The sequence below is a fragment of the Streptomyces sp. ID05-39B genome, from assembly GCF_033794725.1.
GTDB lineage: Bacteria > Actinomycetota > Actinomycetes > Streptomycetales > Streptomycetaceae > Streptomyces > Streptomyces bobili.
This window is the reverse complement of sequence record NZ_JARGEF010000007.1, coordinates 1-84622: the sequence shown is the minus strand read 5'-3', so window position 1 is coordinate 84622 and position 84622 is coordinate 1. Positions and strand designations below refer to the sequence as shown.

72 protein-coding genes, 3 pseudogenes and 1 riboswitch are annotated in these 84622 nt (G+C 70.1%); of the genes and pseudogenes, 24 read left to right on the top strand and 51 right to left on the bottom strand.

The window, feature by feature from the left end; all coding sequences use genetic code 11:
• Positions 1-95: 95 nt before the first annotated feature.
• From P1P75_RS03680 to P1P75_RS03665, 4 genes and pseudogenes are all read right to left on the bottom strand, one after another.
• Positions 96-479 (bottom strand): hypothetical protein, encoded by a 384-nt coding sequence (locus P1P75_RS03680; RefSeq protein WP_319251749.1) that lies wholly within the window; start codon positions 477-479, stop codon positions 96-98.
• Complete coding sequence (locus P1P75_RS03675) at positions 460-1875, bottom strand: hypothetical protein (RefSeq protein ID WP_319251747.1); 1416 nt, start codon at positions 1873-1875, stop codon at positions 460-462. Before P1P75_RS03675 ends, P1P75_RS03680 begins: the two co-directional genes overlap by 20 nt.
• 8 nt (positions 1876-1883) lie before the next feature.
• Positions 1884-3863, bottom strand: a complete 1980-nt coding sequence (locus tag P1P75_RS03670; RefSeq protein WP_319251745.1) for a hypothetical protein — start codon at positions 3861-3863, stop codon at positions 1884-1886.
• A gap of 203 nt (positions 3864-4066) precedes the next feature.
• A pseudogene (locus P1P75_RS03665) lies at positions 4067-4159 on the bottom strand (IS5/IS1182 family transposase); the annotation flags it as partial.
• Between the two features lie 88 nt (positions 4160-4247).
• Here P1P75_RS03665 and P1P75_RS03660 point away from each other — a divergent pair.
• The 3 genes and pseudogenes from P1P75_RS03660 to P1P75_RS03650 form a co-directional block, all read left to right on the top strand.
• Positions 4248-4451 (top strand): annotated as a pseudogene (locus tag P1P75_RS03660) (IS701 family transposase); the annotation flags it as partial.
• Between the two features lie 1110 nt (positions 4452-5561).
• Positions 5562-5954, top strand: coding sequence for a hypothetical protein (locus P1P75_RS03655; RefSeq protein ID WP_319251743.1), 393 nt, complete (start codon positions 5562-5564; stop codon positions 5952-5954).
• Positions 5955-5959: 5 nt separating this feature from the next.
• A complete protein-coding gene (locus P1P75_RS03650; RefSeq protein ID WP_319251751.1) occupies positions 5960-6628 on the top strand; it encodes a nucleotidyl transferase AbiEii/AbiGii toxin family protein in 669 nt (222 codons plus the stop codon).
• A gap of 354 nt (positions 6629-6982) precedes the next feature.
• On the opposite strand, the gene P1P75_RS03645 is transcribed toward P1P75_RS03650, so the two are convergent.
• The 3 genes from P1P75_RS03645 to P1P75_RS03635 form a co-directional block, all read right to left on the bottom strand.
• Entirely contained in the window at positions 6983-7897 is a 915-nt protein-coding gene (locus P1P75_RS03645) for a hypothetical protein (RefSeq protein WP_319251741.1), read from the bottom strand.
• 515 nt (positions 7898-8412) lie between these two features.
• Entirely contained in the window at positions 8413-9777 is a 1365-nt protein-coding gene (locus tag P1P75_RS03640) for a class I SAM-dependent RNA methyltransferase (protein WP_319251739.1), read from the bottom strand.
• Positions 9778-9868: 91 nt separating this feature from the next.
• Positions 9869-11971, bottom strand: coding sequence for an APC family permease (locus P1P75_RS03635; RefSeq protein WP_319251738.1), 2103 nt, complete (start codon positions 11969-11971; stop codon positions 9869-9871).
• A gap of 418 nt (positions 11972-12389) precedes the next feature.
• On the opposite strand from P1P75_RS03635, the gene P1P75_RS03630 reads away from it, so the two are divergent.
• Positions 12390-13058 (top strand): TrkA family potassium uptake protein, encoded by a 669-nt coding sequence (locus tag P1P75_RS03630; protein ID WP_319251736.1) that lies wholly within the window; start codon positions 12390-12392, stop codon positions 13056-13058.
• Positions 13058-13726: a TrkA family potassium uptake protein gene (locus P1P75_RS03625; protein ID WP_319251734.1), complete on the top strand. Its 669-nt coding sequence runs from the start codon at positions 13058-13060 to the stop codon at positions 13724-13726. Before P1P75_RS03630 ends, P1P75_RS03625 begins: the two co-directional genes overlap by 1 nt.
• A gap of 136 nt (positions 13727-13862) precedes the next feature.
• Here P1P75_RS03625 and P1P75_RS03620 read toward each other — a convergent pair whose 3' ends face one another.
• From P1P75_RS03620 to P1P75_RS03585, 8 genes are all read right to left on the bottom strand, one after another.
• On the bottom strand, positions 13863-14630 hold the full coding sequence (locus P1P75_RS03620) for a DUF3159 domain-containing protein (RefSeq protein ID WP_319251732.1): 768 nt from the start codon (positions 14628-14630) through the stop codon (positions 13863-13865).
• Positions 14631-14633: 3 nt separating this feature from the next.
• The gene (locus P1P75_RS03615; protein ID WP_319251730.1) at positions 14634-15032 is read right to left on the bottom strand and encodes an OB-fold nucleic acid binding domain-containing protein; all 399 of its coding nucleotides are present in this window, start codon (positions 15030-15032) and stop codon (positions 14634-14636) included.
• Positions 15033-15164: 132 nt separating this feature from the next.
• Entirely contained in the window at positions 15165-15878 is a 714-nt protein-coding gene (locus tag P1P75_RS03610) for a response regulator (RefSeq protein ID WP_319251728.1), read from the bottom strand.
• Entirely contained in the window at positions 15875-18472 is a 2598-nt protein-coding gene (locus tag P1P75_RS03605) for an ATP-binding protein (protein WP_319251726.1), read from the bottom strand. Before P1P75_RS03605 ends, P1P75_RS03610 begins: the two co-directional genes overlap by 4 nt.
• Before the next feature lie 289 nt (positions 18473-18761).
• A complete protein-coding gene (locus tag P1P75_RS03600) occupies positions 18762-19940 on the bottom strand; it encodes an alginate lyase family protein (protein WP_319251724.1) in 1179 nt (392 codons plus the stop codon).
• A 167-nt stretch (positions 19941-20107) separates the two neighbouring features.
• Positions 20108-20881 (bottom strand): DUF3710 domain-containing protein, encoded by a 774-nt coding sequence (locus P1P75_RS03595; RefSeq protein ID WP_073492337.1) that lies wholly within the window; start codon positions 20879-20881, stop codon positions 20108-20110.
• Position 20882: 1 nt separating this feature from the next.
• Positions 20883-21434, bottom strand: a complete 552-nt coding sequence (gene dut, locus P1P75_RS03590) for a dUTP diphosphatase (RefSeq protein ID WP_319251721.1) — start codon at positions 21432-21434, stop codon at positions 20883-20885.
• Positions 21431-22015, bottom strand: a complete 585-nt coding sequence (locus P1P75_RS03585) for a PaaI family thioesterase (RefSeq protein ID WP_319251719.1) — start codon at positions 22013-22015, stop codon at positions 21431-21433. The genes dut and P1P75_RS03585 overlap by 4 nt, the downstream gene beginning before the upstream one ends.
• A gap of 112 nt (positions 22016-22127) precedes the next feature.
• Between P1P75_RS03585 and P1P75_RS03580 the strand changes: the two genes are divergently transcribed.
• The gene (locus tag P1P75_RS03580; protein WP_319251718.1) at positions 22128-22592 is read left to right on the top strand and encodes a DUF3093 domain-containing protein; all 465 of its coding nucleotides are present in this window, start codon (positions 22128-22130) and stop codon (positions 22590-22592) included.
• A gap of 74 nt (positions 22593-22666) precedes the next feature.
• Here the strand turns inward: P1P75_RS03580 and P1P75_RS03575 are convergent, their stop codons facing one another.
• From P1P75_RS03575 to P1P75_RS03560, 4 genes are all read right to left on the bottom strand, one after another.
• On the bottom strand, positions 22667-23599 hold the full coding sequence (locus tag P1P75_RS03575) for a hypothetical protein (RefSeq protein WP_319251716.1): 933 nt from the start codon (positions 23597-23599) through the stop codon (positions 22667-22669).
• 13 nt (positions 23600-23612) lie between these two features.
• Positions 23613-23909, bottom strand: a complete 297-nt coding sequence (locus P1P75_RS03570; RefSeq protein WP_003993510.1) for a DUF4193 domain-containing protein — start codon at positions 23907-23909, stop codon at positions 23613-23615.
• Between the two features lie 395 nt (positions 23910-24304).
• Positions 24305-25537 carry a HAMP domain-containing sensor histidine kinase gene (locus tag P1P75_RS03565; RefSeq protein ID WP_319251714.1) on the bottom strand — a complete coding sequence of 411 codons (1233 nt, stop codon included), beginning with the start codon at positions 25535-25537 and terminating at the stop codon, positions 24305-24307.
• A gap of 4 nt (positions 25538-25541) precedes the next feature.
• The gene (locus P1P75_RS03560; protein WP_020125132.1) at positions 25542-26195 is read right to left on the bottom strand and encodes a response regulator transcription factor; all 654 of its coding nucleotides are present in this window, start codon (positions 26193-26195) and stop codon (positions 25542-25544) included.
• Between the two features lie 414 nt (positions 26196-26609).
• Here P1P75_RS03560 and P1P75_RS03555 point away from each other — a divergent pair, with 414 nt between their 5' ends.
• The gene (locus P1P75_RS03555) at positions 26610-26783 is read left to right on the top strand and encodes a hypothetical protein (RefSeq protein WP_167396212.1); all 174 of its coding nucleotides are present in this window, start codon (positions 26610-26612) and stop codon (positions 26781-26783) included.
• A 110-nt stretch (positions 26784-26893) separates the two neighbouring features.
• Here the strand turns inward: P1P75_RS03555 and P1P75_RS03550 are convergent, their stop codons facing one another.
• Both P1P75_RS03550 and P1P75_RS03545 read right to left on the bottom strand, forming a co-directional pair.
• Positions 26894-27709 (bottom strand): inositol monophosphatase family protein, encoded by an 816-nt coding sequence (locus P1P75_RS03550; protein WP_319251712.1) that lies wholly within the window; start codon positions 27707-27709, stop codon positions 26894-26896.
• 8 nt (positions 27710-27717) lie between these two features.
• Positions 27718-28845, bottom strand: coding sequence for a ferrochelatase (locus tag P1P75_RS03545; RefSeq protein WP_319251710.1), 1128 nt, complete (start codon positions 28843-28845; stop codon positions 27718-27720).
• A 248-nt stretch (positions 28846-29093) separates the two neighbouring features.
• On the opposite strand from P1P75_RS03545, the gene P1P75_RS03540 reads away from it, so the two are divergent.
• The 3 genes from P1P75_RS03540 (at position 29094) to sepH (ending at position 33185) form a co-directional block, all read left to right on the top strand.
• Positions 29094-30332: an MFS transporter gene (locus P1P75_RS03540; protein WP_319251708.1), complete on the top strand. Its 1239-nt coding sequence runs from the start codon at positions 29094-29096 to the stop codon at positions 30330-30332.
• Complete coding sequence (locus P1P75_RS03535; protein ID WP_319251706.1) at positions 30292-31611, top strand: D-arabinono-1,4-lactone oxidase; 1320 nt, start codon at positions 30292-30294, stop codon at positions 31609-31611. Before P1P75_RS03540 ends, P1P75_RS03535 begins: the two co-directional genes overlap by 41 nt.
• 542 nt (positions 31612-32153) lie before the next feature.
• Positions 32154-33185 (top strand): septation protein SepH, encoded by a 1032-nt coding sequence (gene sepH / locus P1P75_RS03530; protein ID WP_319251704.1) that lies wholly within the window; start codon positions 32154-32156, stop codon positions 33183-33185.
• A gap of 183 nt (positions 33186-33368) precedes the next feature.
• Here the strand turns inward: sepH and P1P75_RS03525 are convergent, their stop codons facing one another.
• On the bottom strand, positions 33369-34220 hold the full coding sequence (locus P1P75_RS03525) for a sulfurtransferase (protein WP_319251702.1): 852 nt from the start codon (positions 34218-34220) through the stop codon (positions 33369-33371).
• Between the two features lie 297 nt (positions 34221-34517).
• Between P1P75_RS03525 and P1P75_RS03520 the strand changes: the two genes are divergently transcribed.
• The 3 genes from P1P75_RS03520 to P1P75_RS03510 all read left to right on the top strand — a co-directional run bounded on the left by P1P75_RS03520 (position 34518) and on the right by P1P75_RS03510 (position 36569).
• The gene (locus P1P75_RS03520; RefSeq protein WP_319251700.1) at positions 34518-35321 is read left to right on the top strand and encodes a VOC family protein; all 804 of its coding nucleotides are present in this window, start codon (positions 34518-34520) and stop codon (positions 35319-35321) included.
• A 141-nt stretch (positions 35322-35462) separates the two neighbouring features.
• On the top strand, positions 35463-35675 hold the full coding sequence (locus P1P75_RS03515) for a hypothetical protein (protein ID WP_319251698.1): 213 nt from the start codon (positions 35463-35465) through the stop codon (positions 35673-35675).
• Between the two features lie 75 nt (positions 35676-35750).
• Positions 35751-36569 (top strand): SAM-dependent methyltransferase, encoded by an 819-nt coding sequence (locus tag P1P75_RS03510; protein ID WP_319251696.1) that lies wholly within the window; start codon positions 35751-35753, stop codon positions 36567-36569.
• Between the two features lie 135 nt (positions 36570-36704).
• Here P1P75_RS03510 and P1P75_RS03505 read toward each other — a convergent pair whose 3' ends face one another.
• From P1P75_RS03505 to P1P75_RS03490, 4 genes are read right to left on the bottom strand one after another with little or no spacing between them, the layout of a single operon-like run.
• Positions 36705-37352 (bottom strand): thymidine kinase, encoded by a 648-nt coding sequence (locus P1P75_RS03505; RefSeq protein ID WP_319251694.1) that lies wholly within the window; start codon positions 37350-37352, stop codon positions 36705-36707.
• Between the two features lie 55 nt (positions 37353-37407).
• Positions 37408-38598: an alkaline phosphatase family protein gene (locus tag P1P75_RS03500; protein ID WP_319251692.1), complete on the bottom strand. Its 1191-nt coding sequence runs from the start codon at positions 38596-38598 to the stop codon at positions 37408-37410.
• Positions 38598-39194 carry a DUF5998 family protein gene (locus tag P1P75_RS03495; RefSeq protein ID WP_086772802.1) on the bottom strand — a complete coding sequence of 199 codons (597 nt, stop codon included), beginning with the start codon at positions 39192-39194 and terminating at the stop codon, positions 38598-38600. The genes P1P75_RS03500 and P1P75_RS03495 overlap by 1 nt, the downstream gene beginning before the upstream one ends.
• A 43-nt stretch (positions 39195-39237) precedes the next feature.
• Positions 39238-42108, bottom strand: a complete 2871-nt coding sequence (locus tag P1P75_RS03490) for a GNAT family N-acetyltransferase (RefSeq protein ID WP_319251690.1) — start codon at positions 42106-42108, stop codon at positions 39238-39240.
• A gap of 177 nt (positions 42109-42285) precedes the next feature.
• Between P1P75_RS03490 and P1P75_RS03485 the strand changes: the two genes are divergently transcribed.
• On the top strand, positions 42286-42567 hold the full coding sequence (locus P1P75_RS03485) for an HPr family phosphocarrier protein (RefSeq protein WP_319251688.1): 282 nt from the start codon (positions 42286-42288) through the stop codon (positions 42565-42567).
• 212 nt (positions 42568-42779) lie between these two features.
• Here the strand turns inward: P1P75_RS03485 and P1P75_RS03480 are convergent, their stop codons facing one another.
• The 4 genes from P1P75_RS03480 to P1P75_RS03465 form a co-directional block, all read right to left on the bottom strand.
• Positions 42780-43472, bottom strand: a complete 693-nt coding sequence (locus P1P75_RS03480; protein WP_319251686.1) for a GntR family transcriptional regulator — start codon at positions 43470-43472, stop codon at positions 42780-42782.
• Positions 43473-43660: 188 nt separating this feature from the next.
• Positions 43661-44416, bottom strand: coding sequence for a M23 family metallopeptidase (locus tag P1P75_RS03475; protein ID WP_319251684.1), 756 nt, complete (start codon positions 44414-44416; stop codon positions 43661-43663).
• Between the two features lie 13 nt (positions 44417-44429).
• Positions 44430-44597: riboswitch (cyclic di-AMP (ydaO/yuaA leader) on the bottom strand.
• Between the two features lie 298 nt (positions 44598-44895).
• A complete protein-coding gene (locus P1P75_RS03470; RefSeq protein ID WP_319251682.1) occupies positions 44896-46284 on the bottom strand; it encodes a pitrilysin family protein in 1389 nt (462 codons plus the stop codon).
• Positions 46281-47633 (bottom strand): pitrilysin family protein, encoded by a 1353-nt coding sequence (locus tag P1P75_RS03465; protein WP_319251680.1) that lies wholly within the window; start codon positions 47631-47633, stop codon positions 46281-46283. Before P1P75_RS03465 ends, P1P75_RS03470 begins: the two co-directional genes overlap by 4 nt.
• Before the next feature lie 336 nt (positions 47634-47969).
• Here P1P75_RS03465 and P1P75_RS03460 point away from each other — a divergent pair, with 336 nt between their 5' ends.
• Entirely contained in the window at positions 47970-50426 is a 2457-nt protein-coding gene (locus P1P75_RS03460) for a DNA topoisomerase IV subunit A (RefSeq protein ID WP_319251678.1), read from the top strand.
• Here the strand turns inward: P1P75_RS03460 and P1P75_RS03455 are convergent.
• Entirely contained in the window at positions 50423-51559 is a 1137-nt protein-coding gene (locus P1P75_RS03455; protein WP_319251676.1) for a GTP-binding protein, read from the bottom strand. The genes P1P75_RS03460 and P1P75_RS03455 overlap by 4 nt on opposite strands.
• 320 nt (positions 51560-51879) lie before the next feature.
• Between P1P75_RS03455 and P1P75_RS03450 the strand changes: the two genes are divergently transcribed.
• Complete coding sequence (locus P1P75_RS03450; RefSeq protein WP_086772215.1) at positions 51880-52431, top strand: DUF6082 family protein; 552 nt, start codon at positions 51880-51882, stop codon at positions 52429-52431.
• 140 nt (positions 52432-52571) lie between these two features.
• On the top strand, positions 52572-52808 hold the full coding sequence (locus P1P75_RS03445) for a hypothetical protein (RefSeq protein ID WP_319251674.1): 237 nt from the start codon (positions 52572-52574) through the stop codon (positions 52806-52808).
• Between the two features lie 219 nt (positions 52809-53027).
• On the opposite strand, the gene P1P75_RS03440 is transcribed toward P1P75_RS03445, so the two are convergent.
• Positions 53028-54191 (bottom strand): citrate synthase/methylcitrate synthase, encoded by a 1164-nt coding sequence (locus P1P75_RS03440; RefSeq protein ID WP_319251672.1) that lies wholly within the window; start codon positions 54189-54191, stop codon positions 53028-53030.
• Positions 54192-54290: 99 nt separating this feature from the next.
• On the opposite strand from P1P75_RS03440, the gene P1P75_RS03435 reads away from it, so the two are divergent.
• From P1P75_RS03435 to P1P75_RS03415, 5 genes are all read left to right on the top strand, one after another.
• A complete protein-coding gene (locus P1P75_RS03435) occupies positions 54291-55547 on the top strand; it encodes a citrate synthase (protein WP_319251670.1) in 1257 nt (418 codons plus the stop codon).
• 25 nt (positions 55548-55572) lie between these two features.
• Positions 55573-55797, top strand: coding sequence for a hypothetical protein (locus P1P75_RS03430; protein WP_319251668.1), 225 nt, complete (start codon positions 55573-55575; stop codon positions 55795-55797).
• Positions 55794-56735, top strand: a complete 942-nt coding sequence (locus P1P75_RS03425) for a sucrase ferredoxin (protein WP_319251666.1) — start codon at positions 55794-55796, stop codon at positions 56733-56735. The genes P1P75_RS03430 and P1P75_RS03425 overlap by 4 nt, the downstream gene beginning before the upstream one ends.
• A gap of 154 nt (positions 56736-56889) precedes the next feature.
• Entirely contained in the window at positions 56890-58560 is a 1671-nt protein-coding gene (locus tag P1P75_RS03420) for a sensor histidine kinase (protein ID WP_319251664.1), read from the top strand.
• Entirely contained in the window at positions 58557-59237 is a 681-nt protein-coding gene (locus P1P75_RS03415; protein ID WP_319251662.1) for a response regulator, read from the top strand. Before P1P75_RS03420 ends, P1P75_RS03415 begins: the two co-directional genes overlap by 4 nt.
• Before the next feature lie 106 nt (positions 59238-59343).
• Here the strand turns inward: P1P75_RS03415 and P1P75_RS03410 are convergent, their stop codons facing one another.
• The 6 genes from P1P75_RS03410 to P1P75_RS03385 all read right to left on the bottom strand — a co-directional run bounded on the left by P1P75_RS03410 (position 59344) and on the right by P1P75_RS03385 (position 66309).
• Positions 59344-60936, bottom strand: coding sequence for a cation acetate symporter (locus P1P75_RS03410; RefSeq protein WP_319251660.1), 1593 nt, complete (start codon positions 60934-60936; stop codon positions 59344-59346).
• Positions 60933-61493 (bottom strand): DUF485 domain-containing protein, encoded by a 561-nt coding sequence (locus P1P75_RS03405; RefSeq protein WP_319251658.1) that lies wholly within the window; start codon positions 61491-61493, stop codon positions 60933-60935. Before P1P75_RS03405 ends, P1P75_RS03410 begins: the two co-directional genes overlap by 4 nt.
• An 80-nt stretch (positions 61494-61573) precedes the next feature.
• A complete protein-coding gene (locus tag P1P75_RS03400; protein ID WP_319251656.1) occupies positions 61574-62257 on the bottom strand; it encodes a response regulator transcription factor in 684 nt (227 codons plus the stop codon).
• Complete coding sequence (locus tag P1P75_RS03395) at positions 62254-63405, bottom strand: histidine kinase (RefSeq protein WP_319251654.1); 1152 nt, start codon at positions 63403-63405, stop codon at positions 62254-62256. The genes P1P75_RS03400 and P1P75_RS03395 overlap by 4 nt, the downstream gene beginning before the upstream one ends.
• Entirely contained in the window at positions 63402-63932 is a 531-nt protein-coding gene (locus tag P1P75_RS03390) for a DUF1453 domain-containing protein (protein WP_319251653.1), read from the bottom strand. Before P1P75_RS03390 ends, P1P75_RS03395 begins: the two co-directional genes overlap by 4 nt.
• Before the next feature lie 253 nt (positions 63933-64185).
• On the bottom strand, positions 64186-66309 hold the full coding sequence (locus P1P75_RS03385; protein ID WP_319251651.1) for a DNA topoisomerase IV subunit B: 2124 nt from the start codon (positions 66307-66309) through the stop codon (positions 64186-64188).
• A 443-nt stretch (positions 66310-66752) separates the two neighbouring features.
• Here P1P75_RS03385 and P1P75_RS03380 point away from each other — a divergent pair, with 443 nt between their 5' ends.
• Positions 66753-66977 carry a hypothetical protein gene (locus tag P1P75_RS03380; protein ID WP_073492764.1) on the top strand — a complete coding sequence of 75 codons (225 nt, stop codon included), beginning with the start codon at positions 66753-66755 and terminating at the stop codon, positions 66975-66977.
• A 100-nt stretch (positions 66978-67077) separates the two neighbouring features.
• Here the strand turns inward: P1P75_RS03380 and P1P75_RS03375 are convergent, their stop codons facing one another.
• From P1P75_RS03375 to P1P75_RS03345, 7 genes are all read right to left on the bottom strand, one after another.
• Positions 67078-67944 carry a serine protease gene (locus tag P1P75_RS03375; RefSeq protein ID WP_319251649.1) on the bottom strand — a complete coding sequence of 289 codons (867 nt, stop codon included), beginning with the start codon at positions 67942-67944 and terminating at the stop codon, positions 67078-67080.
• Between the two features lie 132 nt (positions 67945-68076).
• Positions 68077-69618 (bottom strand): RNA polymerase sigma factor, encoded by a 1542-nt coding sequence (locus P1P75_RS03370; protein WP_319251647.1) that lies wholly within the window; start codon positions 69616-69618, stop codon positions 68077-68079.
• A gap of 433 nt (positions 69619-70051) precedes the next feature.
• Complete coding sequence (locus tag P1P75_RS03365; protein WP_319251645.1) at positions 70052-70939, bottom strand: FCD domain-containing protein; 888 nt, start codon at positions 70937-70939, stop codon at positions 70052-70054.
• A 162-nt stretch (positions 70940-71101) separates the two neighbouring features.
• Complete coding sequence (locus tag P1P75_RS03360) at positions 71102-73300, bottom strand: ATP-binding cassette domain-containing protein (protein WP_319251643.1); 2199 nt, start codon at positions 73298-73300, stop codon at positions 71102-71104.
• 258 nt (positions 73301-73558) lie between these two features.
• Complete coding sequence (locus P1P75_RS03355) at positions 73559-74317, bottom strand: NUDIX hydrolase (protein WP_319251641.1); 759 nt, start codon at positions 74315-74317, stop codon at positions 73559-73561.
• A gap of 567 nt (positions 74318-74884) precedes the next feature.
• On the bottom strand, positions 74885-76585 hold the full coding sequence (locus P1P75_RS03350) for a DUF4192 domain-containing protein (RefSeq protein ID WP_319251639.1): 1701 nt from the start codon (positions 76583-76585) through the stop codon (positions 74885-74887).
• A gap of 126 nt (positions 76586-76711) precedes the next feature.
• Entirely contained in the window at positions 76712-78865 is a 2154-nt protein-coding gene (locus P1P75_RS03345) for a RecQ family ATP-dependent DNA helicase (protein ID WP_319251637.1), read from the bottom strand.
• A 389-nt stretch (positions 78866-79254) separates the two neighbouring features.
• Between P1P75_RS03345 and P1P75_RS03340 the strand changes: the two genes are divergently transcribed.
• Complete coding sequence (locus P1P75_RS03340; RefSeq protein WP_319251635.1) at positions 79255-79872, top strand: hypothetical protein; 618 nt, start codon at positions 79255-79257, stop codon at positions 79870-79872.
• 425 nt (positions 79873-80297) lie between these two features.
• On the opposite strand, the gene P1P75_RS03335 is transcribed toward P1P75_RS03340, so the two are convergent.
• The 6 genes and pseudogenes from P1P75_RS03335 to P1P75_RS03310 form a co-directional block, all read right to left on the bottom strand.
• Positions 80298-80936 carry a hypothetical protein gene (locus P1P75_RS03335; protein WP_319251633.1) on the bottom strand — a complete coding sequence of 213 codons (639 nt, stop codon included), beginning with the start codon at positions 80934-80936 and terminating at the stop codon, positions 80298-80300.
• A 68-nt stretch (positions 80937-81004) separates the two neighbouring features.
• On the bottom strand, positions 81005-81706 hold the full coding sequence (locus P1P75_RS03330; protein WP_319251631.1) for a ribonuclease HII: 702 nt from the start codon (positions 81704-81706) through the stop codon (positions 81005-81007).
• 124 nt (positions 81707-81830) lie between these two features.
• A pseudogene (locus P1P75_RS03325) lies at positions 81831-82134 on the bottom strand (TetR-like C-terminal domain-containing protein); the annotation flags it as partial.
• A gap of 280 nt (positions 82135-82414) precedes the next feature.
• On the bottom strand, positions 82415-83320 hold the full coding sequence (locus tag P1P75_RS03320; RefSeq protein ID WP_319251629.1) for an ADP-ribosylglycohydrolase family protein: 906 nt from the start codon (positions 83318-83320) through the stop codon (positions 82415-82417).
• Entirely contained in the window at positions 83310-83990 is a 681-nt protein-coding gene (locus P1P75_RS03315; RefSeq protein ID WP_319251627.1) for a histidine phosphatase family protein, read from the bottom strand. The genes P1P75_RS03320 and P1P75_RS03315 overlap by 11 nt, the downstream gene beginning before the upstream one ends.
• Positions 83991-84110: 120 nt before the next feature.
• Positions 84111-84622: DUF4937 domain-containing protein (locus P1P75_RS03310; protein ID WP_319251625.1), on the bottom strand; the 512-nt coding region annotated here is incomplete at its 5' end.

Below are 84622 nucleotides of genomic sequence, written 5' to 3'. Positions count from 1 at the left end.
GAGACGACACTCGGGCCCTCAACCTGCCCAGCCTCAGCCCACAGCACGAAAACGGTCCACCGACTCCGTCGGCGGACCGTCACGCAAGATCGAGGCTAGAGTGGCTCGATGTCAAACTCACCGTCCTCAAGGACGACCGGTCCGCAGCCCACATTCTGAGGTCGGGTGTTCTGACTCACCGGGAGCCCGCCGATGATTTGGGCCGCCTCAGCCGGGTCCATGCCGGCCGGTGCATCATTCAGAGTCTGAACATGCAGGTAGTGCCGCCATCCGCCAGTGGGGACATCGGCAGTGGTGAACGATCCGACGTACCAGCACCCGTAGCGCATCAGCCGCGTCACGCGTTCCGCGAGTGCCAGGTCCTTTCCCACGTACGACTCCAGCACGTCCATCATGGCAATCCACTCGTCGAAGGCCCGGGCGCGGACCGGTTGCCGGAGCACGATGGGAAAAGCCTGGTCAACGTCTACCGGCGTCAACAGGGCCGTTACATGGAAACTGCCGCAGGGACAGTCCCCTGTCACTTCTGCAACCATCTTGTCTCGGACAGGTGGATGGTGCATGGCGCTGCTGGCGGACAGCGGAGCGGGAGGTAGCGGGAGGTAGCGGGGCGGGGGGCGGCAGGGCTGCTGTCCACGTAGCGAGGTCAGCCTCAGTCACTTGGGTCTCATCACCGCCGTGCCAGGCGCACTTCTCCGGGAGGATCAGTCCGTATAGCCGCACTGTGTCGCCCGCCCGGTAGCGGCTCCGGTCAGTCAGGAGCAGCTGATCTTCGAGCACGTGGGGGTTGGTTCTGAGGTCGTCTGCCTCATAGGTGAGGTCACCCTCCGTGGTGTGACGCGCGTAGGACCACGTGGCGCCAATCTCGAAGTGTGTGCCGGGAATTGGCATCTCCGGATAGGTAAGGGCGACGCTATGGCTCTCCCCGCGGGTATGCGCGCCCTCCGGTGGCCACGTCGCTTCCTGGCCCCGGCGGGTCGGATCGATCTCGTCGCTCATTGCCGCGGCCAAAGCCGCGCTCACAGCCGCGCCGGCAAGAACGGACCCAAGGGTCGTGTTGGGCGTGTCGAGCCGGAAAAAGTCAATTGGATTACAGGCGTTGAACTGAAAGCCGATCTCGAGGGAGTCGTCAAGGGAGATCGGGGATGGCTGGACGACTTCGGTGCCCGACGTCCCATCGAGCACATGCTGGTTGCTGAGCACGAGCTGCTCGTTGGTGTTGCGGTCGAAAACGACTGCACCCAACGTTCCCCAGCTGAACGGCCTGGTGTTGACGCCGACCGTGATGCCGCCGAGGAGTGGGTCCTTGCGGTCGCCTCGGGAGCCGGAGGCGTCCGTTGTGGGACGCGGCGGTGGCAGCTCCTCAACGTCGGTGTGAATCCCGTCGATCTCTGAGGGCACCTCGCGCCAGCCCCATCGGCGGACTTCGTCAGGGGCGACCTTCTGAGCAACAAAAACGGTCAGTGCCAACCGCTGGTAGTCCGTCTGCCCGCCTGTCTTCTTGTAGGCCACCCCGATGCCCGTGACATTCGGTTCGCGCAACCATTCGTCGCGTACGCGGTCCAGCACCTGAGCCGCAGCGTCGTGCGCCTGTACGATCTCGGGAGCTTCCTGCGGGACGTGTTCTTCCATCACGTCGACGGGCACGCCATTCAACTCGCGCGGTAGCGGCGTTAGCCCAAGCGCTTGTAGCTCCTGTGGCGAACGCTTGGCCCGAACGGTCACCACGACCGCGGCGCGACCGGTGAGGACGCCCCCAGTGCGCTGCGGGCCAGCGCCGACCTTGACGACCCCTGGCACATTCAGCAGGCGCAACTCGTGTGCAGTAGCCGCATTGATTGCCTGTTCAAGTTCGCGGTCGAACGGAGCGCTCACGACGGCTCCTAGAAAGGGATGGGGTTGAATCGGATGTTGAGACGGTTAACTACGTCGAGGATGGGGTTTCCTACGCCGTAGGTTCCGCTGTCGTCGGCGGGGCCAGCGAAGTTCAGAGCAATAGGCCGCTTACTGGCCATGTCCACCCAGACCGATCCAGAGTCACCGCCTTGCGACAAGGGCTGTGTCATACCGGTGATCTGGGTTACGAGCACTTGGTTCGTGAAAGTGACCGTTCCCGAAATCGTGTCGTGGTCGTCGAAGGGCGGGGCGCTTGAGTAGGTGATACTCGTCACGGTTCCTCTCGTTGTCCCGGTGCGGCCTCCGGACTTCCATACGGTGTTGCCCATAGTCGCTGCCTGCACCCCGAAGTTCCCGTTGTCGGTTCGATCGAGGCTAATGATGCCACCCAGCCCCTCGATCGGTGAGGCGTTGTTACTGTCGTCGGACTGTGCGTCCTGCACCCCACGATCCACACTGCGGGAACGGTTCAGGTCGGATACGGCGCAGTCAATAGCATTGGTCATAGCGTCGCCGTTGCGCAGAATCTTTCCAATGATGAACTCTGGGTCCTGACCGGCTCGTACGTAGTCATGGATCAACGAGGCGATCTCGAGCAGCACGGCAACGAGGATGAGAACGACCTTCCACCACGGGTCCTGGAAGGCCAGCGGCCCGTACTGGCCCGAGAACGAGGTTGCCGGTTCGATCCGGTACTTGAAGCTGATGGGCAGCCATGCGACTGGCTTGACGCGACACCATCCGTCAACGCCCGTGCCGTCGCCCCAACCGCCAGTGCCGCCGCCGTCGGAACCGGCGCCAGGTCCGCCATTGCAGCCGCAGGGGGAGGACGAGCAGCAGCAAGCCTCCAGAACGCGCTGCAGCCGGCACACGTCGACGTCCTTGCCGTCCTGCAGGTCGGCGAACAGGTCACGCAGTTCCGCAGAGCCGCGCACCCGGCATTCGTCTTTCGAGAGGCTTCCTTGCTGCCACCCATACTTCAACCGACTCCCCCCGGTCTTGGGCAAGCTCCCAGTTCCGGAATGGGATCGTTCAAGGCAGGCGAGAAGGTCCTTGGCTGCGGCGTTCGCTGCTTTTTGGTCCAAAACGATTGAGGTGAACTTCAGGCGCAACCGGCCTTCGGGGACCTCACAGACGAGTTCCTTTCGTGCACTGTCATACGTGCTGCGGCTGACGAAAATCTGCTTTTGCGCCACGCGCGTGGGCGCGTCATACTTCGGGTCGTGCTTAGAACGCCGGGCGACGAATCCGATCTGCGGCTTGGACGGGCCTGCCTGGCTTACGTCGATCTTGAAGTAGATCGTGGTAGTTTCGCCGACCGCAAGAGTCGGCATACGGACGTACCCAGCGTTCATCTCCTGCCCGAAGGCCTCCGCCTCGGCGGGGAGCCAGTCGTCGCGCACAACGATCCCACGAGCGGCCAGCGCGGCACGAGACTCCGGGGCGATTCCGATTTCCACGCCCGGGACACCCGACATGAGGTCACCGGAAGGGTCCTGCGGATTCCACGGAACGAACCAGGTATTGCGAATCCGCACTCCCATGTACTGCACACCTTGAGACGTGTCAAAGATCCCGTCGGGCAGCATCACCCGGCTGCCACGTTCAAGGGCGAAGGGACGCACGTCGACAGCAAAGAGGGGATCAATGTACTCAAATGAGACCTTGAGGTCGGCGTAGTCGCCGTCCCCACCGCCGGGGAGATAGCCGTCGTCCGCTGAAAGGTCACACGTCCACACCACGGGACTCGCCAGACCCACATCATGCACGACGGAGCTCTCTGCCCAGCCAGCCCCGTTGTTCCACTCCAGCCTGGCAGACCCATCGGTGAACTCAAAGCTCCTACCGACAACTGCGTCGTACGTTCCGTTCCCGGCAGCGGCACCGCTGACGACAACACGATGGCCGTAGCCAGCCTTGCGACTGATGACGGTTCCACGCCATCGCCCCACAAACGATGTGGCCATTCACCTACCCCTTCTAGCTTGCCTTGCGGCTGCGACCGATCGTGCCCGCCCCACTCAGCAGACGCATGGACACAATTGAGCTGGTAGGCGCGACCATCGCAACACGGCTGGCGGGATGGTGCCAGCTGAATGCGTCCACGGAGTACGCTTTTCACCTGCCCTTTGGTGACGGCCGTTAGGTTCTGTCTCTTTGGCTTCACGCTGAGGAATGCCTCGTGGACGTCGTCGTGTCGTTCGCAGCGGATGCGCAGGCGGCGGAAGCCGTGCAGCCAAGAGATCCTCCGCTCGACAAGCCAGGGGAAGGTGCGGCTTCACCGTCGGTCGGCCCCACGGACCGCTGCCGCCTTGCCTGGGAAATGATCGCCGCAACCGCACCACCGGGGACTCGCCTTCTACCTGTGCTGGTCACCCACCACGGCCACCCTTGCGGAGCTGGTCCGTGTCGCCGGCGTCCGCTGGAGCGTCGAGGAATGCTTCCAGGCCGCCAAGGGCCAGGTCGGACTCGACCAGGTCAGGCACTGGACCTCATGGCACCGGCACATCACCCTCGCCATGCTCGCCCTGGCCTTCCTGGCCGCCCTCGCCGCCGACGCGGCACCGAAGCGGCCCACCGATCCGCACCGCCCAGCCCGCAGCAGTGAACAGACTCTCCTCGACCGTCCCAGAGATCCGCCACCTGCTCACCGCCGTCTTCGGCCCACCGGCCGTAACCGCGGCCAGGCTGCAGTGGTCAACCTGGCGCAGACGCCACCAGGCAACAGCCCGACACAGCCACTACCGACGCCGATCCGTCGGCAAACGTGCTGGATAGATCACGAAACCGCACTGGAGTACTAGACCGCTGGCAGGGGTGGAACCAGCAGGTGCGTGACCCCGTAAGGCTCTTCCAGGCCCTGCCGGCCTCCTTCTCGTCAGCTGACGGCTACGAGAAGAAGGCCGGCTGTCCAGACGTGGGAAAGAGTGCGGATACTCCTCGGAGACGTAGGTGGGGGTCTCACCGCGACATCAGCGCTCGGCCCGCCGGCCCCTGGGCGACAGGCATCACCCTGGCTCTACCACTGTGGCAGGCCGGGCGAGCGCCGGTCGGCGCCGGGTGACGACCTGCCTCATCCTCGTACCGTTTGATGACACTCGGATACACGACCCTTCTTCCACGCACGGCTGGAGCAGCCCCACCCACCTGACGCTCCGCCGGAAACAGCGTCGAATGAGCGTCAGGACGGTTTCCCACACGCCCCCATGGACCGAGGAGAAACCGTCCATCACCTCGCGAGACGCCCCCACGAAGCCGCAGGTCATACCCACTCCCCGGCACCAGGACACGTCCCACGTCGTGTATTTCGGGGAACACGTCGAGCGCACCCGGACACGCCTGAGCAATTTAGGAAAACTGCAGGTCAGAGCCCCTTTGCAGTAGGCTCCAAAATCGCCACGCACTCCACGTGGTGCGTCATCGGAAAGATGCCGACCTGGGCGAGTCACGGAAAAGCCCAGGTCAAAGCGGGATCATCGACTCTCTGTCCCGGGCGCGGGCGCCCAGAGCGTCAAACGAGCGTCATGACCAACAGTCCATCCCTCCTCTTCGGGCGAAAGAGGCCGCCACGACGAGCTCACCTGCACGAACCCACTCCCGCTCACTCTGGACGCAGGCTCGAACATCATGACCCGCACCGCTTCTCAGACCGCCATAATGGAGTTATGCCCTCCAGCTCACAGCCTGCCTCACCCACGCCGAGCGACATCTCGGGCGCAGTCGCCGAGGACCTCGCGCTGTACCGGGAGAAGTTCCGGCTCCGGCTGCCGGAGTCGCTGGACGAGTTGCACGGCCCGACCCAGGGGGTCGTGGAGCTGCCACTGCACATGGCCTGGTCGGGGATGACCTCGTACGACATGAGCAAGCCTCGCCAGCGCATGGGCCTGTACCGCACTGTCCTGCACGAGGGTCTGCGCGATGACCTGCCCCGGTACCTCAACCAGGATCTGCTCCTCCAGCTGTGGCCGGTGCTGCGCACACTCGTCGGCCGTACCGTGCGCGCCGTGTGGGAAGACGCCTTTCCCAAGCTCGCGTCCCGCACCCGGGCGGCCGCGTGACCGACATGCCGGAGCTGCACACGCGGCTCCTGGCGGATGTGATCGCTCTCGGCTCCCCGTATCCCCTGGTTCTCACCGGCGGGTATGCCGTGCGGGCGCACCGCCTCGTGAACCGCCCGAGCCAGGATCTCGATGTCGCCACCGAGAACCCGGCGCCCATGGCCGACATCGCCGCCGCGCTCCGCGCCGGCCTGGAAGCCCGCGGCTGGAAGGTGCACGCGCTGGAGACCGCCCCGCTGTCCGCCCGCTTCACCGTGACCGACCCGGTCACCGGGCAGGAATGCGAGGTCGACATCCTCAAGGAGATCTTCTGGCGGCCGGTCACCCAAAGCCCGTACGGACCCGTCCTCGCAGAGGAGGACGTGATCGGGACCAAAGTCCGCGCTCTCGCCGACCGCGGGGCGCCCCGCGACCTGATTGACGTGTTCGCGGCCTCCCGCCGCTGGAGCAATGCCGAGCTCGAGGAGTTTGGCCGCCGCCACGCGCGTGGCCGCTTCGAGCGCGAGGATCTGCAGTCGAACCTCACGGGCGCCGAGTGGACCGACGACGAAGCCCTCACTGCCTACGGCCTGGACGAGGCCACCATCAGTGCTCTCCGCACATGGGCCTTGGAGTGGGCCGAAGACCTCGCGACCCGGCTCCTTGCAGAGGCCGATGAGCCGGACATCGACTAATCGCGGCCGGACGAGATCACAGCTGCAAACGAGGCCGCGAGCTTGTCACAGCAAGCACGCCGGGCAAGCTGCGGCCCCATCGGGACGGTGACCAACTGGGGTCATCCCTCGTGCGCGCCTATGAACCCGGCCTCCAGGGCCTCGGCCGTAGGGAAGGCGGCGTGAACAGGGCAGAGCGGCGCCGGGATATACGTACGCCGGGTCTCCGACGTCAGCTGAACACGCTGCCCGTCATGGGACGGCCCTGGCAGCCCAGAGTCTGCCTCGCCGTGTCTGGTCGGTTATCGGCAAGGTGACCGTGAAAGGCGACCGGCCGCCCGGGCATGCGGGCGGCCGGACCAGTATCATGCACCGTCACATGCGGAGCGCAACGCACTGGCGCAACAGCGGTTCCAGGTGCAACTGGGTGTCCTCGCGGTCGAACACCTGAAGAGCGTCCAGGCAGTTGACGATCCACCGCCCCTCATCCTCGTCCTCGATCTTGAGTGCCACAGCAGTCACCGCGCCCTCCAGATCGAAAGGGCCGTCCTTGAACTCGTCGTCGAGGGCCCGGTACCCAGCGGCAAGCAGCGGGTCCGCGTACACTCCGGCCGCCTCGGCCAAGGCGCGGGCCTCGACCCGGTCCGTGCGTAGGTTTGCCAGGCGGCGCAACACCTCGGCGGGGTCACCCAGTTCGCCATGGAGGAGATGCGCTCGGCTGACCAAGAAGGGCCAGCCGCCGGTCAGCTCGTGGAGACGGTCCAGACGGTCCTCCGTGTGGAACATGTTGACACGCTGAGCCCACCCCCGCAGGCTGCGGCGGTCGTGACGGCGCAGGACCACCGGGGCTGCCGAGGTGGGTTCGGTTCCCATCAGTAGGGTCCGCCACAGGGCCAGTTGGGTGGTGTCCGTGACGAGGACGACCGCGCGGGTGACTCCCGGGGTGACGGGCAGCAGCGCCTCGGCCAGGTCGACGGCCTCCCGGCAGGTCTCAGGCCGCACCGGGTCCCGGTAGTTGACGAAGTCACTGATGACGACACGTCGTTCGCGAGGGCGTCCTCCGGTGAGCTCCTGCTTGTAGACGCTGGGCTTGCCGACGGGCGGCAGCGTCCAGCCATCGATCGGTCCGGCGATCGTACGCAAGGTCCGGGCGATGTCGGTGACTCCGGTAGCAGATGTGCCGAGGACGACCCTGGTCCGGCTGGACCGTTCGCCCAGGAGGTCGTCGAGCTGAGTGTTGGTCAGCGGAGCCGGCTGGCCGTCGGGGAGTTCTGGACGGCCTTCCTGCACGATGCTTTCCTGGAGTTCACAGTCCTGTTTGGCCCTGAGGCCTCCACCTCGTGGGAGGTCCCGATCATGCGCAGGGCGTTGGGTCCGCGCAGATGCCAGCCCAGGCCATCGCGGTTGGGCGCGAGGATCCCGAAGGCCGGGTACGGCGTCTGGACGGTCGAGGCACTCGACCACGCCTGCGGGCGGAGACTCCGCGCATCGGGCTCTGGCTCGACACCTCGGAGCACACCAGACACTGACGGTCTCAGCGTTCTCGACAACCTTCCGGCTGACCCACGTCACCACGCAGCCCGGCTGCCGAAACCGGCCAGCAACAGCCACGAACCAGCAGTCTTCGAATCGAAGCTGACGGCCCGTCAGAGCGTGCGTCATCCGTGCGTCAGGAATCGCTGCGGCCCGCGCGCAAGCCGCCACCGGAGCACCAGAAACCCCAGCTCAGGCAGCGTTCTCCACGTCCACCTGTTGCGACCACCGGAAACAGGTCGAACCGACGACCATTCCCCAAAAGCTGCAGGTCAGGCACTGTCTCGGACCGGCTCCAAAATCGCCACGCACTCCACGTGGTGCGTCATCGGGAACAGATCGAACGCCCTGAGCGTCCGCACCCGGTATCCCCCGTCCTTGAAGTACCCCAGGTCCCGGGCCAGCGCGGCCGGGTCGCAGGCGACGTAGGCGATCTTCCGCGCCTTCAGGGACGACAGGTGCTCGACCGTCTTGCGGCCCGCTCCCGCTCGCGGCGGGTCGAGGACGATGAGGTCGACCTCGCTGATCCCCGTACGCGGGAGGACGGTCTCGACCTTGCCCTGCTCGATCCGCACGCGGTCGAAGCCGGCGAGGTTGTGGCGGGCGTCCTCGACGGCGCGCTTGCCGGACTCGATGCCGAGCACCGCGCCCTTGTCGCCGAGGCGGTCGGCGAGGGCGCCGGCGAAGAGGCCGACACCGCAGTACAGGTCGAGCGCCATGTCGCCCTTGCGCGGCAGCAGACCCTGCATGACCGCCTTGACGAGGGTGTCGGCGGCCTGCGGGTGGACCTGCCAGAAGCCGCCACTGCCGACCCGGTACGTCCGGCCGTCGGCACGCTCGCGCACGAACGCCCGGCCGTGGACGCGGTGGATGCCGCCGTCGTGCTCCTCGACGCGCATCACGGAGACGGGCTTGTCGAGTTCGACGAGGGGGAGGCGGGCGCCGTGCCGGGGTTCGAGGATCACCATGCGGTCCTGTGAGCCCGTCGCCGCGATGGCGTCGACGGAGACCATGCCGCTCCAGTCCCGCTGCTCGATGCCCAGCTCGCTGACGCCCTCGGCGGCGATCATGCAGTGCTCGATGGGCTCGACCTCGTGCGAGCGGTGGCGACGCAGTCCGGCGTTGCCGTCGGCGTCGACCGCGTACTGCACGCGCGTGCGCCACTGCGGAACCTGGCCCGCCGGAAGCTTGTCGCCCTCGGCCGGCATCACGGTGCCGTCCCAGCCGGCCTCCTCGGGCGTGAGGCCCGCGAGCCGCTTGAGCTGCTCGGTGATCACCTCGCCCTTGAGCCGGCGCTGGGCGCCCGGCTTGGCGTGCTGCCAGTCGCAGCCGCCGCAGCGGCCGGGTCCGGAGTACGGGCAGGGTGCCTCGACGCGGTCCTTGGACGGGTCCAGGACGCGCACCGCGTCCGCGCGCAGGAACCGCGCGCCTTCCTCACCGTCCGTCACCCGGGCCACGACCCGCTCGCCGGGCAGCGTGTGCCGGACGAACAGCACCTGGCCCTCGTCGGTGCGGGCGATGCAGTGACCGCCGTGGGCGACGGGGCCGACCTCGACCTCGTACTCCTCGCCGACGAGCGAGCGTGCCGGCGAGTCCACCCGCGGGTCCGCCTGCGAGTTCTTCGGTTCTGCCTGCATGGCGGGGTGACTCCACTACTCGAACGAGGTACGGCCGGACAACAGCCCACCAGTCTACGTGGCTGTCGTCCGGCCGCTCACCATGATCCGGTCAGGCCTGTGGGCCCGGTGAGTCCGGGCCGGGCGTGTCCGGGGAGCCCGCCGAACCCTTGCCGGACGGCTCCTTCCCGCGCCCCTCGCCCGCGGGACCCCGCCGCACGGAACCCGGAGCGTTCCACTCCTGCCGCTTGCGGGCCCGCTTCTTGGCCACCTCGGAGGACTGGAGCTGGTACGGCACCGAGGTCACCATCACACCCGGCGTGAACAGCAGCCGGCCCTTCAGCCGGAGCGCGCTCTGGTTGTGCAGGAGCTGCTCGTACCAGTGGCCGACCACGTACTCGGGAATGATCACCGACACGGCATCCCGCGGCGACTCCCGGCGCAGGCTCTTGACGTACTCGATGACCGGCCGCGTGACCTCGCGGTAGGGCGAGTCGAGGACCTTCAGCGGTACGTCGATGCCGCGCCGCTCCCACTCCGCGCGCAGCGCCTTGGTCTCGGCCGGGTCGACGTTGACGGTGAGCGCCTCCAGGGTGTCGGAACGCATCAGCTTGGCGTAGGCGAGGGCCCGCAGCGTCGGACGGTGGATCTTGGAGATCAGCAGCACCGAGTGGACGCGCGAGGGGCGGACGCTGTCGTCGCTGGGGCCCTCGGGTGCGGCCAGTTCGTCGGAGACGCCGTCGTAGTGGCGGCGGATCGCGGACATGACGCCGTAGAAGATCACCATGCCGAGCAGGGCGACCCAGGCGCCGTGGGTGAACTTGGTGACCAGGACGACCACCAGGACCAGGCCGGTGAAGAACGCTCCGAAGGTGTTGATCGCCCGGGAGCGGACCATGCGGCGGCGCTCGGCCGGGTCGGTCTCGGTCGTCAGGTGGCGGTTCCAGTGCCGGACCATGCCGGTCTGGCTGAGCGTGAAGGACACGAAGACGCCGACGATGTAGAGCTGGATCAGCCGTGTGGAGTCGGCGTCGTACACGATGATCAGCAGCGACGCCGCGCCCGCGAGGAGCACGATGCCGTTGGAGAACGCCAGGCGGTCGCCGCGGGTATGCAGCTGGCGGGGCAGGTAGCGGTCCTGGGCGAGGATCGAGCCGAGCACCGGGAAGCCGTTGTAGGCGGTGTTGGCCGCCAGGAACAGGACCAGCGCGGTGGCCGCGGCGAGGACGACGAAGAGGAAGGTGTCCTTGCCGAAGACGGCCTCGGCGACCTGGCTGATCACCGGGTTCTGAACGTAGTCGGAGCCGACCGCGACCCCGTTGCTCAGCAGGTCCACGGCCGGGTTCTCGGCCATCCGGACGTCCGTGACCAGGGCCAGCACGATGATCCCGCAGAACATGGTGACGGCGAGCAGCCCCATCGCGGCGAGGGTCGTCGCCGCGTTCCTGGACTTGGGCTTGCGGAAGGCGGGCACGCCGTTGGAGATGGCCTCCACGCCCGTGAGCGCCGCACAGCCGGAGGAGAACGCGCGCAGCATGAGGAAGAACAGGGCGAAGCCGGCCAGACCCTGGTGTTCCGCCTTGATCGTGTACTCGGCGGTCGGCGCCCGCATGGTGTCGTCCAGGACCAGTGCCCGGAACGCGCCCCACGCGACCATGGTGAAAACACCCGCGACGAACACGTACGTCGGAATGGCGAAGAGCTTGCCGGACTCCTTGACGCCGCGCAGGTTCATCAGCGTCAGCAGGACGACGACGGCGACCGCGCAGGCCACCTTGTGCTCGACGACGAACGGGATCGCGGAGCCGAGGTTCTCGATGCCGGAGGCGATGGAGACGGCCACGGTCAGGACGTAGTCGACGAGCAGGGCGCTCGCGACGGTGAGGCCCGCCTTGGGGCCGAGGTTGGTGTTGGCCACCTCGTAGTCGCCGCCGCCGCTGGGGTAGGCGTGGACGTTCTGCCGGTAGGAGGCGACCACCGTGAACATCAGCACCACGACCGCGAGGGCGATCCAGGGGCTGAAGTGGTAGGCCGACACGCCCGCGATGGACAGGACCAGCAGCACCTCCCCGGGCGCGTAGGCCACGGAGGACAGCGGGTCGGAAGCGAAGACGGGTAGGGCGATGCGCTTCGGCAGGAGCGTTTCTCCGAGCCGGTCACTGCGCAGTGCGCGCCCGATCAGAATCCGCTTGGGCACGTCGGTCAGTTTGGACACAACTGAGCATCGTATGCCTTCGAACAGGGGCTCGCCCACCCTCCCCCCGGGAACAGCCGGGGAGACAGTGCGCCCCGGCCCCGGCGTGGAGGCGTTCCGTCTGCCTCACGGGTGAATTCGGCCATGGCGCGGCTGCGGATTCCCTGGCCACGCCGATCGCCATGTCTATATGACAATTCCCGTCCGCTGCCGCCTCATCGGAGGTTCCATGCACACGACCGCGGAGCTGATCGGAGCCGTCGGCGCCCTCGTCGGCCTCGGAATCCTCACCCTCCTCAGCCTCTGGAGCATCAGCCGTCGCTGAAACCGTCAACCGTGCACAGGGGTGCCCTCCGCGGACCGCGCGTGTGTAGCTTGGTCGGCGGTCTGAGACCCTGTTACAGCCAAGTCAGCAACACTTGACCTCGGAAGGACGGTCGTGCACATCGTCATCATGGGCTGCGGCAGAGTGGGTTCCGCTCTCGCCCAGACCCTGGAGCAGCAGGGGCATACGGTCGCCGTCATCGACCAGGACCCCACCGCCTTCCGACGTCTTGGCTCCTCGTTCGGCGGCCGCCGGGTCACCGGGGTCGGCTTCGACCAGGACACCCTGCGCGAAGCGGGCATCGAGGAGGCCGGGGCCTTCGCCGCCGTCTCCAGCGGCGACAACTCCAACATCATCGCTGCCCGCGTGGCCCGCGAGATGTTCGGCATAGAGAACGTCGCCGCCCGTATCTACGACCCCCGTCGCGCCGAGGTCTACCAGCGCCTGGGCATCCCGACGGTGGCCACGGTCCGCTGGACGGCCGACCAGATGCTGCGCAGGCTGCTTCCCGCGGGTTCCGAGCCGCTGTGGCGCGATCCCACCGGTGGCGTCCAGCTGGCCGAGGTCCACGCCTCCGGCTCCTGGGTCGGACACAAGATCAGCAGGCTTCAGGAGGAGACAGGCGTCCGCGTCGCGTTCCTCACCCGCCTCGGCGAGGCGATCCTGCCCAGCTCGCAGACGGTTCTGCAGGAGGGCGACCTGGTGCACGTCATGATGCGCACGGATGACGTGGAGAAGGTCGAAGCCGCGTTCGCCGAGGGCCCGAAGGAGGACGGTCACTGATGAGGGTCGCCATTGCCGGAGCCGGCGCAGTCGGCCGCTCGATCGCCGGTGAGCTGCTGGAGAACGGCCACGAGATCCTGCTGATCGACAAGGCGCCGACCGCCATCTCGGTCGAGCGCGTCCCCCAGGCGGAGTGGCTGCTGGCCGACGCCTGCGAGATCACCTCCCTCGACGAGGCGGCCCTCCAGCGCTGCAACGTCGTGATCGCCGCCACGGGCGACGACAAGGTCAACCTGGTCGTGTCCCTGCTCGCGAAGACGGAGTACGGCGTCCCGCGCGTCGTCGCCCGGGTGAACAACCCGAAGAACGAGTGGCTGTTCAACGAGTCCTGGGGAGTGGACGTCGCCGTCTCCACCCCGCGTCTGATGTCGGCCCTGGTCGAGGAGGCGGTGAGCGTCGGCGACCTGGTCCGCCTGCTCCGCTTCAGTCACGGCGACGCCAACCTCGTCGAACTGACCCTCCCCGAGGAGTCGGCCCTGGCCGGCACCCAGGTCGGCGACGTGGAGTGGCCGGAGGACACCTCCCTGGTCACCATCATCCGCGGTACCCGGGTCCTCACCCCGTCCCGCGAGGACTCCCTGGAGGCAGGCGACGAGCTCCTGTTCGTGGCCGCCCAGGCCCGCGAGGAGCAGCTGGAGGACCTGCTGTCGGTACGCCGCGAGAAGTGATCTTCAGCCGGTCCGGCATTCGAGGACGAGACGCGGAGCGTCGACGGGGCATCTGGGGGCGCAGCCCCCGGCGACGGGACGGGTGGGTTCGGCGGGGGCGAAAACTCCCCGCCGAACCCACCCGTCCCGCCGGTGCCTAGTCCTCCCGCCGATGCCGCGGACCGGCGTCCGCGGACTCCGACCCCGCGGCGCCCTTCAGCTCCGCGGCCTTCAGCTCCGCGGCCTTCTCCTCCGCCTCCATCTCGGCGAAGACATCGATCGGCGCGGGCGCCTTCGCCAGGAACACCCAGGTCAGCCACACGGCCAGCAGGAACGGCGGAATCTTCAGCGCGATCAGCACCCACCCGAGCTGAGTGGTATCGGCCCACCAGTACAGCGGGAAGAGAATGGCGCACTTGGCGAGGAGAATCAGCCCCCAGGCATAGCTGGCCTTCGCGTACGCCTTCTTGCGGCCGGGATTGCGGGTCCGCCAGGAGAGGTTCTCCTTGAACACCGGCCCGAGGATCAGCCCGAGCAGCGGAACCCCGCACAGGGTCGTGATGATGTACGCCAGCGACAGCCCCAGCGTGTAGAGCATGCCGGGCAGGTAGAAGTCCTTCGCGTTGCCCGTCATCATCGCGAACACGACACCGAAGGCGACACCGAAGACACCGCTGAAGGCGTGCTTCACGGTGTCCTTCATGGCCAGGCGGACCACGACCAGGACCAACGACACCGCCAGCGCGGCGATCGCCGACATGTGCAGGTCTTTGTTGATCGTGTAGATCGTGACGAACAGCAGGCCGGGCACCACCGTCTCGACCATGCCCCGCACTCCGCCGAACGCCTCGAACAGCGCGGCCTCCGTCACCGCCCGGGCGTCGTCCTGCTGAGTGTCTTCGGTCGGCTTGTCGAGCGACGTCACCGGCTACTCCCTACCAAGGGGTCTCAGTTCGTACTTGGGGTTGAACAGCACGCGGCGGCCCCGGCTCAGCGAGATCCGGCCCGATGCTATGAGCCTGCGCCCTGGCTCTATGCCCACGATGGAGCGTCTGCCCAGCCACACCACGTCCAGCGCGGCGGAGCCGTCGAACAGCTCGGCCTCCAGCGCCGGGACTCCGGCCCGCGGCCGCAGGGTGACCGTGCGCAAGGTACCAGTAACCGTCACGACCTGGCGGTCCTGGCAGTCTCCGATCCGTGTGCAGCCCGCGGTCTCGGCGTCCTCGCGCAGCTCCTCGGACTCCAGATCCTCCTGCGAGGAGGAGAGCCGATCGAGCATGCGCCGGAACCGGCCGGCCGGCTTCTCGGAACGAGGAACAGCACTCATACCTGAAGCGTACCGGGACGCCCCTCCGGGCCCGAACCCGCGTGCCGGCCCTCACCTGGCCCCGCTGCTCCGGCCCCCGGACCGGTCCCGGCCCCGGTCCCGTTCCGGTCCCTCGGGGGCACACCTCGTGGCTCACTTCTCGAATCGGTACCCCATCCCCGGCTCCGTGATGAAGTGCCGGGGATGCGACGGATCGGCCTCCAGCTTTCTGCGCAGCTGCGCCATGTACACCCGCAGGTAGTTCGTCTCCGTCCCGTACGACGGCCCCCACACCTCCTGGAGCAGCTGCTTCTGTCCGACCAGACGGCCGGTGTTGCGCACCAGCGCCTCCAGCAGATGCCACTCGGTGGGGGTGAGCCGTACGTCCTTGCCGTCTCTGTTGACCTTCTTGGCGCCCAGGTCGACCGTGAACCCGGCAGTCTCGACCAGGGCCTCGTCCTCTCCCCCGCCCGCGGGTTCGGCCCGGCGGACGGCGGCCCTCAGCCGGGCCAGCAACTCGTCCATGCCGAAGGGTTTGGTGACGTAGTCGTCGGCGCCCGCATCAAGGGCCTCGACCTTCTCGTCCGAGGAGTGCCGGGCGGACAGCACCAGGATCGGCACCCGGGTCGAGCCGCGCAGCCCCTTGATCACTTCGACGCCGTCCATGTCGGGCAGCCCCAGGTCGAGCACGATCACGTCCGGGTGACGGGCGGCGGCGAGCCGGAGCGCGGTGGCCCCGTCGTGTGCCGCGTCGACCTCGTACTTACGGGCCTGGAGGTTGATCACGAGGGCGCGCACGATCTGCGGTTCGTCATCGATCACAAGCACCCTCGTGGCGCTCTGCGGGGTCCCCCCGGTCGAGCTCATGAAGCCTGCCTTTCTGGTTGTGCGGGGTGTTCCTGGCGCCGGCCGCCTGCGGTGGGGGGCGCGAGTCCGGTGGACGGTCCCGGCCGGTCCGCGCCGCGGTCCTCGGCCGCACGTACGGTGAGCACCATGGTCAGTCCCCCGCCCGGTGTGTCCTCGGCACCGAGCGTCCCGCCCATCGCCTCGGCGAAGCCGCGCGCGACCGCGAGGCCCAGGCCCACCCCGGCTCCCCGGGGAGCGTCACCGTACCGCTGGAAGGGCTCGAAGATCCGCTCCTTGGCGTCGTCCGGCACTCCCGGCCCACGGTCCACGACCCGGACCTCGACCCGGCCGGCGAGGGCACTGGCCGACACGAGCACGGGGGTGCCGTCCGGGCTGTACTTCACCGCGTTCTCGACGAGGTTGGCGACCGACCGCTCCAGCAGTCCGGCATCCACGGCGACCATCGGCAGCGTCTCCGGGACGTCCAGCGTCACGCTGCCCGCCGGGACCCCGCCGAGCGCCATCGGCACGACCTCGTCGAGATCGGTCTCCCGGATGATCAGCGTGACGGTGCCGGTCTGGAGGCGGGACATGTCCAGGAGGTTCCCGACGAGGTGGTCGAGCCGGTCGGCGCCGTCCTCGATGCCTTCGAGCAGTTCCGCCCGGTCTTCCTCGGACCAGGCCACGTCGTCGGATCTCAGGCTTGTCACCGCCGCCTTGATCCCGGCCAGCGGGGTGCGCAGGTCGTGGCTGACGGCGGCCAGCAGAGCAGTGCGGATCCGGTTGCCCTCGGCGAGGGTGCGGGCCTGGTCGGCCTCCTCCTGAAGGCGCCGCCGGTCCAGCACGACGACTGCCTGCGCGGCGAAGGCGGCCAGCACCCGCCGGTCCTCCGCGGGCAGCACCCGCCCGGTGAGTGCCAGTGCCAGACGGTCCCCGACGGGCACGTCCACATCGGCGTCCTCCGGCCGCTCCACGGGAGGCCCTGCGCCGACCCGGCCCGCGCAGGTCCACGGCGCCAGGTGGTCCCCGCGCTCCAGCAGGGCCGCCGACTCCATGCCGAAGGTCTCCCGCACCCTCTCCAGCAGCGCCTCCACGCTGGTCTCGCCGCGCAGCACATTGCCCGCTAGGTAGGAGAGGATCTCCGACTCCGCCCGGAGTCTGGCGGCCTGGTGGGTGCGCCGGGCGGCGAGGTCCACCACCGACGCCACGGACACCCCGACCCCGACGAAGATCACGATGGCCACGATGTTCTTCGGATCGGCGACGGTCCAGCGGTGCAAGGGCTCTGTGGAGAAGTAGTTCAGCAGCAGGGAGCCGAGGGCCGCCGAGGCCAGCGCCGGCAGCAGGCCGCCGAGCAGCGCCGCCGCGACCGTCACGGTGAGAAGCAGCAGCATGTCGTTGGCCAGACCGAGGTCGACCGCGCCGAGCAGCACCGTCATCAGCGGTGGGCCGGCCAGCCCGACCGCCCAGCCCCACATGATCCGGGCCCGCCCGAGCAGCGCCCCCCTGGCCACCGGGAGGCCCCGCCCCTTGGCCGCCTCCTCATGGGTGACGATGTGCACGTCGAGGTCTGGCCCCGAGTCGCGCGCGACCGTCGCACCGACGCCGGGCCCGAAGACGTACTGCCAGGCCTTGCGGCGGGAGGAGCCGAGGACGATCTGTGTGGCGTTGGCTCCGCGGGCGAAGTCGAGGAGGGCGGCCGGAACGTCGTCGCCGACGACATGGTGGAAGGTGCCGCCGAGGTCTTCCACGAGCGTGCGCTGCACGGCCAGTTCCTTGGGTGAGGCGGAGATGAGGCCGTCACCGCCCGCGATGTAGACGGCCAGCACTTCACCGCCGGCGCCCTTCTCCGCGAGCCGGGCGGCCCGCCGGACCAGCGTCCGCCCCTCCGGGCCGCCGGTCAGCCCGACCACGATCCGCTCCCGCGAACCCCAGATCGCGGACACCCGGTGCTCGCTGCGGTACTGCTTCAGGTGCTCGTCGACCCGGTCGGCGACCCACAGCAGGGCAAGTTCCCGCAGGGCGGTGAGGTTGCCCGGCCGGAAGTGGTTGGACAGGGCCGCGTCGACCTTGTCCGGTGCGTAGATGTTGCCGTGTGCCATGCGGCGGCGCAGGGCCTGCGGCGACATGTCGACCAGCTCGATCTGGTCGGCGCGGCGTACGAACTCGTCCGGAACCGTCTCGTGCTGCCTGACCCCCGTGATCGACTCCACGACGTCGCCGAGGGACTCCAGGTGCTGGATGTTCACCGTGGAGATCACGTCGATGCCCGCGCCGAGCAGCTCGTCCACGTCCTGCCAGCGCTTGGCGTTGCGTGAGCCAGCAACGTTCGTATGGGCCAGCTCGTCCACGAGGGCGACCTGGGGGCCGCGGACGAGTACCGCGTCCACGTCCATCTCGGTGAGGACGGCAGCCCTGTGGTCCAGCTGCCGTCGGGGAACTTCCTCCAGGCCGTGCAGCATCGCTGCCGTACGCGGCCGGTCGTGGTGCTCGACGAACGCCACCACGCAGTCCGTACCCCGTTCCACACGCCGGTGGGCCTCGGACAGCATCGCGTACGTCTTGCCCACGCCCGGTGCCGCGCCGAGGTGGATGCGAAGCTTGCCGCGTGCCATGTCCTCATTGTCTTCCGCCGACTCCTGCCTGCGCAGCGTCGACCTTACGGCCGACGACATGGACAAAGGGAGTGAGAAGGACGACATGGGATCCCTTTGACGCAACCCTGACGCGGCGGACACCTGGCAGGTCGACCCGGTCATACGCTCTCCCCTCGATTCCTCGTCGCTCCCTCTCCGCTTCCCCTCACCACTACATCGGACGGGACCCCCCGAACGGTTCACGTCGGAGGGTCCCGGTTTCACCTGCTGTGCGGATGCCGTCGCCGGCACGCTGCGACGCCCTCTCTCACACCGTGCTGTCCCCGTGCGTGAGCGTCTCCCAGGCGAGGAAGAGATTGTTGCTGCCCGCCGGGCGGTTCTGGAGGGTCAGCGTCTCGGTGTTCGTCATCGCGATGCCGAGCCGGTTGTGCAGCGCGTTGTAGCCGACCTCCGTGACCGGACCGAGGCCCAGCTTCAGGGAGCCACCGCACAGCCAGCTCGGTGCGGCCGTGCCGAGCTGATACCTGGCGTGGAGACCGAGAGCGTGCCGCAGACGTTCGCCGACATCGGTGCCGTACAGGTCCTGGCCCTGGATCCGGCTGGTCTCGGCGATGTGCGCGATCGCCGAGATGCCGTACCCGGTGTGGGTGAAGTCCCGGCAGGTCTCCTGGCTCAGGCCGTTGACGAAGGTGGACTGGCCCTGCCAGTAGGCGACGATCTTCGCCCGGGTGTCGAGGTTCTGGCTCGGTACGATCCTCGGCAGATCGCCGTCGGACGCGAGGTAGACGTAGGCGGCGGTGCGGGTGCGGAACCTCGCCATGGCCTTGTCGTAGGACGCCTTGTCCTCCAGGAAGACGGAAATGCCGACCGCGGCCTCCATCATCGACAGTTCCCAGTTGCCGTTGGAGTTGGAGCCGTTGATGACCTCCGGGAGGTAGACGTCGCGGAGCATGCCGGCGAAGCGCCCGGAGCCGGCCCAGATGCCGGAGTACGTGTGCTTGATGATCTCGGCCGCCTTGGGCCAGGACGAGCCCGCCCAGCCGGTCTGGAGGGGCGCGTTGCTGTTGGTGTGGTCCTTGATCACCGCGGACCAGGCGTCCATCAGCTCGATGGCCTTCTTCGCGTGCCGCGCGTCGCCCGTGACGTACCAGGCCAGCGCCTGGGTGTAGGCGGCGATCGCGTCCTCGCGCTCGTCCGTGCAGCCGTTGTTCGGGTTGGAGTACGAGCCGCACTCGACGACCGCGCGCGGCTTGGGGGCGCGGTTCAGGTCGGCGTACCTGCTCGCGAGCATCCGGTCGTAGGCGCCCTTCCAGGGCTGGGCGCCGGCATCGACCTGTCGGCGGGCGAAGTCGAGCTGGGCCCGGGAGACGGTGACACCGGGGTGGGCGAAGGCGGCGGGTGCGGCCTCGGCGCGGGTGGTGGCGGGTGCGGCGAGGGTGCCCAGGAGGAGGGCGGTGACGGTCACGAGGAATGTGGGTCTACGCACGGCGACTCCGTTCTCGTATGTGAACAAAGAGCGCCCTTATGAACTAGGCGTTGAGCGGAGACCGTAGGTACAGACCAATGCGGCGTCAAGAGTGCGCGCACGCCGAAAGGGCCGCACCCCCGGAAGGGATGCGGCCCTTTTCTGTGGCTGCCGGCCGGGCGGGCCCGCTAGCGGACTTCCGTGATCTCCGGTCCGCGCTGCAACTGACCCATGCCGCCGGAGAAGCGGGAACCCGCGTCCTCCTGCTGAACGGTCTCGGGGACCATCTGAGCGTCGTTCGGCAGCTTCAGGACGATCGGGTCGCGAGGCGCCATGGGGCCCTCGCCGCGGACCACGACCGTGTCCCGGAAGATCTGCTCCAGCAGACCCGCGGCCTGCGGCTGCACCGCGCCCTGCCCCGAGATCACCCCGCGCAGGAACCAGCGGGGACCGTCCACGCCGACGAACCGCACGACATGGAAACCGCTCGTGCCGTCCGGCAGCTGCACCGGCACCTGTGCCCGCAGCTCCCAACCCAGCGGACCCTCGACCTCGTCGATGATGCCGCCCTGCTGCGTGATGCCGGAGCCGATCTCCTCGCGCACCTCACCCCAGATGCCCTCGCGCTTGGGAGCGGCGAAGGCCTGGAGCTGGATGGCGCTGTCGCGCAGCACGACGGTCGCCGCGACGATCGCGTCACCGGCGACCTCCACCCGCAGCTCCATGCCGTCGACACCGGGCACGAAAAGGCCGCCCAGATCGACGCGGCCCTCTGCGGGGTCACGCACCTCCGAGCTGTCCCAGGGTCCGTCGGGCCGCGGCTCCGGCTCCAGCCGTACGCGCTCGCGTCCGCCCTCTGCCTCGTCCGTCTCGTCCGCCTCAGTGTCGACGCTGTCGACGACCTGCTCGGCCTCGCCGGCCGCGTCCTCGGCGGCACCCTTCTTCTTGCGACGTCCGAACACGTCACTGTCCTTCCCGGTCGGATACGACCGAAGCGTATCGATTCCCACCCGTCGCGCCGCCCACGGCGGCATGACCGTTTGTGCCGCTTCCGCCGTCCACGGCGGCGTGGCCACCGGTGGACCCGAAGCCCCCCTCGGCCCGCACCGAGTCGGGAAGCTCCGCGACCTCCTGGAAGCGGACCTTCTCGACCTGCTGGACAACCAGTTGGGCAATCCGGTCGAAGCGCTCGAACCGCACGGACTCGCGCGGGTCGAGATTCACCACGATCACCTTGATCTCCCCACGGTACCCGGCATCAACCGTCCCCGGGGCATTCACGAGGGCGACGCCGCACCGGGCGGCCAGCCCCGACCGGGGGTGCACGAAGGCCGCGTACCCCTCGGGCAGCGCGATGGACACCCCTGTGGGCAGTACGGCCCGCTCCCCGGGCACCAGTTCACAGTTCTCGGTGGTCCGCAGATCGGCACCGGCGTCCCCGGGATGCGCATACGTCGGAAGCGGCACGTCAGGGTCCACGCGCCGGATCAGCACGGGGACGGGCTCACGGCTCACGGGTTCACCTCGAAGGCGCGGGTGCGCCGGACCTGGTCCGGGTCGCTCATGGCGGCGTCGATCTCCGCCTGACGGCCGTGCTCGACGAAGTGCTTCACGTCGACCTCGACGAAGAGAGCGTCCGCGCGGACGGCGACGGGGCCCGCGGGCCCGCCGATCCGGCCGGTGGCGGTGGAGTAGATCTTCCGTCCGGCCACGGCCGTCACCTCGGCCTCGAGATACAGCGTCGTACCGACGGGTACGGGCCGCGCGAAGTCGGTCTCCAGCCGTCCGGTCACGGCGATCGTGCGCAGCAGCCAGTTCAGCGAGCCGAGCGTCTCGTCGAGCGCGGTGGCCAGAACTCCGCCGTGCGCCAGGCCTGGCGCCCCCTGATGTGCGGCCTGCACGGTGAACTCCGCGGTGACGGTTACACCCTCGCCGGCCCGCGCCTCCAGGTGCAGCCCGTGCGACTGCCCGCCGCCACACCCGAAACAGTGTTCGTAGTGCGCGCCGAGAAGCTCGCCGGGCGCGGGCGCATCGGGGTGCCGGACCGGTTTCACGGCGCCGGCCGGAGGTTGAAGAGCTGCGGAAGTACCACTCACAGCCGCAGACCTTACCCGCCCGCCAGTCGCCCACCCGCACCCCGACCGGCAGCGCTGTCCGCGGGCCACCCTGATCCGGGCACGGTCCGGCCACCGTGCCAAGCTTGGGTGCATGCAGCTCTCCGCCACCCCCTACGACGAACGCCTCACCGCTCCCCGCTCCTGGTGGTTCATCTCGTTCCTCGTGGGCGTCGCCTTCGCCCTGATCCTGCTGCCGTTCGGCACCCTGCCGTTGCTCGGCGGCCTGGTCGGCGGCACCGCCGTGGCGGCCGTCGCGGCCAGTTCCTACGGCTCGATGCGCATCCGCGTGGTCGGCGACTCCCTGATCGCGGGAGAGGCGAAGATCCCGGTTGCGGCACTGGGTGAGGCGGAGGTGCTGGACGCTGAGGAAGCGCAGGCCTGGCGTACGTACAAGGCGGACACCCGGGCGTTCCTGCTCCTGCGCGCGTACATCCCCACCGCGCTGCGTGTGGAGGTCACCGACCCGTCCGACCCGACGCCCTACCTGTACCTGTCCACTCGTGAACCGCAGCGGCTGGCCGAGGCGCTGCGAGCGGCGCGAGAGAGCGCCGCGTAGGCAGGTCTGGCGGGACGTGCCGGGCGGGCCACTGCGGCGCAGGAAAAGGCTTCTCCGCCGCGCGAAGACTTCCCTCAGCCCCCGAGTTCCCGGGGATCGTCCCGCAGGGGGAGCGGGTGCTCCGGCTTCTCCAGGGGCGGCAGCTCGGGCAGCGCGTCCCACGGCACCTGCATCCTGCGCAGGTCCGCCCGGACCTTGACGGCCAGTTTCCTGGTGTCCCGGCGGTTCATGAGCGCACCCACGGCCGCCCCCACCAGGAAGGGCATGAGGTTCGGCAGGTCGCGGACCATGCGCTTCATGATCTGCTGCCGCAGCTCGCGCTTCATCTGGCCGCCGAGCGCGGAGTTGAACGAGGCGGGTTTGAGTACGTCCACGCCGCGTTCGCCCGACCATGAGCGCAGGTAGGCAGTGCTGCGTTCGACGAGGTTGCCGGCGGGGCGTACGCCGTAGACCTCGTGCAGTTCGGCGATCAGTTTCAGTTCGATCGCCGCCACGCCGCTGATCTCCGCGGCGATCTCGGCCGGCATCGCCGGCGGTACGGGCAGCATGGCCGCCGCGCCGATGCCCGCTCCCACGGTGGACGTGGCCTTCGCCGCGCCCGCCACGAGCTTGTCGGCGAGCTGCTCCGGCCCGAGTCCGGGGAACTGTCTGCGGAGCGTACGAAGATCCCGTACGGGGATCCGCGGGGCCATCTCGATGATTCGGTCGGCGAGGTGGGCGAGGCCCGCCCTGGCGCGGCTGCCGCCCCTGCGGGCGCCTTCCCTGGCCAGGTCCGCCGCCTTGTGGCGGATCACCGCGGCCCGTCGCCTGGCGACGGGCGCGGCGCCCGGAGCCGGGAGGTCACCCCGGTCGCCCGCCGCTTCGAGCGAGGCCGATCCCGCAGGGACAACTCCCTTGCCGGATGAGCCTCGCTCGTCGTCACGCACGCCGTGAGGGCCGTCGGACGGCCCCTTGTCCGCTCCCGACAGGAGGAAGCGGCGCTTCCGAGGAGGGGTCGAGCCAGTCACGGCCGACCCTCCCTCAGTCGCAGTCGCGGCAGATCGGCTGGCCGTTCTTCTCGCGGGCCAGCTGGCTGCGGTGGTGCACCAGGAAGCAGCTCATACAAGTGAACTCGTCCTGCTGCTTGGGCAGAACCCGGACAGCCAGCTCCTCATTGGAGAGGTCTGCGCCGGGCAGCTCCAGGCCTTCTGCGGCCTCGAACTCGTCGACATCGACTGCGGAGGCGGACTTGTCGTTCCGCCGGGCCTTCAGTTCTTCAAGGCTGTCGGAGTCAACGTCGTCGTCGGTCTTGCGTGGGGTGTCGTAGTCGGTTGCCATTTCGCCTCTCCCCCTCTGGGTATCTGCGGTGTCTCCAGCGCACGTAACGCGTGAGAGGCCGGACTTGTGCCCGCCTCGAGGCGGAGATTTTGCCTCACATCAAGGTCTGTTACTCAATCGACACCCAACCGGACTCCTCAAGAGTGATCGGCTTGGATGGCGATCGGGACCGTACACGGTCCTAATGCCGCAGTTCAAAAGCGCCTCACCGTGTACTTCCCGTGATCAGGACCCCGGAAAACCCGGAGTTTCCGGGCTTTCCGACAGCATTCATGATCACGGAGAGTAGATGGCCGGAAATTCGCCCTTGTGATCGATCACACACGGGAAAGCCCGATCAAGGCCCTAAAAATTCCGCTTAAAGCGAACAAGCCCATGTGTGTCGCGGCATGATCTCAGAGCGGCAGGCTGACTCGCATCACGAGCCCTCCTCCCTCGCGCGGCTGAGCCGCGATATGGCCGCCGTGCGCCCGTGCCACGGAGCGCGCGATCGACAGGCCGAGCCCGACGCCCTTGTCACTGCCCGTACGCTCCGTGCGCAACCGCCGGAAGGGCTCGAAAAGATTGTCGACCTCGTACGCGGGTACCACCGGGCCCGTATTGGACACGACGAGGACCGCCTGGCCGTGCAGAACCTCAGTGGTCACCTCGACCCAGCCGTCCTCCGGGACGTTGTAGCGCACGGCGTTCTGCACCAGGTTAAGCGCGATCCGCTCCAGCAGGACGCCATTGCCCTGTACGACCGCGGAATCCCGCTTCCCGCGGATCTTCACACCCTTCGCCTCCGCCTCGCCGTGCACCTGGTCGATGGCCTGCCCGGCGACCTCCGCGAGGTCGACCGGCTTGCGCTCGACGATCTGGTTGTCACTGCGGGCGAGGAGCAGCAGGCCCTCCACGAGCTGCTCGCTGCGCTCATTGGTGGCCAGCAGCGTCTTGCCGAGCTGCTGGAGCTCCACCGGCGCGTTCGGGTCGGAGAGGTGCACCTCGAGGAGCGTGCGGTTGATGGCCAGCGGCGTTCTCAGCTCGTGGGAGGCGTTGCCGACGAAGCGCTGCTGGGCGGTGAACGCGCGCTGCAGCCGCTCCAGCATGTCGTCGAAGGTGTCGGCCAGTTCCTTCAGCTCGTCGTCCGGCCCGTCCAGTTCGATACGGCGGGACAGGTCCGAGCCCGCCACGGAACGCGCGGTGCGCAGGATCCGGCCGAGCGGGGCCAGCACCCGGCCGGCCATGGCGTAACCGAACGCGAACGCGATCACGGCGAGTCCGAGAAGGGCCAGCAGGGAGCGGCTGAGCAGGTCGTCCAGGGCGTGCTGGCGCTGCTGGTTGGCGCACTCGTTCATCGCCCGGTTGAGCTCGCTGGCGGTCGGCTCGTTGGGGAAGTTGCAGATGTCGCTGGCGACCTGCCCGGTGAGGATCTTGAAGGGCAGTTCACTGCCGACGTTCAGCGCGTTCGCCGCCAGCAGGTAGATGATCGACAGCAGCAGGATGCCGGCGATCAGGAACATTCCGCCGTACAGCAGCGTGAGCCGTATCCGGATGGTGGGACGCAGCCAGGGGAACGGGGCCTGCGGCCTCCGGGGGTCCCAGGTGGGCTTGGGGGGCGCCTGGGGAGGCGCCGGAGTGGTGGCCATGGGTTCAGATCCGGTAGCCGGAACCGGGGACGGTGACGATCACCGGCGGTTCGCCGAGCTTGCGGCGCAGGGTCATGACGGTCACGCGCACGACGTTGGTGAACGGGTCGGTGTTCTCGTCCCAGGCCTTCTCCAGGAGCTGCTCCGCGGAGACGACGGCGCCCTCACTGCGCATCAGCACCTCCAGGACGGCGAACTCCTTCGGGGCGAGCTGCACCTCTTTGCCGTCACGGAAGACCTCGCGGCGGTTCGGGTCGAGCTTGATGCCGGCGCGCTCCAGGACGGGGGGCAGCGGCAGGCTGGTACGCCGGCCGAGGGCTCGCACGCGTGCGATCAGCTCGCTGAAGGCGAAGGGCTTGGGGAGATAGTCGTCGGCGCCGATCTCCAGGCCCTCGACGCGGTCGCTGACGTCACCGGACGCCGTGAGCATCAGCACGCGGGTGGGCATACCCAGCTCGACGATCTTTCGGCAGACGTCGTCGCCGTGCACGAGCGGGAGGTCACGGTCGAGGACGACCACGTCGTAGTCGTTGACGCCGATGCGCTCCAGGGCGGCCGCGCCGTCGTACACGACGTCGACGGCCATGGCCTCCCGGCGCAGTCCGGTGGCCACCGCATCGGCGAGCAGTTGCTCGTCCTCGACGACGAGTACGCGCACGTCGCTTGTCCTTCCTGTGTCCACCCGCGTAGCGCGCTGTGGGCGCACGCAGGCGGGGGCTTGGTGAGTGTGGTCCTCCATCCTGCCCTTTTCGGCCATAAGTCGGCGGTAAGACGGGTGGGAGGGCCATGAAGCACGGGTGTGAAGCCTGGGAATGCCAGATTTTCTCGTCGGGTTGAGGTTTCTGCGGAAGGGAGCGGGGGGAGGACGGCTTTACACCCCGCGATCACGCTCTGCATGTGCCGTAGCACCATGCGGCACGCCGCGATCCGCTTGCCGCAGAGTGGGCGTGGGTGTCCGGCACCGTCGCCGCCCGGCTGGGCAGCGCTGGGCACCTACGGAGACGTGATCGCCCCTTCCCAACCGGCACACCCCCGTGCCACAGACCCACGACCCAGGACGAGGGGGCGCAGCATGGACGCATTCACCGCAGGACTTCTGCAGCGCATAAGGGCGACCGAGTCCGACCTGACGCGGGCTCGCAACGAGGGCGACGACTTCCTTGTGGAGGTCGAGCAGGGCGAGCTCGACGACCTGCGCCGTCTCGCCGCCGAGCACGGCGTGCAGGTCGGTGTGACGACGGCCTGAACAGGTCACCCGCACGACGGAGGGGCCCCGGCGAATCCAGCGCCGGGGCCCCTTCGTGTGTCCGCGCCGCACGCCTGGCCACGAGCCCGGTAGGACACGGTGTCGTGCGCTCAGTCGTGCCAGGCGCCGAAGTCCTCCAGGAGCCGCTGGAGGGGCTCGAAGACGCCGGGGGTACCGGCGATCGCCAGCTCGCGTGAGGGCCCCTCTCCGGGGCGTCCACCGGTCATGGCGCCCGCCTCCCGGGCGATCAGGTCGCCCGCCGCGAGGTCCCAGGGATGCAGACCCCGCTCGTAGTACCCGTCGAGGCGGCCGACGGCCACGTCGCACAGGTCGACGGCCGCCGAGCCGCTGCGCCGGATGTCGCGCAGCAGCGGGATCAGTCGCTGGGCGACGTCGGCCTGGTGGGCGCGGACCGCGGTGACGTAGTTGAAGCCGGTGGAGACCAGTGCCTGCTCCAGCGGTGCCGCCGCCCGGCAGGCGATGCTGCGCTCGCCCTCCCAGGCCCCGGTCGCCCAAGCGCCGCCGCCGCGCACCGCGCGGTACGTCTCACCGCGCATCGGGATCGCCACGACCCCTGCGACGGTCTCGCCGTCCTGCTCCGCGGCGATGGAGACGGCCCAGGTGGGCAGCCCGTAGAGGTAGTTCACGGTGCCGTCGAGAGGGTCGATCACCCAGCGGATGCCGCTGCTGCCCTCGCGGGCGGCGCCCTCCTCGCCGAGGAAGCCGTCATCGGGGCGGTGCTCGGAGATCAGGCCGGTGATCAGCTTCTCGGCCGCGATGTCCATCTCGGTGACGACGTCGATGGGGCTCGACTTGGTGGCGGCGACCGCTAGGTCGGCCGGGCGGCCGTCCCGCAGCAGGTCGCCGGCCCGGCGGGCGGCTTCCCCGGCCAGTTCGAGCAGTGCGGTGTGCAGGGGGTCGGTCACGGCGCTCCTCATGCGTACGGGCTGTCGGCGCCCGCGGCGGCGGGCTTGGGGGCCCGCGACGGACAGCAGCCGACGGGGCAGAGGTCGTGGCTCGCGCCGAGGGCGCCCAGGGCGCACGGGGTGACGGCCCGGCCGCTCTCGGCTGCGGCGCGCTCCAGGACCAGTTCGCGGATCGCGGCGGCGAAGCGCGGGTCGGCGCCGACGGTGGCCGAGCGGCGCACCGGCAGGCCCAGTTCCCCGGCCTTGGCCGTGGCCTCCGTGTCGAGGTCGTAGAGGACCTCCATGTGGTCGGAGACGAAGCCGATGGGTGCCATCACCACGGCCGGTGCCCCGGCGGCGTGCCGCTCCTCCAGGTGGTCGCAGATGTCGGGCTCCAGCCACGGGATGTGGGGGGCACCGGAGCGGGACTGGTAGACGAGCTGCCAGGGGTGGTCGACGCCGGTGCGCTCGCGGACGGCGTCGGCGACGAGCCGGGCCACGTCCAGGTGCTGCGCGACGTACGCGCCGCCGTCCCCGTGGTCGTCGACGGGGCCGGAGGTGTCGGCGGCCGCCGTCGGGATGGAGTGGGTGGTGAAGGCGATGTGGGCTAGGTCCCGGACGTCCTCGGGAAGATCGGCGAGAGAGCGGAGCACACCGTCGATCATGGGCTCCACGAAGCCGGGGTGGTTGAAGTAGTGCCGCAGCTTGTCGATCTTCGGCGGTTCCAGTCCCTCGGCCTCCAGGGCGGCCAGTGCGTCGGCGAGGTTCTCGCGGTACTGGCGGCATCCCGAGTACGAGGCGTAGGCGCTGGTGGCGAGGACGAGGACGCGCCGGCGGCCGTCGGCGACCATCTCGCGCAGGGTGTCCGTCAGGTACGGGGCCCAGTTGCGGTTGCCCCAGTAGACCGGCAGGTCGAGCCCGTGGTCCGCGAAGTCCTTGCGCAGGGCGTCCAGCAGGGCGCGGTTCTGGTCGTTGATGGGGCTGACCCCGCCGAACAGGAAGTAGTGCTGCCCGACTTCCTTGAGGCGTTCCTTGGGGATGCCGCGCCCGCGTGTCACGTTCTCCAGGAACGGGACCACGTCGTCCGGGCCTTCCGGTCCGCCGAAGGAGAGCAGGAGCAGGGCGTCGTAGGGGGTGACATCGAGCGCGTCTGGCATGTCTCGATCCTGCCACCCGTCACCGACGGCCCGGAAACGCCGGGTGGCGTGCCGGTGCGGCTCCCGCCCGGAGGGGCGCACGAGGAGTGCGTTAGGGTCGCCTAACTCGTAAGCTGTATCAGCTGCAGACGCGCCTTACCGGCCCGGCAGCACTCGTTGCATGACCTACCGCGCCCCCGCAGAGCCACCTCTTCATCACGCAGTGCCGAGCCGCCACGCACGCGTGACCGGACCCGACGGAGACTTCCGTGCCCAGCCCCTACCGCGCCCTGTTCGCCGCCCCGGGCTCCAGGCGTTTCTCCGCCGCGGGGTTCCTCGGCCGCATGCCGCTGTCGATGATGGGCATCGGCGTGGTCACGATGGTCTCCCAGCTCACCGGCCGCTACGGCCTCGCGGGCGCCCTCTCGGCGACCATCGCGCTGTCGGCGGCGGCCATCGGGCCGCAGATCTCGCGCATGGTGGACCGGCACGGGCAGCGCAGGGTGCTGCGGCCGGCCACGCTGGTCGCCCTCGTCGCGTCGGCGGGGCTGCTGCTGTCCGCGCACTTCGAGTGGCCGGACTGGGTGCTGTTCGTGTGCGCCGCCGCCATCGGTTCCGTGCCCTCTCTCGGCGCGATGATCCGGGCCCGCTGGGCGGCCGTGTACCGGGGGACCCCGCAGCTGCACACCGCGTACTCCTTCGAGTCCGTGGTGGACGAGGTCTGCTTCATCTTCGGCCCGATCATCTCCATCGGTCTGTCCACGGCCTGGTTCCCGGAGGCCGGTCCGCTGCTGGCGGCCTGCTTCCTCGCCGTCGGCGTCTTCTGGCTGACCGCACAGCGGGCCACCGAGCCCGAGCCCCACCCGCAGGAACACAAGGGCGGCCGTACGGCGATGCGCTCGCCCGGCCTGCAGGTGCTGGTGGCGACGTTCGTGGCGACGGGGACGATCTTCGGGGCGGTCGACGTGGTCACCGTCGCCTTCGCCGACGAGCAGGGACACAAGGCCGCGGCGAGTGTGGTCCTGGCCCTGTACGCGGCCGGTTCCTGTGTGGCGGGTCTGGTCTTCGGACTGCTGCGCCCCCAAGGAAGCCCCGAGCGACGCTGGTTGCTGGGCGTGTTCATGATGGGCGTGAGTATGATCCCCCTCCTACTGGTCGGAAACTTGCCGTTTCTGGCCGTGGCGCTCTTCGTCGCGGGTCTCGCCATCGCTCCCACGATGATCACGACGATGTCCCTCATCGAAGAGCACGTACCACGCGCGCAGCTGACCGAGGGCATGACCTGGGTGAGTACCGGGCTCGCGGTCGGGGTGGCGCTGGGCTCCTCGATCGCCGGCTGGGTCATCGACTCGGCGGGCGCGCGGGCAGGGTACGGGGTTCCGGCGGTGTCCGGGGCCGTCGCGGTCGCGGTCGGTTTCCTCGGGTACCGCCGGCTCAGCAGGCCGGCGCCGGGTCGTGGAGGCACCGTTGAGCAGCACAGCGAGCGGGAAGAGCGGCACGTGGCGTAACTGGGGCGGCAATGTCGCCTCCCGCCCCGCGCGGGAGGTCACGCCCGCCTCCGTCGACGAGCTGGCCGCGGCCGTGCGCCGGGCGGCCGAGGACGGGCTGACGGTCAAGGCGGTCGGCACGGGCCATTCCTTCACGTCGATAGCCGCGACGGACGGCTTGTTGATACGTCCTCAACTGTTGACCGGAATCCGCAACATTGATCGCGAGGCCTTGACCGTCACGGTCGAGGCGGGAACTCCGCTCAAGAGACTCAACGTGGCCCTGGCACGCGAGGGGCTGTCTCTCACCAACATGGGCGACATCATGGAGCAGACCGTCTCCGGGGCCGTCAGTACGGGCACCCACGGCACCGGCCGCGAGTCGGCCTCCATCGCCGCGCAGATCAAGGGCCTGGAGCTGGTCACCGCGGACGGCTCGGTGCTGAACTGCTCGGAGAAGGAGAACCCGGAGGTCTTCGCGGCGGCCCGGATCGGTCTGGGCGCCCTCGGTGTCATCACCGCGATCACCTTCGCCGTGGAGCCGCTCTTCCTGCTCACCGCTCGCGAGGAACCGATGCCGCTCGACAAGGTCCTCGCCGACTTCGACGAGCTGTGGGCCGAGAACGAGCACTTCGAGTTCTACTGGTTCCCGCACACGGGCAGCACCAACACCAAGCGCAACAACCGCAGTGCGGGCCCGCGCAGGCCGATGGGGCAACTGGCCGGCTGGTTCGAGGACGAACTGCTCTCCAACGGCGTCTTCCAGGCGGCCCAGTGGGTCGGACGGGCGGTGCCCGCCACGATCCCCGCCATCGCCCAGGTGTCCAGCAAGGCGTTGTCCGCGCGCAGCTACACGGACATCCCCTACAAGGTCTTCACATCACCCCGCCGGGTCCGGTTCGTGGAGATGGAGTACGCCGTACCGCGCGAGGCGGTGACGGAGACACTGCGCGAACTGAAGGCCATGATCGAGCGCTCTCCCCTGCGCATCAGCTTCCCCGTGGAGGTGCGCACGGCGCCGGCCGACGACATCACCCTGTCCACCGCATCCGGCCGTGACAGCGCGTACATCGCCGTCCATATGGTCAAGGGTTCGCCGTACCAGGGCTATTTCACCGCCGCCGAGCGCATCCTCACCGCCCACGAGGGCCGGCCGCACTGGGGCAAGATCCACACGCGGGACGCGGAGTACCTAGCGGGGATCTACCCGCGTTTCGGCGAGTTCACGGCGTTGCGGGATCGACTGGATCCTGACCGGCGCTTCCAGAACGACTACCTGCGGAGGGTTCTGGGGCAGTAGCGGCCCCAGTCGGCGGGGAAGCCACCTGCGGTCCTGTTCCCGGCTCGCGGTCGACTCTCAGCGGGCTCCGGTGATGTCCTGCCGCCTCCGTCGTCCTGCTCGATCAACCGACCGCACGAGTAAGGCACGCACGAACGAAATCGAAGGTTCCGCTTCCGGTGATTACGTGAAGTACGCCACGTCCAAGATCGCGGAAAGCGCTTGCCAAATCGTCAAGTCGCACCCCGCGCCAGAAGTTGGGCGGCGAGCCAATCCACGCAGGTGGCCCGAATGGAGTACTGTTGCGAGCCCTGGGTCCGGTCTCCCACCAGGACGTCCGGAGCCTTGACGGACTGCCAGGAGGGGGCCGGTTGCACAGGGTTACGGAGTTGGTCACTTAGCGTGGCGAATTGATAACCGTGCCATAACGGCGATCAAGGACCCACGTGCGACACGCCGGGCAACTCGGCAAGGTTGTGGCAGGCTGCACCCGGGCAGGCCACACTCGACTAGCGGAAGCAGCGACGCACGTGACGTCGGCAGGCACCACCCGGGAGGTCCCCATGCCCGAACTGCGTGTCGTGGCCGTCTCGAATGACGGCACACGGCTGGTGCTGAAGGCTGCGGACAGCACGGAGTACACGCTTCCGATCGACGAGCGTCTGCGCGCCGCGGTCCGCGGCGACCGTCCCCGCCTCGGCCAGATCGAGATCGAGGTGGAGAGCCATCTCCGCCCCCGCGACATCCAGGCGCGCATACGTGCCGGTGCGACCGCGGAAGAAGTCGCCCAGATGGCAGGGATCCCCGTCGACCGCGTACGCCGCTTCGAAGGCCCCGTGCTGGCCGAGCGCGCGTTCATGGCCGAGCGGGCCCGCAAGACTCCGGTCCGCCGCCCGGGGGAGAACGCCGGGCCGCAGCTCGGCGAGTCCGTGCAGGAGCGGCTGACCCTGCGCGGTGCCGAGAAGGACACCGTCCAGTGGGACTCCTGGCGCCGCGACGACGGCACCTGGGAGGTCCTGCTCGTCTACCGGGTCGCGGGTGAACCGCATTCGGCGAGCTGGACGTACGACCCGCCCCGGCGGCTCGTCCAGGCCGTCGACGACGAGGCGCGCTCGCTGATCGGCGAGTCCGACGACCTCGCCGCGCCGGAACCCAGCTTCCCGTTCGTCCCGCGCATCGCCCGGCTGCCCCGCGACCGCACGATGGACCGTGCGCTCGACCGGCAGAGTCCGCCCGCACCGCCCTCCGAACCGACCGAGGAGAGCACCGGCGAGCGGGAGCGGGACTCGCTCACCAGCCTGCTGGAGGCGGTGCCGAGTTTCCGGGGCGACATGGTCGTCCCGGAGATCCCCTCCGAGGAACCGGAGGAGCCCGCGGAGGAGCAGGCTGCCGAGGAGCCCCCGGCGCCCGCCGCGTCCGCCGGTTCCGCCTACGCGGACGTCCTCATGCCCCGCTCGGTGGGCAGCCACCGCGACCGTCTCATCGGCTCCACCGACCGCCAGGCCGAGGCCGACGGCGTCCGGCCCGGGCGCCGTGCCGCGGTGCCCAGCTGGGACGAGATCGTGTTCGGCACGCGGCGCAAGAAACAGGAGTGACGGGAGCGGGCCGCCGTACGGCAACCCGGCCTCGCCGTCCGCCGGTTCGCCTAAGTCCGTTCGCATACACCTTCATACGTGCGAAGGGGCCGCACCCGTTCGGTGCGGCCCCTTTTTCGTGTCCTGCGCGACAGAGTTGCCGTGTTCCGCGCGACCCAGTTGCCGTGCTTCAGCGCGACAGGGCTACCGGGGGTCCGGCCCCACGGCGACCGGACGGGACGGATCCGAGGACCACTCCGACCACGAACCGACGTACAGGGCCGCCGGGATCCCCGCCACCGCGAGTGCCAGCACCTCATGTGCGCCGGAGACGCCGGAGCCGCAGTACACGCCCACCTCAGTGCCGTCCGACGCCCCCAGCGACTTGAAGCGGTCCCTCAGGTCCTCGACGGGCAGGAAGCGGCCGTCCGCACCGACGTTGTCCGTCGTCGGCGCCGACACCGCGCCGGGAATGTGCCCGCCGACGCGGTCGATGGGCTCCACCTCGCCGCGGTACCGCTCGCCCGCGCGCGCGTCGAAGAGCACGCCGGAGCGTGCCAGCGCCGCCGCCGCGTCCGCGTCGAGCAGCCCCGCCGTCCCGGGGCGCGGCTCGAAGTCGCCCTCCGCGGGCACCGGTACGTCGGCCGACAGGTCCCCCCGCCAAGCCGTCAACCCGCCGTCGAGGACCCGCACATCCGGGTGACCCGTCCAGTGCAGCAGCCACCACGCGCGGGCCGCCGCCCAGCCCTGTCCGCCGTCGTACACGACGACCGGCCGCGCGGCCGACACGCCCACCCGGCGCATCGCGGCGCCGAACTCCGCCAGGTCCGGCAGCGGGTGACGGCCGCCCGCACCGGACGTCCCGGCCAGTTCCCGGTCCAGGTCGACGTACACGGCGCCCGGTACATGACCTGACGCGTAGGCGGCGCGGCCGTCGAACGGCGGCTCGCCGGCCGCCTTCGCCACGCTCAGCTGCCAGCGGACGTCCAGCACGACCGGCGGGTTCTCCCCCGCCAGGGCGCTCGCGAGTTCGGATGCGGAGATGATGACGTTCATGGCCCCATCCTCGCGCACGGGGTGGCCCCACCGTCCAGGTCCGGCTACTCTGCTCGGCCGGACAGGCTCGATCACCACGCGTATGGGATCGGGCACATGCAGTGCAGCCGATCAACATCCTTCGGCAATCGCACAAAAACGGATGAGGAACCGCACACCGGGCATCCTCCCGACATGCCCGCCACGGTGCGGCGGCGCGCCCGGAGCGCGCGGCACCGTGGGTGGTGCGAGCATCGGCCCGGGGGCCGGAGTGCGGAAGCGACGCGGCCACCGCGAGTGGCCGAGGAGAGAGTGACGATGCCCGAGGCACGTGGGCCGGCCGGCCTGAACGGCGAAGCGCACACTCGGTACGCGCCCGGCACACCCTGCTGGGTGAGCCTGATGGTGCATGGATTGACGGCCACGCAGGAGTTCTACGGCGAGTTGTTCGGCTGGGAGTTCCGACCCGGTCCGCAGCAACTCGGCCCGTACGCACAGGCCCTGCTCGACGGCCGTGAGGTGGCCGGCATCGGCCGGCTTCCCCCGGACCGCCATCTCCCCCTGGCCTGGACGCCCTACCTCGCCTCCGACGACGCCGACACCACTGCGGAAACGGTGCGCCTGAGCGGCGGCACGATCGGCGTCGGTCCTCTGGACGCCGGCGAGGCCGGACGCCTGGCCATCGGTTCCGACCCGGCCGGCGCGGTCTTCGGCATCTGGCAGGCGGCGGACCACCTCGGCACGGACATCACCGGCGTGCACGGCACCCCCGCCTGGAACGAGCTGCTGACCTTCGAATCGGCGGGCGTCGTCAAGTTCTACGAGACGGTGTTCGGCTACCGCCGGGAGACGGCGGGGTCCGAGGACTTCGACTACGTCACCCTGCACCTCGCGGACCGCCCGGTCGCCGGAGTCCACGGACTGGGCAACACGCTGCCTCGCGACCGGGGACCGCACTGGATGACGTACTTCGAGGTGGGCGACACGGACGAGGCGGTCGCGCGGGTCGTCGGCCTGGGCGGACAGGTTCTCGCGCCTGCCCATGACAGCGCGCACGGGCGCGTGGCGACGGTCGCCGACCCCGAGGGAGCCCGCTTCGCCCTGATCCAGGTACCGCGCTGACCTGACGCGCACATGTCGCTGCCGGCGCGGAGTGGAGGCGGAGGCGGAGGCGGAGGCGGGGAGTCCCGCACGGGGACGGGCCTGTTCCGGTCTCCCCGAAGGCTCCGGACCGAAGGCGACGACCCCGACCGTTGGCCCGTCGTGATCCAGTCCTTCGACGGCGAGGACATCCCCTGCGACTGCCAGACCGCCGAGTTCGTCTGCCGCGTCCTCACCGGACCGGACCACCCGTTCACGATGGCCCACTATTTCGACACCCACTGGTTCATGAGCTACGCGGAGGTCGACCGACCTCTCACCCTGCCCCGCCGACAGCACGGAAAGAGCCCTGCCTGTTCGCCTGACGGTCCGTGAACTGCGGTGCGCCTGCGCCGTGAACGCTTCCGAAACGGTGGTCGGCAGCCGGGATCGCGCGAGAAGATGGCCGGCATGACGGATGACGGCTCCCCGATCGACCCCACCCGGCCGAGCATCGCCCGCGTCTACGACTATCTGCTCGGCGGTAAGGACAACTACGCCGTGGACCGACAGGTCGGCGACGTGTTCAAGCGGGATCTTCCCGGTTCGCTGGCGATCGCCTTCGCCAACCGCGCGGCTCTGACCCGCGCGGTCCGGGAGATCGCGACGACCACCGGCGTACGGCAGTTCATCGACCTCGGCAGTGGCCTTCCCACCGCGGACAACGTCCACCAGGTCGCACAGCGGCACGCTCCGGAGTCCCGGGTCGTGTACGTCGACATCGACCCCCAGGTACTGGTCCACGGGCGTGCCCTGCTGGAGCAGAACGAGCGGACCCGGGTGGTCCCGGCGGACGTACGCGACCCCGAGGCCATACGCAGGCACCCGGAGACCCTGGAGCTGATCGACTTCGACCGGCCCGTCGCCGTGATGTTCAGCGCCATCCTTCACCACGTCAACGACGAGGAGGACCCGGCCGGGATCGTCCGCTACTGGCGCGACCAGGTGCCTTCCGGCAGCTACTTCTTCGTCAGCCACTTCCGTTCCGGCAACAACCCCGAGACGGCGGAGGCCGAGCGGGTCCTCCAGCAGACGTTCGGCCGTGGCCGGTGGCGCACCGATCAGGAGATCGAATCCCTTTTGGAGGGTCTGGAGATCCTCGCCCCTGGAATGGTTCCCGCGCCCCGGTGGCGTCCGGAAGTGGTGAACAGCCCGTGGAACGGGGGCGGTGAAGGGGAGCTCACCGTCTGGGAGCATCTCATCACCGCCGGACTGGCCCGTAAGCCGTAGGAGGCGCCCCCGCGCCGGAGCAGCAGACGGAGCGGCAGCCGTGGCGGGGCCTTCTGACAGCGGGATCCGGGCCGTCGTGCCGGACGCGAGGGCGGCACGACGGCCGTCCGCGCGGTGAGCGTCGCGGTCGCCGGGTCAGCCGGAGTTGACCGGCAGTACGTCCGGGGACAGGACCGCCGCGTGGGCCGACGCGGCCGTCATGCGGCGCCGATGGTGGCGTCGGCACAGGACCTCGTAGCCGACCGTGTCCGCCTGGTCGACGTCGCCGATGACGACCTGGGCGCCCTCGACGACCATCACTCCCCCGACCGTGCGCGCGTTGTGCGTGGCGCGGGCGCCGCACCAGCACAGGGCCTCGACCTGGAGGACCTCCACGCGGTCGGCCAGCTCCACGAGCCGCTGGGAGCCGGGGAACAGCTTGGAGCGGAAGTCGGTCGTGATCCCGAAGGCGTAGACGTCGATCTCTAGGTCGTCGACCACGCGCGCGAGCTGGTCGATCTGCTCCTCCGCGAGGAACTGCGCCTCGTCCGCGATCACGTAGTCCGCACGGCCGCCCTGCGAGAGGTGGTCGACGAGGTAGCCGTACAGGTCCTGGCCGTCCTCGACCTCCACCGCGTCGGTCACCAGGCCGAGGCGGGAGGACAGCTTGCCCTCACCCGCGCGGTCGTCGCGCGTGAAGATGATGCCCTGGAGTCCGCGCGCGGAGCGGTTGTGCTCTATCTGGAGAGCCAGCGTGGACTTCCCGCAGTCCATGGTTCCGGAGAAGAACACCAGCTCGGGCATGGGAAGTCGAGCACCTTTCGGTGGGGGCGGGGTGGCATGGGCGGGGCGACGGACTTCAGGAGCGTACTTCGAGCAGCGGGACGAGCTGTTCGGCCGGGGTCATGGAGCCGTGGTTGCCGACCATGGCCGACTCCTTCGGCTCGCGCTCCGAGGCGATGAGCAGGACGTCGTCCCGGGCGGCCGCGATCACGTCGCCGAGGCGGCCGTACACGCGCTCGTCGATGTGCGGGCCGAACCAGCCGGCGGCGATCGCCTCGTCCCGCGAGGCCACCCAGAACTGCTCGCCGAGAACCTCCCGCCAGCAGGTCAGGACGTCGTCCTGGGCACCCGGTACGGCGTAGACGTGACGGGCTCGGCCCTCTCCGCCCAGCAGGGCGACGCCGGCACGCAGCTCCCAGTCCGCGTCGAAGTCGAAACGATGGTCCTCGTCGAAGGGCACGTCGACCATGCCGTGGTCGGCGGTGACATAGAGCGCGCTGCGCGGCGGGAGCTGCTCGGCGAGGCGCTGGACGAGCCGGTCGACGTACATGAGCTGGCCGCGCCAGGGGTCGGAGGAGACGCCGTAGCGGTGTCCGGCGCCGTCGAGTTCGGCGTAGTAGGTGTAGACCAGGGAGCGGTCGCCGGCCGCGAGCTGCTCGGCCGCGAAGTCCATGCGCTCCTCGCCGGTGAGGCGCCCGTGGAACGTGCCGCCGCTGAGCGCGACCTTGGTGAGCGGGGTGTTCTGGAAGTGGGGCGAGGACACCTGCGCGGCGTGCACCCCGGCCGCGTCGGCCAGCTGGAACACGGTGGGGTAGGGCTGCCAGGCCTGCGGGGAGGTCCACGGCTGCCAGCGGAGCTGGTTCATCAGCTCGCCGGTGGCCGGATCGCGCACCGTGTAGCCGGGCAGGCCGTGCGCGCCGGGCGGCAGCCCGGTGCCGACGGAGGCGAGCGAGGTCGCGGTGGTCGCCGGGTAGCCGGCGGTGAGCGGGCGCCCGGTGCCGCCGCGGGAACTGCCGAGGAGGCTGTGCAGGTAGGGCGCCTCGTCGCGGTGGGCCTTGATCTGCTCCCAGCCGAGGCCGTCGATCAGGAAGACGCAGTTGCGGTCGGCCGGGGTCAGTTCAGGGATCGCCGCGGTCATGTCCTCGACGCCCATGCCGGCGGCGAGCGTGGGCAGCAGGTCGGCGAGCGAGCCGGAGCCGTACTCGGGGACGGGTGCGGAGGAGACGGCGAGGGGTTCCGGGTCGTCCCAGACGGCGGGCTGGGCCATTACGCGGTCAGATCCGCGGTCGCCTCGGAGAGCGACTGGGCGAAGGCGAGGGTCTGGCGCACCGTGTCCGGGCCGTCCCCGGCCTCGCTGACGCGCAGGCTGAGGTCGTCGGCCGTCGAGCTGCCTGTGTAACCGTGATCGGCGTCGCAGTTGGGGTCGCCGCAGGCGGCGGGCTCCAGGTCGATGCGGGAGACCGCGCCCCAGCCGATCGTCAGCACGACCTCGCGCGGCAGGCTGCCCGGCGTGTACGACTCCGGGTTGGCGACCACGCGGCTGAGGACCACCGAGGAGATCCGGCTGAGCTTGACGGACTCGGTGGACGTCGTGGCGTACGGCGTCGGGGAGGTGGTGTCGGCGGCCTGCTCGTCGGTGTGGCTGACGATGAAGCGGTTGCCGGTGAGAACCAGCACGGTCACGTGCCGGCGCACTTCGTTCTGGTCGAACGTGGTCTCCTGGTGGACCAGGTACGACCGGACGGGCTCGCCGCCGACGGCGGCCTCCACCGCCTCGGCCACGAGGGCCGGGTAGTAGCCGCTGCGCTCGATCGCCGCACGCAGCCCCTGGGTCGTCGTACTGGTCTTGGCCATGCCCTCCATCCTACGGGGACCCACTGACTGCGAGGGACCGGTGACGGCTCCTTCAGTAGGCGGGAAGCGTCCGTGGGCCGAGGTCGTCCCGGGCGGGCGGGGGCGCGAGGCGGACCGAGGCGCCGAGAACGCTCAGGCCGTGCGGGGCGACGACGACCGGCTCCAGGGTGACCGCGACGACCTCCGGGTGGTCGTCGACCAGGCGGGACACCCTGAGCAGCAGTTCCTCCAGGGCGGGGGTGTCCACGGGCGTCGAACCGCGCCAGCCGAACAGGAGGGGTGCCGTCCGGATCGACCGGACCAGGGAGCCGGCGTCCCTGTCGGTGACCGGGATCAGGCGGTGCGCCATGTCACCGAGCAGCTGCGAGGCGGCGCCGGCGAGCCCGAACGACAGTACGGCTCCGGCCGCCGGGTCGATGACCGCCCGGACGACGGTGTCCACCCCGCGCGGGGCCATCGCCTGCACCACCGGGCGCAGCTCCTGCGGGGCGCCGAACAGTTCGGTCAACTCGGAGTACGCCCGGCGCAGTTGCTCCTCGTCGGCGAGGTCGAGGCGGACGCCGCCCAGGTCGGCACGGTGGCGCAGGTGGGGGGCGGTGGCCTTGAGGGCGACAGGGTAGCCGAGGGCGGCGGCGGCCCGTACGGCCTCGTCCGGGGTGTGCGCGGGGAGGGACCGGCGGACGGGGATGCCGTACCGGCCGAGCAGTTCGAAGGTCTCGTCGGTGCCGAGGGTGAGGCCCTGCCCGCGCGCGAGCAGCCTGCCGATGAGCGCGGCGGCACCCTTCTCGTCGATGTCCTCGTGCTCGGGCACCTTGCCGGGGTCGGCCGCCTCGCGCCGCCACTGCGCGTACTTCACGGCCTCGGCGAGGGCGCGGACCGCGCGCTCCGCGGCGGGGTAGGCGGGGATGAGGTGGGCGCCCTCCAGGTCCTCGGGGGATGCCGCCTCCGCGGTGGGGGCGGGGGGCGTGCCGGACTCGGTCGTCCCGGGCGTCGTCGTCCCGGTCCGGGTCGTCCCCGCCTCGGCCGCTGCCGTGTCGGGCGGCGCCGTACGCGCGCGTGGGGCGGTGCTCGTCGCGGCGGACAGGGCCGCCGCGAGACCGCCCAGCTCCACGTGCACCACGAGCACCGGCTTGGCGGGGCCTGCGGCCGCCGCCGAGCGCAGCGCCTGCGCCAGTTCCGCGTCGCCGGGGGACGCCTCGCCGATCGCCGGGATCGCCGTCACCACGACCGCGTCGCACGCCTCGTCGGCCAGGGCGTGCGCCAGGGCGGCGTGGAAGTCCTGGGCCGACGCCTCGGTGGTGAGGTCCAGCGGCGGCTGCGGACGCAGTCCTTCGGAGAGGCACGCGTCGTACGTCAGCAGCCCCAGCGACTCGGAGTTGCCGAGGATGCCCACGCGCGGGCCTCGCGGCAGCGGCTGGCGTGCCAGCAGCAGGCCCGCGTCGACCAGCTCGGTGATGGTGTCCACGCGGATCACGCCGGCCTGCCGCAGCAGGACGGACACCGTGGCATGGGGCAGCCGGGTGGCCCGGACGGCATGGCCCTGGGGGGCGGAGCCTGCGCCCTGGACCACCACCAGCGGCTTGGCCGCCGCCGTGCGCCGTGCGAGACGGGTGAACTTGCGCGGGTTGCCGATGGACTCCAGGTACATCAGGGCGACGTCGGTGTCGGGGTCGTCGTACCAGTACTGCAGGACGTCGTTGCCGGACACGTCGGCTCGGTTGCCGGAGGAGACGAACGTCGACACGCCGGTGACGCCGGTGACGCCGCCGCCGCGCCGGTGCAGCCGGGACAGCAGGGCGACGCCGATCGCACCGGACTGGGCGAACAGGCCGATCCGGCCGGGCCGCGGCATCTGCGGGGCCAGCGACGCGTTCAGCCGTACCTGTGGGGAGGTGTTGATGATCCCGAAGGCGTTGGGGCCGATGATCCGCATCCCGTACGCGCGCGCGTGCCGCACGAGTTCGCGCTGGCGCTCGCGTCCGTCGGGGCCGCTCTCGGCGTATCCGGCGGCGAGGACGACGAGTCCCTGCACGCCGTGCTCGCCGCACTCGGTGACGACTTGCGGCACGTGGTCGGCCGGGACGGCGACGACGGCGAGGTCGACGTGTCCGTCGATGTCGCGCACCGAGCGGTGGGCGGGTACGCCGTCGAGTTCCTTGAGGTCCTCGGGGAACGCCTTGTTCACCGCGTAGAGGGCTCCGGTGAAGCCGGCCTCCCGCAGGTTGCCGAGGACACTGCGGCCGACGCCGCCGGGGGTGCGGCCGGTGCCGATGACGGCGATCGAGCCGGGCACCAGCAACCGCCGCACGGAGTGGGCCTCGGCTCGCTGTTCGCGCGCGCGCTGCACGGCCAGGGAGCGTTCGGTGGGTTCGAGGTCGAACTCCAGGCGGACGACGCCGTCCTCGAAGCTGCGCTTCTGGGTGTAGCCGGCGTCGGTGAACACCTTGATCATCTTGTTGTTCGCGGGGAGCACCTCGGCGGCGAACCGTCGGATGTCCCGCTCGCGCGCGACGGCCGCGATGTGTTCGAGAAGGGCGGAGGCGACGCCCCGTCCCTGGTGGGCGTCCTGCACGAGGAAGGCGACCTCGGCCTCGTCGGCGGGGGCGGTGGCGGCCATCCCGTCGGCCCCGATGCGGTCGTAGCGTACGGTGGCGATGAACTCGCCGCCGACCGTGGCCGCGAGTCCCACCCGGTCCACAAAGTCGTGGTGCGTGAAGCGGTGGACGTCCTTCGCGGACAGTCGCGGATAGGGCGCGAAGAAGCGGTAGTACTTCGACTCGTCCGACACCTGCTCGTAGAAGCTGACCAGGCGCTCGGCGTCATCGACGGTGATGGGGCGGATGCGCGCGGTGCCGCCGTCGCGCAGCACCACGTCGGCTTCCCAGTGGGCGGGATACTCGTGGCGGTCCGGCGCGCTCTGCATGGGCCCCAGAGTACGGCTCGCGTATGACTACGGCGCGAGGCAGTCTGTGGGGGACGGAGGTCGGATCGAGGCCGCGATCCGACGACCGCACCGGGACGGGACACACGGACCGTCCTCACACGCATGATGTGTGGAACACTGGTCTAGACAACCTGAGACACTGAAGGGCAGCATCACATGGCTGAGCGCCGCGTCAACGTCGGCTGGGCCGAGGGCCTTCACGCCCGCCCCGCTTCCATCTTCGTCCGAGCCGCCACGGCCGCAGGCGTCCCGGTGACGATCGCCAAGGCGGGCGGCAACCCCGTCAACGCGGCCTCCATGCTGGCCGTCCTCGGCCTGGGCGCCCAGGGCGGCGAGGAGATCGTCCTCACCTCCGAGGCCGAGGGTGCGGACATCGCCCTCGACCGGCTGGCCAAGCTGGTCGCCGAGGGTCTCGAGGAGCTCCCCGAGACCGTCTGAGCCGGTTGCCGCACTCAGCGGCCGAGAGCCGCGTCACCCGATCCGGGTGGCGCGGCTCCGCTGTTCTCCGACCCGGACGGAATTGCCGGGGGCGTGCCGGAAATAGTCCGCGGGCACAGGAAGAGCGCGCCACCGAAATACGGGGCACGCCGGAAAAAGAGCAGCGAAAATACCTCTCCGCCGAATTCACTTCTTTGTATACGGCCCTCTTGTTAATGCCGGAGGCCGGACATGTTTACGACGTGTTGCGAAGTCCTCACACGGTCCTGGCGGTCGCCGCCGGAAAAGCGCAGCCGGTGTGCGGAGGTCGCGCGCTCGGTGTGCAGCGCCGTGACCGCCCGCGCGCGCTCCGCGTCGCCGCGCGCCACCGCATCCACGATCGCGCCGTGCTCCGCCCAGGACTCCACGGGACTGGCGGGCGCCTCCACCGCGTACATCCAGGAGATCTTGTGGCGCAGCTGGGTGAGCGTCGAGGTCAGGGCGTGGCTGCCGGAGGCCTGGGCGAGGGTCTCGTGGAACCAGCCCCCCAGGGAGCGCAGATCCTCGCTGTTGCCCCGCCTGGCGCGCTCCTGGCCCAGCCTGACGAGGCCGCGGAGCACCTTGAGATGCGCCTCGGTGCGGCGCTGGGCCGCTCGGGCGGCGCCGAGCGGCTCCAGCAGCATCCGCATCTCCAGCAGGTCGGCGGCCTCCTGCTCGGTCGGTTCGGCCACGCACGCGCCCGCGTGCCGCCGGGTGACGACGAAGCCCTCGGCCTCCAGCGTGCGCAGGGCCTCCCGGACGGGGACACGCGAAACGCCGTAGCGGCGCGCGAGGAGTTCCTCGGTGAGGCGGCTGCCGCGCTCGTAGACACCCGCGACGATGTCGTCCCGGATGGCCGTGCACACCGAGTGCGCCGGAATACGCATGACCGACCTCCGCCTTAATCCCCGTGAAACGTCGACGATTGACGTGTGTTCCGTGACTCTATTGCAATCAGCGGGGATTTCCGATGGCGGGTCGAAATCCATGGATATTTTTTGGACAGCACGGTCCCTGAAACGACGAAAGCCCCGGCCAAGAGGGCCGGGGCCGTACGATCTGTCGCCGTACGTCGTCAGATGTGCACGCCGTGCGTGCGGAGGTAGGCGGCCGGATCGATGTCCGAGCCGTACTCCGCGCTGGTGCGGGCCTCGAAGTGCAGATGCGCGCCGGTGACGTTGCCGCTGGCGCCGGACAGGGCGATCTGCTGGCCCGGAGCGACCTTCTGGCCCACCGAGACGGCGATGGACGACAGGTGGCCGTACTGCGTGTACGTGCCGTCGTTCATCCGGATCACGACCTGGTTGCCGTAGGCGCCGCCCCAGCCTGCCTCGACGACGGTGCCGAGGCCCACCGCGTGCACGGGGGTGCCGCTGGCGGCGTGGAAGTCGATGCCGGTGTGGCTGCCGGAGGACCACAGGGAGCCGCCGGACCCGTAGCCGGTGGAGACGTAGGAGCCGCTGATCGGCGACACGAAGGTGTTGAGGCGCTCGCGCTCGGCCGCGCGCGCCGCGCGCACCCTGGCCTCGCGCTCCGCCTCGGCCTTGGCCGCGGCCCGGGCGGCGGCCTTCTTGCGCTCGGCCTCCTGCTCGGCGGCCCGCTTCTGAGCGTCGGCCTGGTCGTCGATCTGCTCGGCGACCGTGTCGCCGATGGAGACGACCGGGATGAGGCCGGTCTGCTCGACGGGGTTCTCCGCGGCGAGGGCGGGGCTGGAGGCGACGGTGCCGATGACACCGGTGGTGGTGAGCGCCGCGATGCCCGCCGCGCGGGCGGTCGTACGCTTCATCCGGCTGGGACGACGGTGCTTCCCGGTGGCGCAAGTGGACGCCATGTAGTTGAGCGGTCCTTTCCTTCCCTCTCGCCTACCGGGTTAGCTGACGGGTTCGGAGCAGGAAGGTCTCCTACGGACCCCCTCGCGAAACGCGCGGGCGTCCGATTCACCCCAGGGACTGCCTAGTTGGGTCCCCGGCTCCCCTGGCTCGCGCCATGCGGGGACTCGGCGATGACTGTCCGGTGCCGCGGTTGCGGCGCACTGCCTGACGAACAGCCCGGTTGAAACTAGACGCGGCGGCCGTCAATCCCCAAACAGAACGCGACTTTTGTAGCGCATGCCACAGGGCAGACAGGCAACCTTCCCTCAATTCGGACATCAAGGGGCCCTGGTGACACATCCGTCCACCAGGGCCCCTTCACACGCGCGGCGCCGCGGTCCTGCTCCGCGGTCCGTTCAGCGTGCCCACTGCTCCGTCCGCTCGGAGCTTCCGCTCCGCGCTGCCACGCGCGAACCGCTTCGCGATCCGTTCCGCCGCCCTACTCCGCGGAGACGACCTTCACCTCACCGATACCGAGGGCCTCGACCGGCGCCTTGATCGCGGCTGCGTCGCCGACGAGGACCGTCACCAGGCGATCCACCGGGAAGGCGTTCACCACCGCCGCCGTGGCCTCCACGGTGCCGGTCGCGGCGAGCTGCTGGTACAGCGTCGCCTGGTAGTCGTCGGGCAGGTGCTGCTCCACCTGGTCGGCCAGGGTGCCCGCCACGGCGGCGGCCGTCTCGTACTTCAGGGGCGCAACCCCGACGAGGTTCTGCACGGCGACGTCACGTTCGGCGTCGGTCAGGCCCCCCTCGGCGAGGGTGCGCAGCACCTTCCACAGGTCCTCCAGCGCGGGACCGGTGTTCGGGGTGTCGATGGAACCGCTGATGGCGAGCATCGCGGCGCCCGAGCCGTCCGGCGCGGACCTGAGGACCTGCCCGAAGGCGCGCACGCCGTAGGTGTAGCCCTTCTCCTCGCGCAGGACGCGGTCCAGCCGGGAGGTGAGCGTGCCGCCGAGGCAGTAGGTGCCGAGGACCTGCGCGGGCCACACGCGTGCGTGCCGGTCGGCGCCGATGCGACCGATCAGCAACTGCGTCTGGACGGCGCCTGGGCGGTCCACGATGACGACCCGTCCGGTGTCGTCGGCGGTCACCGGCGGTACCGGACGCGGCTGGCCCGCGGAGCCCGTCCAGGCGCCCAGGGTGTCGCCGAGGAGCGCGTCGAGGTCGACTCCTGTGAGGTCGCCGACGACCACGGCGGTGGCCGTGGCGGGCCGGACGTGCCTCTCGTAGAAGGCGCGTACGGCGGCGGAGTCGATCTTCTCCACGGTGTCCGCGGTGCCCTGCCGCGGACGCGACATGCGCGCGGTCGCCGGGAACAGCTCCTTGGAGAGCTCCTTGGCGGCACGCCGGGACGGGTTGGCCAGCTCGTGCGGGATCTCGTCCAGGCGGTTGCGGACGAGCCTCTCGATCTCGCTGTCGGCGAACGCGGGGGCCCGCAGGGCGTCGGCGACCAGACCGAGGCCCTTGGCCAGGCGGGAGACCGGAACCTCCAGGCTGAGCCGGACGCCGGGGTGGTCGGCGTGCGCGTCGAGGGTGGCGCCGCAGCGCTCCAGCTCGGCGGCGAAGTCCTCGGCGGAGTGCTTGTCGGTGCCCTCGGAGAAGGCTCGCGCCATGAGCGTGGCCACGCCGTCGAGGCCGGCCGGCTCGGCGTCCAGGGGCGCGTCGAGGATGACCTCGACGGCGACGACCTGCTGGCCGGGGCGGTGGCAGTGCAGGACGGTCAGGCCGTTGTCGAGCGTCCCGCGCTCGGGGGCCGGGAACGCCCAGGGCCTGGCCTCGCCCGCCCGGGGCTGGGGGTGGAAGTCCATCGCGGCGAGCTCGGTCACTGGGCCGCCTCCTCGTTCTCGTCCTCGTCGGCGGTGTTCGCGGCGGGCTCGGTGGGCTCGTAGACCAGTACGGCGCGGTTGTCGGGGCGCAGGCGGGCCTCGGCGGCCTCCCGGACCTCCTCCGCCGTGATCTCCAGCACACGCTGGACGGCGGTCAGGGCGAGTTGCGGGTCACCGAACAGCACCGCGTACCGGCACAGTTCGTCGGCGCGGCCGGCGACCGTACCCAGGCGGTCGAGCCACTCGCGCTCCAACTGGGCCTGAGCGCGCTCCATCTCCTCGTCCGTGGGGCCTTCCTCGGCGAACCGGGCCAGCTCCTCGTCGATGGCCGTCTCGATGACGGGCACCTCGACATCGCCGGACGTCTTGACGTCCAGCCAGCCCAGGGAGGGCGCGCCGGCCAGGCGCAGCAGGCCGAAGCCGGCCGCCACAGCCGTACGGTCGCGGCGGACCAGGCGGTTGTAGAGGCGGGAGGACTCGCCGCCGCCGAGCACGGTGAGCGCCAGGTCGGCCGCGTCGCACGCGCGTGTGCCGTCCTGCGGCAGCCGGTAGGCGGCCATCAGCGCGCGGGCCGGGACCTCCTCCTCGACGACCTCGCGCAGCTGCTCGCCCATGACGTCGGGCAGGGAGCCGTCACGGGGCTCGGGCTTGCCGTCGTGGGTGGGGATGGAGCCGAAGTACTTCTCGATCCAGGCGAGCGTCTGCTCCGGGTCGATGTCTCCGACGACCGACAGGACGGCGTTGTTGGGCGCGTAGTACGTGCGGAAGAACGCGCGCGCGTCTTCCAGGGTCGCCGCGTCCAGGTCGGCCATCGAGCCGATCGGCGTGTGGTGGTAGGGGTGGCCCTGCGGGTAGGCGAGAGCGGTCAGCTTCTCGAACGCCGTGCCGTAGGGGACGTTGTCGTAGCGCTGGCGGCGTTCGTTCTTGACGACGTCGCGCTGGTTCTCCATCGACTCGTCGTCCAGTGCGGCGAGCAGGGAGCCCATACGGTCGGCCTCCAGCCAGAGGGCGAGCTCCAGCTGGTGGGTGGGCATGGTCTCGAAGTAGTTGGTGCGCTCGAAGCTCGTCGTGCCGTTGAGCGAGCCTCCTGCGCCCTGGACCAGCTCGAAGTGGCCGTTGCCCTTGACCTGGGCGGAGCCCTGGAACATCAGGTGCTCGAAGAGGTGAGCAAGGCCGGTACGGCCCTTGACTTCGTGGCGCGAGCCGACGTCGTACCAGAGACACACCGCCGCGACGGGGGTCAGGTGGTCCTCGGAGAGCACCACGCGCAGGCCGTTGGCCAGGCGGTGCTCGCTCGCTGTCAGGCCTCCGGAGCCTGCCTGGGCTGTGGCCGTGTGACCCATGGGCATGTACGTCCTTCCGATCGCGGACGCGGTCGTCGAAACCGCGGTTTTCCTGCCGGTCCTGCCACTGTATGCAAGCGTGCGGAGCCGCGGTGAAGTTCCCGGGCGGCGTACGCCGAGAGCGAGATCGCGTAGCCTGCGGACAGCCGTGAACGAGGTGCCGCTCCGGCCGGTCCGGTCGCCGACGCCCGGGCCATGGGACGCGCTGTCAGTGCCACGGTCCACAATGGTCCGCGTAGATCCCGTCACACGCCTCAGCAAGAGTGAGCCGAAGGGCGCGCGTCGACACCGACGTGAGCGCCCCGCAGGCGAGCGACCAGGAAACAGGAGGAGCCGGCAGCGATGGCCCGCCGCAGCACGAAGACCCCGCCGCCCGACGACTCGTACGAGGAGCGGATCCTCGACATCGACGTCGTCGACGAGATGCAGGGCTCCTTCCTCGAGTACGCGTACTCGGTCATCTACTCCCGCGCCCTGCCGGACGCCCGCGACGGCCTCAAGCCCGTCCACCGCCGCATCGTCTACCAGATGAACGAGATGGGCCTGCGCCCCGACCGCTCATACGTGAAGTGCGCGCGTGTCGTCGGCGAGGTCATGGGCAAGCTGCACCCGCACGGCGACGCGTCGATCTACGACGCCCTGGTCCGCATGGCCCAGCCGTTCTCCATGCGGGTGCCCCTGGTCGACGGCCACGGCAACTTCGGCTCGCTGGGCAACGACGACCCGCCGGCCGCCATGCGGTACACGGAGTGCCGTCAGACCGCGGCGACGAGCCTCATGACCGAGTCCATCGACGAGGACACGGTCGACTTCACCCCGAACTACGACGGCCAGGAGCGGGAGCCGGTGGCGCTGCCCGCCGCCTTCCCGAACCTCCTGGTCAACGGATCCTCGGGCATCGCGGTCGGCATGGCCACGAACATGCCGCCGCACAACCTGGGCGAGGTCATCTCGGCCGCCCGCCACCTGATCCGCTTTCCGAACGCGGATCTGGACACGCTGATGAAGCACGTCCCCGGCCCCGATCTGCCCACCGGCGGCCGGATCGTCGGTCTCTCCGGGATCAGGGACGCCTACGAGACGGGCCGCGGCACCTTCAAGATCCGCGCCACGGTGTCGGTGGAGACCGTGACGGCCCGCCGCAAGGGCCTCGTCGTCACCGAACTGCCCTTCGCCGTCGGCCCCGAGAAGGTCATCGCCAAGATCAAGGATCTGGTCGGCTCGAAGCGGATCCAGGGCATCGCCGACGTCAAGGACCTCACCGACCGCGCGCACGGACTGCGCCTGGTCATCGAGATCAAGAACGGCTTCGTGCCGGAGGCCGTCCTGGAGCAGCTGTACAAGCTGACACCCATGGAGGAGTCCTTCGGGATCAACAACGTGGCGCTGGTCGACGGCCAGCCCCTCACGCTGGGCCTCAAGGAGCTGCTCGAGGTCTACCTCGACCACCGCTTCGAGGTCGTCCGGCGGCGCAGCGAATTCCGCCGGACCAAGCGCCTCGACCGCCTGCACCTGGTGGAGGGCCTGCTCACGGCGCTCGTCGACATCGACGAGGTCATCCGCCTGATCCGCTCCAGCGACAACAGCGCGCAGGCCAAGGAGCGCCTGATCGAGCGCTTCTCCCTGTCGGAAATCCAGACCCAGTACATCCTCGACACGCCGCTGCGCCGGCTGACCAGGTTCGACCGCATCGAGCTGGAGGCGGAGCAGGAGAAGCTCACCGAGGAGATCGCCGAGCTGACCCGGATCCTGGAGTCGGACGCGGAGCTGCGCAAGCTGGTCTCGGCGGAACTGGCCGCGGTCGCGAAGAAGTTCGGCACCGAGCGTCGTACGGTCCTGATGGAGTCGGCGGGCACGCCTGCCGCCACCGTGCCGCTCCAGGTCGCCGACGCCCCGTGCCGGGTGCTGCTCTCCTCCACGGGGCTGGTGGCCCGTACGGCGAACGCCGAGCCCTTCGCGGAGGACGCGGACGCCCGGCGGACCAAGCACGACGTGATCGTGTCGGCGGTGCCCGCCACCGCGCGCGGGGAGATCGGCGCGGTCACCTCGACGGGCCGGCTGCTGCGGATCAACGTCGTCGACCTGCCACAGCTGCCGGACACGGCGTCGGCACCGAACCTCTCGGGCGGCGCCCCGCTGACGGAGTTCGTCCCCGTGGAGGGCGACGAGACGGTGGTCTGCCTGACCACGCTCGACGAGTCCTCCCCGGGCATCGCGCTCGGCACCGAACAGGGTGTCGTCAAGCGGGTGGTGCCCGACTATCCGACCAACAAGGACGAGCTGGAGGTCATCACCCTGAAGGAGGGCGACCGGATCGTCGGCGCGGTCGAACTGCGCACGGGCGACGAAGACCTGGTCTTCATCACGGACGACGCCCAGTTGCTGCGCTTCCAGGCGGCGCACGTCCGCCCGCAGGGCCGCCCTGCCGGCGGTATGACGGGCATCAAGCTCACCGACGGCGCGAAGGTGATCTCCTTCACCGCGGTGGATCCGGCTGCGGACGCAGTGGTGTTCACGGTCGCGGGCTCGCGCGGCACCCTGGACGACTCCGTCCAGACGACCGCCAAGCTGACCCCGTTCGACCAGTACCCACGCAAGGGGCGTGCCACCGGCGGCGTGCGCTGCCAGCGGTTCCTGAAGGGCGAGGACTGCCTGTCACTGGCCTGGGCGGGGCCCGTCCCGGCGCGGGCCGCGCAGAAGAACGGCACCCCGGTCGACCTGCCGGAGATCGACCCGCGCAGGGACGGCTCGGGCATGTCGCTGGGGAAGACGGTGTCGGTGGTGGCCGGCCCGGTCTAGGGCCTCTCGACGGCGTCGGCGGCCTCGTCCATGCCCTCGACGGCCTCTTCGCCGGTCTGCTCCTCGGGATCCTGTACGTAGCGAAGGACGCCCCACATGCCGCGCTCGTCGGCGTGCGGGGCGTCGTTCTCACAGGCCTCCAGTTCCTTGGCGAGGGCCGCGCTGTCGATGCCGGAGCCGATCAGGACGAGCTGGGTGGGGCGTTCCTCGGCGGGGCCCCAGGGCTCGGGGTAGAAGCGCAGGAAGCGCCCGACGGCGTGCACGCGGTACCGGTTGGCGGGGTCGTGCGGCCCGAAGTCGACGTACCCCTTGATGCGGTAGAGCCCCTCGGGCCGGCTGTCGAGGAACGGCATCAACCGGCGCGGGTCCAGCGGGACTTCGGAGACGAAGGACAGGCTGTCGTAGGCCAAGTGCAGATGATCAACGTGATCAATGTGATCGCCGTGAGCGTCATGCCCGTCGTGTCCGGCGTTGCCGTCCTGCCGGTGCAGGTCGTCGAAGGAGAGCTGGCCGACGCGCTCCTCGTTCGGTCGGCACTCGAAGAGCAACTCGGGATCGACACGGCCGTAGGTGGCCGGTACGACGGCTGCCCGGTCGGTGAGCGAGCGCACGAGGCCGAGGACACGGTCGGGGTCGGTCGTCCGGTCCAGTTTGTTCACCACGACGAGGTCGGCGAGAGCGAGGTGCCGGTCGATCTCGGGGTGCCTGGCGCGGGTCTCCTCGAACTCGGCGGCGTCGACGACCTCGACGAGGCCGCCGTACACGATTCCCGGATGCTCGCTCGCGAGGATCATCCGGACGAGTTCCCCCGGCTCCGCGAGCCCGCTGGCCTCGATGACGATCACGTCGATGCGGGCGGAGGCGCGCGCGAGGCGTTCGAGGTAGACGTCCAGCTCACTGGCGTCGACGGCGCAGCACAGGCAGCCGTTGCCGAGGGAGACCGTGGAGTCGCCGAGCGCGCCCGCCACGGCCATGGCGTCGATCTCGATGGAGCCGAAGTCGTTCACGATCGCGCCGATACGGCTGCCTCCGCTGCGGCGGAGGAGGTGGTTGAGCAGCGTCGTCTTGCCGGAACCCAGGAATCCGGCGAGTACGACGACCGGGATCTGCTGCGGAGTGCTGCGCTGCGTCAACGTGCGACCTCTCTGACACCTACGCGTGCACCGGCTCGCGGCCCGGCGCACGGTCGAGGATTGAATGCGCAGTCAGGATACGAGCCGGAAGAATCACCGCGAAGTGAACGATTGTTAGCAGCGCTGGCGGGGCAGACGTTGGGCAAGGCGCTGTGGTGTGCGACCCTCACTTCCCTCCGTGCGCCTCCTCTCCGCCTCCCCCGCCGATCAGAGCCGCTCGGCACCCTGGGAGACGGCAAGCGCCGCCCACCGCTCGCCGGTCCCCGTCAGCCGACCCGCAACCGACGACCGGCTGGCGGTCGCCTGATTCGGGGGTTGACATGGCCACACGAAAGCACGCTGCGGGGAAGCTGGCATCCGCCACGCTCGGCCTGCTGCTCACCGCCGGCACAGCGGTGCTGGCAGCCCGGCACCGGTATCTCGAGACGGCCCGCCTGGACGAGCGCCGACTGGAACTCGAGGAACTGGCGTTCCGCCGCAAGGCTCTGGCACATCAGCAGCGCATGCACTGGGAACTGCTGGCCAGGGCGATCGACGACCCGTCCCTCGCCGCGGTGATCGACACCTACGACAAGAGCATCCCGGCGGAGAAGCGCCGCCAGTTCCTGTATGCCAACGCGTGGTACGCCCACCTGTATCACCTCTACCGCGCGGGCATCGTGGACCGGGAGGAGCTGTACACGTATCTGCGCGAGTTCTTCCAGAGCCCGCTGTTCCGGGAGTACTGGGAGGCGTCCCAGAGTCAGCGCGCCACTCTCAAACAGTCCTCCGACGAGGCCCGGATCGGACACATGGTGGACGGTCTCGTCAAGGATCTGGACGAGGCCGACACGGACGAATGGTGGGTGGTGGGTCATCCGCCGGCCGAGTGAGCGCGGACCGCACCGCCGGTCAGGTCAACTCCCGGGCATCATCCGCACAACTTCGGCGATGCGACCCCAACAACCCCACCGGTCCCGGTACTTTTTGCTCTGCACTCTGCCCAGACCCTTCTGAAGGACCGGTACCACTCTTGAAGATCGTGCGCCGCATCGGTGTGCCTCCGAGCGCCCGAGGCAGTAACTCGGGAGCCAACTGCCCGGACGTGTTCGAACTCAGTGACGGCAACTTCGCCGTCATCGGCACCGAGGCCACCGAGGCGCTGGACGGTGAACTGCCCGCGGACGCCGCACGCGCCGACTACGAACGCATCGTCATCGTGAGCAGGGAGACACTGATCCGCGCCAAGGCGGACATTCCCGACGCCTGACCCATCGCACGAGCACGGTCCATCCGAAGACCCGTCCCGTCGCCCACCACCCCGGCCGCGCACAACCGTTGAGCGAGCCGGCGGTCACCCGGCGAGCAGCCCGGCACCCCGTCCCTGCTCGATCACCACCGATGAGGCCTGGCGCCAGAACGGCACCAGGCCACACGCGTTCTCCGGACGCCTTCAGCGGCGGACACCGCAAACCGGTCGCCTTCCGGCTCAGGCCGCCGACACGGGGACCGGCGCGCGAGGCCCCACATACCGCGCCGCAGGCCGGATGATCTTCTTGTCCTGCGCCTGCTCCAGGATGTTGGCGCTCCAGCCGACGACTCGGGCCGCCGCGAAGGTGGGGGTGAACATCTCGCGGGGCAGCCCGCACAGTTCCATGACGACGCCCGCGTAGAACTCCACGTTGGTGTGCAGCTCCCTGCCCGGCTTCAACTCGGCGAGGATCGCCTCGACCTGCCGCTCGACCTGCACGGCGAAGTCGACGCGTGGCCCGCCGAAGCGCTGGGCGATCTCGCGGAGCATGCGCGAGCGCGGGTCCTCGGTCCGGTAGACGGCGTGACCGAACCCCATGATGCGATCGCCCGCCAGAACCCGCTCACGGATCCACGGGTCGATGCGGTCCGGGGTCCCGATCGCGTCCAGGGTGTCCAGCGCACGACTGGGGGCACCCCCATGCAGGGGTCCAGACAGCGCACCGACGGCGGCGACCAGACACGCGGCCACGTCCGCGCCCGTCGAGGTGACGACCCGGGCGGTGAAGGTGGACGCGTTGAAGCCGTGATCAATGGTGGAGATCAAGTACTGCTCGACGGCACGCGCCCGCTCCGGCTCCGGCTCGGCACCGGTCAACATGTACAGGTAGTTCGCAGCGTAGGAGAGATCCTCACGCGGCTCGACGGGGCCGAGGCCCTTCCCCAGCCGGTACAGCGCGGTGAGCAGGGTCGGTACGGCGGCGGCCGCGGCGAGGGTGTCCTCCCGTCGCCGGTCGGCGTCGATGTCGTACACCGGCCGGAAGCCCTTCCCGGCGCCCAGCAGCGACAGGGCCGTGCGCAGGCCGGCGAGCGGGTCCGTGTGCGCGCCCGCCGCGGCTATGGCCGGCAGCGCGGCCGCCACCTGGTCGGGAAGCCTCCTAAGGGCCGCGGTCTCCGCGGCGAAGGCGGCGGCGCGCGGGGCGTCCGGCAGATCGCCGTGGACGAGCAGATGCCAGACGTCCTCGAACGGACGGCTGTGGGCGAGGTCGACGGCCGAGTACTGGCGGTAGTGGTAGAAGCCCTCGCGTCCCCGGACGTCACCGACCTCGGTGTCGGCTACGACGACACCGGCAAGTCCCCGCGGTACCTCGACGAGTGTGGCTGCGGACCTGTTGACGGACATGGTTTCCTCCTTGAACTTGATTTGACTGTCCATGGTTGACTCGATCTCTGTCAATATTGATTGAATCAATATACGATTGCTGTGGATACGGTGACCCTCATGCACGATCACGAACCCGGCTCCGGCCACCCGGAACGACGGCTGACCACCAAGGAGGCCGCCGAGCTGCTCGGCGTGAAGCCCGAAACCGTGTACGCGTACGTCAGCCGCGGCCAGCTCGGCAGCCGGCGCGTGCCAGGCGGCCGCGGCAGCACCTTCGACGCCCAGGAGGTCGAGACGCTCGCGCGGCGCAACAGGCGGGAAAGCAACGGGACTCCGGGCACGGGCGCCGAGCAGTCCGTACGCACCCGTCTCACGCTCATCGACCAGGACCGGTACTACTACCGAGGCGTCGACGCGACCGAACTCGCCGCCCGGCACTCGTACGAAGAGGTCGCCGAGTGGCTGTGGACCGGCCGGATGCGGACCGGCGCCGCCTTCGCCGCACCCCGGGCCTCCGTCGAGGCCGCCCGCCGCGCGGTCGACGCACTGCCCGAGCACAGCGGCCCCACCGACCGGTTGCGCGTCGCCGCGATCGCCGCCGCGGTGGCCGACCCGCTCCGCTTCGACCTCTCCCAGGACGCGGTGCTCGGCGCCGCCCGCACCCTCATCCCCACCCTCGTCGCCGCCCTGCCGGCGAAACTGCCCACCCACCGGGACGGCGGCTCCCTGGCCCAGCGGCTGTGGGGACGGCTCAGCCGGCAGCCCGCGGCGGAGGCGCCGCTGCACCTCTTGGACACCGCGCTCGCCCTGCTCGTCGACCATGACCTGGCCGCGTCGACGCTCGCGGTGCGGGTCGCGGCCAGCGCCCGCGCGCACGCCTACGCGGCCGTCACCGCCGGTCTCGGAGTGATCGAGGGCCCCCTGCACGGCGCCGCGAGCGGACTCGCACACCGGCTGGTGCTCGAAGTCCTCGACCAGGGCTCCGCGGGCCCCGTGATCGCGGAGGAGTTGCGGGCCGGCCGCCGCATCCCCGGCCTGGGACACCGGCTCTACGCGCAGGAGGACCCTCGCGCGCGCGCCCTCTTCGCCCTGCTGGAGGAGATCCCCGAGGCGGCGCCCGCGCTGGCCGCCGCACGCGACATCGTGGCCACGGCCGCCCGGCACACCCCGCTGCACGCCAACGTCGACCTCGCTCTGGCCGTCCTCACCACGTCCTGCGGGATGGAGGCGTCGGCGGGCGAGACCGTCTTCGCCGTCGCCCGGACGGCGGGCTGGATCGCGCACGCCCTGGAGGAGTACGGCGAACGCCCCCTGCGCATGCGTCCGAGCGGCCTCTATGTGGGGCCGAAGCCTCCCCGACCGCTCCCGGAGTAGACCCACGACACCACGCTGAACAGGCGTGACGCCCCGGGTGCTGACGGAGACCGATCCGACCGGCCAGAAGGCGTCCTGCAGGAACGGCGCCCGGATGCCCACGCGCCGCCGCAAGACGATCGACCCGCTCACCCTGGAGGCGGGCGACTACATCCCGTTCTGGGCGGCGCACGTGCGCGGGCCGTCCCTCGGGACACATGCCCTGCCGGAGGCCACTGCCGGCCAAGTCAGGTTAGGCTCACCTCTGTGAGTACGTGCACGACCGTCTCGCGGGACCTCGACGAGCCCATGGCCGGGACCGCGGCCACGGCGACGACCTGGCTGCTGCTGGAGCAGCCCGGCCCCTGGGGTGCCAAGGCGCTCACGTCGAGCCACCTGGACCCCGTGCTGGGCCGCGCCCTCGATGCCGCCGCGCAGGGCACCGGTGTGCGCGTCGCGCTCATCCGGCGCCCCGGCCCGCACGCCGACCTCGGCACTGCTCCCCGGCGCCAGGTGTACGCGGCCCACACGGTTCCCGGCAGGGTGTGGCTGCGCAGCGCCACCACCGATGACCCGGGCCGGCTGCTGGACATCGACCTCGCCGCGCTCGGCCGGGGCGACCACCACACCTTCGACACGGCTTTTCACGGCACGCCCCACACGGGCGACCCGCTCGCCCTCGTCTGCACCAACGGCAAACGTGACCGCTGCTGTGCCCTTCTCGGCCGCCCCCTCGCCGCCGAACTCTCCGCGTCGGGCGTCGACGGGGTCTGGGAGGTCACCCATCTGGGCGGTCATCGCTTCTCGCCGACCGTGCTCGTCCTGCCGTACGGCTATGCGTACGGCCGCGCCCAGGCCCACGCCGTCAAGGAGGTGCTGCACGGCGCCCAGGAGGGTCGTGTCGTCATGGAGGGCTGCCGCGGGAACTCGGCGTGGGAACGGCCCGGACAGGCGGCGGAGCTGGCCGTGCGCACGGCGACCGGCGAGTACGGGGCCGAGGCGCTCACCGTCGTCCTGACGCGAGGGGAGGCGCCACGGTGGGAGGTGACCGTCGCACATGTGGACGGTCGGCACTGGCGGGTGGTCGTGGCCCAGGCCGCGTCGACACCGCCCCGCCCGGAGAGCTGCGGGGCTGCGGTCCTCGGATCCCCCGCGTGGATGGACGTGGTGGCGGTGCACGCACTCAGGTCGGCGGCTCTGGTCGGCTGATCGGCCGGTGCGATGATGATCGAGGTCGATCCGAAGGCCCGAGGGGTCCACGGCATCCGAGGCGATCACCGAACCGTTTCCTCTTGAGGCGATCAAGAGATCCATGGGACACGCCACTACGGCTCTGCGGGCCCGCCCACGTACCGTCGGGGGTATGAGCCCCACTCCCCCCGTCCGTCGCCTGCGCCTCGGGATGCCCCGGCGCGTGTTCTCGCAGATCCTGCTCATGCAGCTGGCGATCGCCGCCGGAGTCGTCGTGCTCGCGACCGGCCTGTTCCTGGCCCCCCTCAGCGACCAGCTGGACGACCAGGCCATGCGCCGCGCGCTCGCCATCGCGCAGACCACCGCGGCCGTACCGCAGATCGCCGAGGACCTCCAGCACACACCGCCTTCGGTCGAGGGGCCCGTGCAGCAGGCGGCGGAGCGGATCCGCAGGGCGAGCGGGGCGGAGTACGTGGTGGTGATGGACCTTCGCGGCACGCGCTGGTCCCACACCGAACCCCAGGAGGTCGGCGGCCACGTCTCGACGGACCCCAGCGAGGCCTTGGCCGGCCGGGACGTCATGGAGATCGACAACGGCACGCTGGGCCGTTCGGCCCGCGGCAAGGTACCCCTGCGCGACAGCGGCGACAGGATCGTCGGGGCTGTCTCGGTCGGCATCGAGTACGACAGCGTGCGCGCACGGCTGATCCATGCCATCCCAGGACTGTTCGCCTACGCAGGGGGCGCGCTCGCCGTGGGTGCGCTGGCCGCCTGGCTGATCTCCCGGCGGGTCCAGCGACAGACCCGTGACCTGGCGTTCTCCGACATCTCGGCACTGCTCTCGGAGCGCGAGGCGATGCTGCACGGCATCCGGGAGGGCGTCGTCGCCCTGGACCGGGCCGGCCACGTCCGCCTGCTCAACGACGAGGCACAGCGTCTCCTGGGCATCGGCGACGAGGCGGTGGGCCGGTCACCGGACGAGGCGCTCGGTGAGGGCCGTACGTCCGACGTCCTGGCCGGCCGGGTGACCGGCACGGACCTGATCACCGTCCGCGGACACCGCGTGCTGGTCGTCAACCGGATGCCCACCGACGACGGCGGTGCCGTGGCCACCTTGCGCGACCGCACCGAACTGGAGCAGCTGGGGCGGGAACTCGACTCCACGCGCGGGCTGATCGACGCCCTGCGCGCCCAGGACCACGAGCACGCCAACCGCATGCACACGCTCCTGGGGCTGCTCGAACTGGAGATGTACGACGACGCCGTGGAGTTCGTCGGCGAGGTGGTCGGTGACCACCGGGTCACCGCGGAGCAGGTGACCGAGAAGATCGGGGATCCGCTGCTCGCCGCGCTGCTGGTCGGCAAGGCGACCGTGGCCGCGGAGCGCGGTGTCGCCCTGGGGATCTCGGACGGTACGCGGCTGCCCGACCGGCTGGTCGACCCGCGCGGGCTGGTGACGGTCGTCGGCAATCTGGTGGACAACGCGCTGGACGCCGTGGCCGGCACCGCGCACGCGCGCGTGGAGGTCGAGTTGCGGACCGAGGGCCGCAGCGCCGTGCTGCGGGTGCGGGACACGGGGCCGGGAGTCCCGGCCGCACAGCGTGAGTTGATCTTCACCGAGGGCTGGTCAACGAAGAAGCCGCCGGCCCACGGCAAACGCGGCATCGGCCTCTCCCTGGTGCGCAGGCTCGCTGAGCGGCAGGGCGGCAGGGCCTCGGTGAGCGATGCTCACGGAGGCGGCGCCGAGTTCACGGTCGTCCTGCCCGAGGCCCTGACCGAGGCCGAACTGGAGCCCGCCCTGGCCGCACCCGCGCAGAGCACCGCCGAGAAGGAGACGCGATGATCGAGGTCCTGGTCGTGGACGACGACATCAGGGTCGCGCGGGTCAACGCGGCCTACGTCGAGAAGGTACCGGGCTTCCACGTCGCCGGCGAGGCGCACAGTGCGGCCGAAGCGCTCCGCCAGGTGGAACTGCTGCCGCGTCTCGACCTGATCCTGCTCGACCACTACCTCCCCGACGAGACGGGTCTGGAGGTCGTGCAGGAGATGCGCAGACGTGGCCACCAGGCCGACGTGATCATGGTGACTGCCGCGCGGGACGTCACGACGGTGCAGGCAGCGATGCGGCAGGGCGCTCTGCAGTACCTGGTCAAGCCGTTCAACTTCGCGGGCCTGCGCGGCAAACTCGAGGCGTACGCGGAGCTGCGTCGTACGCTCGACGGCGGCGGCGAGGCCGAACAGGCCGACGTCGACCGCATTTTCGGCGCCCTGTCCGCGCCCTCGGAGCCGGGGCTGCCCAAAGGCCACTCCCCCACTACGGCGGAGCTCGTGCGCCAGTCCCTGATGAACGCGGAAGGGCCGCTGTCCGCCCAGGAGATCGCCGAACGCACCGGGGTGAGCCGCCAGACCGCCCAGCGCTACCTGAAGCTCCTGGAGCGCACGGGCAGGGCCCGGCTCACCTTGAAGTACGGCGACGCGGGCCGCCCGGAACACCGCTATGTGTGGGCGACCCGCGGCTGAGGGATCCGACCGTGCTGCGGCGGGGGCGGACGGGCCGTGGCGGCGGCCCATCGGACCGTCGGCGCGGGTGTCGCCCGCGAGGCGGGCGTGACCCGAAGCACAAGTCCTAGACGGCCCCCGCGCCCGTCAGCGACCGGACCTCGGTCTCCGCGTGTTTGGCCTCGTCCGGGACCTCCGCCGAGGTGACCGTGCCGAGCCAGCCGGCGAGGAAACCCAGTGGAATCGAGACCAGTCCGGGGTTCTGGAGCGGGAAGATCTGGAAGTCGACGTCCGGAAAGATCGACTGAGGGCTGCCCGACACGACGGGCGACACCACGACGAGCACCAGGGCCGGAACCAGTCCGCCGTAGACCGCCCAGACGGCACCCCGCGTCGTGAAGCCCCGCCAGAACAGCGAGTACAGCAGGACCGGCAGATTCGCCGACGCGGCGACGGCGAAGGCGAGTCCCACCAGGAAGGCGACGTTGAGATCACGGGCCAGCAGGCCGAGGCCGATCGCGACCACGCCGATACCGATGGCGGCGATCCGCGCGACCGTCACCTCGCTGCGCGGTGCGGTGCGCCTGCGTCGCAGCGAGGCGTACAGGTCGTGGGCGACCGACGCCGAGGAGGCGAGCGTGATCCCCGCGACCACGGCGAGGATCGTGGCGAAGGCGACGGCCGCCACCACCGCGAACAACACGGCCCCTCCGGTGGAACCGGCGCCGCCGCCCAGATCGAGGGCCAGGAGTGGGACCGCCGTGTTCCCCGAGGCGTGGGAGCCGCGTACGGCGTCCGGACCGACGATCGCCGCCGCACCGAAGCCGAGGACGATCGTCATCAGGTAGAAGCCCCCGATGAGTCCGACCGACCACACGACGGAACGCCGGGCGGCCCGCGCCGTCGGCACGGTGTAGAAACGGGCCAGGATGTGCGGCAGACCCGCCGTACCCAGCACGAGCGCGAGCCCCAGGCTGATGAAGTCGAAGCGGGCGATCCAGTCCCCGCCGTACTTCAGGCCGGGCGCCAGGAACGCGGCACCGTGCCCGCTGCGCTCTGCCGCGGTGCGCAGCAGCCGGTCGAAGTCGCCGTGGAAGCGCACCAGGACAAGCACGGTGAGCACGATCGTGCCACCGAGCAGCAGGACCGCCTTCACGATCTGGATCCATGTGGTGGCCCGCATTCCCCCCAGCGACACATAGATCACCATGAGGGCGCCGACACCGATGACGGCCCATGCCTGGGCCGCCTCGCCGGTGTCGCCGAGCAGAAGGGCGACAAGGCTGCCCGCACCGACCATCTGCGCCACCAGATAGAGAACGGACACGGTGACCGAGGCCGCCCCTGATGCGATCCTCACGGGGCGTTCGTTCATCCGCGCGGCAATGACGTCGGCAAGCGTGAAACGCCCGCAGTTGCGCACCAGTTCGGCCACGAGGAACAGGACGACGAGCCAGGCCACGAGAAAGCCCACCGAATACAGCAGACCGTCGTAGCCGAAGAGGGAGATGAGCCCCGAGATGCCCAGGAAGGAGGCGGCCGACATGTAGTCGCCCGCGATGGCAAAACCATTCTCCATGGGGGAGAACAGCCGCCCTCCCACGTAGAACTCCTCCGCCGAACCCTGCCGGCTGCGGCTCACCCACGTCGTGATCCCCAGTGTGATGGCGACGAAGACGCTGAACAGCAGCAACGCCAGCATCTGATGGTTGCCGGTCACGCCGCACCGCCCCGTGCCTCACGCGTCAGTTCCTGGGTGTCCCAGCGCAGTTCGAGCGCCGCGCGGTCCCTGTGCAGTCGTGCGTGGCGCGAGTAGGCCCAGGTGAGCAGGAAGGTGCTGAGGAACTGTCCCAGCCCTGCGAGGAGGGCCACGTTCACCGCGCCCCACACGGGACGGGCCATGAATCCGGGCGCGGCCGTGGCTGTGACGACGTAGGCGACGTACCAGAGGAAGAACCCGATGACCGCAGGAATCACGAACCGTCGATATCGGCTGCGGACCTCCTGGAACGCCTCGCTGCGCTGCACCTCGACATAGACCTGCGCCGCCGCGACAGCCCCGTCCACACGCTCCCGACGCGCTGCCCGAACCTCGGACCCGGAGGTGTTCGGGGTGCCGGCCTCGCCCCAGCCCGAGGCCAGCGCGTCATACCAAGGGTCTTCGTACCGCATGTCCCCCGAGGTCTCGACGGACGCCGGGCCAACGCCTTGCCAATGGTCGCCCGAACTCTCGGTACCGCGCTCACTGCCGCGGGCACGCCCGTTGCTTGACTGCATGCCCAAGGATGGACAGAACGGGAAGATCCCCGACTCTTCTTCCCTGCACGCTTCACCCCATCAGGTGACGAAAGGCGCGTTCACCCCACCGGCGGCGGCACCAGCCCCTTCCTGAACGCGTAAAGAACCGCCTGTGCCCGGTCGTTGAGCCCGGTCTTCGTGAACATGTTGTTGATGTGCGTCTTCACGGTCGCCGTGGAGACCTGCAGTTGGCGGGCGATCTCACGGTTGCTGAGCCCTCCGGCGATCAGGACGAGCACCTCGATCTCCCGTGCCGTCAGCCCGTCAGGCGGACCGACGGGCGCCGCCGGCTCCGGTTCGGGCGCCGACAGATGCTCCAACAGCCGCCGTTGGACGCCTGGCGACAGTCCCGCGTCCCCCGACAGGACGCTCTGCACGGCCCGCACGATCTCGTCGCCGCCCGCGTCCTTGGTCAGGTACCCCCGTGCACCCGCTCTGAGCGCGGGGAACAAGGACTCGTCGTCGCCGAAGGTCGTGAGCACCACGACCTGGGTGCCAGGATGCTCGGCCCGGATGCGCCGGGTCGCCTCTACGCCGTCACAGCGGGGCATGCGCAGGTCCATGAGCACCACGTCCGGGGCAAGCTTCCCGACCAGCCGCACCGCCTCGTCCCCGTCTCCTGCGGCGCCCACGACCTCGATCCCAGGCAGCAACCCGAGCAGCATCACGATGCCTTCCCGCACAACGGTCTGGTCGTCCGCCACCACGACCCGGGCGGGCTTCGTCTCCGACTCCTCGGTCATGCCGGCACCTTCAGCGTCACCACGAACCCTTCGTCGTCCGGTCCCGCCTCGAGCGAGCCTCCCAACAATTCGGCGCGCTCCCGCATCCCCAGCAGACCGTACCCGCCTCCCACTCCGGTGAGTTCGCCCGGCGAGCCACCCGAGTCCCGTATCTGCAGGATCACTTGGTCCGACCGATAGTCCAGGTGCAACTGCGCCTTGGCCCCCTGGGCGTGCTTGCGAACGTTGGTCAGCGCCTCCTGGGCGACCCTGCGCACGGCCTGCGACGCCTCGGCCGGCAGCGGTCTGCGTTCACCCGCCACCGTGACCTCAGCACCGCCGGTCGCCCGCACAAGCCCCGTCAGAAACTCCTCCAAAGGCGTCAGCTCACCCCGCAGCGCGGAGAGCGCCTGCCGTGTCTCCTGCAGACCGTCGCGGGCCATTCCGCGCGCGGCGACCACCCGTTCGAGAATGAGCGCGCGGTCCGCACCTCGCTCGATCATCAGCCGGGCCGCCTCCAAGTGCACGAGTTGCGCAGAAAGGCTGTGGGCCAGCACATCGTGTATCTCCCGGGCAATACGGGTGCGCTCGGCGAACGCGGCCGACTCCGCCTCCGCGACACGAGCTGTCCTTTCCTGGGCGAGTAGCCGCTGGGCATTGCCCCGGGCCTCCGCGTCAAGCCGGAGCGCGTACCCAGCGAGGGCCATACCGCCGGTCGTGGCTGCGGCGGTCAGCCATCCGTCCCCGCTGAACACGGCGAACGAGGCGAAGCCCATGCCCGCCGGGAGCAGCGCGGCCGCCAGAGGCAGTCGCTCCAGAGCCGCAATGGCGCACCCGCACCACAGAACAGTGGCGGGCGTCCCGAATCCCACGGCATGGACAGCGGCGGCAAGCCCCAGCAGCAGGAGCAGGAGGCTCAGGGACGGCCACAGCCGGTGTCCGAGTGTGAGACGGAAGAACGCCCAGGCCAGCAGCCCGGCCATCAGGAATCCACCGATCCCGGCGGCTGCGGTCCAGCCACGGACGCGGTTGTCGTGGAGTGTGCTCCAGAGCAGGACGCCGGCCACCAGGAGCCGTACGGCCCAGGCCAGCAGGCGCCTCGGCCGCGGGATCCCTTCACGGCCGAGTGCCTCACGGGAGGGCCAGCGCAGGAAGGCGTCCTCCATCACACGGGCTCCTTCCACAGAGACAGAGGCACGCCATCACCGTACGTAAGGGCGGAGGCCGAGGCCGGGGTCCGGTTCAGGGGCTGCACGTGCCATGCCAAGAGGCCGGACCGGACGAGCAGGGTGGCGGCCAGAGCGAGTATCCAAGCCGAGCTGCCCTGGTGGACGCTCATCATCGCGCCACACGCCAAGAGGCCCGCGCGCAGGCCGATACCTGCCGTCCAGACGACCACGCTCGCCTTGGTGCTCTTGCTCCGCACCGCGCCGTCCGTCTCCACCCGTATGCGCGTGGTCCAGGACCAGCCGGCGCCCACGGCCAGCCCCACGAGCAGACTGGCGGCGAGTATCGCAGCGGACGCCGTGGGGTGGTCGGCACCGAGGAGGTCGGGCTCGCGCAGGGCCACAAAGGCCAGGATGCCGGGCAGCACCCACCAGCGACGGTCGGAGTCGACGCGGCCGGCGTGGAACTGCCACACGATCGCCAGAGCGGCTACGGCCGCGATCAGCAGTGCGTTGACGAGCCAGGCCATCACAGCCTCCGTGGGCGGAAGAGGTCGCCGACAGCGAGTGCCGCCGACGCCTTCGACGCTACGGAAACGGCCAAGCCCGGAGATCGGCCCCTGGGTGGATCATGGGTGGATTTCAGCGGGCCGCGCTCTCCACCCACGGGTGGAGGCTCAGCCGGCGTGGAGCCCAGAAACCGGGTGGGGCCGACCTGGACACCATGTCGGCCCCACCCTTACGAGCACTGTCCGAACGACAGCACCCGGCCCTGATCAGGGCCTACGCGTCGATACGCGACCGGTCCAGCGTCGCCGCCGAACTGGAGATGAACTCCTTGCGCGGCGCCACGTCGTTCCCCATGAGCAGGTCGAACACCTGCTCGGCTGATTCCAGGTCGGAGAGGTTGATGCGGCGCAGGGTGCGGTGCCGCGGGTCCATCGTGGTCTCGGCCAGCTGATCGGCGTCCATCTCACCCAGACCCTTGTACCGCTGGATGGAGTCCTTGTACCGGACGTTCTTGCTCTGGAACTCCATGAGCTTGTCACGAAGCTCGCGGTCCGAGTACGTGTAGACGTACTTGTCCTGCCCCTTCTTGGGCTGGACCAGCTCGATGCGGTGCAGCGGCGGCACCGCCGCGAACACCCGGCCGGCCTCCACCATGGGCCTCATGTAGCGCTGGAACAGCGTCAGCAGAAGGCACCGGATGTGGGAGCCGTCCACATCGGCGTCGGTCATCATGATGATCTTGCCGTAGCGGGCCGCGTCGATGTCGAAGGTCCGCCCGGAACCCGCTCCTATGACCTGGATGATCGCGCCACACTCGGCGTTCTTCAGCATGTCGGTCACGGACGACTTCTGGACGTTGAGGATCTTTCCCCGGATCGGCAGGAGCGCCTGGAACTCGGAATTCCGTGCGAGCTTCGCCGTACCGAGCGCGGAGTCGCCCTCGACGATGAACAGCTCGCTGCGCTCGACGTCGTCGCTGCGGCAGTCGGCGAGCTTGGCCGGCAGGGACGAGGACTCCAGGGCCGTCTTGCGGCGCTGGGCGTCCTTGTGCTGCCGGGCCGCGATACGCGTGCGCGCGGCGGCGACCGCCTTCTCCATGACGACCCGTGCCTGGGCCGCCGCGTCCCGCTTGGTGGACGTCAGGAACGCCTTGAGTTCTCTGGAGATCACGGTGTTCACGATGCGGCGGGCCGCCGAGGTGCCCAGGACCTCCTTGGTCTGGCCCTCGAACTGGGGCTCGGCGAGCCGGACCGTGACGACGGCGGTCAGACCCTCCAGAGCGTCGTCCTTCACGATGTCGTCCTCGGCGACGCGCAACAGCTTCTTGGAGCGCAGCACCTCGTTCATCGTCTTGACGACGGCCTGCTCGAAACCGGCGACATGGGTGCCGCCCTTGGGAGTGGCGATGATGTTGACGAAGGACCGGAGAGTCGTGTCGTACCCGGTGCCCCAGCGCAGCGCGACGTCGACGCCCAGCTCGCGGGTGACCTCCGTCGGCGTCATCTGGCCGTGGTCGTCCAGGACCGGGACCGTCTCCTTGAAGGAGCCCTGACCGGTGAAGCGGAGCACGTCGCAGACGGGCTTGTCAGTGGCCAGGTACTCGCAGAACTCGCTGATTCCGCCGTCGAAGCGGAAGGACTCCTCACCCTTGCTGCCCCCGTCGCCCAGACCGTATTCGTCGCGGACGACGATCGTGAGGCCGGGCACCAGGAAAGCGGTCTGGCGGGCGCGCTGGTGGAGGTGCTCCAGGGAGAGCTTGGCGTCCTTGAGGAAGATCTGCCGGTCGGCCCAGTAGCGCACGCGCGTGCCGTTGCGGGCCTTCGGGATCCGCTTCGTCTTGCGCAGACCGCTCGCGGGCTCGAACTTGGCGTCCGCTCCGTCACCGGCGAACACGCCGGGGACGCCACGGCGGAAGCTGATCGCATGGGTGTGCCCGCCTCGGTCGACCTCTACGTCGAGCCGGGCGGACAGAGCGTTCACCACCGAGGCACCGACGCCGTGCAGACCGCCCGAGGCGGCGTACGAGCCACCGCCGAACTTGCCGCCGGCGTGCAGCTTGGTCATGACGACCTCGACACCGGACAGGCCGGTCTTGGGCTCGACGTCGACGGGGATGCCCCGGCCGTTGTCCCGGACCTCGACGGAGGCGTCGTCGTGGAGGATCACCTCGATGTGGTCACCGTAGCTGCCGAGAGCCTCGTCGACGGAGTTGTCGATGATCTCCCAGAGGCAGTGCATGAGACCACGGCTGTCCGTCGAGCCGATGTACATACCCGGGCGCTTGCGTACGGCCTCGAGGCCTTCGAGGACGAGCAGGTGCCGCGCGGTGTAGTTGGAACCGTCCCGGTCTGCTCCTGCCAGCAGCGCTGTGGACGGCACGGACGTATCGGCGGTCACGCGTTTCGCTCCTCGCTGAATTTCAGATGGGCCCTCACTGGGTAAGGGCGCGGCTTGGGTCGCCGCAAAGAGGGTACCGAGGCCTGGTAGAGCCGTTGTCACGCCACCCTCCCCCGAACTCACACTAGTCCAGCGTCGCATGCGTGTTCGATCCCTCGATGGAGTGAAGTACATATCACGTTCCCTCGGAGGCATGAACCATTTAGGCTCCGGGCACGTCCTCATGAACAAACCGGCAATCCAGCCGGGAGGACCGGACCATGACCGACAGCGCGAAACCGTACGACACAGCCAATACGTAATACGGCACATTCGCCGCCAAACCGGCAGCAGACGGCCGCCTCGGAAGATTTTTTCGAGGAGAAGCCACGAGCGGGAACGTTTTGGGGCTGGTTGGATGTTGACCCTGGTACGACAGCTCGTCGAGCTAGAGAAGAGGCGACGTGACTACTGTTCTGACCCCCGCGAGCCCGATGACGGCCGCTGACCGCTGCGACCGCTGCGGCGCCCAGGCGTACGTACGCGTCGTCCTGCTCAGCGGCGGAGAACTGCTCTTCTGCGCCCACCACGGTCGCAAGTTCGAGCCGGAACTCAAGAAGATCGCCGCTGAGATACAGGACGAGACGGAGCGACTGACCGCCGTTCCCGCCTCAGAAGAAGAGCGCTGACAGATCGCGTTCAACGACGAGCGACCACCGGCACAGGCTGGTAGCGGGCGGTCGCCCCTGCGTCCCAGGGGCGACCGCCCGCACTCGTTCGAAAACCGGCTCAGCCCCCGCGTGACGGCCGCGCGGCGCCTGGCAGCGCGGCCTCCCAGCGCAGTGTTGTGACGATGTCGGACACCCGCGTGTAGACGCCGGGGCTGCCGGCCCGCCCACACCCGCTCCCCCAGGACACCAGGCCGATCAGGCGGCCCTGGGCGACCAGTGGCCCTCCGCTGTCTCCCTGGCAGGAGTCGCGGCCCCCCTGGGTCTCCCCGGCACACACCATCGTCTTCGCCCGGTACGAACCGTCGGCCGGCCCTGGGTACGCGTTCTCGCAGACGCTGTCCCGCAGCACATGCACACGAGCGGCGCGCAGCCCGTGAGCGTAGGAGCCGACCCCCGAGGTGTCTCCCCAGCCGTAGACCATGGCCTCGGTGCCCGCGGAGTACGCCGGATCACCGGCGCCTGTCATGGCGATGACCGAGGCGTGCGGCAGCGGCTCGGCCAGCTTGAGCACGGCGAAATCGCCGGAGTTGCTGTAGCTGTCGTAGGCCGGGTTCACCCAGATCTCCCTCACGGCGATCTCCTGACCCTCGTCCGAGTAGAGATCCGTACGGCCCGCCACGACCTTCAGGTCCTGCGCCGTCCTCGGGGGAACCCCGAGGACTTCCTCGCCCATGCAGTGGGCTGCGGTGAGCACTGTGGTCGGGCCGACCGCCACTGCCCCGCAGAACTGCCCCGACCGCATACCTCCGAACCGGTCACGGCTGGACAGGGCGACGGTCCAGGGGCTGTCCGACACATCGACCGGGAAGCCGCCCACCACGACACCGTCGGAGGCCGCCGGGACGGCGGACACCAGTGGTATGGCCATGACCGCGGTCACCAGGACCAACGGCCTGGTCAGCACCCGGACAAAGGGACGACGCATGCACGCTCCTCACTCAGGAGTGATCAGTGGACACCCAGAGTGATCCAGCCCGCGGCGCCGCGCACCTGCGGAGCAAGCCGAAAGGCCCGCCCCCCGAGGGGGGCGGGCCTTTCGCGGTCGTCCGCAGTCGACTTAGTCGAGGTAGTCGCGCAGCACCTGCGAGCGTGACGGGTGACGCAGCTTCGACATGGTCTTGGACTCGATCTGGCGGATGCGCTCGCGCGTGACGCCGTACACCTTGCCGATCTCGTCGAGGGTCTTCGGCTGACCGTCGGTGAGACCGAAGCGCATGGAGACCACGCCGGCCTCGCGCTCGGACAGGGTGTCGAGAACCGAGTGCAGCTGCTCCTGGAGGAGCGTGAAGCTGACCGCGTCGGCCGGGACGACGGCCTCGGAGTCCTCGATGAGGTCACCGAACTCGCTGTCGCCGTCCTCGCCCAGCGGGGTGTGCAGCGAGATGGGCTCGCGGCCGTACTTCTGGACCTCGATGACCTTCTCCGGGGTCATGTCGAGTTCCTTGGCCAACTCCTCCGGGGTGGGCTCGCGGCCCAGGTCCTGAAGCATCTGGCGCTGCACGCGCGCGAGCTTGTTGATGACCTCGACCATGTGCACCGGGATACGGATGGTGCGGGCCTGGTCGGCCATGGCGCGGGTGATCGCCTGACGGATCCACCAGGTGGCGTACGTGGAGAACTTGTAGCCCTTGGTGTAGTCGAACTTCTCGACCGCGCGGATCAGACCGAGGTTGCCCTCCTGGATGAGGTCCAGGAAAAGCATGCCGCGGCCGGTGTAACGCTTGGCCAGGGAGACCACCAGGCGGAGGTTGGCCTCCAAAAGGTGGTTCTTGGCCCGGCGGCCGTCCTCGGCGATGATCTCCAGCTCGCGCTTGAGCTTGGGGGCGAGCTTGTCGGCGTTGGCCAGCTTGTCCTCGGCGAACAGGCCGGCCTCGATGCGCTTGGCGAGCTCGACCTCCTGCTCCGCGTTCAGCAGAGGGACCTTGCCGATCTGCTTGAGGTAGTCCTTGACCGGGTCGGCGGTGGCACCGGCGGCGGCGACCTGCTGGGCGGGCGCGTCGTCCTCGTCGTCGTCGGAGAGAACGAATCCGGCGTTCTCCGTGCCCTCGGGCTCGTCGCCCGTCTTGGGGGTCGTCTCCTCGGCGGCCTCGTCCTCGACCAGCTCGGCGTCGTCCTTCTTGCCGGCGGTCTTCTTCGCAGCCGTCTTCTTGGCGGGGGCGGCCTTCTTGGCGGTCGCCTTCTTCGCAACCGTCTTCTTGGCTGCGGCCTTCTTCTCGGTGGCGGCTTCGTCTGTGGGGTCGTCCACAGCGGAGGCCGGAGCGGCGGGAGAAGTGGCGGTGGCCTTCCTGGTGGTCACCGTCTTCGCCGCGACCGTCTTGGTGGCGGTGCGCTTGGCCGGACTCTTCGCTGCGACGCTCTTTCGGGTGCGCTTGGGCTCCGCGGCACTGACCATCAGCGTCACACCCTCTTCCTCGAGGATCTGGTTGAGGCTGCGCAGTACGTTCTTCCACTGAGTGGCCGGAATCTGGTCAGCTTCGAAGGCCCGACGCACATCGTCGCCGGCGATCTGCCCCTCAGCCTTTCCCCGCTCAATGAGCGCCATGACAGAGACGGACTCGGCGATCTCAGGCGGGAGCGTACGGGATGTGCTGGCCGACACGAACAACCTCTCGGAACGTTGGAAAACGGCTTCCGGCCCCGTCCACTACGGACAGGAGCCGACCACCGGCCTTGGGGATGGGCCGACGGTGCGGGCGGGGGCCGGGAAGTTGCACAGCGCCTTGAACGGCGTCCGTATTCCCTCCGCGGCTGTCACCTCTTAGGTCATCGCGTTGCTTCCATGAGCGTTACGCCCAATCTTCGTGGCCCGAGTCACACCCCGTAAGCGCTCAAAAACGATCAGACAAGGGCAGATGAGGTCACCCGCAGTGTCTACCCACACCGATGCGGCCCAATCGGCCTCGACGCGCGGTCGGACCCCGCAGGCCCGTGACGGGTCCTGCGGGGTCCGACGGGAGGGCGCGGGGAAGCGGACGGCCGGGACGGCGCGGCGACGGGAAGGCGTCCCCGGCCGGTCCCCCCGAGGCGTGGGGTCAGTGCTCGCGGGGCGCCGGGACGACCCGCTCCACCTCGGGATGGACGGTGAGCAGCTGACGCATGGCCGCTTCGGCAGCGGCGCCGTCACCCGCCGCGAGAGCGTCGGCGATCCTGCCGTGGTGACCAAGAGATGCCTCGGTCGGGCGGTCACAGCCCGTGACCGGGCCGCCGGAGACCTGAAGGGCGGAGGACACGATGCCGGAGAGGTGCTCCAGCATCCGGTTGCCCGCGATCTGGATGAGCAGCGAGTGGAACTCGGCATCGGCCCGGGAATAGGTGAGCGCGTCACCCTGGCCCATGGCGTGCCCCATGATCTCGACCATGTCCGACAGTCGCTGCTGGACATCCTCGCGCCCGTGCCCGGCCGCGAGACGGGCGGCGAGCGGCTCGATCGTCCAGCGCAGCTCGCTCAGCTCGCGCCGCTGACTGTCACGCTGCGGGCCGAAGGCACGCCACTCGATGATGTCCGGGTCGAGGAGGTTCCAGTCACTCACAGGACGTACGCGCGTGCCGACGTTCGGCCGGGCACTGACGAGTCCCTTGGCCTCCAGGACCCGGAGCGACTCGCGGACGACGGTGCGGGAGACCTCGAAGCGCTGGCCGATCTCCTCGGGTACGAGTGGGCGGTCGGCACCCAGATCGCCGGAAACGATCATCTGGCCGAGCTGCTGGACGAGTTGGCCGTGCAGCCCGCGTCCGCGGCTGCCCGCGCCACGCCGGCCGACACGGCCCAGCTCAGGTTCCGCACTCTCCCAGACGGAGGAGCCGACACGGTCGGCTGCGGGGCCCTCCGCGAAGGGGTAGCGGTCGAGTTCGCCCGGGCCGGCCAGACCGGAGTCGGTGGAGCGGGCGGCGGTCATCATGGTGTGCGCAAGGGTACTCACGGATTCTTTGTCGGCGCCCTTTCCAACTCCCTTGAGGTCTTTGGTGAAAAGCACACGAAAGGGTGATCGCTCACCCCATCGCAATTGACGCCTTATCGGAAAGAAATGGGCTTTATCCGGGGAGTTGCGCACAAGCCGTTCCCAGATGGGCACGGGCGGTCGTCATCGGATGCGGCTGCGCAGGGTTGTGAGCACATACGCGCACAGCAGGCCGCTCAGCGACAACGCCAGGGCTCCTCCCACGGGTTGAGTGACCACGCGCAATGCGGCTGCGACATAGCGGTCTCCCCCGAGGGGCCACTGGGCGAGCAGCACCTCCCGCAGCCGCACCGACATCCCGGCGGCGGTCCGCACGGACGCGCTCTCCACGGCCTTCTGTACGAGCGGTACGACGGCCACCGGTACAGCGACCACCGCGGCGAGCCCTGCGGTGGTGGACCGGAAGACACCGGCGGCCAGGACACCGGCCCACCCGCAGCCGACCGTGAGCGCGAGCCAACTCGCACTCTGCTGCAGCCAGTCGGCGGGAACCTGCGCGAGTTCCCGTCCGTAGAGGAGATAGAGCACTTCGGCGTCGCAGCCCGCCGTGAGGATGGCGAGCGTCAGCGCGGTCAGGGCGGAGACGAGGAGCTTGGCGGTGAGCAGACCCAGTCTGCGGGGCACGCTCCCGCGATCCGCCGCCAGGGTGGGGTGGCGGAACTCGTCTCCGAAGGAGAGCGCACCGAGCAGACCCGCGCCGAGCGCGGCCGGGGGCAGCGGCAGTTGCACGGGCCAGGCTGCGAGCAGTCGTGCTTGCGTGGTGTGCCCGATACGGGCCAGGACGGCGGTGGTGAGGACGGAGACAAGGAGGACGGCGACTCCGGTGACGAAGCCGGTGCTGACGCCGCAGGCCCGGCGCAGCTCGTAGCGGAGAGGTCGGAGCGGGCTGGGGGCGGAGCGGACTGCGATGGGCGGTGGCAGGGCGGGCAGAGCGCCTTCGAGGGGGCGGGAAGGAGGCGTGGCGGAGGTGCGGGTGGGCTGAGTGGCGCCGACCGGGGAGTCGTCGGTGACGGTTGGGCGTGGGCTCGGCGGGCCGGCGGGTCCCGCTGTGCCTCCGGCGGCGGTGGGTCCGGTCCCGACGGCGCCGGGCGCGGTCGGTTCGCCGCCCCCGGCCGTCGTCACGGCCGGGGTGAGTTCTGGATCGGCGGTGGGCGACGGGGGCCGGGTTCCGGCGGAAGTAGCCGCGGTCGGGTTGTCCGGCGAGGTGCCGTCGACTGCCGCTGCGGACGTCGCGGCGCGGGACACGTTGCCGGAGGTCTGCGAGTCACCGGAGTCATGTGCGTCATGTGCGTCATGTGCGTCAGCCGCCGCATCCCCCCGGTCACCAGGATCAGCCCCGTCACCGGCATCACAGGGGGCAGGGGCGTCGGCGCGGGTCGGCTCCCCGCCCGAGCCACCGGTTTCCTGCCGCGCGGGCGTCGCGTCCGCGGGTCGGCCGCCGACTCCGGGGCCCATGTCGCCCACCTCAGCAGCAAGTTGGTGGATGAGGATGTGATGCCGGAACGCAACCTCTCCGATGTCGGCGCAGCTACTGCCGTACACGGAGAGGCGGTTGCCGTCCTCTTGCACGACCTCGACGGAGCGACGAGCGGTGCGCGCCTCTTTGGTGAGCAGGGCCGCCAGACGCACGGCATGCGGGCTGCGGACGGCGACCCGGGGGCGCAACCGGGTGCGGGAGAAGTACGCGGCCTCCTGGTCGGCGACGAGCCTGCCCTGATCCAGGGTGACGACCCGGTCCGCGGTACGGGCGGCCTCCTTGGGGTCGGGGGTCGTCGAGAGAACGGTCCCGCCCTGGGCCGCGTGCGCGCGCAGCAGGCCGTGCAGCCACCGGCTTTCGCGCTCGGAGAGCCCCTCGGCCGGGTGGTCGAGCACCAGGGTGTGCGGGTCGGCGAGGAGAGCGCAGGCGAGGCCGAGCCGACGGTCCATGCCGCGGGAGAGTGTGCCGAGGCGTTCGTCGCGCAGGCTGACCAGGCCGACCGCTTCGAGGACTTCGTCGGCCCGTCGGCCGGGAACGCCGGCGGCCGCGCACAGCATGCGCAGGTGGCCTCGGACGGAGCGGGCGGGATGGCCCGGCACATCGCCCAGGAGGACACCGACCTCCCGTGACGGGTGGGCGATGCGGTGCAGGGGCCGGCCTCTGAAGTAGGTGAGGCCACGGCCCTGTTGAAGTTCGAGCATCAGCCTCAACGCCGTGGTCTTACCCGCGCCCGCCGCTCCGAGCAGCACGGTCACGTGTCCCGCCCGCGCCTCGAAGGAAACATCGTCGAGCGCGAGCGGGAGGCCCTTGCGGGGATTGCTGGTCAGTCCGAAGGCCTGGATCACCCGTAGCAAGATAGCGCGCTATGTCCCGTTTTGGGGTATGGCGCGGCTGCCCGCGGGCCGGTGATCGTCCCGGCGCCCAACCGCCCTGATCGGCAAGGCGATCGACACCGACGCGTACTCCTCGGGCGGCGAGGAGCCAGGGCACGGGGCGAGGGGGCAGGGGGCAGGGGGCAGGCCAGAGGCTCGGTAGGCGGCACGGCGGGCGGCCCGAGGCGATGGACGCCGCCCCATCCGCGTGCCCGTGCGGGTGCGCCCGGATCAGATCTCGGGCCGCAGCATCGGCGGGTTGAGCAAGGTCGCGCCGCCGGCGCGGAAGAGCTGTGCGGGACGGCCACCCTGGCGGGTGGTGGTGCCGCCCGTAGGGACCAGGAAGCCCGGGGTGCCCGTCACCTTGCGATGGAAGTTGCGCGGGTCCAGCGCCACGCCCCACACCGCTTCGTAGACGCGGCGCAGCTCCCCGACGGTGAACTCGGTGGGACAGAAGGCGGTCGCCAGCGATGAGTACTCGATCTTGGAGCGGGCTCGCTCGACGCCGTCCGCGAGGATCTGCGCGTGATCGAAGGCAAGGGGTGCCACCGGTTCACCGTCACGGCCGTAGCCGCCCTGTTGCAGAAGCTCCTCGACCGGCGCCCAGCGCGCATTGCTGGCGTCGCCGCCTGCGCGCGGCGCGGGCAGATCGGGGGCGAGCGCGAGGTGGGCGACGCTGACCACCCGCATCCTGGGGTCACGCTTGGGATCGCCGTAGGTGGCGAGCTGTTCCAGGTGCGCGCCGTTGTCCTGGTCAGGGGCGGCGGGGCCGTAGGCGCGCAGTCCGGTCTCCTCGGCCAGTTCGCGGGCCGCGGCCTGGGAGAGGTCCTCGTCGTCCCGCACGAAGCCGCCCGGGAGCGCCCACCGGCCCTGGAACGGCGGCTCGCCCCTGCGCACCGCCAGCGCGCACAGGGCATGACGACGCACGGTCAGCACGACCAGGTCCACGGTGACGGCGAAGGGCGGAAATGCTGACGGGTCGTAGGGCATGCGGCGATCATAGTCGTCTTCCTGACGATAAACACTCCCTTCGTCGGCCGCTTCGATGACTGATCCCTCGTGGTCGCAAGCGTTCTTCACCACTCGCCCACGCGGTCGGCCAGGCTGCTGTCATGCCAGGTCAGGTGCCCAATCCCAGCCCTTCGGGGCCTCCTCGGCCATGGCCGGTCCCAGTCGGCCGCCCTCTGGGAAGGCGACACCGGAGACTGCGGTCACGTCAGGTCGAGTTCACCGAGAGGCGCGCTGCGCAGCGAGCACAGAGTCACGGTCCTGATCAGGGCATCGGGCCGGACGCCCGCCATCGCGGTCGGGAGGAGGACTCCGGCGGCGGCCACGGTGGCGGAGCAGCAGCAGGCGGCAGGGTGCGGAATGCGGCAGCGGGCGCTCCCCTCGGTTCGCCGCTTACTCAGCCCTGGGCCGCACGGTGGCCCTGTGGGCCTGCCTCACGCATCGGACAGGCCCGCCGGGCTGGGGATCACAGAGATAGCCGCCCCAGGAACCGACCGCCCCTGGGGCGTCCCCGGTAGCCCCCGCGGTGGCGCGTCTATCCGTACCGGATCACTTCTGCCTGTTGATCTCGTCGCCGTCGGCACCCCCGCTCCGCCGCTGTGCCGAAGCCCGGTCCGAGGTGCGGGTGCGCGAGCGCGTCCCGCCCTGCCCTGGCGTGGTGGGCCGCGTCGAGCCGGCGGAACGCACACGGCGCCGTCGCCGGCCGGCAGCCGGTGAAGGGATCTGCGCCGGTCCAGAAGCACAAACGGTCGCGCCACCGTCCTCATCAGAGGCCTCAGCGCGCTCGGCCTCGCCCCGGTCGCTGGTGCCGTCGATGCCGATTCCGTGGTTCTCAGCCCCCGCTGAGGCCGACGCCCCCGCCTCGGTCGGACAGTCCGTTCCCTCCCTTGTCTCCCCTGTCTCCTCGCCCCTGCGGACCTCTCGTTCGGAGCGCAGGCAACGACGGACCGACTCCGGGTCGAGGCCCTGGTTGCAGGCCTGGTGCAGGAGGCGGGCGAAGAGGTAGCCCGGGTCCGCGCCCAGGGCCATGGCGAGGGCCTCACGGGCCTCCAGCTCGTCGCCGGTGGACCAGGCGACCCAGCCGGCGAGGGTGAGCGGGGCCGCCGCGTGCTCCCCGTAGGGGCCGACGCAGCGACGGGCCAGCGCTCGCCAGAGGCGCAGGGCGGGTGCAGCTTCGTCGCCCTCCATCCACTCGGCGGCGCGGTCGCGGGTCACACGGTCCTGGAGGCCGAGGACGAGGGCCGCTGCCTCGTCAGAGGCCAGGAGTTCGTCGTCCCGACGGTCGGCGATGAGGGCGCCGGTCACCGTGGGTGCCTCGGAGAACCGGCGAATGACGCGTGCGACCAGCGCGATGGTCTCGTCCGCGACGGCCGCGCGGCTCACGTCGTGGAGCATCTTCGGGACCAGGGCCATGCCCGCGGTGTCGAGGGCCACTTCCTGTTCCACGGCGACGCCCGTTTCGAGCGGAAGCAGACGGGCCCTCAGCTCCCGTAGCGTGCCGCGTACCTGGATACCGGCGTACGTGGCGGCCGCGGCCAGGACGGATGTGCCCGGCAGACCCATCGGCGCTCCGTCGTCCGGGCAGCAATCCGCGCCCGAGCAGCAGTACGACCAGAAGCGGCCGTCCGAGATGCACAGCGCCTCGATCACCGGGATGTCGAGCCGACCGCATTCGACACGGAGCCTGTGCGCGAGTGGCTGGAGGCGCTGCCTCACCTGGCCGCCCGTCTCGCCCATCGCCGGATCCTGGCAGAGATACGCGACGATCTGTGCGGGGCGGCCTCCCCTGCGTTCGCTGCCGGCCACGAGTCCCTGTGCCAGTTGCCGGGCCACCGCGGGCCAGTCGTCGGGGTTGGCGGGGATACCGAGGCGGGCGCGGCCACCGAACCTGCCCCTTCCGCCCTGGTCGTGGAGGGCGACCAGCACGATGCTGTCCTCGGGACGGTAACCGAGCAGGTAGGGCAGGGCGTCGGCCAACTCGGCCGGGCTGCGCAGGGTGACCTGGTGCTCGGGTCCTTCGTCGCAGCCGGGGCGCCCGTCGTACGGGACGTGGCCTTCGTACGCGGTCTCCCGGTCGTGCGTCGTCTCCCGGTCGTGTGTGTCGGCGTGGTCGTACGTGGATTCATCGCCCTGCGCGCCCCCACGGCCGTACGCAGCCTGACCGTCGCACGACTCAGGACCGGTACATCCCTCACGTCCCGTGATGTCGCCGTTTTCGAAGGAACCAGTCGTTTCGCTGTGATTCGTCATGCGCAGACGATCTCGCAGAATGCGAGGTTCCGGTTGAGCCTGTGGATAACTCTGACCAGGGACACGTCACCGCATGGGCTGCGGGACGCCGTCCGACCTACTCCGCGAGCTCGTCGGAAGGAAAGCTCACCCCGCCGCGGCGAGGACCAGCGGGAGCACCCCCTCGGCGCCCGCCCGGCGGAGGAGGCGGGCGGCGACCGCCAGGGTCCAGCCGGAGTCGGTGTAGTCGTCGACGAGCAGCACGGGCCCCGGAGCGGCCCCCAGGGCGTCGGCCAGCTCCTCGGAGACGGTGAAGGCCGCCGAGAGGGCCCTGAGCCGCTGGGCCGAGTTGCTGCGGCGTACCGCGTGGGCGCCGCCCTGACCGGTGTACGCCAGGGTGCCCAGGAAGGGGAGGCGGCCGATGGTCGCGATGCCCTGGGCGAGGGAGCCGACCAGCTGCGGGCGGGCCAGGGACGGGACGGCGACGATCCCGACGGGCCGCGGCGAGGCGTCAGGCACGTTCGGTGCCCAGCCGCCCGGGGAGCGCGCCCAGTCGGCCAGGACGGACACCGCGGCTTTCAGGACGTCGTCGGGGACGGGGCCGTCGGGGGCGTTCTCCGCCAGCAGGGGGCGCAGCCGGTTGCCCCAGCCGATGTCCGAGAGCCGGCCCAGGGCGCGGCCGGTGGAACACTGCTCTCGGGCGGGAATACGCCCCTTGAGGTCGATGCCCAGGACGGGCATGCCCGTCGGCCACATCCGGCGCGGTTCGACCTCCACCCCGGGACGGTCCAGTTCCTTCGTCGCCCCCGTCAGGGCCTCGGTCGAGACCGAGGAGCCGATCCAGGCGCCGGCGCAGTTGTCGCAACGGCCGCACGGGACCGCGCCCTCGTCGTCCAGCTGCCGGCGCAGGAACTCCATCCGGCAGTCGGTCGTGCTGACGTAGTCACGCATGGCCTGCTGCTCGGTGGCCCGCTGCCGGGCCACCCAGGCGTACCGCTCGGTGTCGTACGTCCAGGGCCGCCCGGTGCTCTCCCAGCCGCCCTTCACCCGCTTGACGGCCCCGTCCACGTCGAGGACCTTCAGCATCGTCTCCAGCCGGGTGCGACGGAGGTCCACCAGCGCCTCCAGGGCCGGCACGGACAGTGGCCGTCCCGCGTCGGCGAGGGCCGCCAGGGTCTGGCGGACCTGCGTCTCGGGCGGGAAAGCGGTATCGGCGAAGTAGCGCCAGATGGCTTCGTCCTCCTTGCCCGGCAGCAACAGCACCTCGGCGTGCTCCACCCCGCGGCCCGCGCGGCCCACCTGCTGGTAGTAGGCGATCGGCGAGGACGGGGAGCCGAGGTGGACGACGAATCCCAGATCCGGCTTGTCGAACCCCATGCCCAGCGCGGAGGTCGCCACGAGTGCCTTGACCCTGTTCTGCTGGAGGTCGGCCTCCGCCTGGAGCCGGTCGGCGTTCTCCGTACGGCCCGTGTACGAGTCCACCGTGAAGCCGCGTTGCCGCAGGAAGGCGGTGGCCTCCTCGGCCGCGGCGACCGTCAGCGCGTAGACGATCCCGGAGCCCGGCAGCTCGTCCAGATGCTCGGCCAGCCAGGCCAGGCGGTGGGCGGCGTCCGGCAGCCGGACCACGCCGAGCCGGAGGCTCTCCCTCTCCAGGGAGCCGCGCAGCACCAGCGCCTCGCCCGCGCCTGTGCCCAGTTGCTCGGCCACGTCCGCGGTGACGCGCGCGTTGGCCGTCGCGGTGGTGGCCAGGACAGGCACACCAGGGGCGAGGTCGCCGAGCATGGCCCGCAGCCGCCTGTAGTCGGGACGGAAGTCATGGCCCCAGTCGGAGATGCAGTGCGCCTCGTCGACCACCAGCAGGCCGGTCGTGGCCGCCAGCTTGGGCAGCACCTGGTCACGGAAGTCCACGGAGTTGAGGCGCTCAGGACTGACAAGGAGGACGTCGGTCTCGCCGTGCTCGACCTCCTTGTAGATCGTCTCCCACTCCTCCGGATTGGCCGAGTTGATGGTGCGTGCCTGGATGCCGGCCCGCTCCGCCGCGTCCACCTGGTTGCGCATCAGGGCGAGGAGCGGCGAGACGATCACCGTCGGACCGGAACCGCGTCGGCGCAGCAGAGCGGTGGCGACGAAGTACACCGCCGACTTTCCCCACCCGGTGCGCTGTACGACCAGGGCCCGTCGGCGCTCCTCGACCAAGGCCGCCACCGCCTGCCACTGGTCCTCCCGCAGCCGCGCGCCCGGCGCACCCACCAGTTCGGCGAGGATGGCGTCTGCTTCGGTGCGGAGCTCCAGGTTGTCCATGCCCCCATGCAACCCGATGGCACTGACAATCGGCCACCTCACCCTGCGTGAGCGAGGGCGGACACGGCGGGCACGGCGGGCGTACGGTCGGGCCGCGAGGCGGCACCGCCTGGGCGCCGGTCGGGCAACGCCGGCTACCCAGCAGGTGAACGTGGGGTGTAGGGCCGGGTACGCGTCACCCTGTGCTCATGGGGTAAGGATATAAGACACTCTCCGCCATATAACGGTCGCCGACCCCAATTGCTCGTTGCCGCATCCAAGTTCGACAGGAAGAATTGAATTCCGCTCCCCCGCACGGCTCGCCCATGGTCCGGTAGGGCTCTGCTGCGGTGTGCGCGCCCCCGAATCCGACCCGCCCGCAGGTGTGGGCCGTAGCCGAAGGGAGGCTCGTGACCCTCGGAATCGCTCCGTCCTCGGCATCGTTGTCGACGTCCACGTCCGCCGCTTCCGCCACCCGCTTGCTCGAACCCGCGGAGTGGGCTTCGGCCGGCATTCCGCTGCTGCGCAGCCCGCGGGAGGTCGTCAGCGGCCTGCACGCGCGTCATGGGCCGAAGCCCGCCACGGCGATCGTGGCCGTGCTCGACCCGGACGAACGGCTGCTGGCCAGCGCCTCGTTCACGCGGCGACAGGCACAGGCCGACGGCTGGATGTTCCGCAACGCGCTGCTCTCCCAACTGCGCCGGGTCATTCCGCACGATCTGCGGCGCCGTACCCCGGTGCGCACCGCCGTGCTGCTCTACTGCCGTGAGGGCGACGGGCGTTGGACGGAGGAGGACGGCGCATGGATGTGGGGTCTGCGGGACGCGTGCACGCTGCACGGGCTGCGCTGCGGGGCGTACATCACGCTGACCAGGGACGGCTGGCAGGTCCTCGGTGAGGGCCGCGGGGGCCGTCGTCCCCACGCCGATTCGGAGCCGGAGCCCTTCGCTCTGTCCGAGGCGCCGCCGCCGTTGCCGCGGACCGGCGGCGCAGCCTCGGAAGTACTGCGCCGCGCGGCCGCCCGCTGAGAGCTGCCGACTCCCCGCCGGTCGGCAGAAACGATCCGCCTTCACCCGGCGAGGGCCGTGAGCACCGTGACCGCACACCCTGCGCAGCGCGAGGTCGCGCCGCCATGAGCGGACACCGAGGACGCGGCACCAGGCACGTGGCACCGCTCGTGACGGTGTCCGCCCGCGGCACGACGGCACGCCCGTTCCTCATGACGCCAGAACTCCGCGTGACGACCGCGCGCGGCACGACGCCACGCCCGTTCCTCATCACACCAGAGCTCCGCGTGATGCCAGAGCTCCGTGCAGGCCTCACCGAGGCCTGCTGCGCACCCCGGTTCGGCGCGCGCCACTGTGCACTGCCCAGTCCGCGCAGGCGAAGACGGGAGATACCGCCAGGGCAGCGCCTTCCACACCCGGGCGCACCCGGACGACCCGGAGTGGGCTCAGATGGCTGCGCTTAGCACCGAGTTGATCTCCTGCGGGTCACCACAGACGATCAGCAGGGCACCGGCCCTCGCGCGGGCCGAGGGCAGTGCAGTGGCGCCGGCCGTGGCAGAGCCACCGTTGACCGCCACGACGACGACGGGACGCACCGTCGCCCGTTCCAACGCGGCGACGTCGGCGTAGAAGACGTCGTCCCCCGTGTCGTGCTGCGCCCAGTAGGACGCTTCACCGAAGGACAGTTCGTGGGCGGCCCAGGGGTGGAGTTCGCCGGTGGTGATCACCAACACCTCGCCCGGGGCGCGGCCCGACTCGAGAAGCAGGTCGACGGCCTCTTCGGCGGCGTCCAGCGCACCCTCGGCCGAGGCCGGGATCAGCTGGATCTGAGGAGTCGCCGAAGCGGACACGGAAGCGGAAGGGGTGGCCGGGGCGGAAGGCCCGGGCGTGGGGGCCACATCGCGCGGCGTGCGCTGCACGGGCGGCGTGGGCCGGACAGGACCAGGCCGACCGGGACGCGACGGAGCCGCGGGACGGGGGCCGGGAACGGGACGAGGGGTCGGCGCGGTACGGCCACTGGCCGGAGTGGCGCGGGGACCCTGGGCACTCTCGTGAATCTGAGGCTCCTCGGGAATGAGAGGCATGGGCTGATATCTATCAAACGTTGATGCGGCTCGCGCCAGCGGGTGGCACGTCAGTGCGAGCGGAACCGTCAGAAGTCGAAGCCGAGTTGGCCTTCGATCTCCGGAACACGTCCGTTCGCCCAGCTGCGGGCCTTCTTGAGGTGCCGCCACTGGGGCAGCGCATCAAGATACGCCCATGACAACCGGTGGTACGGGGTGGGGCCCCGCTCCTCCAATGCGGCCTTGTGCACGGGGGACGGATACCCGGCGTTGTCCGCAAAAGCGAAGTCTGCATGGTCGATACCCAGTTCGGCCATCATTTTGTCTCGCCGCACCTTGGCGAGCACCGAGGCCGCGGCGACCGCCACGCACGACTGGTCGCCCTTGATCACCGTGCGGACCTTCCAGGGGTCGCCGAGGTAGTCGTGCTTCCCGTCGAGGATCACCGCTTCGGGGCGCACCGGCAGGGCGTCCAGAGCGCGCACCGCGGCGAGGCGCAGGGCGGCGGTCATCCCCAGGTCGTCGATCTCCTCCGGGGAGGCGTGCCCCAGCGCGTACGAGGTCACCCACGTCTCGAGTTGCACGGCAAGCTGGTTGCGACGCTTGACGGAGAGGAGCTTGGAGTCGGTGAGGCCCTCGGGAGGGCGACGCAGTCCGGTGACGGCCGCGCAGACGGTGACGGGGCCGGCCCACGCACCGCGGCCCACTTCGTCCACGCCCGCGATGACCTTGGCCCCGGTCGTGGCGCGGAGGGAGCGCTCGACGGTGTGAGTGGGTGGTTCGTACGCCATGGCGGCCTTAGCCTACGCCGCCCGGATCACCCCGCGACACCCCGGCCCCCGGGACCGCACCAGTGATCGCCGAGTGCCCCGCCGGCCCCCGACTCGGCCCTCGACAGACGCAACAGGACGTAACGGGACGCAACAGCGGCAGCATGAGCTGGCCGATCAGCTCTTCGATCTCCCGGTCGCTCCATTCGCTGCCGCACATCTTGGAGCGGTACATCACCATGGCCGGGATCGGGTCCAGGACCCAGCCGTTCACCGCGTCCCCCCGGCACCTCGCCCCGATCGATTCCACGACTGGCGACCTGATGCAGAAGCCGCACGGTCGGCTCGACCACCCCTTCGAAGATCAGGGTGTGGCAACGCTTCACCCGGCTCGGGTCGCACTCGTGAATGATCGAGCACAACGCGAAGCCGGGCCGGGAGTACATGGCGGCCACCGAGGACACCAGCAGGACCAGCAACCCCACACCCGATACCAACACCAACTCCACCGACCCCATGACCACACCGCACTTCCATCGCAGCCGCTCGTCCCCGTCTCCACCTCCGCGCGCATACGTCGCACAGCGGATACCCGACCAACGCGCGGCCGGTCACGCAGAGTTCCCGCCAGGCACACAGAGTTCATATCGGCAGGCGGGCAAGAGCGGGTGGTGCCGTCGGCTGGTGTCCGCCCGCCCGCTGCTCAGTGGGACGTCCGGGCTGAGCCGCTCAAGCGGACCAGGGAACCCAGTCCGGGAATGTCTCCACTCGCTCCGCCCAGGCCGCGGGAGGCCTCCCCGCCTTTCCGGAGGCGATGACGCCGCCCACGATGGCGCAGGTCGTGTCCACATCCCCGCCGACCTGCGCGGTGGTCCAGAAGGCCTCCTCGTAGTCGCCGAGGGAGCGGGCCGCGGACCAGAGCGCGAACGGGACGGTGTCATGAGCCGTCGTACGCCGTCCGCAGCCCAGGACCGCCGCGACGGTGCCCGCGTCGTCGTAGTCGAGCATGTCCCGGGCCCGCCGCAGCCCCGCGGTCACCGCGCTCTTGGGGATGAGGCCGATGACGCCTTCCAGGAGGGCGTCCGCGCCGGGCGGTCCTCCCGGCGCCGCGGCCAGCGCGGCGGCCGCGGCGACGGCCATGGCGCCGACCACGGCCTCCCGGTGCTGGTGCGTGGGGTAGGCGGAGATTTCCGCCTGGTGCGTCGCCTGTTCGGGATCATCGGCGTACCAGGCGCCGAGGGGGGCGATCCGCATGGCGGCGCCGTTGCCCCAGGAGCCCTGGCCGTTGAACAGGGCGGCGGCGAGTTCACGCCAGTCGCCGCCCTCGCGGACCAGTCGCAGCAGCCGGTTGACGGCGGGACCGTAGCCCCGGTCGAAGTTGTGGTGCGCGGCGAAGGAACAGGCCAGGGCGTCCTGGTCGATGCGGTGGTGGGCGGCCAGCACGGCGACGACGGAACAGGCCATTTCGGTGTCGTCCGTCCACTGCCAGCGGCCGGGCGGAAGTCCGCGGTCCTTGAGGAGCGGGTAGTGCGCGGGCACGAAGAACTGCGAGCCCAGCGCGTCCCCCACGGCGAGTCCGCGCAGGGCCCCCAGGGCCCGCGTGAGGCGTCCCTCGGGGGAGGGGTCAACGGTCATCGCTCTGCCACTCTCCAGTGATTCCGTACGGCTCCGGATCTCGCCAGCGGCCGAACGGCCGGTCGAGGGCGTACTTGCCGTCGTCCCCGAGAACGAGCATCCGCATCTCGGCGTTCCCCGGATTCGACAGGGACTCGAACTCGGCGACCGTCCAGTGGAACCAGCGCATGCAGAACAGCCGCATGGCCAGGCCGTGCGTCACGATCAGTACGTTCGGCGGGTGGTCGGGAGCCTCGAAACTGCGGAACAGGCTCTCCAGGAAGCCGCCGACCCGGTCGTACACGTCCGCCCCGCTCTCGCCCTGGACGAAGCGGTAGAAGAAGTGCCCGTACGCGTCACGGTAGGCCTTCTGAAGGCGGACGTCGTCGCGGTCCTGCCAGTTCCCCCAGTCCTGCTCGCGCAGCCGGGGTTCCTCACGTACGCGAATCAGGTCGGGGTCGAGGTGGAACTCGCGGAGGGTCTCGTGCGTGCGGCGGTAGGGCGAGACGTACACGCTGACCCTCTCGTCACCGAGGACCTCCCGCAACCGCTTGCCGGTCTCCTCCGCTTGTTGCCGGCCCCGCTCCGTGAGGGCCAGTGCGTGGTCGGGTTCACGCTCGTAGACGGTGTCATCAACATTGCCCGTTGACTCCCCGTGCCGGACAAGGACGATGCGCCGTGGTCTTGCCATGCGAAAACACTAGATCGGGTGGCGGCCGATCGAGCACTCGTGCGGCCTCCATACGGCGTAGGTCACACGAAATCCGCACCGGGGAGGCGCCCCGGCGGACAGGATCAGTGGATCCGGATCTCACACTGTCCAGGTGGGTTCCAGCTCGACGATGTCGCCGGTGAGGGCGGCGACGTCCGCTTCCGTCTGGGCCCGCAGGGCGAGCCGCTCTATCCGCTCGGCGCGGTACTTGCCGTGTTCGGCCAGTGAGCGCCACATCGACAGGACCAGGAACTCGTGGCCCGGCGCCTCGCCGAACATGCCGCGGATCATGCCGGGCGACCCGGCCATGGCCGGGTTCCACACCTTCTCCTGCATCAGCGTGAAGTGTTCGGCACGTTCCTCATGGACCCGGCACAGGGCCACCCGCACCAGGTCGGAGTCGGTGAAGCGGGGTTCGAAGCCCGTCTTCACGTCGAACCGGTGGTCGAAGAGCCGGACCTGGGCGTCCTTGAAGGTACCCGCCTGGGCGGTCGCGAGCCGGTCGTGGGAACGCGCCATGAAGGAGTCGTAGAAGGCGCGGCTCTCCCAGAACGCGAAGACATGCGCGACCGACGGTCGTCCCCTGCTCCAGCCCCCGCCCTGTCCCCGAA

Coding starts and splice junctions, on each gene's coding strand:
- P1P75_RS03670 (WP_319251745.1), bottom strand. CDS start 3,863: ATGGCCACATCGTTTGTGGGGCGATGGCGTGGAACCGTCATCAGTCGC.
- P1P75_RS03655 (WP_319251743.1), top strand. CDS start 5,562: ATGCCCTCCAGCTCACAGCCTGCCTCACCCACGCCGAGCGACATCTCG.
- P1P75_RS03650 (WP_319251751.1), top strand. CDS start 5,960: ATGCCGGAGCTGCACACGCGGCTCCTGGCGGATGTGATCGCTCTCGGC.
- P1P75_RS03640 (WP_319251739.1), bottom strand. CDS start 9,777: ATGCAGGCAGAACCGAAGAACTCGCAGGCGGACCCGCGGGTGGACTCG.
- P1P75_RS03625 (WP_319251734.1), top strand. CDS start 13,058: ATGAGGGTCGCCATTGCCGGAGCCGGCGCAGTCGGCCGCTCGATCGCC.
- P1P75_RS03615 (WP_319251730.1), bottom strand. CDS start 15,032: ATGAGTGCTGTTCCTCGTTCCGAGAAGCCGGCCGGCCGGTTCCGGCGC.
- P1P75_RS03610 (WP_319251728.1), bottom strand. CDS start 15,878: ATGAGCTCGACCGGGGGGACCCCGCAGAGCGCCACGAGGGTGCTTGTG.
- P1P75_RS03605 (WP_319251726.1), bottom strand. CDS start 18,472: ATGGCACGCGGCAAGCTTCGCATCCACCTCGGCGCGGCACCGGGCGTG.
- P1P75_RS03580 (WP_319251718.1), top strand. CDS start 22,128: ATGCAGCTCTCCGCCACCCCCTACGACGAACGCCTCACCGCTCCCCGC.
- P1P75_RS03570 (WP_003993510.1), bottom strand. CDS start 23,909: ATGGCAACCGACTACGACACCCCACGCAAGACCGACGACGACGTTGAC.
- P1P75_RS03565 (WP_319251714.1), bottom strand. CDS start 25,537: ATGGCCACCACTCCGGCGCCTCCCCAGGCGCCCCCCAAGCCCACCTGG.
- P1P75_RS03555 (WP_167396212.1), top strand. CDS start 26,610: ATGGACGCATTCACCGCAGGACTTCTGCAGCGCATAAGGGCGACCGAG.
- P1P75_RS03545 (WP_319251710.1), bottom strand. CDS start 28,845: ATGCCAGACGCGCTCGATGTCACCCCCTACGACGCCCTGCTCCTGCTC.
- sepH (WP_319251704.1), top strand. CDS start 32,154: ATGCCCGAACTGCGTGTCGTGGCCGTCTCGAATGACGGCACACGGCTG.
- P1P75_RS03525 (WP_319251702.1), bottom strand. CDS start 34,220: ATGAACGTCATCATCTCCGCATCCGAACTCGCGAGCGCCCTGGCGGGG.
- P1P75_RS03520 (WP_319251700.1), top strand. CDS start 34,518: ATGCCCGAGGCACGTGGGCCGGCCGGCCTGAACGGCGAAGCGCACACT.
- P1P75_RS03510 (WP_319251696.1), top strand. CDS start 35,751: ATGACGGATGACGGCTCCCCGATCGACCCCACCCGGCCGAGCATCGCC.
- P1P75_RS03505 (WP_319251694.1), bottom strand. CDS start 37,352: ATGCCCGAGCTGGTGTTCTTCTCCGGAACCATGGACTGCGGGAAGTCC.
- P1P75_RS03500 (WP_319251692.1), bottom strand. CDS start 38,598: ATGGCCCAGCCCGCCGTCTGGGACGACCCGGAACCCCTCGCCGTCTCC.
- P1P75_RS03495 (WP_086772802.1), bottom strand. CDS start 39,194: ATGGAGGGCATGGCCAAGACCAGTACGACGACCCAGGGGCTGCGTGCG.
- P1P75_RS03490 (WP_319251690.1), bottom strand. CDS start 42,108: ATGCAGAGCGCGCCGGACCGCCACGAGTATCCCGCCCACTGGGAAGCC.
- P1P75_RS03485 (WP_319251688.1), top strand. CDS start 42,286: ATGGCTGAGCGCCGCGTCAACGTCGGCTGGGCCGAGGGCCTTCACGCC.
- P1P75_RS03480 (WP_319251686.1), bottom strand. CDS start 43,472: ATGCGTATTCCGGCGCACTCGGTGTGCACGGCCATCCGGGACGACATC.
- P1P75_RS03475 (WP_319251684.1), bottom strand. CDS start 44,416: ATGGCGTCCACTTGCGCCACCGGGAAGCACCGTCGTCCCAGCCGGATG.
- P1P75_RS03465 (WP_319251680.1), bottom strand. CDS start 47,633: ATGCCCATGGGTCACACGGCCACAGCCCAGGCAGGCTCCGGAGGCCTG.
- P1P75_RS03460 (WP_319251678.1), top strand. CDS start 47,970: ATGGCCCGCCGCAGCACGAAGACCCCGCCGCCCGACGACTCGTACGAG.
- P1P75_RS03450 (WP_086772215.1), top strand. CDS start 51,880: ATGGCCACACGAAAGCACGCTGCGGGGAAGCTGGCATCCGCCACGCTC.
- P1P75_RS03440 (WP_319251672.1), bottom strand. CDS start 54,191: ATGTCCGTCAACAGGTCCGCAGCCACACTCGTCGAGGTACCGCGGGGA.
- P1P75_RS03435 (WP_319251670.1), top strand. CDS start 54,291: ATGCACGATCACGAACCCGGCTCCGGCCACCCGGAACGACGGCTGACC.
- P1P75_RS03420 (WP_319251664.1), top strand. CDS start 56,890: ATGAGCCCCACTCCCCCCGTCCGTCGCCTGCGCCTCGGGATGCCCCGG.
- P1P75_RS03415 (WP_319251662.1), top strand. CDS start 58,557: ATGATCGAGGTCCTGGTCGTGGACGACGACATCAGGGTCGCGCGGGTC.
- P1P75_RS03405 (WP_319251658.1), bottom strand. CDS start 61,493: ATGCAGTCAAGCAACGGGCGTGCCCGCGGCAGTGAGCGCGGTACCGAG.
- P1P75_RS03400 (WP_319251656.1), bottom strand. CDS start 62,257: ATGACCGAGGAGTCGGAGACGAAGCCCGCCCGGGTCGTGGTGGCGGAC.
- P1P75_RS03390 (WP_319251653.1), bottom strand. CDS start 63,932: ATGGCCTGGCTCGTCAACGCACTGCTGATCGCGGCCGTAGCCGCTCTG.
- P1P75_RS03375 (WP_319251649.1), bottom strand. CDS start 67,944: ATGCGTCGTCCCTTTGTCCGGGTGCTGACCAGGCCGTTGGTCCTGGTG.
- P1P75_RS03355 (WP_319251641.1), bottom strand. CDS start 74,317: ATGCCCTACGACCCGTCAGCATTTCCGCCCTTCGCCGTCACCGTGGAC.
- P1P75_RS03350 (WP_319251639.1), bottom strand. CDS start 76,585: ATGACGAATCACAGCGAAACGACTGGTTCCTTCGAAAACGGCGACATC.
- P1P75_RS03345 (WP_319251637.1), bottom strand. CDS start 78,865: ATGGACAACCTGGAGCTCCGCACCGAAGCAGACGCCATCCTCGCCGAA.
- P1P75_RS03335 (WP_319251633.1), bottom strand. CDS start 80,936: ATGCCTCTCATTCCCGAGGAGCCTCAGATTCACGAGAGTGCCCAGGGT.
- P1P75_RS03330 (WP_319251631.1), bottom strand. CDS start 81,706: ATGGCGTACGAACCACCCACTCACACCGTCGAGCGCTCCCTCCGCGCC.
- P1P75_RS03320 (WP_319251629.1), bottom strand. CDS start 83,320: ATGACCGTTGACCCCTCCCCCGAGGGACGCCTCACGCGGGCCCTGGGG.
- P1P75_RS03315 (WP_319251627.1), bottom strand. CDS start 83,990: ATGGCAAGACCACGGCGCATCGTCCTTGTCCGGCACGGGGAGTCAACG.